The sequence below is a fragment of the Sphingopyxis yananensis genome (assembly GCF_020687785.1).
Taxonomy (GTDB): Bacteria; Pseudomonadota; Alphaproteobacteria; order Sphingomonadales; family Sphingomonadaceae; genus Sphingopyxis; species Sphingopyxis yananensis.
On sequence record NZ_JAJEWI010000008.1, the window covers coordinates 57,672 to 169,808 of the forward strand.

General features: G+C 57.1%; 122 protein-coding genes and 2 tRNA genes (2 of these 124 running past the window's edge). 81 read left to right on the forward strand and 43 right to left on the reverse strand.

What is annotated here, in order from left to right:
• The 3 genes from LKO31_RS08365 to LKO31_RS08375 all read left to right on the forward strand — a co-directional run.
• Nucleotides 1-696, forward strand: partial view of a LuxR C-terminal-related transcriptional regulator gene (locus tag LKO31_RS08365; protein ID WP_227689838.1) — the 3' portion only. It extends 36 nt beyond the left edge of the window; the window shows 696 of its 732 coding nt (coding positions 37-732); its start codon lies beyond the left edge, outside the window; the stop codon is at nucleotides 694-696.
• A 131-nt stretch (nucleotides 697-827) separates the two neighbouring features.
• The gene (locus LKO31_RS08370; protein WP_227689839.1) at nucleotides 828-1,520 is read left to right on the forward strand and encodes a nitroreductase; all 693 of its coding nucleotides are present in this window, start codon (nucleotides 828-830) and stop codon (nucleotides 1,518-1,520) included.
• A 3-nt stretch (nucleotides 1,521-1,523) separates the two neighbouring features.
• On the forward strand, nucleotides 1,524-2,066 hold the full coding sequence (locus LKO31_RS08375; protein WP_227689840.1) for a hypothetical protein: 543 nt from the start codon (nucleotides 1,524-1,526) through the stop codon (nucleotides 2,064-2,066).
• A gap of 188 nt (nucleotides 2,067-2,254) precedes the next feature.
• Here the strand turns inward: LKO31_RS08375 and LKO31_RS08380 are convergent, their stop codons facing one another.
• On the reverse strand, nucleotides 2,255-2,710 hold the full coding sequence (locus LKO31_RS08380; protein WP_227689841.1) for a hypothetical protein: 456 nt from the start codon (nucleotides 2,708-2,710) through the stop codon (nucleotides 2,255-2,257).
• A 118-nt stretch (nucleotides 2,711-2,828) separates the two neighbouring features.
• On the opposite strand from LKO31_RS08380, the gene gyrB reads away from it, so the two are divergent.
• The 15 genes from gyrB (at nucleotide 2,829) to LKO31_RS08455 (ending at nucleotide 18,799) form a co-directional block, all read left to right on the forward strand.
• Nucleotides 2,829-5,411, forward strand: coding sequence for a DNA topoisomerase (ATP-hydrolyzing) subunit B (gene gyrB / locus LKO31_RS08385; RefSeq protein ID WP_227690584.1), 2,583 nt, complete (start codon nucleotides 2,829-2,831; stop codon nucleotides 5,409-5,411).
• A gap of 190 nt (nucleotides 5,412-5,601) precedes the next feature.
• Nucleotides 5,602-6,159: a septal ring lytic transglycosylase RlpA family protein gene (locus LKO31_RS08390; protein ID WP_227689842.1), complete on the forward strand. Its 558-nt coding sequence runs from the start codon at nucleotides 5,602-5,604 to the stop codon at nucleotides 6,157-6,159.
• A 298-nt stretch (nucleotides 6,160-6,457) separates the two neighbouring features.
• Nucleotides 6,458-7,012, forward strand: coding sequence for a cytochrome b (locus LKO31_RS08395; protein WP_227689843.1), 555 nt, complete (start codon nucleotides 6,458-6,460; stop codon nucleotides 7,010-7,012).
• A 268-nt stretch (nucleotides 7,013-7,280) separates the two neighbouring features.
• On the forward strand, nucleotides 7,281-7,424 hold the full coding sequence (locus LKO31_RS08400) for a hypothetical protein (RefSeq protein WP_227689844.1): 144 nt from the start codon (nucleotides 7,281-7,283) through the stop codon (nucleotides 7,422-7,424).
• Between the two features lie 310 nt (nucleotides 7,425-7,734).
• Nucleotides 7,735-9,576, forward strand: a complete 1,842-nt coding sequence (locus LKO31_RS08405) for a putative bifunctional diguanylate cyclase/phosphodiesterase (RefSeq protein ID WP_227689845.1) — start codon at nucleotides 7,735-7,737, stop codon at nucleotides 9,574-9,576.
• 117 nt (nucleotides 9,577-9,693) lie between these two features.
• Nucleotides 9,694-11,319, forward strand: a complete 1,626-nt coding sequence (locus LKO31_RS08410) for a methyl-accepting chemotaxis protein (RefSeq protein ID WP_227689846.1) — start codon at nucleotides 9,694-9,696, stop codon at nucleotides 11,317-11,319.
• Between the two features lie 23 nt (nucleotides 11,320-11,342).
• A complete protein-coding gene (locus LKO31_RS08415; protein WP_227689847.1) occupies nucleotides 11,343-11,639 on the forward strand; it encodes an STAS domain-containing protein in 297 nt (98 codons plus the stop codon).
• Nucleotides 11,636-14,098: a chemotaxis protein CheA gene (locus tag LKO31_RS08420; protein ID WP_227689848.1), complete on the forward strand. Its 2,463-nt coding sequence runs from the start codon at nucleotides 11,636-11,638 to the stop codon at nucleotides 14,096-14,098. Before LKO31_RS08415 ends, LKO31_RS08420 begins: the two co-directional genes overlap by 4 nt.
• Nucleotides 14,098-14,955 (forward strand): CheR family methyltransferase, encoded by an 858-nt coding sequence (locus tag LKO31_RS08425; RefSeq protein WP_227689849.1) that lies wholly within the window; start codon nucleotides 14,098-14,100, stop codon nucleotides 14,953-14,955. Before LKO31_RS08420 ends, LKO31_RS08425 begins: the two co-directional genes overlap by 1 nt.
• Nucleotides 14,952-15,986, forward strand: a complete 1,035-nt coding sequence (locus LKO31_RS08430; RefSeq protein ID WP_227689850.1) for a protein-glutamate methylesterase/protein-glutamine glutaminase — start codon at nucleotides 14,952-14,954, stop codon at nucleotides 15,984-15,986. The genes LKO31_RS08425 and LKO31_RS08430 overlap by 4 nt, the downstream gene beginning before the upstream one ends.
• Complete coding sequence (locus LKO31_RS08435) at nucleotides 15,980-16,531, forward strand: chemotaxis protein CheD (RefSeq protein WP_227689851.1); 552 nt, start codon at nucleotides 15,980-15,982, stop codon at nucleotides 16,529-16,531. The genes LKO31_RS08430 and LKO31_RS08435 overlap by 7 nt, the downstream gene beginning before the upstream one ends.
• 16 nt (nucleotides 16,532-16,547) lie before the next feature.
• A complete protein-coding gene (locus LKO31_RS08440; RefSeq protein ID WP_227689852.1) occupies nucleotides 16,548-16,916 on the forward strand; it encodes a response regulator in 369 nt (122 codons plus the stop codon).
• 56 nt (nucleotides 16,917-16,972) lie between these two features.
• Nucleotides 16,973-17,446, forward strand: a complete 474-nt coding sequence (locus LKO31_RS08445) for a chemotaxis protein CheW (protein WP_227689853.1) — start codon at nucleotides 16,973-16,975, stop codon at nucleotides 17,444-17,446.
• A gap of 22 nt (nucleotides 17,447-17,468) precedes the next feature.
• Nucleotides 17,469-18,527, forward strand: a complete 1,059-nt coding sequence (locus tag LKO31_RS08450) for a chemotaxis protein CheB (RefSeq protein ID WP_227689854.1) — start codon at nucleotides 17,469-17,471, stop codon at nucleotides 18,525-18,527.
• Nucleotides 18,524-18,799 carry a hypothetical protein gene (locus LKO31_RS08455; protein WP_227689855.1) on the forward strand — a complete coding sequence of 92 codons (276 nt, stop codon included), beginning with the start codon at nucleotides 18,524-18,526 and terminating at the stop codon, nucleotides 18,797-18,799. Before LKO31_RS08450 ends, LKO31_RS08455 begins: the two co-directional genes overlap by 4 nt.
• Nucleotides 18,800-19,037: 238 nt before the next feature.
• On the opposite strand, the gene LKO31_RS08460 is transcribed toward LKO31_RS08455, so the two are convergent.
• The 4 genes from LKO31_RS08460 to trhO all read right to left on the reverse strand — a co-directional run bounded on the left by LKO31_RS08460 (nucleotide 19,038) and on the right by trhO (nucleotide 22,790).
• Nucleotides 19,038-19,114 (reverse strand) — tRNA-Arg (locus LKO31_RS08460).
• Between the two features lie 210 nt (nucleotides 19,115-19,324).
• On the reverse strand, nucleotides 19,325-20,839 hold the full coding sequence (locus LKO31_RS08465) for an acetyl-CoA hydrolase/transferase family protein (protein ID WP_227689856.1): 1,515 nt from the start codon (nucleotides 20,837-20,839) through the stop codon (nucleotides 19,325-19,327).
• Between the two features lie 255 nt (nucleotides 20,840-21,094).
• A complete protein-coding gene (locus LKO31_RS08470) occupies nucleotides 21,095-21,727 on the reverse strand; it encodes a glutathione S-transferase (protein WP_227689857.1) in 633 nt (210 codons plus the stop codon).
• Nucleotides 21,720-22,790 (reverse strand): oxygen-dependent tRNA uridine(34) hydroxylase TrhO, encoded by a 1,071-nt coding sequence (gene trhO, locus LKO31_RS08475; protein ID WP_227689858.1) that lies wholly within the window; start codon nucleotides 22,788-22,790, stop codon nucleotides 21,720-21,722. Before trhO ends, LKO31_RS08470 begins: the two co-directional genes overlap by 8 nt.
• 136 nt (nucleotides 22,791-22,926) lie before the next feature.
• Between trhO and LKO31_RS08480 the strand changes: the two genes are divergently transcribed.
• Together LKO31_RS08480 and LKO31_RS08485 are read left to right on the forward strand one after the other, a co-directional pair.
• Nucleotides 22,927-24,093, forward strand: coding sequence for a CaiB/BaiF CoA transferase family protein (locus tag LKO31_RS08480; protein WP_227689859.1), 1,167 nt, complete (start codon nucleotides 22,927-22,929; stop codon nucleotides 24,091-24,093).
• On the forward strand, nucleotides 24,090-24,794 hold the full coding sequence (locus LKO31_RS08485) for a glutathione S-transferase family protein (RefSeq protein ID WP_227689860.1): 705 nt from the start codon (nucleotides 24,090-24,092) through the stop codon (nucleotides 24,792-24,794). The genes LKO31_RS08480 and LKO31_RS08485 overlap by 4 nt, the downstream gene beginning before the upstream one ends.
• A 28-nt stretch (nucleotides 24,795-24,822) precedes the next feature.
• On the opposite strand, the gene LKO31_RS08490 is transcribed toward LKO31_RS08485, so the two are convergent.
• Both LKO31_RS08490 and LKO31_RS08495 read right to left on the reverse strand, forming a co-directional pair.
• Entirely contained in the window at nucleotides 24,823-25,563 is a 741-nt protein-coding gene (locus tag LKO31_RS08490) for a glutathione binding-like protein (RefSeq protein WP_227689861.1), read from the reverse strand.
• Entirely contained in the window at nucleotides 25,563-26,069 is a 507-nt protein-coding gene (locus LKO31_RS08495) for a DUF3237 domain-containing protein (RefSeq protein WP_227689862.1), read from the reverse strand. Before LKO31_RS08495 ends, LKO31_RS08490 begins: the two co-directional genes overlap by 1 nt.
• 138 nt (nucleotides 26,070-26,207) lie before the next feature.
• On the opposite strand from LKO31_RS08495, the gene LKO31_RS08500 reads away from it, so the two are divergent.
• From LKO31_RS08500 to LKO31_RS08525, 6 genes are all read left to right on the forward strand, one after another.
• The gene (locus LKO31_RS08500; protein WP_227689863.1) at nucleotides 26,208-28,556 is read left to right on the forward strand and encodes a TonB-dependent receptor; all 2,349 of its coding nucleotides are present in this window, start codon (nucleotides 26,208-26,210) and stop codon (nucleotides 28,554-28,556) included.
• Between the two features lie 114 nt (nucleotides 28,557-28,670).
• Nucleotides 28,671-29,963, forward strand: a complete 1,293-nt coding sequence (locus LKO31_RS08505) for a spinster family MFS transporter (protein ID WP_227689864.1) — start codon at nucleotides 28,671-28,673, stop codon at nucleotides 29,961-29,963.
• A gap of 24 nt (nucleotides 29,964-29,987) precedes the next feature.
• A complete protein-coding gene (locus tag LKO31_RS08510; protein ID WP_227689865.1) occupies nucleotides 29,988-30,395 on the forward strand; it encodes a nuclear transport factor 2 family protein in 408 nt (135 codons plus the stop codon).
• 14 nt (nucleotides 30,396-30,409) lie between these two features.
• Nucleotides 30,410-31,054, forward strand: coding sequence for a carboxymuconolactone decarboxylase family protein (locus LKO31_RS08515; RefSeq protein ID WP_227689866.1), 645 nt, complete (start codon nucleotides 30,410-30,412; stop codon nucleotides 31,052-31,054).
• A gap of 81 nt (nucleotides 31,055-31,135) precedes the next feature.
• On the forward strand, nucleotides 31,136-31,759 hold the full coding sequence (locus tag LKO31_RS08520; protein WP_227689867.1) for a glutathione S-transferase family protein: 624 nt from the start codon (nucleotides 31,136-31,138) through the stop codon (nucleotides 31,757-31,759).
• Between the two features lie 17 nt (nucleotides 31,760-31,776).
• The gene (locus tag LKO31_RS08525; RefSeq protein WP_227689868.1) at nucleotides 31,777-32,364 is read left to right on the forward strand and encodes a VOC family protein; all 588 of its coding nucleotides are present in this window, start codon (nucleotides 31,777-31,779) and stop codon (nucleotides 32,362-32,364) included.
• A 39-nt stretch (nucleotides 32,365-32,403) separates the two neighbouring features.
• Here LKO31_RS08525 and LKO31_RS08530 read toward each other — a convergent pair whose 3' ends face one another.
• From LKO31_RS08530 to LKO31_RS08555, 6 genes are all read right to left on the reverse strand, one after another.
• On the reverse strand, nucleotides 32,404-33,966 hold the full coding sequence (locus LKO31_RS08530) for a long-chain-fatty-acid--CoA ligase (RefSeq protein ID WP_227689869.1): 1,563 nt from the start codon (nucleotides 33,964-33,966) through the stop codon (nucleotides 32,404-32,406).
• A gap of 122 nt (nucleotides 33,967-34,088) precedes the next feature.
• Nucleotides 34,089-34,781: an alpha/beta fold hydrolase gene (locus LKO31_RS08535; protein ID WP_227689870.1), complete on the reverse strand. Its 693-nt coding sequence runs from the start codon at nucleotides 34,779-34,781 to the stop codon at nucleotides 34,089-34,091.
• Nucleotide 34,782: 1 nt separating this feature from the next.
• A complete protein-coding gene (locus tag LKO31_RS08540; RefSeq protein ID WP_227689871.1) occupies nucleotides 34,783-35,703 on the reverse strand; it encodes a 2-hydroxyacid dehydrogenase in 921 nt (306 codons plus the stop codon).
• Entirely contained in the window at nucleotides 35,700-36,998 is a 1,299-nt protein-coding gene (gene eno, locus LKO31_RS08545) for a phosphopyruvate hydratase (protein ID WP_227689872.1), read from the reverse strand. Before eno ends, LKO31_RS08540 begins: the two co-directional genes overlap by 4 nt.
• Nucleotides 36,995-37,996 (reverse strand): phosphotransferase family protein, encoded by a 1,002-nt coding sequence (locus LKO31_RS08550; RefSeq protein WP_227689873.1) that lies wholly within the window; start codon nucleotides 37,994-37,996, stop codon nucleotides 36,995-36,997. The genes eno and LKO31_RS08550 overlap by 4 nt, the downstream gene beginning before the upstream one ends.
• Nucleotides 37,997-39,124, reverse strand: coding sequence for an alpha/beta hydrolase (locus LKO31_RS08555; RefSeq protein WP_227689874.1), 1,128 nt, complete (start codon nucleotides 39,122-39,124; stop codon nucleotides 37,997-37,999). It abuts the gene before it with no gap.
• 91 nt (nucleotides 39,125-39,215) lie between these two features.
• Here LKO31_RS08555 and LKO31_RS08560 point away from each other — a divergent pair, with 91 nt between their 5' ends.
• Nucleotides 39,216-39,716, forward strand: a complete 501-nt coding sequence (locus LKO31_RS08560) for a MarR family winged helix-turn-helix transcriptional regulator (RefSeq protein ID WP_227689875.1) — start codon at nucleotides 39,216-39,218, stop codon at nucleotides 39,714-39,716.
• On the opposite strand, the gene LKO31_RS08565 is transcribed toward LKO31_RS08560, so the two are convergent.
• Entirely contained in the window at nucleotides 39,713-40,288 is a 576-nt protein-coding gene (locus LKO31_RS08565; protein ID WP_227689876.1) for an NADPH-dependent FMN reductase, read from the reverse strand. The two genes, LKO31_RS08560 and LKO31_RS08565, sit on opposite strands and share 4 nt — an antisense overlap.
• 86 nt (nucleotides 40,289-40,374) lie before the next feature.
• Nucleotides 40,375-40,875 carry a MarR family winged helix-turn-helix transcriptional regulator gene (locus LKO31_RS08570; RefSeq protein WP_227689877.1) on the reverse strand — a complete coding sequence of 167 codons (501 nt, stop codon included), beginning with the start codon at nucleotides 40,873-40,875 and terminating at the stop codon, nucleotides 40,375-40,377.
• A 134-nt stretch (nucleotides 40,876-41,009) separates the two neighbouring features.
• Here LKO31_RS08570 and leuD point away from each other — a divergent pair, with 134 nt between their 5' ends.
• On the forward strand, nucleotides 41,010-41,594 hold the full coding sequence (gene leuD / locus LKO31_RS08575) for a 3-isopropylmalate dehydratase small subunit (protein ID WP_227689878.1): 585 nt from the start codon (nucleotides 41,010-41,012) through the stop codon (nucleotides 41,592-41,594).
• Here leuD and leuC read toward each other — a convergent pair.
• A complete protein-coding gene (gene leuC, locus LKO31_RS08580; protein WP_227690585.1) occupies nucleotides 41,591-43,024 on the reverse strand; it encodes a 3-isopropylmalate dehydratase large subunit in 1,434 nt (477 codons plus the stop codon). The two genes, leuD and leuC, sit on opposite strands and share 4 nt — an antisense overlap.
• Nucleotides 43,025-43,238: 214 nt before the next feature.
• Here leuC and LKO31_RS08585 point away from each other — a divergent pair, with 214 nt between their 5' ends.
• Nucleotides 43,239-44,150 carry a DMT family transporter gene (locus LKO31_RS08585; protein WP_227689879.1) on the forward strand — a complete coding sequence of 304 codons (912 nt, stop codon included), beginning with the start codon at nucleotides 43,239-43,241 and terminating at the stop codon, nucleotides 44,148-44,150.
• A 33-nt stretch (nucleotides 44,151-44,183) separates the two neighbouring features.
• Here LKO31_RS08585 and LKO31_RS08590 read toward each other — a convergent pair whose 3' ends face one another.
• Nucleotides 44,184-44,573: a nuclear transport factor 2 family protein gene (locus LKO31_RS08590; RefSeq protein WP_227689880.1), complete on the reverse strand. Its 390-nt coding sequence runs from the start codon at nucleotides 44,571-44,573 to the stop codon at nucleotides 44,184-44,186.
• Nucleotides 44,574-44,745: 172 nt separating this feature from the next.
• Here LKO31_RS08590 and LKO31_RS08595 point away from each other — a divergent pair, with 172 nt between their 5' ends.
• Nucleotides 44,746-44,970 (forward strand): hypothetical protein, encoded by a 225-nt coding sequence (locus LKO31_RS08595; RefSeq protein WP_227689881.1) that lies wholly within the window; start codon nucleotides 44,746-44,748, stop codon nucleotides 44,968-44,970.
• A gap of 48 nt (nucleotides 44,971-45,018) precedes the next feature.
• On the opposite strand, the gene LKO31_RS08600 is transcribed toward LKO31_RS08595, so the two are convergent.
• From LKO31_RS08600 to LKO31_RS08610, 3 genes are all read right to left on the reverse strand, one after another.
• The gene (locus tag LKO31_RS08600; protein WP_227689882.1) at nucleotides 45,019-45,813 is read right to left on the reverse strand and encodes a hypothetical protein; all 795 of its coding nucleotides are present in this window, start codon (nucleotides 45,811-45,813) and stop codon (nucleotides 45,019-45,021) included.
• A gap of 174 nt (nucleotides 45,814-45,987) precedes the next feature.
• Nucleotides 45,988-47,541, reverse strand: coding sequence for an alkaline phosphatase D family protein (locus LKO31_RS08605; protein WP_227689883.1), 1,554 nt, complete (start codon nucleotides 47,539-47,541; stop codon nucleotides 45,988-45,990).
• Between the two features lie 118 nt (nucleotides 47,542-47,659).
• Complete coding sequence (locus LKO31_RS08610; RefSeq protein WP_227689884.1) at nucleotides 47,660-50,539, reverse strand: TonB-dependent receptor domain-containing protein; 2,880 nt, start codon at nucleotides 50,537-50,539, stop codon at nucleotides 47,660-47,662.
• 253 nt (nucleotides 50,540-50,792) lie between these two features.
• On the opposite strand from LKO31_RS08610, the gene LKO31_RS08615 reads away from it, so the two are divergent.
• Nucleotides 50,793-52,073, forward strand: coding sequence for a metallophosphoesterase family protein (locus LKO31_RS08615; RefSeq protein WP_227689885.1), 1,281 nt, complete (start codon nucleotides 50,793-50,795; stop codon nucleotides 52,071-52,073).
• Between the two features lie 210 nt (nucleotides 52,074-52,283).
• Here LKO31_RS08615 and LKO31_RS08620 read toward each other — a convergent pair whose 3' ends face one another.
• The 7 genes from LKO31_RS08620 to LKO31_RS08650 all read right to left on the reverse strand — a co-directional run bounded on the left by LKO31_RS08620 (nucleotide 52,284) and on the right by LKO31_RS08650 (nucleotide 59,127).
• Nucleotides 52,284-53,807 (reverse strand): efflux transporter outer membrane subunit, encoded by a 1,524-nt coding sequence (locus tag LKO31_RS08620; RefSeq protein WP_227689886.1) that lies wholly within the window; start codon nucleotides 53,805-53,807, stop codon nucleotides 52,284-52,286.
• Nucleotides 53,808-53,824: 17 nt separating this feature from the next.
• A complete protein-coding gene (locus LKO31_RS08625) occupies nucleotides 53,825-54,937 on the reverse strand; it encodes an ABC transporter permease (RefSeq protein ID WP_227689887.1) in 1,113 nt (370 codons plus the stop codon).
• 5 nt (nucleotides 54,938-54,942) lie between these two features.
• Nucleotides 54,943-56,070 (reverse strand): ABC transporter permease, encoded by a 1,128-nt coding sequence (locus LKO31_RS08630; RefSeq protein ID WP_227689888.1) that lies wholly within the window; start codon nucleotides 56,068-56,070, stop codon nucleotides 54,943-54,945.
• A complete protein-coding gene (locus LKO31_RS08635) occupies nucleotides 56,067-56,393 on the reverse strand; it encodes an AAA family ATPase (protein WP_265104603.1) in 327 nt (108 codons plus the stop codon). Before LKO31_RS08635 ends, LKO31_RS08630 begins: the two co-directional genes overlap by 4 nt.
• Nucleotides 56,351-57,238, reverse strand: coding sequence for an ATP-binding cassette domain-containing protein (locus LKO31_RS08640; RefSeq protein WP_227689890.1), 888 nt, complete (start codon nucleotides 57,236-57,238; stop codon nucleotides 56,351-56,353). Before LKO31_RS08640 ends, LKO31_RS08635 begins: the two co-directional genes overlap by 43 nt.
• Before the next feature lie 123 nt (nucleotides 57,239-57,361).
• Nucleotides 57,362-58,488, reverse strand: a protein-coding gene (locus LKO31_RS08645) for an IS3 family transposase (protein WP_227689891.1) whose coding sequence is annotated in 2 segments (ribosomal slippage) — nucleotides 57,362-58,248 and nucleotides 58,248-58,488 — 1,128 coding nt in all. Because the reading frame shifts where the segments join, the coding sequence is not laid out codon by codon here.
• A gap of 562 nt (nucleotides 58,489-59,050) precedes the next feature.
• A tRNA-Arg gene (locus tag LKO31_RS08650) sits at nucleotides 59,051-59,127 on the reverse strand.
• Nucleotides 59,128-59,291: 164 nt separating this feature from the next.
• Here LKO31_RS08650 and LKO31_RS08655 point away from each other — a divergent pair.
• Entirely contained in the window at nucleotides 59,292-59,549 is a 258-nt protein-coding gene (locus LKO31_RS08655) for a hypothetical protein (RefSeq protein WP_227689892.1), read from the forward strand.
• A gap of 692 nt (nucleotides 59,550-60,241) precedes the next feature.
• On the opposite strand, the gene LKO31_RS08660 is transcribed toward LKO31_RS08655, so the two are convergent.
• The 3 genes from LKO31_RS08660 to LKO31_RS08670 form a co-directional block, all read right to left on the reverse strand.
• Nucleotides 60,242-61,063 carry a DNA adenine methylase gene (locus LKO31_RS08660; protein WP_227689893.1) on the reverse strand — a complete coding sequence of 274 codons (822 nt, stop codon included), beginning with the start codon at nucleotides 61,061-61,063 and terminating at the stop codon, nucleotides 60,242-60,244.
• Between the two features lie 146 nt (nucleotides 61,064-61,209).
• Nucleotides 61,210-62,211 (reverse strand): phage portal protein, encoded by a 1,002-nt coding sequence (locus LKO31_RS08665; protein WP_227689894.1) that lies wholly within the window; start codon nucleotides 62,209-62,211, stop codon nucleotides 61,210-61,212.
• Entirely contained in the window at nucleotides 62,211-64,061 is a 1,851-nt protein-coding gene (locus LKO31_RS08670) for a terminase large subunit domain-containing protein (protein ID WP_227689895.1), read from the reverse strand. The genes LKO31_RS08665 and LKO31_RS08670 overlap by 1 nt, the downstream gene beginning before the upstream one ends.
• Nucleotides 64,062-64,208: 147 nt before the next feature.
• On the opposite strand from LKO31_RS08670, the gene LKO31_RS08675 reads away from it, so the two are divergent.
• The 27 genes from LKO31_RS08675 (at nucleotide 64,209) to LKO31_RS08805 (ending at nucleotide 85,835) form a co-directional block, all read left to right on the forward strand.
• Complete coding sequence (locus tag LKO31_RS08675; protein ID WP_227689896.1) at nucleotides 64,209-65,099, forward strand: GPO family capsid scaffolding protein; 891 nt, start codon at nucleotides 64,209-64,211, stop codon at nucleotides 65,097-65,099.
• A 55-nt stretch (nucleotides 65,100-65,154) separates the two neighbouring features.
• Nucleotides 65,155-66,213, forward strand: coding sequence for a phage major capsid protein, P2 family (locus LKO31_RS08680; RefSeq protein WP_227689897.1), 1,059 nt, complete (start codon nucleotides 65,155-65,157; stop codon nucleotides 66,211-66,213).
• A gap of 63 nt (nucleotides 66,214-66,276) precedes the next feature.
• Nucleotides 66,277-67,149 (forward strand): phage terminase small subunit, encoded by an 873-nt coding sequence (gene gpM, locus LKO31_RS08685; protein ID WP_227689898.1) that lies wholly within the window; start codon nucleotides 66,277-66,279, stop codon nucleotides 67,147-67,149.
• A 101-nt stretch (nucleotides 67,150-67,250) separates the two neighbouring features.
• Nucleotides 67,251-67,727, forward strand: coding sequence for a head completion/stabilization protein (locus LKO31_RS08690; protein WP_227689899.1), 477 nt, complete (start codon nucleotides 67,251-67,253; stop codon nucleotides 67,725-67,727).
• Nucleotides 67,727-67,963 (forward strand): tail protein X, encoded by a 237-nt coding sequence (locus LKO31_RS08695; protein WP_227689900.1) that lies wholly within the window; start codon nucleotides 67,727-67,729, stop codon nucleotides 67,961-67,963. Before LKO31_RS08690 ends, LKO31_RS08695 begins: the two co-directional genes overlap by 1 nt.
• A gap of 2 nt (nucleotides 67,964-67,965) precedes the next feature.
• On the forward strand, nucleotides 67,966-68,298 hold the full coding sequence (locus LKO31_RS08700; RefSeq protein WP_227689901.1) for a hypothetical protein: 333 nt from the start codon (nucleotides 67,966-67,968) through the stop codon (nucleotides 68,296-68,298).
• A gap of 4 nt (nucleotides 68,299-68,302) precedes the next feature.
• Entirely contained in the window at nucleotides 68,303-68,755 is a 453-nt protein-coding gene (locus tag LKO31_RS08705; RefSeq protein ID WP_227689902.1) for a D-Ala-D-Ala carboxypeptidase family metallohydrolase, read from the forward strand.
• Nucleotides 68,752-69,405 (forward strand): hypothetical protein, encoded by a 654-nt coding sequence (locus LKO31_RS08710; protein WP_227689903.1) that lies wholly within the window; start codon nucleotides 68,752-68,754, stop codon nucleotides 69,403-69,405. The genes LKO31_RS08705 and LKO31_RS08710 overlap by 4 nt, the downstream gene beginning before the upstream one ends.
• The gene (locus tag LKO31_RS08715; protein ID WP_227689904.1) at nucleotides 69,402-69,905 is read left to right on the forward strand and encodes a phage tail protein; all 504 of its coding nucleotides are present in this window, start codon (nucleotides 69,402-69,404) and stop codon (nucleotides 69,903-69,905) included. Before LKO31_RS08710 ends, LKO31_RS08715 begins: the two co-directional genes overlap by 4 nt.
• On the forward strand, nucleotides 69,905-70,366 hold the full coding sequence (locus LKO31_RS08720) for a phage virion morphogenesis protein (RefSeq protein ID WP_227689905.1): 462 nt from the start codon (nucleotides 69,905-69,907) through the stop codon (nucleotides 70,364-70,366). The genes LKO31_RS08715 and LKO31_RS08720 overlap by 1 nt, the downstream gene beginning before the upstream one ends.
• 68 nt (nucleotides 70,367-70,434) lie before the next feature.
• Complete coding sequence (locus tag LKO31_RS08725) at nucleotides 70,435-71,331, forward strand: baseplate assembly protein (protein WP_227689906.1); 897 nt, start codon at nucleotides 70,435-70,437, stop codon at nucleotides 71,329-71,331.
• Complete coding sequence (locus LKO31_RS08730; protein ID WP_227689907.1) at nucleotides 71,328-73,139, forward strand: phage tail protein I; 1,812 nt, start codon at nucleotides 71,328-71,330, stop codon at nucleotides 73,137-73,139. Before LKO31_RS08725 ends, LKO31_RS08730 begins: the two co-directional genes overlap by 4 nt.
• Nucleotides 73,139-73,516 carry a hypothetical protein gene (locus LKO31_RS08735; RefSeq protein WP_227689908.1) on the forward strand — a complete coding sequence of 126 codons (378 nt, stop codon included), beginning with the start codon at nucleotides 73,139-73,141 and terminating at the stop codon, nucleotides 73,514-73,516. Before LKO31_RS08730 ends, LKO31_RS08735 begins: the two co-directional genes overlap by 1 nt.
• A 68-nt stretch (nucleotides 73,517-73,584) precedes the next feature.
• Complete coding sequence (locus LKO31_RS08740; RefSeq protein ID WP_227689909.1) at nucleotides 73,585-75,057, forward strand: gp53-like domain-containing protein; 1,473 nt, start codon at nucleotides 73,585-73,587, stop codon at nucleotides 75,055-75,057.
• 14 nt (nucleotides 75,058-75,071) lie between these two features.
• On the forward strand, nucleotides 75,072-75,470 hold the full coding sequence (locus tag LKO31_RS08745; protein ID WP_227689910.1) for a tail fiber assembly protein: 399 nt from the start codon (nucleotides 75,072-75,074) through the stop codon (nucleotides 75,468-75,470).
• A complete protein-coding gene (locus tag LKO31_RS08750) occupies nucleotides 75,467-75,697 on the forward strand; it encodes a hypothetical protein (protein ID WP_227689911.1) in 231 nt (76 codons plus the stop codon). Before LKO31_RS08745 ends, LKO31_RS08750 begins: the two co-directional genes overlap by 4 nt.
• Before the next feature lie 2 nt (nucleotides 75,698-75,699).
• A complete protein-coding gene (locus LKO31_RS08755; protein ID WP_227689912.1) occupies nucleotides 75,700-76,269 on the forward strand; it encodes a phage baseplate assembly protein V in 570 nt (189 codons plus the stop codon).
• A 92-nt stretch (nucleotides 76,270-76,361) separates the two neighbouring features.
• Nucleotides 76,362-76,697 carry a GPW/gp25 family protein gene (locus LKO31_RS08760; protein WP_227689913.1) on the forward strand — a complete coding sequence of 112 codons (336 nt, stop codon included), beginning with the start codon at nucleotides 76,362-76,364 and terminating at the stop codon, nucleotides 76,695-76,697.
• A gap of 12 nt (nucleotides 76,698-76,709) precedes the next feature.
• Nucleotides 76,710-77,861 (forward strand): phage tail sheath C-terminal domain-containing protein, encoded by a 1,152-nt coding sequence (locus LKO31_RS08765; protein WP_227689914.1) that lies wholly within the window; start codon nucleotides 76,710-76,712, stop codon nucleotides 77,859-77,861.
• 37 nt (nucleotides 77,862-77,898) lie between these two features.
• Nucleotides 77,899-78,408 (forward strand): phage major tail tube protein, encoded by a 510-nt coding sequence (locus tag LKO31_RS08770; RefSeq protein ID WP_227689915.1) that lies wholly within the window; start codon nucleotides 77,899-77,901, stop codon nucleotides 78,406-78,408.
• A gap of 90 nt (nucleotides 78,409-78,498) precedes the next feature.
• Nucleotides 78,499-78,807 carry a phage tail assembly protein gene (locus LKO31_RS08775; protein ID WP_227689916.1) on the forward strand — a complete coding sequence of 103 codons (309 nt, stop codon included), beginning with the start codon at nucleotides 78,499-78,501 and terminating at the stop codon, nucleotides 78,805-78,807.
• Nucleotides 78,808-78,824: 17 nt separating this feature from the next.
• Nucleotides 78,825-78,950: a GpE family phage tail protein gene (locus tag LKO31_RS08780; protein WP_407699276.1), complete on the forward strand. Its 126-nt coding sequence runs from the start codon at nucleotides 78,825-78,827 to the stop codon at nucleotides 78,948-78,950.
• A complete protein-coding gene (locus LKO31_RS08785) occupies nucleotides 78,947-81,304 on the forward strand; it encodes a phage tail tape measure protein (protein WP_227689917.1) in 2,358 nt (785 codons plus the stop codon). Before LKO31_RS08780 ends, LKO31_RS08785 begins: the two co-directional genes overlap by 4 nt.
• Complete coding sequence (locus tag LKO31_RS08790; RefSeq protein ID WP_227689918.1) at nucleotides 81,291-81,812, forward strand: phage tail protein; 522 nt, start codon at nucleotides 81,291-81,293, stop codon at nucleotides 81,810-81,812. The genes LKO31_RS08785 and LKO31_RS08790 overlap by 14 nt, the downstream gene beginning before the upstream one ends.
• Nucleotides 81,809-82,876, forward strand: coding sequence for a contractile injection system protein, VgrG/Pvc8 family (locus tag LKO31_RS08795; protein WP_227689919.1), 1,068 nt, complete (start codon nucleotides 81,809-81,811; stop codon nucleotides 82,874-82,876). The genes LKO31_RS08790 and LKO31_RS08795 overlap by 4 nt, the downstream gene beginning before the upstream one ends.
• Before the next feature lie 150 nt (nucleotides 82,877-83,026).
• Entirely contained in the window at nucleotides 83,027-84,208 is a 1,182-nt protein-coding gene (locus LKO31_RS08800) for a DNA cytosine methyltransferase (RefSeq protein ID WP_227689920.1), read from the forward strand.
• Nucleotides 84,171-85,835: an ATP-binding protein gene (locus tag LKO31_RS08805; protein WP_227689921.1), complete on the forward strand. Its 1,665-nt coding sequence runs from the start codon at nucleotides 84,171-84,173 to the stop codon at nucleotides 85,833-85,835. The genes LKO31_RS08800 and LKO31_RS08805 overlap by 38 nt, the downstream gene beginning before the upstream one ends.
• A gap of 43 nt (nucleotides 85,836-85,878) precedes the next feature.
• On the opposite strand, the gene LKO31_RS08810 is transcribed toward LKO31_RS08805, so the two are convergent.
• Nucleotides 85,879-86,538: an XRE family transcriptional regulator gene (locus LKO31_RS08810; protein WP_227689922.1), complete on the reverse strand. Its 660-nt coding sequence runs from the start codon at nucleotides 86,536-86,538 to the stop codon at nucleotides 85,879-85,881.
• 94 nt (nucleotides 86,539-86,632) lie between these two features.
• Here LKO31_RS08810 and LKO31_RS08815 point away from each other — a divergent pair, with 94 nt between their 5' ends.
• The 12 genes from LKO31_RS08815 to LKO31_RS08865 all read left to right on the forward strand — a co-directional run bounded on the left by LKO31_RS08815 (nucleotide 86,633) and on the right by LKO31_RS08865 (nucleotide 93,242).
• Nucleotides 86,633-86,866: a transcriptional regulator gene (locus tag LKO31_RS08815; RefSeq protein WP_227689923.1), complete on the forward strand. Its 234-nt coding sequence runs from the start codon at nucleotides 86,633-86,635 to the stop codon at nucleotides 86,864-86,866.
• 109 nt (nucleotides 86,867-86,975) lie between these two features.
• Nucleotides 86,976-87,470 carry a phage regulatory CII family protein gene (locus tag LKO31_RS08820; protein ID WP_227689924.1) on the forward strand — a complete coding sequence of 165 codons (495 nt, stop codon included), beginning with the start codon at nucleotides 86,976-86,978 and terminating at the stop codon, nucleotides 87,468-87,470.
• A gap of 19 nt (nucleotides 87,471-87,489) precedes the next feature.
• Entirely contained in the window at nucleotides 87,490-87,612 is a 123-nt protein-coding gene (locus tag LKO31_RS14970) for a hypothetical protein (RefSeq protein WP_265104604.1), read from the forward strand.
• Between the two features lie 44 nt (nucleotides 87,613-87,656).
• Nucleotides 87,657-87,920 (forward strand): ogr/Delta-like zinc finger family protein, encoded by a 264-nt coding sequence (locus LKO31_RS08825; protein WP_227689925.1) that lies wholly within the window; start codon nucleotides 87,657-87,659, stop codon nucleotides 87,918-87,920.
• Nucleotides 87,921-88,020: 100 nt separating this feature from the next.
• The gene (locus LKO31_RS08830) at nucleotides 88,021-90,675 is read left to right on the forward strand and encodes a toprim domain-containing protein (RefSeq protein ID WP_227689926.1); all 2,655 of its coding nucleotides are present in this window, start codon (nucleotides 88,021-88,023) and stop codon (nucleotides 90,673-90,675) included.
• Nucleotides 90,676-90,867: 192 nt separating this feature from the next.
• Entirely contained in the window at nucleotides 90,868-91,080 is a 213-nt protein-coding gene (locus tag LKO31_RS08835) for a DUF2312 domain-containing protein (protein WP_227690587.1), read from the forward strand.
• Nucleotides 91,081-91,139: 59 nt separating this feature from the next.
• Nucleotides 91,140-91,316: a hypothetical protein gene (locus LKO31_RS08840; protein ID WP_227689927.1), complete on the forward strand. Its 177-nt coding sequence runs from the start codon at nucleotides 91,140-91,142 to the stop codon at nucleotides 91,314-91,316.
• Nucleotides 91,313-91,471, forward strand: a complete 159-nt coding sequence (locus LKO31_RS08845) for a hypothetical protein (protein WP_227689928.1) — start codon at nucleotides 91,313-91,315, stop codon at nucleotides 91,469-91,471. The genes LKO31_RS08840 and LKO31_RS08845 overlap by 4 nt, the downstream gene beginning before the upstream one ends.
• Entirely contained in the window at nucleotides 91,468-91,638 is a 171-nt protein-coding gene (locus LKO31_RS08850) for a hypothetical protein (RefSeq protein ID WP_227689929.1), read from the forward strand. Before LKO31_RS08845 ends, LKO31_RS08850 begins: the two co-directional genes overlap by 4 nt.
• A 5-nt stretch (nucleotides 91,639-91,643) precedes the next feature.
• Complete coding sequence (locus LKO31_RS08855) at nucleotides 91,644-91,901, forward strand: hypothetical protein (protein WP_227689930.1); 258 nt, start codon at nucleotides 91,644-91,646, stop codon at nucleotides 91,899-91,901.
• 46 nt (nucleotides 91,902-91,947) lie between these two features.
• Nucleotides 91,948-92,235, forward strand: coding sequence for a helix-turn-helix domain-containing protein (locus tag LKO31_RS08860; protein ID WP_227689931.1), 288 nt, complete (start codon nucleotides 91,948-91,950; stop codon nucleotides 92,233-92,235).
• 197 nt (nucleotides 92,236-92,432) lie between these two features.
• Nucleotides 92,433-93,242: a tyrosine-type recombinase/integrase gene (locus tag LKO31_RS08865; protein ID WP_227689932.1), complete on the forward strand. Its 810-nt coding sequence runs from the start codon at nucleotides 92,433-92,435 to the stop codon at nucleotides 93,240-93,242.
• A gap of 364 nt (nucleotides 93,243-93,606) precedes the next feature.
• Here LKO31_RS08865 and LKO31_RS08870 read toward each other — a convergent pair whose 3' ends face one another.
• From LKO31_RS08870 to LKO31_RS08880, 3 genes are read right to left on the reverse strand one after another with little or no spacing between them, the layout of a single operon-like run.
• On the reverse strand, nucleotides 93,607-94,131 hold the full coding sequence (locus tag LKO31_RS08870; protein WP_227689933.1) for a DUF1178 family protein: 525 nt from the start codon (nucleotides 94,129-94,131) through the stop codon (nucleotides 93,607-93,609).
• A 3-nt stretch (nucleotides 94,132-94,134) separates the two neighbouring features.
• Nucleotides 94,135-94,395: a glutaredoxin 3 gene (grxC, locus tag LKO31_RS08875; RefSeq protein WP_227689934.1), complete on the reverse strand. Its 261-nt coding sequence runs from the start codon at nucleotides 94,393-94,395 to the stop codon at nucleotides 94,135-94,137.
• Nucleotides 94,396-94,407: 12 nt separating this feature from the next.
• Nucleotides 94,408-95,274: a ComF family protein gene (locus LKO31_RS08880; protein ID WP_227689935.1), complete on the reverse strand. Its 867-nt coding sequence runs from the start codon at nucleotides 95,272-95,274 to the stop codon at nucleotides 94,408-94,410.
• A 79-nt stretch (nucleotides 95,275-95,353) separates the two neighbouring features.
• Here LKO31_RS08880 and LKO31_RS08885 point away from each other — a divergent pair, with 79 nt between their 5' ends.
• Entirely contained in the window at nucleotides 95,354-96,226 is an 873-nt protein-coding gene (locus tag LKO31_RS08885; RefSeq protein ID WP_227689936.1) for a methyltransferase domain-containing protein, read from the forward strand.
• A gap of 67 nt (nucleotides 96,227-96,293) precedes the next feature.
• Here the strand turns inward: LKO31_RS08885 and LKO31_RS08890 are convergent, their stop codons facing one another.
• Nucleotides 96,294-96,740, reverse strand: coding sequence for a (deoxy)nucleoside triphosphate pyrophosphohydrolase (locus LKO31_RS08890; protein ID WP_227690588.1), 447 nt, complete (start codon nucleotides 96,738-96,740; stop codon nucleotides 96,294-96,296).
• A 266-nt stretch (nucleotides 96,741-97,006) separates the two neighbouring features.
• Between LKO31_RS08890 and LKO31_RS08895 the strand changes: the two genes are divergently transcribed.
• Together LKO31_RS08895 and LKO31_RS08900 are read left to right on the forward strand one after the other, a co-directional pair.
• Nucleotides 97,007-97,186, forward strand: a complete 180-nt coding sequence (locus LKO31_RS08895) for a Flp family type IVb pilin (RefSeq protein WP_227689937.1) — start codon at nucleotides 97,007-97,009, stop codon at nucleotides 97,184-97,186.
• Nucleotides 97,187-97,649: 463 nt separating this feature from the next.
• Nucleotides 97,650-97,841: a Flp family type IVb pilin gene (locus LKO31_RS08900; protein WP_227689938.1), complete on the forward strand. Its 192-nt coding sequence runs from the start codon at nucleotides 97,650-97,652 to the stop codon at nucleotides 97,839-97,841.
• A 64-nt stretch (nucleotides 97,842-97,905) separates the two neighbouring features.
• On the opposite strand, the gene LKO31_RS08905 is transcribed toward LKO31_RS08900, so the two are convergent.
• The 5 genes from LKO31_RS08905 to LKO31_RS14975 form a co-directional block, all read right to left on the reverse strand.
• The gene (locus LKO31_RS08905; RefSeq protein ID WP_407699277.1) at nucleotides 97,906-99,432 is read right to left on the reverse strand and encodes a M48 family metalloprotease; all 1,527 of its coding nucleotides are present in this window, start codon (nucleotides 99,430-99,432) and stop codon (nucleotides 97,906-97,908) included.
• A 276-nt stretch (nucleotides 99,433-99,708) separates the two neighbouring features.
• The gene (locus LKO31_RS08910) at nucleotides 99,709-100,656 is read right to left on the reverse strand and encodes an acetyl-CoA carboxylase carboxyltransferase subunit alpha (protein ID WP_227689940.1); all 948 of its coding nucleotides are present in this window, start codon (nucleotides 100,654-100,656) and stop codon (nucleotides 99,709-99,711) included.
• Nucleotides 100,657-100,697: 41 nt separating this feature from the next.
• On the reverse strand, nucleotides 100,698-101,597 hold the full coding sequence (locus LKO31_RS08915) for a tyrosine recombinase (protein ID WP_227689941.1): 900 nt from the start codon (nucleotides 101,595-101,597) through the stop codon (nucleotides 100,698-100,700).
• Complete coding sequence (locus LKO31_RS08920; RefSeq protein WP_227689942.1) at nucleotides 101,590-103,500, reverse strand: hypothetical protein; 1,911 nt, start codon at nucleotides 103,498-103,500, stop codon at nucleotides 101,590-101,592. The genes LKO31_RS08915 and LKO31_RS08920 overlap by 8 nt, the downstream gene beginning before the upstream one ends.
• Before the next feature lie 32 nt (nucleotides 103,501-103,532).
• The gene (locus tag LKO31_RS14975) at nucleotides 103,533-103,664 is read right to left on the reverse strand and encodes a hypothetical protein (RefSeq protein WP_265104605.1); all 132 of its coding nucleotides are present in this window, start codon (nucleotides 103,662-103,664) and stop codon (nucleotides 103,533-103,535) included.
• 167 nt (nucleotides 103,665-103,831) lie between these two features.
• Here LKO31_RS14975 and LKO31_RS08925 point away from each other — a divergent pair, with 167 nt between their 5' ends.
• The 3 genes from LKO31_RS08925 to LKO31_RS08935 all read left to right on the forward strand — a co-directional run bounded on the left by LKO31_RS08925 (nucleotide 103,832) and on the right by LKO31_RS08935 (nucleotide 105,991).
• Nucleotides 103,832-104,395, forward strand: coding sequence for a shikimate kinase (locus tag LKO31_RS08925; protein ID WP_227689943.1), 564 nt, complete (start codon nucleotides 103,832-103,834; stop codon nucleotides 104,393-104,395).
• A complete protein-coding gene (aroB, locus tag LKO31_RS08930) occupies nucleotides 104,383-105,483 on the forward strand; it encodes a 3-dehydroquinate synthase (RefSeq protein WP_227689944.1) in 1,101 nt (366 codons plus the stop codon). Before LKO31_RS08925 ends, aroB begins: the two co-directional genes overlap by 13 nt.
• A gap of 67 nt (nucleotides 105,484-105,550) precedes the next feature.
• The gene (locus LKO31_RS08935; protein WP_227689945.1) at nucleotides 105,551-105,991 is read left to right on the forward strand and encodes a nuclear transport factor 2 family protein; all 441 of its coding nucleotides are present in this window, start codon (nucleotides 105,551-105,553) and stop codon (nucleotides 105,989-105,991) included.
• A gap of 6 nt (nucleotides 105,992-105,997) precedes the next feature.
• Here the strand turns inward: LKO31_RS08935 and LKO31_RS08940 are convergent, their stop codons facing one another.
• Genes LKO31_RS08940 through radA form a run of 3 tightly spaced genes read right to left on the reverse strand, consistent with a single transcriptional unit; the run spans nucleotide 105,998 to nucleotide 108,344 of the window.
• Nucleotides 105,998-106,420, reverse strand: a complete 423-nt coding sequence (locus tag LKO31_RS08940) for an iron-sulfur cluster assembly scaffold protein (protein WP_227689946.1) — start codon at nucleotides 106,418-106,420, stop codon at nucleotides 105,998-106,000.
• A 4-nt stretch (nucleotides 106,421-106,424) separates the two neighbouring features.
• The gene (locus LKO31_RS08945; RefSeq protein WP_227689947.1) at nucleotides 106,425-106,973 is read right to left on the reverse strand and encodes a CvpA family protein; all 549 of its coding nucleotides are present in this window, start codon (nucleotides 106,971-106,973) and stop codon (nucleotides 106,425-106,427) included.
• Nucleotides 106,974-106,982: 9 nt separating this feature from the next.
• A complete protein-coding gene (gene radA / locus LKO31_RS08950; RefSeq protein ID WP_227690589.1) occupies nucleotides 106,983-108,344 on the reverse strand; it encodes a DNA repair protein RadA in 1,362 nt (453 codons plus the stop codon).
• Between the two features lie 147 nt (nucleotides 108,345-108,491).
• Here radA and LKO31_RS08955 point away from each other — a divergent pair, with 147 nt between their 5' ends.
• From LKO31_RS08955 to LKO31_RS08970, 4 genes are all read left to right on the forward strand, one after another.
• Nucleotides 108,492-109,166: a DUF4197 domain-containing protein gene (locus tag LKO31_RS08955; protein ID WP_227689948.1), complete on the forward strand. Its 675-nt coding sequence runs from the start codon at nucleotides 108,492-108,494 to the stop codon at nucleotides 109,164-109,166.
• A gap of 157 nt (nucleotides 109,167-109,323) precedes the next feature.
• A complete protein-coding gene (gene fsa / locus LKO31_RS08960; protein WP_227689949.1) occupies nucleotides 109,324-109,974 on the forward strand; it encodes a fructose-6-phosphate aldolase in 651 nt (216 codons plus the stop codon).
• A gap of 179 nt (nucleotides 109,975-110,153) precedes the next feature.
• Nucleotides 110,154-110,951: an enoyl-CoA hydratase-related protein gene (locus tag LKO31_RS08965; protein WP_227689950.1), complete on the forward strand. Its 798-nt coding sequence runs from the start codon at nucleotides 110,154-110,156 to the stop codon at nucleotides 110,949-110,951.
• A 1-nt stretch (nucleotide 110,952) separates the two neighbouring features.
• Nucleotides 110,953-112,137, forward strand: partial view of an acetyl-CoA acetyltransferase gene (locus tag LKO31_RS08970; protein WP_320443488.1) — the 5' portion only. 324 nt of this gene lie beyond the right edge of the window; only the first 1,185 of its 1,509 coding nucleotides appear in the window; the start codon lies at nucleotides 110,953-110,955; its stop codon lies off the right edge, out of view.

Consider the following 112,137-nt stretch of genomic DNA (forward strand, 5'->3'; position numbering starts at 1 on the left):
CAGCAGAGCATCTCATCCCATTTGCGCGGCCATCATCATCAGGATTTCATGATCGCTGAGCGGCTCGCAGATTTGCCATATGGACCATGGCCAGACATGGTTTTGCTGGCGGATTGGGCCTTCTTATCACCAAGCGAGCGCGAATTTTTGTTGAAAAAATCATGCGCCACACCTTGTTTGGCGTTAATTGTTATCGCGCCATTCCTAAGCGGGGACGACGCCCACCAACTGTTGCACAGCGGGGTAGCGGATATATTGAGCAGCGCATCAGACCTGACCGGCCTTACCATTGCCGTACAACGCCATAGCCTTTCATTGTCGTCACGGCGGCAATGGTTATGTGATCAGGAACAAGCTGCACAGATTTTGCACCACCTCACGCCAAGAGAACAAGATATTCTGCGGGCGCTGCATGGCGGCTCTAGCAACAAAATTGCTGCCCGATTGCTGGGTATCAGCCCGCGCACCGTCGAAGTGCACCGCGCCAATATGCTTCGCCGGACCGGCATGGCGAGCATTGCTGATCTGTTGAAAATCCAAAGCCAAATGGACCAAGCCCGCGCGGCACTGGAACGGCGGAACTATGGTGGCTTGGTCCTGCATGAGAATTATGCACCCAATCACGCACCCATCGAGCCGCATCTCGCGCCACGCGCTTCCCCGCCGGATCGCCCATCATCGATGCGATGGAATTAGCAGCGATGTGGCGGGACACATATGATTTCACATTTATGAAAATACCATAGCTATACGTCATGATTTTCCTGACATAGGGTATGAAAAACAGCGGCAAGACCGCACCGATGATCATCACCGAGGGGAAATTCATGTCTGACGCCGCATCGCCTATTTCTGTTACATCCGCTTTGGCGGCGCGCCGGTCGGTGCGCGCATTTCAAGACAAGGCTGTTGATCCCGCCTTGCTGCGCGATATTTTCCGCAAAGCCCAGCGCGCGCCATCCGGCGGCAATTTACAACCTTGGCAAGGTGTCCTTGTAACTGGCGACAAATGGGCAGAAGTCCAGCAAGCCGTGACGGGCCGCATCGCCATGGGCAAAGCGGGGCATGAACCAGAATATGACATTTACCCCCCTGCCATCACCGATCCTTGGGAAAGCCGCCGCTTTGGCGTTGGCGAAGGATTATATGCGTCCCTGAACATCCCGCGTGAGGACCGAAGTGGCCGCTTGAAACAGTTCATGGAAAATTACCGTGGTTTCGGCGCACCCGTAATGCTTTTTGTTCATTGCTCGCGCATCATGGGGCCACCGCAATGGTCGGACATGGGTATGTGGCTGCAATCATTGATGTTATTGTTGACGGAGGCTGGGCTTGCTACATGCCCGCAGGAATGTTGGGCCATGTACGGAAAAACCATCCGCGACACGCTTGGCTTGGATGATGGGCAAATTTTGTTTACGGGTTTGGCCATCGGCTATGCTGACATGGACGCACCCGTCAACAACTGGCCAGTGCCCCGTGCAGATATTGATGACATATTGGAATGGCAGGGATTTTAACGAATGACATGGCAGCATAGCAAGCTTCGCTGGGCCTTATCCGCCGCGCTGATCACCGCGCTGGGCGGCTGTGCTGCCATCCCCAAGGTCGACGAAACACCGCCGCAGGCCCCCCTTCCCCCGCCGCCGCCAGCGCCGCCATCCGTGGCACCGCCGCTAAAAAGCTGGGAAGAACGCGCCCTGACATCTGGCGCTTGGCGCTATGATGCCTCGCGGCGCACGGCGTCCTATGTCGCGGCCGGACAAAGCGCGCCCATCATCACCATGGCCTGTGCAGGCGGGTCAATGCGACTGGAAACCGCCGCCTTTGCATCGGGCGGCCAAGCCGTGGCGGTGGATTTCAAAACCAGTTTTGGCAACACGCGCTTGCGCTTTGAACCCCATGGATCGGGTGGCAATTTGCTGGTCCTGTCGCCGCGCGACCATAAGCTGGATCAAATGGCCTTCAGCCGAGGCCGCTTTGCGTTGGATGCCAGCAATGGTCGCACCCTGACTCTGCCCGCCCACAGCGAGGTGGGCCGTGTCATCGAAGATTGTCGGGGGTGATTCATATCGCGGCGACCCACGGGAACGTTGTGACGCCAAACTGCGCAATTACCCAGCCCCGCTGACACAAAAAAGGCGGCCTACCCTAGTTGGGGCCGTGCCGCCTGATTGTCACCATAGCAGGCACGCGGAAAAATAGCGTGCCTTCAAGCGTTTGACCGAACTGGACTAGCGGGGCCAGGCTCGCCTCAGCTACCCAGCCGAACCGACCCAGCTTTAATCCAGCCCCAACGGCACGGTCCCTGATATTCCTGCTGACTGGCGACAGAACGGGTTACGCCGCACATTTCCGGTTCCGTGCGGGGCGCGGCAAATACCACACCAAACCATTCGTCATTTTCCGCGGCTTCACAGACCGAAATTGGCGACCCAGCGGCCAGCTTGGCCTTCACCGCCCGCGTCTCATCGGGTGCCCAATACACGTCCGTGCCGCCTTCCTTGACCTTTGACACGCTCGAACAGGCGGGCAGGCTTGGTCCTTCTGTGCCCACTTGCACAGGGCGCACCGCCAAAGCCGCGCCGGACACGGCGGGTGCATTATCCTCTGGTGGGGCGGGCGTGGAACAAGCGCTCACCAACGACAAAGCAGCGATGGCACATAGCGATTTGGCGGCCATCGGGCGCGGCAATCGGATCAGGGGCATGGAAAATATCATGATGTAAAACTAGCGCCGCAAGACGCCGTGCGCAATGTCGCTGATCAGCTTTGCTTGGTCCGCATTTTCGCTTGGGTTTTTCGGGTCTGGACCCTATATCATCGACATGACCGAAAGCACTGAAAACACGACGCCGCAAAACGCGACTGGTGAAACGCTGACAGCAGCACAGACCCACAGCGACAGCCCGTCCCAACAACCCAATCAGAACAGCTATGGTGCCGATTCGATTAAGGTTCTGAAGGGCCTTGACGCTGTTCGCAAGCGCCCCGGCATGTATATTGGTGACACGGATGACGGTTCCGGTCTGCACCATATGGTATTCGAAGTGTCTGACAATGCGATTGACGAAGCCTTGGCGGGCCATTGCGATCTGGTGCTGATTACCCTGAACAGCGACGGATCGGTCAGCGTTGAAGATAATGGCCGCGGCATTCCGACGGGCATTCACAGCGAAGAAGGCATTTCGGCTGCCGAAGTCATTATGACCCAGCTTCATGCTGGCGGTAAATTTGAAAATAGCAGCGATGACAACGCCTATAAAGTATCCGGCGGTTTGCATGGTGTCGGTGTGTCGGTGGTCAACGCTTTGTCCGAATGGTTGGAACTGACCATCTGGCGCGACGGTATCGAACATTGGATGCGCTTTGAACATGGCGACAGTGTCGCTCCATTGATCGAGCGCGGCCCTGCTGCAGCGGGTAAAAAGGGCACATGCGTCACTTTTTACCCCTCGACCGAGACGTTCAAAAACGTCACTGAATTTGATTTCGCCAAGCTGGAACATCGCTATCGCGAACTGGCCTTTTTGAACAGCGGCGTTCGCATCAAATTGGTGGACGCACGCAGCACCGAACATATGGTGCATGACCTGTTTTACGAAGGCGGCATTGCGGCTTTTGTGAAATTCCTCGACCGCAACAAAAATCCGCTGCTGCCCGACCCCATTGCGATTTCGTCGGAACGCGACGGCATTGGCATTGATGTCGCCTTGGAATGGAACGACAGCTATTATGAAAATGTGCTGTGCTTCACCAACAACATCCCACAGCGCGACGGCGGCACCCACTTGGCGGCTTTCCGTGCGGCCCTGACTCGCACGTTGAACAATTATGGCGAAAAATCTGGCCTGCTGAAAAAGGAAAAGGTCAGCCTGACCGGCGAAGATATGCGCGAAGGCTTGACGGCCATTGTGTCGGTCAAACTGCCGGACCCCAAATTCTCGTCCCAAACCAAAGACAAGCTGGTCAGCAGCGAAGTGCGTCAACCATTGGAAAGCCTGATGGCCGACCGACTGAACGATTGGTTGGAAGAAAATCCCTCGAACGCCAAAATCGTCGTTCAGAAAATCGTCGATGCCGCAGCGGCCCGTGAAGCCGCCCGCCGCGCCCGCGAACTGACCCGCCGCAAGGGTGCAATGGACATCGCTTCCCTGCCCGGCAAACTGGCGGATTGCCAAGAACGCGACCCCAGCAAATGCGAATTATTCTTGGTCGAAGGGGACTCCGCAGGCGGCAGCGCAAAGCAAGGCCGTGACCGCAAGGTTCAAGCCATTTTGCCGCTCAAGGGTAAAATCTTGAACGTCGAACGCGCCCGTTTTGATCGGATTATCTCATCCAAGGAAGTCGGCACGCTGATCCAAGCACTGGGCACCGGCATTCGTGATGAATTTAACCTTGAAAAATTGCGGTATCACAAGATTGTGATCATGACCGACGCTGACGTCGACGGCGCGCATATTCGCACCTTGCTGCTGACATTCTTCTATCGCCAGATGCCAGAAATCATTGAAAATGGTCATCTTTATATTGCGCAGCCGCCTTTGTACAAAGTGGCGAAGGGCCGCAGCGAAGTCTATTTGAAGGATGACGCGGCACTGGAAAATTATCTGGTCGACGCGGGCATTGATACGCTGGTGTTGGAAAGCCAAGGCGGAACCCGTTTTGGTCAGGACCTGCGCGAATTAATTGAACATGGCCGCCGGATGCGCGCCTTGATGCATTATGTTCCGCGCAATCTGAACCACGGCCTGATCGAAGCCTTGGCGCTGACTGGCGCACTGGACCCCGAATTGGATACAGCGGGCCGCGCTCGCGCCGCCGCTACCTTGCCTGCGTGGCTGAACGCCGCCGACAAAGCCCTGTCGGGCAGCGGCGAAGCGGTTTGGACCGTTTCTGCCGACGACCATGGCGGATATCAATTGGAACGTCGCTGGCGCGGCGTAAGCGATTTCCACAGCATCGACGCTGCCTTTTTGGCCAGCCAAGAGGCACGTCGCTTGCACAAATTGGCAGCGGAACAGGGCGAAAGCTATACCGCCCCCTCGCGCTTGGTGAAGCAAAGTGCCAATCATGTGGAAGCAGAGGCCAGCAGCGAAAATGGCGAAACAAGCGTCACCATCACAGGGAAATCCACCCCTGTGACTCGCCCATCCGAACTGCTGGAGGCCATTTTTGCGAACAGCCGCCGTGGCCTGTCGATCAGCCGATACAAAGGACTGGGTGAGATGAACGCCGAGCAATTGTGGGAAACCACGCTCGACCCATCCAATCGTTCCTTGCTGCGGGTCGAAGCGGAACAGGCTGATGTTGCGCATGAAATCTTTGAACGCCTGATGGGCGACGAAGTGGAACCACGGCGCGAATTCATTCAAACCAACGCTTTGTCAGTGGCGAATTTGGACGTGTAACAGGCGACAAATGTCGTAAATCTACCAAATATGGAAATCATAAAAAGGGCGGTTTTCCGCCCTTTTTTATTGCAACACATCCCAAAATCACTACTCATTTGGTCGGATTATCGGCTCAAGCCATCGCCAAAATATTGCAGGCCAAACGCCATGCTGCTTGAAGCCCCTTCAGCAAAAACAGGGGATCCCTATGCGTTATTTGATGGCCATTGCAGCACCGCTGCTGCTCGCAAATTCGGCCACCGTACAGGCTGAGACACTGCCGAGCGGCGTAAGCGCATCGGTGAACGCCATGTTGTCAGCTGTCTCGGTTGTGGATCAACGCCTGTCGCGCTCAAATGTTGCGCCGCAAACAACCTATGTCCCAGCTTTGTCGATTAACGAAAAGGCCGATGACGTCGAGGCCCCGCTTGCCGACGAAAATGACATCAACGACACAGATAATGCGGAAACCCATGTCGGCGACGGCTTGGCAAGCTTTTACGGCAAAGAATTGGCCGGAAACCGCACCGCCAGTGGCGAACGCTTTAACCCAGACGAACTGACGGCCGCCCATCCCTCCTTGGCATTTGGCAGCAAAGTGCGCGTTACCAATTTGAACAATGGCCAAAGCGTGATCGTCCGTATCAATGACCGCGGCCCCTTCACCCATCGCCGCGTTATCGACGTATCCCAAGCTGCAGCACGCGAAATCGGCATGCACCGCACCGGCACCGCCCGCGTTTCCATGGCACTGCTCAGCGAATAATTGCGCCAAATAATGCGGCCCATGTCCGCTGCTTTCCCAAAATCCCTCCGGTCCTTATCTTGCAATTCTGTCGCCATCGGTCATTTGCTCGCTGATGGATAGCATATAGCGGCTTGGCCGCCCGCGTCTGGCACGCACATGCCCCTCCCTTATCCCAACTGCGCACATATGTTTTCACGGCTTCCCGTGCATTTTGCTCGCGCAATCGCGCACAAAGTCATGGAGTTGAGACAATTTTCCGCATATCAATCATGCTGACCTAGCCAAATATGGCCCAACTGCAGCACGGAGGAACAGCATGAACCCACGCTCCACCATCAAATCCTATGATGCCTTCACGCGCTTGCTGCATTGGGTGATGGCCGCACTGCTGTTTTGGCAATTTGGCGGCCTGATCGCCGAAGGAATATGGGGGGAAACCCCGCTGATTAAAGCATGGACAGCCACACATGGCTCAATTGGTCTGATCATCTTGGTAACGGCGATCATTCGCGTGACATGGGCGATCATTCAGCGGCCCCGCCGGCCAGCATATTCCGTCAACCTGTCGGGTACCGCCGCCCGCAGCCTACATGCCATTTTCTATGCGGCCATGCTGATCATTCCCTTTGTTGCCCTCCTTCGTTCCATCGGCAGCGGACGCGGCGTAAAATTTTTTGGGACCGAGCTGCTCGCCTCAACAGGTCAGAAAATTCCGGCGCTAATGGCCCCCGCCAATGCTGTGCATGGGCTGTTTGGCTGGACATTGCTGGCGCTGATTTTGGGGCATATCGCGATGGCTCTATTTCATCATTTCGGCCTGAAAGATGGCGTGATGGCAAAAATGCTGCCCAGCCTTCGGCGTCAGCGTTAATCCGCGCATCAGCACCGCTTGTGGATTGGGCGGCTCGGCGCGGCTTGAAAAACCGCATGGCCCGTCCTATATTCAGGTCAGCTTGATCAGTGCGGCCACCGCGCTGCATGGTCTAGTTTGGTTCAAATAGGGTCGTCCTTTCGGCCCAACCCCGCTAAAATCCTATATTTTGCGATGAACCTGTCACAGTCTCAACTATGACCAACCATGATGCCGCACCCTTATTCGGCGTCATCCAAATGCAATATTTCAACGATAAAAGAGTAATATGACACATAGTAACAATATTTATCCCCGCCTTTCCGGCCTTTCGCTCGCGGGAAAGCCGCTTCGCCTGCCTGCCGAAAAACGCCCCTTGGCCGTCCTTCCTCGCCGCGAGTTGCAACGCCTAATCGCCGATATGGTCGATTAAAGTCGCATGCCCTGCGGCGACCCTATCCAAATATTATAAAATAGCATTCGCATTTTAAAACCGGCGCAGCGACTCCACTCACGCTGCCCATAACGGCGGTAGATCCGCCGCAATCCCATCGCTTCTCTACCGGGCTAAAAGCCCCCCTTAATTCGCCAGATCGTGACCGTAAAAGCCCAGCTTTCCGGCGTCCACCCCCCCACATCCTTCCTGCATGGATCGGTAGTAAACTATATGCTATCGGCGCGATCTTAATTCTATTTTAGGATTTCAAACAGATAGACCCTCTCACTAGAAGTGAGCCCGACCCATGCCGCATTTGGCAAATTTAGCCGACCGCACCCTTTTGCCCGCCGATCACCAGCGCCCTTCCACAAGCGCCGCCGCTTTTTTTTCCGACGCGGACCGGAATGCGGACGCAAGTGCAGGCGTGCCCGCCGCGCTGATCGTGGAACAAGCGCCGGTCAGCCCGCAAGAAGCGTTGCAGGCGGCTTTTGCCAATCCGCGCGAGGCGCTGAATCAGGCAGCGATCGTCGCGATCACCGACGCACGGGGCAATATTGTTGCCGTCAATCAAAAATTTTGCGACCTCAGCGGCTATACCCAAGATGAGCTGATTGGCCGCAACCACCGTCTGCTGAAATCTGGTGTGCATGACCGCGCCTTTTTCCAAAATTTATACCGCAGCATTTCACGCGGAAAAACATGGCATGGAACGCTGTGCAACCGCGCCAAGGGCGGCCATCTTTATTGGGTGGACACCACCATTGTCCCCAACCGAAGCGCCGACGGGAAAATTTTGGGCTATACCGCCATTCGGTTCGACGTCACGCCGTTGACCCATGCTCGGCAGGAATTATGGAACCAAGCCCATTTTGATGTGCTGACCGGCGCCGCCAACCGCCGACATTTCCTCAGCCAGTTGGAGGAACGCACCGCCCAGGCGAAACAAGCCCCCTTTCATGTGGCTATGCTGGATCTGGACCATTTCAAAGAGGTCAATGACGCTGGCGGTCACAATATTGGGGACCAATTGCTGCGCAATGTCGCCGATATTATCGGCACTCATCTGCACGACGACGAACTGTTGGGACGATTGGGCGGCGATGAATTCGCCATGATTTTGCGAGCATCCGACGCTCCCGCCACGTTGGATCAACGACTTCGGGCGATGTTGCAGGATATATATGCCCACCGTTTAACGGACAGCGCCGTTCCGCGCAGCACCGCCAGCATCGGCTTGTCTCGCTTTCCCAATGATGGCGACAACAGCCATGAATTGATGCGGCGGGCCGATCTGGCCCTCTATGCTGCCAAACGCGAGGGGGGCGACGACTGGCGCGCGTTCCAAATCACCTATGAAGCCGAGGCTGAACGGCGACTTGATCTACGCACTCGTTTCTTTCAAGCCTTTGCAAACAAACAAATTCATATTTATTATCAACCCATTATTTCGCTCTGCGCGTCTGGCCCACCCGCATTTGAGGCGCTGGTTCGCTGGATAGACGATGATGGCACGATTTTAACGCCGGGCAGTTTTTCCGAAATCTTGCAAGAAGAAGCGACCGCCCGCGAAATTGGCAATTTGGCCTTGAACACCGCCATCAACCAAATTCAGCAATGGAATGCGGCGGGCATGGCCTTCAGCACGATCAGCGTGAATGCCACGGGACCAGACCTGCGGTCCGACATGTTTGTCGGCCGAATTGTCGATGCCATTCTATCCGGCCAAATCCGTCCCAATCAACTGGCCATCGAAATCACCGAAGGCATGTTGCTGGATCGCCAAGCCCGCCGTGTGCGAAGCAGCATTGATAAATTGCATCAATTGGGCATCCGCATTGCTTTTGATGATTTTGGAACCGGCTTTGCCTCGCTAACCCATTTGCGTGAACTGCCCATCCATGTTGTGAAAATCGACCGGAGCTTCGTTCAGGCGATTTGCAACAGCAGCAAAGACCGCGTCATTGTCGACAGCCTGATTACCCTGTCCCACCGCTTGGGTTTGCAAGTGGTTGCCGAAGGCGTGGAAACCGAGGACCAAATGCGCATGCTGGCGCGCATGGGGTGCGACCGCATCCAAGGCTTTCTGATCGCCGAAGCGCTGAACGCCACCGTCGCCCAAGCTTTTTTGGAGAATGTCAGGGCATAACAACAATGTTTATCAACTCATCAACCTTTGATTAAAGAGTTGCAGTTAGGGCGTCAGCATCGTTCCCAATCGGTAAACCACCAATATTGGGGCACAATATACTGATGGAGTCGCACCGTGGACCGCAATCAACGCGCTGAAGAAATTGCTGCAAGGATTAATTTCTTTGGTATCAGCCGTTCTGATTATGCTCAATTTCCGGCTATCGCCAAGTCGCTGGATGACCATGCCCCCACGGCGATGACCGCATTTTACGGTAAAATCAGCCAAACGGCCCAAGTGTCGCATTTCTTTTCGTCGCAACAAGCGATGAACCATGCACGGGATAAGCAATTGGGCCATTGGCAGCAATTGTTCGCGCGCCCGCTGGATGAAGGATATTTTCAACGCGCCGAGCGTATCGGCAATGTTCATGCCCAAATCGGCCTGAAGCCAACATGGTATATTGGCGGCTATGCCTTGGTGCTCGAACGCGTCATTCAAGCGATCATCAATGAATCTTTGGTTCAGCGCCTGAATGGCAAGCAATTGGGCAAGAAGATCAGCACATTGGTCAAATTGGCCTTGCTGGACATGGACGTTGCTTTGTCGGCTTATTTCCATGCCGAAGAAGGCCAGCGATTGGCCGTGATCGACCAATTTGGTTCAGCCCTATCGGAACTGGCCCAGGGTGATTTCACATCCGAACTGGGCGAATTGCCCGAAGCCTTTGCCCAAATCGAAAAAGATTTCGAGAATATGCGGGAAAAGATCAGCGAAACGCTGGTCCAAGTTTCCGTGACCGCCGACAGCATCAATACCGGATCGGTGGAGATCGCGCAGGCATCCGACGATCTGTCTATCCGGACCGAACAACAGGCCGCCTCGCTGGAGCAAACAGCCGCTGCTATGGACCAACTGACCAGCGGCGTTCGCGAAGCGGCTGAGGGTGCGGAGCATGTGAAAAACAGCGTCGAAGAGGCTCATCATGACGCGAGCCAAGGCGGCGCGGTGGTCAAAGAAGCGGTGCGCGCAATGGACGATATTCATCGCTCCGCCCAAGAAATCACCCAAATCACCAATGTCATTGATGGCATTGCATTCCAAACCAACCTATTGGCGTTAAATGCGGGCGTCGAGGCTGCACGGGCTGGCGACGCAGGCAAGGGTTTTGCGGTTGTCGCCAATGAAGTGCGCGCGCTCGCCCAGCGTTCCGCCGAAGCCGCCAAGCATATCAAGGATTTGATCAGCGCCAGTTCGCAGCAGGTCGAACGCGGCGTGGCCTTGGTTGGCCAGTCGGGCGAATCGCTGGACCGCATTGTCGACCGCATCGGCTATATCTCGCAATTGGCGGGCAATATCTCGCAATTGGCGGGTACACAGGCCAACAGCTTGCAGCAAATTAACGTCGCCGTTGGCGAAATGGACAAGATGACCCAGCAAAATGCTGCGATGGTCGAACAATCCACTGCCGCAGCGCGCAGTTTGGCCAATGAAGCGAGCCAGCTTGCGGCTCTGGTTGGCCATTTCAACTTGGCCAACAGCGCGCCCTCTAGTCGCTATCAAAACGGCATGGCTGTGCCAGTATCTTCGCTGGCTCACGCACCTTTTAAAGCCCCAGCATCAGCCCCGCGTCGGGGCAGCGGGACGCCGTCCTGTGCCCCCACTTTGGGCCGCGGCCGCCCAGCCGCTCCGCCGGTCACACCTCAGCCGACCGCAGCGCTGGCCAGCGCTGGCGCAGATGATGATTGGTCGGAATTTTAACGGTTTAAGGGGCGGTATCAGACATGCGGCACATCATTTTGCCCGCACGGCTGGATCAAGAAGCGGTGCGCCAACTGGCACTGGATATGCAAAATATCCTGCAAAACAGCGGCGTCACTATCGACGGATCGGCGGTTGAAAAAATAGGTTTGGCGGGTTTGCAATTGTTGGCCTCCGCGCTGCGCAGTGCATCATCATCGTCCGCCATTAGCCTGACGTCCGCTAGCGCAGACCTGTTGCGGGCCGCGCAAATGGCGGGCCTGAGCGCCGCCCTATCGCTGCCCCTACCCCTGCCTCACCAGTCCGAGGAACGGGCATGACCAACGAAGAAATTCAGGCTATTTATTTGCAGGAATGCGAAGAAGGTCTGGGCCATGCCGAAGCTGCCTTGCTGGATATCAAATCTGGGCAATATGATGCGGAAACCATCAACAGCATCTTTCGGGCCGTTCACTCGATCAAGGGCGGCGCAGGGGCCTTTGGCTTTGCGGATCTACAAAGCTTTACCCATCATTTTGAGACCTTGTTGGACAAGGTTCGGGACGGCGACGTCGCGGTAACCCCGTCATTGGTCGACCTGTTGATGGCGGCCTTTGATATGTTGGCAGACCATGTTGGCGCGATCAGCGGGGAAAATGCCGTGCCCGACGACGCTGCAATGCTGGATAGGCTGCAACAAGCCGCCGTAGCGACTCCAGACAATGCCGCCAGCGCACCTGCCGAAGCCGCAGGAACCGCTGCGCCCGATCTGGGAATAGGCGTGGATTTGGGCTTTGATCTGTCCGCCATGATGGCCGAAATGAATGTCTTGGCCGAAGATGTCGCCATGAGCGCCGAGAGCGATGCCGTGAACAATGCCCAAGCCCCTGCGGCTGATTGGCCAGCAGATTTGGGAAGCATGGATCTGGGCTTTGACCTGTCCGCCATGATGGCCGAAATGAATGTCTTGGCCGAAGATGTGGCCATGAGCGGCGACAGTGATGCGGATAGCGACGCCATAAACCCGCCCGACTGGATTTTACGCTTTGCCCCAACCGCCGCCGATATGATGCATGGTGGCGACCCCTTGCTGTTGGTGCGCGAATTGTGCCGCTTGGGCGGATCGGTGCGTTATGTTGATTTGGAAAGCCTGCCACCGCTTGAGCATTTTGACGCGGATGAAGCTTATGTTGGTTGGACCATCCACCTGCCCCACAATGTTGCCGAACAGCGAATCCTCGAGATTTTCGATTTCATCGCCGACCCGTCCAGCATTGACCTGAAACGCGCAGAACCGGCGGACTGGAACGACAGCACCAGCGCGGACAACAACGCCCCAAACACCAGTACGCCAGACAGCAATGTGGACGACACCAACGTTGCCGACATTTCGGTGCTTGATGGCCCTTCTGCTGCACGGATAGAAACGCCGCAATCCGCAGCCTTGCCACCCGTGCTCCAGCCCGCCTCGCCCCCGCAACGCATAATGGCCGCCGCTGTAGAGCCGCCTGTCGCTGTTGCTGCACCAGCACCAGCACCAGCACCAGCACCCACTCCCTCGCCTCCATCAGCCTCTTCGCGCAGCGCGCCCGCTGCCCCTTCGGCCCCAAAGGCCGCCGCCAGCGCTACCATTCGCGTCGAGTTGGAAAAGCTGGACCGTTTGGTCAATTTGGTCGGGGAATTGGTGATCACCCAATCCATGCTGTCTCAGCGTCTGCTGGGCGATTCGGCCGATGATATTCAGGAATTGACCGATCTCGATCATCTGACCCGCGAATTGCAGGACAGCGCAATGGCTTTGCGCGCCCAACCCGTGAAATCCGTCTTCAGCCGCGTCCCGCGTATCGTCCGTGAATTGGAAGCATCGACCGGCAAACGCGTGATTTTGGAGGTTGAAGGCGAAGCCACCGAATTGGACAAAACGGTTATCGAGCGTTTGGGTGAACCGCTGACCCACCTGATCCGCAATTCCGTGGATCATGGCATTGAAATGCCCGACGACCGCCTAGCCAAAGGCAAGCCAGCCGAGGGCACCGTGCGCTTGGCCGCCGAACATAAAAGCGGGCGTATCGTCATTACGGTCGCCGATGACGGCGCGGGCATCAACCGCGAACGGGTGCTGGCCATTGCCACTGAACGCGGCATCGTGACGCCTGACATGCGGTTAAGCGACGAAGAAATCGACAATTTGATCTTTGCCCCCGGATTTTCGACCGCAAAAAGCGTGTCTAACATATCGGGGCGCGGGGTCGGCATGGATGTGGTGCGCCAAGGCGTTCATGCCTTGGGTGGCCGCGTCACCATTGAATCAAAGCCCGGCCGTGGCAGCGTGTTCACCCTCGCCCTGCCCCTGACCTTGGCGATCGCCGATGGCATGATTGTGTCGGTAGGCGAAGAAAATTTCATCGTTCCGTTGACGCATGTCATCGAAAGCCTGCGTCCCGAAGTGGGCGCGGTGGAACATACCGGCTTTGGCCATGATGTGCTGAATGTGCGCGGGGCCTATTTGCCCGTGATGGCGGTAGGCGATCAGTTGGGCGTGCCGGACGCCATCACGGACCCGTCGCAAGCCGTGCTGATCATTGTGGACACCGAAAGCGCGGGACAAGCCATTTTGATGGTCGATGCCATTGTGGATCAACGCCAAGTGGTGATCAAAAGTCTGGAAACCCATTATCAACCCGTCGAAGGCGTATCGGGCGCAACGATTTTGGGGGATGGCCGTGTCGCGTTAATTTTGGACGTGGAAAGCTTGGTCGCCCTGCGCGCCAAAGACGTTCCGCGCCAATGGGCCTGTTGATGCTAAGCCGCCTGCCAACCACCACAGCCTTGGACGACAGCGACCTGTCGCCACAGGATTTTGCTTTGGTTGCCCGCCTTGCTTATGATCATAGCGGTATCACCTTGCCCGAAAATAAGCGTATCTTGGTCGCATCCCGCCTTGCCAAATTGGTGCGGGAACGCGGCTGCACTTTGTCGGCGTTCATTTCCGAAGCGGCGCAAAATGCCAGCACGCGTCAGGCCTTGATTCAGGCCCTGACCACCAATCACACCCGCTTTTTTCGTGAACCCCATCATTTCACCCATTTCGTCCAGCATGTGCGGCCCCAGATTTTGGCGGCGGTGGACCAGAAACATCCTGTTCGCATGTGGTCGGCGGGTTCATCGTCGGGCGAAGAAGTCCACTCGCTGGCCATGAGCTTGCTGGGCAACAACCGTGTCGAGGCCAAGCGCATCAGCAAGGCCAATATCGCGATATTGGCAACCGACATCAATCATGACGTGCTGAACATCGGTCGGGCGGGTCGCTATGATGGGGATGCCAGATCCGAAATCCCCGCTGATTTGGCCGCCCTGTGGCTGACCGATGACACCCGCCATGTCCAAATGACGGATATGGTGCGCAAAATAGTGCGCTTTCGGCATCTCAACCTGATTGGCGACTGGCCCATTCGGACCAATTTTGACGTGATCTTTTGCCGCAACACGATGATTTATTTCGACGCGCCAACCACCGAGAAACTGCAATGCCGCCTGATCCAACAGCTTCGCCCCGGTGGGCATTTCTACATCGGCCATAGCGAAAGGCTGATTGGACGTGCCGCTACATTGGTGGAAAATGTCGGCCAGACCATTTTTCGCAAGGCCGTGTCATGAGCGTGCGGACCATCATTGTCGATGACAGCCCGACCATGCGCGCGATGATCGCGGGCCTGCTGCGCCAAGACCGTGATATTGACGTCATCGGCATGGCCGCCAATGCCGCCGAAGCCCGTGTCATGATCCGCGAGCGCGACCCCGATGTTGTGACCTTGGACGTCGAAATGCCCGGTATGAACGGCATCGATTTCCTGGAAAAAATTATGAGCCTGCGGCCCACGCCGGTGGTCATGCTGTCATCGCACACCGCAAAAGGGGCCGAGGCAACTTTGCGGGCTTTGTCGCTGGGCGCGGTGGATTGCTATGCCAAGCCCGCTGGCCGCATCAGCGATTTATGGTCCAATGATGCTGGCCGTCTGGTGCAAATGGTAAAAGCCGCAGCCTCCTGTAAATATAAGCTGCAAGGCCGCACGCTTGCGCAGCCCGCTGGTCCCGCCGCCCATATTGGCAAGGCGTGGAATGGCCGGATGATCGCCATTGCGGCGTCAACTGGCGGCGTCGAAGCCCTTAATCATCTGCTAGGCAGCTTTCCAGCGGATTGCCCGCCGACCGTCATCGTCCAGCATATGCCCGCTGGCTATACCGCCATGCTGGCCCGCAGCTTGGACCGTGCCGCTGCGCCCAAGGTCATGGAAGCAAAGCATAATATGCCGCTCGAACGCGGGCATATCTATATTGCACCCGCCGGACCACAGCATTGCACCATCAAGGGACGCAGCCCCATGCGTTCTATTATCGACGATGGTGATCCCGTAAACGGCCACCGCCCATCGGCGGATCGGCTGTTCGCTTCCTTGGCAAGCTATGGTCCCAGTGACGCAGTCGGTGTCATTCTGACGGGCATGGGCGACGATGGCGCACGCGGACTGGTCGCCATGCGCGGTGCTGGCATTCCCACCATCGGGCAAAATGCCGAAACATCGCTGATTTACGGCATGCCCCGCGCCGCTGCCGAAATGGGCGGGCTGGATGACGTCCTGCCCCTGTCATCCATCGCTGCGCGCCTGATGGAGCTTTGCTCATGCTAAGGCCTCTACCAACCTCTGCTCCGCAACAGCGTCGCCACAGCGTTATGCAGGGCGAAAGCGAAGTATCGAGCGACGCCAATTTGGTGCTGACCACCATATTGGGAAGCTGTATCGCCTGTTGCCTCTATGATCCGCGCGCCAAGGTGGGCGGTATGAACCATTTCCTGTTGTCTTTGCCGCCCCACGCGGCCCCTGATGATATCGGCGCGGCCCAGCGTTATGGCCTTTATGCGATGGAATTGCTGGTCAATGAAATGCTGAAAGCGGGTGCCCATCGCAGCTTCATGCGCGCGCGCCTCTATGGCGGGGCCAATATGCACAGCGGTATGCGCAGCATCGGGCTGAACAACAGCCAATTTGCACAGCAATTTCTGGCGGCGGACGGTATTGCATTGGCCTTTGCGGACACGGGTGGCTCATCCGCCCGCCGTGTGGATTTTCAGCCCGCAACGGGCCGCATTCGATGCCGTTTGGTCCAAGACATTGTCCCCGAAACACCCCCAATCGCACAAAAGCCCCCAGTCGGCGAAATCGAACTTTTCTGATCAAGTGGAAAATATAATGCCCAACATCAATATCTTGACGGTCGATGACAGTGTCAGCATGCGCCTGTTGCTGCGCGCGGCCTTGACCAAAGAAGGCCATCAGATCAACGAAGCCGAAGACGGTGTGGCCGCCGCCGAATGGTTGGAACATCATCAACCCGATTTGGTGATTACCGACATTAACATGCCGCGCATGGATGGGTTCGGCTTGATCGAACATATTCGCGCCCAGCCGCGTTTTCGCGACATGCCGATATTGGTGCTGACCACCGAAAGCACGGCCGAAAAAAAGGCCCGCGCCCGCGCCGCGGGGGCCACTGGATGGATCGTCAAACCCTTTGACCCAGATCAATTGAACAGCGTCATTCGCCGTGTAGCGCATTGAAGCTAGCCCACCGAGCGCAACCCATTGACCATCGCCGTGATCATCAGGATATCAACATGACCCGCCAACTCATCACCTTTCAAATTGACGACAAATTGCTGGGTGTGGACATCATGGCTGTGCGCGAAATTCGGGCATGGACTCCCACCACCAAAATCCCCCACGCCCCTGCTTATGTGCGCGGCGTGGTGAATTTGCGCGGTACCGTGCTGCCCGTCATCGACCTCAGCAGCCGATTGGGTTGGGGCGACACCGAACCATCAGCACGCCATGTCATCATTGTGATGGAAATCGGCAATCAGTTGCACGGCCTGATCGTCGACAGCGTCAATGATATTGTGTTGATTGACGACGCCACCATGCAGCCGCCGCCCGATTTGGGCGATCCGCTGGTGCCCTTTTTCATCGAAGGATTGGCCACGGTCGATGACCATATGGCGATGGTGCTGGACCTGAAATCACTGACCCTTGGCGCAGCACCGCAAGCTGCCAGCGACGCTGCCCCGCGCGCCCTTGCCGACGCAGCCTGAATTTTTCATAGGAGTTATAGACATGGCCTCCCCCGTTCGGGTTTTGGTTGTTGACGACAGCGTCACCATGCGCGCACTTTTTTCGGGCATTTTGAACGATGCCCCCGGTATCACGGTCATTGAACATGCCGCCGATGCCGACGAAGCCCGCGACCTGATCAAAAAATTACGCCCCGATGTCATCACCCTAGACGTCGAAATGCCCGGCATGAGCGGTCTGGAATTTCTGGAAGAATTGATGACCGAGCGCCCCATGCCCGTCATCATGCTGTCCACCCTGACGCAAAAAGGATCGGACGCCACACTCAAGGCGTTAGAACTGGGCGCGTTCGATTGCTTCCCCAAACCCACCAAAGCCACGATGGACGAATTTGCCAAAATCGGCCCACGTTTGGCCCGCTTGGTGAAATCTGCTGCCAAAAATGGTGGCAAGCCCCGCAAGGCCGAAACAAGCGCCCTCGCCCCCGTCGCCGTGTCGGCGGTCCCTGCCGACTATGTCCCCAGTGATGCCTTGCTGACCTTGGTGGCCAATACCGGCGGCGTCGATGCGCTGAATGATATGATCGCGCAATTTCCGGCAAATTGCCCGCCGACCATCATTCATTTGGCCAGCGCCAGCGGCTTCATCGATGCCTTTATCACCAAGCTGGACAAGGTGACACAGCCGCGCATTCGCTTGGCCGCCGATGACCAACCCCTTGAGGCTGGCAATGTCTATATTGTGTGTGACCATGCGAAACATGCGATCATCGACAAATGGCCTGCGGGCCGCATTCGTTTGATTGACGGTGAACCGATTGCGGGCCACCGCCCATCGGCCAATCTATTGCTGGGTACCATCGCCAAAACGGCTGGCACGGCGGGCGCAGCGGCCATTTTGACCGGTATTGGGGACGATGGTGTCGCAGGATTGATGGCGATGAAGTCGATGGGCGGCTTGACGCTGGCCCAATCGCCCGACACCGCCCGCGCCGCCGAACTACCGGAACTGGCTATCGCCAAGGGCGCAGCGTCGCAAATCTTACCGCTGACCGAAATCTCTGCCGCTATGCTGCACCATCGGACACAGGCCCCTGTATGAGCAGCATGATCCCCCCCAACCCCAGCTTGCTGCAAAAAATTGCGGATGAACTGGAAAATATGCGCCAAGAGACCGAGTCTCTTGGCGCCTTGCTGTGCAGTGATCCGGATGTTGCCCTTCGCCATATGAACGCGCTGCAAAGTCTCGATTTACTGGCGCAAACCCAATTGGCCTTGGCCAAAATATTGCGCGCCGAAAATCCCGAAGACGCCTTGGCGAACACCGACCTGCACAATCTGCGCGAACGGTTGATGAACGCCCACTGGGAATGATATATTGTTGGTCGCAAGCCCACCCGCCGCACAAGGCGGCGATAGCCATGCGGCCAACGGGTCAATAGCCCGCATAAGGCACGCGCGCGCCACGCGAGAGCTCGCCATGCCCGCCCAAACGGACAGGGGCCGAATATTCTCGTCCAATATGAGATTTATGGCGGGCCAGCATAGTCCAGCATAGTCCAGCATAGTCCAGCATTGGCTGAACAACGATCAAATCAAGGCTTGGGGAAAGTGGTGCACCCGGAACGATTCGAACGTCCGACCCTCAGATTCGTAGTCTGATGCTCTATCCAGCTGAGCTACGGGTGCGCTGTGAGAGCCCTTTACGTGGGGCCCTTCTGACACGCAAGTGTTAAATTCAAAATTTTGAAATTTATTTTACATTTCTGTGACCTAGGCCAAAATTCACACCAGATCCCCCACCCCTTGCGTAAAAAAAGAGCCACTCTGCCGACGCAGAATGGCTCTTCCTTGTGAAATCTTTGCACGCCAGCGTCAAACGATGCTGGCAAGCCGCAATCAGGCCTCCATCGATCCGGTTTCAATGAAACGCTGGTGCCATGACAAGGCCTCGCGCAGCAGCGACGGCGAATGCTTGCCATAGCTGTCCTTCAGCGCGCGGGCGTAATAGTCCGCCAGCATCGGACGGAATTTGGGATGGGCGCATTTTTCAATGATCAGTTCGGCGCGCTGCTTGGGCGACAGGCCCCGCAAGTCGGCCAGACCTTGTTCCGTCACAATCACCTGAACATCCTGCGAAATATGGTCCACATGGCTGACCTGTGGCACAATCGCCGAAATCGCCCCGCCCTTCGCGGTCGATGGCGTCACGAATATGGATACAAAGGCGTTGCGCGCGAAATCGCCCGACCCGCCAATGCCATTTTGAATGCGCGAACCCATGACATGGGTGCTGTTCACATTGCCATAAATATCCGCTTCGATCAGGCCGTTCATCGACACACAGCCCAAACGGCGGATCAATTCGGGGTGGTTGCTGATTTCTTGCGGACGCAAGATCATCCGGTCGCGATAGCGTTCCATATCCGCATTGATGCGCAGCGCCGCTTCCGGCGACAAGGAAAAGGCGGTGGCCGATGCGATGCGCAATTTGCCGCAATCGATCAGGTCCAACATGCCGTCCTGAATCACTTCGGTATAAGAGGTCATATTTTCAAAGCGGCTGTCGACCAGACCGGTCAGCACCGCATTGGCGATATTGCCCACACCCGACTGAATAGGCAGCAGATTTTCGGGCATACGGCCCATTTTCACTTCATGTTCGAAAAATTCGATCAAATGACCGGCAATTTGCATGGCCGATGCATCTGGCGCGCTGAAGGGCAAGTTGCGGTCGGGCGTGTCGGTGACAACGATGCCCGCAATTTTGTCCAAATCACAGCGGAACAGCGGCTGCCCAATACGATCATCGGCGCGAACCAAGGGAATGGGCACACGATTGGGCGGCAATTGCGTACCATAATAAATGTCGTGCATCCCCTCTAGGGCGGGGTTCTGCCAATTATTGACTTCCAAAATGATGCGTTCGGCGCGGTCCAACCATGTTTTGTTGTTACCAACCGACGATGATGGGATCAGGCCACCATCGGCGGTGATACCCGTTACTTCGACCACCGCCGTGTCCAGCGGGCCCAAGAAGCCCTGCCACGCCATGGGCGCAACTTGGCTCAGGTGCATGTCGAAATAATTCATCGTGCCATTGTTGATTTTTTCACGAGCGATTGGGTCGCTGTTATACGGCAAGCGAAATTCAATGCCGTCCGCCTTCGCCAGCGCGCCGTCCAATTCCGGTCCCGTGGACGCACCAGTCCAGACCTTGACGCGAAAAGGATTTCCCTTGGCCTGCTCTTCTTCAATGTGGGCGGCCAGTGCCAAGGGCACTTCTTTGGGATATCCCGACCCTGTAAATCCGCTCATGCCAACGGTTGTGCCATGTCCAATCAGTCGCGCGGCGTCGGCAGCGCTCATGATCTTCTTGTGCAAGCTAGGCATCGCAATACGACTGGTCGTCACTGGTTCTTCCTTTGACAGGGAATTTCGGTTCGGGACGCCGCTTACCAATTCTCAACGGCGACCTGCAAGTCCATTGAAAAACATCAAATCTATCTTAAAAGATAAAAATCTCCTTTCCCCTTACGGAAAGCGCCCTTTTTTATAAAGTGAATAAAAGAAAAAAAAGTTGCCACATGCAGGTAAAACAGCATTGAATCGCAATAATGCTGCAGTGCAGCATGAATCTACACCGTTTTTCTTATCGCAACTCTGCCCTTATTCTGATCCGAAAGACAGCGGTGCGTCACCATGGTTCCACACGGGCCACCGCTTCATAATATCGTCAAACAAAGACGATTGCACATGGTTCGCCAGCCATCGCTGCAAATGCGGCATATCCAACCCAGCGAACCATTCCGGCTCCACCGACGCAAATTGGCGGACAAAGGGCATGGTGGCCATATCCGCCAAGGCGCGTGTCGGGCCCGTCAACTGGCCGCCATATTCTGCCAAACGATGATCCAAGCGGGCCAAAATCTGCTGTGCAGATGTCCGATGGGCCAATGCATCGCTGTCGTGGCGCTGGGGATATTTATACCGGTCCAAATGATATTTAAACGCCCCATCATTTTGGGCGATCAAATCTTTGTCGTCGCCGGACAACCAATTTTCAGGATCATGGCGCCCCAAGGCCCAGTGCATGATGTCCAAACTCTCGTCCACTACATGGCCGTCCGGCAACACCAGCACCGGCACGGTGGCCTTGGGCGATGCCTCCAGCATTTCAGCAGGCTTGGCCGATAATTTCACTTCTCTAATCTCGCACCGCTGGCCGCTCATCGCCAAAGCGAGGCGGGCGCGCATGGCATAGGGGCATCGGCGAAAACTATATAGGATAGGATCAGTCATGACCGACCACCTTGTCCCCCAACACCGCCCTCTTCGACGCGCCTTTTTCAGGGCTTACGTCCCCCTTCCGGCTGGCATGATGATCGAAATCGGCGGCAATATGCGCCTCCCCCCGCGCCGAGGCTCGCTCTTCCTGCCGTTGACGCTCACGATAAGCCGCTCGCTGAGCGTCCGTGCGCTCACCATGGCAAGCGGGGCAACTGACCCCTTCTTCAAAATGGGGTGATGCCTCATCCTGCGCGCTAATGGGGCGGCGGCAAGCGAAACATAAGCGATATTGCCCTTGCACCAAGCCATGTCCCACGGTTACCCGCTGATCGAACACGAAACATTCGCCTTCCCACAGGCTTTGTTCAGCGGGCACTTGTTCCAAATAGCGTAAAATCCCGCCCTTCAGATGATAGACATCCTCCACCCCTTCTTGCATCAAAAAGGCGGTGGATTTTTCACAGCGTATTCCGCCGGTGCAGAACATCGCCACTTTGGGATTCTGGCCGCCAGCCAGCAATTCGTCCCGATGGTCACGAAACCATGCCGGAAAGTCGCGAAACCGCACCGTTTTTGGGTCAATCGCGCCGCGAAAGCTGCCCACCTTCACTTCATAATCATTGCGGGTGTCGATCAAGATGGTGTCGGGGTCCGCGATCAGGGCGTTCCAATCCTGTGGTTCGACATAGCGGCCCACGCTGCGGCGCGGGTCGATATCGGCCACGCCCATGGTCACAATTTCCGGCTTCAGCCGCACATTCATGCGCCAAAAAGGCATGGTCGCGGCGCGGCTATATTTCACATCCAAGTCGCCGCAATCGGGCAGCCTGCGTATATGGCCGATCAAGGCCGTAATCGCCGCATCCGTGCCTGCTACCGTGCCGTTAATGCCTTCATGCGCCACCAGCAACGTGCCGCGAATATCGTAATTTTGGCACAATTTCTCCAGCCCCGCCTGAATGGCGGACGGATCGTCCCACGGCGTAAAACGATACAGGGCGGCCACGCAAACAGGCTGACTGGGATGATCATCTGGTTTCAACATTCCGCTGTCATAGCCGCTGGCAAAGCCCATGCAAATCACCCAGCAAAATCACGAAATCCTTCGGGGGAGATTTTAGGCATTGCAAGATAGATAGCATTCTAAGTATATAATCATCCATAAGGTCATACCGACAGGCCATTGATCCGGTATAAATAGGGGGGATTGGATGACAGACGCAGGCCATAGCGGCGGCGCATTAAGCGGCATCAAAGTCGTGGAAATGGGACAGTTGATCGCGGGTCCATTTTGCGGCCAGTTGCTGGGCGATATGGGCGCCGAGATTATCAAATTGGAACCGCCCGTTACCGGCGACCCGATGCGCCAATGGGGCCAAGGCGACAAGCCCAGTTGGTGGCGCGTGATTGCGCGCAACAAATATAGCGTGGCCGTCGATCTGCGCAGTGAAGACGGGCAAGCCTTGGCCCGCGAATTAATTTCCAAGGCCGATATTTTGATCGAAAATTTTCGCCCCGGCACGCTGGAAAAATGGAATCTCGATCCGGTTGATCTGCGCAAGACCAACAAAGGCCTGATTGTGGTACGCGTGTCGGGCTATGGTCAAACTGGCCCTTACTCATCGCGCGCCGGCTTTGGCGGCATTGGCGAGGCGATGGGCGGTTGGCGCGGCATTGTCGGCTATCCCGACCTGCCCCCAGCGCGCATGGGCGTGTCGATTGGCGATACGCTGGCTGCCACCTATGGCTGCATGGGGGCCTTGGCCGCCCTGCATCACCGCAGCCACAGCGGCGAAGGACAAATTGTCGACAGCGCCCTATACGAAGCTGTGCTGCAAATCATGGAATCGACCGTGTCGGATTATAGCACTAGCGGCACCAAACGCCGCCGCACAGGGTCAACCCTGCCCGCCATTGCGCCGTCCAATGTCTATCCGTGCCGCGACGGCGAATATTTAATCGGCGCCAATCAGGATGGCGTCTTTGCCCGTCTAGCCGCCGCCATGGGCCGCCCCGAACTGGCGAGCGACCCCCGCTATGCCACGCACCGCGCGCGGGGCGAACGGCAAGAGGAATTGGACGCCCTGATCGGTGAATGGACCCGAACGCTCTCCATCGCGGAATTGGAAGCCGCGATGATCGAGGCCGGTGTGCCCGCTGGCAAAATCTATGATGCCGAAGACATGCTGGCCGATCCGCATTTTGCTGCGCGCGAGGCTTTGGTGACGGTGCCAGACAGCGAATTTGGTGACGTGACCATGCAAAGCCCCTTCCCCAAATTATCGGCCACCCCCAGCAGCGTGCGCCGCCCCGCCCCACTTCAGGTCGGACAGGACACTGATGACGTGCTGAACCGCTGGCTGGGACGCAGCGCATGATAACGCTATACGGCGGACCAACCCCCAATGCGCGAAAAGTGGCGATTGCGCTGCTCGAAATGAAGCTGCCGTGGCGGCTGGAGCCGATTGATATTTTGGCAGGCGACCAATTAACGTCAGAGTTTTTGGCGCTTAATCCCAACAATAAAACACCCGTCATCATCGACGACCACGGCCCCAATGGCGCGCCCTTCACCCTGAATGAAAGCGGGGCGATCTTGGTGTATCTGGCCGAAAAAACGGGGCTGTTCTTGCCCAATGATGCCAGCGAACGGGCGCTGTGCTGGCAATGGCTGATGTTTCAGATGTCCGCCATCGGGCCCATGTTTGGACAAGCCGCCCATTTCACCCATTATGCCAAGGACCGCCACCCCTATGCCATCGAACGCTATGGACGCGAGGTGAAACGGCTGATGATGGTGCTTAATCACCGCTTGGGCGACAGCGAATGGCTGTCGGGCACCAGCTATAGCATCGCGGATATAGCCACATTGCCTTATGTTCGCAGTATATTAACGGCTCAGCCCGGCCAATATCCGCATGTCGACCGCTGGGGCCAAGCGATGCTGGCGCGGCCCGCCGTGGCCGAAGGCTTGGCGGTCGGCACCGCCCGCGCGGAAACCATCGAAGGCGGGCTGCAAGGCTTTACGGACGAACATCGCGCCATTTTATGGGGGGATCGCCAACACAGCCAGCGATAACCCCCTATCATCATCAGAGCAGGGGTGATCAGCCCTGTTTCACCGCCGCATGATTGGCATCACCAAACATGTTAGACCATTCGTCATCGCTCAACTTTTGGTGACGGCCCAAATATTTCTCCGGCGCTTTCAAATCCGGCCGCGTCATGGCCGTAACCACGGCCGGACGAGCGCGAATGCGCTGGAACCAATCATAGGTCGCGGGCCATTCCTCGGCCCCTTGGTTTTCGCCGCCTGCTTGCATGAAAAATCCGGTGGCCCGCCCCGGCCACAGCGCGATGTCCGCGATGCTATAATTGTCGCCCGCCACATAGGGTGATTTTTCCAGCCGCTTTTCCAGCACGGTCAGCAAACGCCCCACTTCTTTGGCATAGCGCGCAATGGCATAATCTTGCCCCGCTGGGGCATAGCGCATGAAATGGCTGGCTTGCCCACCCATCGGCCCCATGGCGGAAACTTGCCACGTCAACCAAGACAAGGTGACGGCGCGCTCCGCGCCAGATGGCGCCAGAAATTTCCCACATTTTTCCGCCAGATATTGCAGCATAGCCCCCGATTCAAACACCGTGATGGCATCACCGCCGCCCATAGGATCATGGTCAACCAACGCGGGCAGTTTAAAATTGGGGTTAATCTGACCAAATTCCGCCGTCAGTTGATCACCATGAAATATGTCATATGGGATAACATTATAAGCTACGCCCATTTCCTCCAAAATGATGGTGATTTTTTGGCCATTGGGAGTCGCACAATAATGTAGGTCAATCATCACAGCACCTCATATATCTGATGCCGAACCCCAAAGTCGGTGCGTTCCCCGACCCCAATCGCCAGCACAGCATTTAACCAATCATAAGCGGGATCAGATGTCTCAAACACTGGTGCAATTCGCAAATAATATCGTGCCGGATCGACGTCAGGCGATGCGGGATTGGCGAAATCGGCGCGCACATCATCGCTTAGCGCCGACCGGCCTTGATAGATAAGATAGATCATGGCGCCGTCGTCCGTCTGCCACATGGTGCGGGCATCAAATGTTCCGACATGGCGACCATCTGCCATTTTTCCGGCACGGGACCAATTGCCCCCGCCCGCCAATATTTTTCCGTTCAGACGCGGGCCGAAAAAACGGCCGCCGGTGATATAGCCGACTCGTTGCTCGCCGAACGGTGACGCCCCGACCGTGAACAGGCCGCCGCCCACTTCAAACTCGGCAGTACAGAGATGGCGTGTCTTTAAACCACTGTCTAAAACTAGGTTTTTTTCTTTTTCCATAATCGCTCTCTCCCTTGCGAAACGCTAGACAAGTATAAATCAATTAGTATACTAAGGGTCAATCAGATTGACGGACTGACGCAAGAAATCAGGATCGTCAACGCCGCAAATTGGGAGGGTTAAATGAAGCAGTTCAATATGATTCTGTTATCGGGGGCGGCTTGCGCCGCGCTGATGGCCACCGCTGCACCAGCCATGGCGCAAGACAGCGCTGCAACAGCCAGTGCCAGCGATACCGACGAACGGGACATTATTGTCACCGCCCGTTTCCGCAACGAAACCTTGCAAGATGTGCCGCAAGCGATCTCGGCCTTTGACGCACGTTCGCTCAGCGCCGTTGCCGCCCGCGACATTACCGATCTGGCACCATCAACGCCGAACGTCAGCATCACCCCTGTTGCCACATTCTCAAACTCTGCGTCCATCTATATGCGCGGCCTTGGTGGACAGGATATTGAATCCACGGTCGAAAGCCCCGTCGGCATTTCCATCGACGGCGTGTTCGTTACCCGCCCCGTCGCCACCATGCTGGACACATTTGATCTGGAACGCATCGAAATATTGCGGGGTCCCCAAGGGACGTCCTTTGGTAAAAACTCGCTGGCTGGCGGTATTGCGGCGCACACCAAAAATCCGGGCCGCGAGTTATCCGCCCGCGCCGAAGTCACCATCGGCAATTATGGCCGCATCGACGCTCGTGCGTCGGTCGACGTGCCCATCATCCAAGATGTGTTGGCCGCCCGATTGGTGGTCAACAAAGAAACCTATGACGGTTTTTACACCAACCGCGTCGACAATAAGCGCATCGGCGGCCAAGACCGTTTCAACATGCGCGGCACCATCGTCGCCACACCATCGGATGCCTTGGAAATCAACCTCAAGGGCTTTTGGGTTCGCGACCGTTCTAGCGCCCCTGGCGGTGACACCGTGCCAGACCGCACAAAATTGCTATATTTGGTCTATGGCTTTGAAGAACCCAATGACGGCGCTTTCCGCATTGGCCGTGATTTCCCAGCCAATCACGACACCGACCAATTGGGCCTGATCAGCAACATCAGCGTGAAACTGGGCGACAGTTGGAATGTGAAATCGATCACCGGCTATATTGAAACCGACGATTTCAACGACAGCGATTTCGACCAAAGTGAAATCTTCTTCTTCCCAACCTTCCGTTTGCAATCGCACCGCCAGTTCAGCCAAGAACTGCGCCTGCAATCAAACTTCTCGGATCGCGACGATGCTTTGTCCCGTCTGGATTTGGTGTTCGGGGGCTATTATCTGAACCAAAGCTTTGAAATGACACAAGCATTCCCAACGCTGCCAGCGCTGGTGCCACCAGATTATATCCAAGCTGGCAGCCAAGATTTCGTTGCCCAGAAAAACAAAGCGCATGCGCTGTTTGCCCAGGCGATTTACGGCATCAACGACCGTCTAAACGTCACCTTTGGTGTGCGCCAAAGCTGGGAACAAAAAGATTATCTGCGCGACCCGACGGGCACCCTCATCCTGCCCGCCTATTTCAAAGACCGGTCATTCGTCCTGCCTTTGGACGAAATGGAAGATATCGCCCGCGACAATCTGGCGCTCGGCAAGGCTTTGTCACTGGGGTATAAGCGCAACCGCATGACCTTTAAGGCCGGTGTTGACTATAAGCTGACCGACGATGTGATGCTCTATGGCGGCTACAGCCAAGGCTATAAGGGCGGCGGCTTTGGTGCGCGTTCGGCCACCAAGCTGACCGCAGGTCCAACCAACGACAATACGTCCGAATTGTTCGAAGTCGGCATGAAGGGCGATTTCTTTGACCGTCTGCTCCGCCTGAACCTGACGGGCTTTATTACCAACTATAAGCAGTTGGAATTCAGCATCTTCATCCCGAATCCGGACGTGGCGAGTGGCCAAGAAACCGCCGCTAGCAATATCGGCAAAGCGCGCACCAAGGGCATTGAGTTGGAAGCATCGCTGCGTCCAACCCAAGATTTCACCTTATCCGCCAACATTGGGTATCTGGACGCAAAATTTACTGACTTCTGCGCCGATATTAACGGTCCGTCCAACTATTCCACGCCGCCCACATCGACGTGCGGTGACGTGTCCCTGATCAGCGGCAACAGCTATTTGGTCGACGAAGATTATACTTATCTGAAAATGACCCGTGCGCCGAAATGGCAAACCCAGCTAGCGGCAGAATATGCAGTTCCGCTGGGCGACAATGGCCGCTTGAACTTCCGTTTGGCGGGCTCTTATCGCAGCACCTATTATAACAGCGGCTTGAACGAAGCCCCCGGCAAATCGGGCGATTTCATTCTGGTCGATGGGTCGATTGGCTGGGAAAGCGATGATGGCCGGTTCCGCGCCCAATTGTGGGGCAAGAATTTGACCAATCATACCTATATCGCGGCCCTGACGCCCACGACCAACTATTTCACCCAGCGCTTCTATGGTGCACCGCGCACCTTTGGCTTGACCCTTGGCGCTGGCTTTTAAGACCTGAGTATCGGGGCGTTACCCCGCTTGCACGGCTGCCGCTTCCCCCCGAACGGCAGCCGTGTTTTGCGGCTTGGGTTTTAACGGATCAACAATCGATAATTTGGACAATCTATGACACAGGCCACGGCTCCCCTCGCCGCCCCAGCAACAGATAACAACCTTGTGATGCGCCGCAGAATTGCCCTGACGATGTTATTCCTGGTGGGCACCATTAACTTTGTGGACCGCCAGCTTTTGTCGATTTTGGTCGAACCTGTTCGGGCGGAACTGGACTTTACGGACACCCAATTTGGCCTGTTGACGGGTCTGGCGTTCGCGCTTTTCTATGCGGCAATGGGCGTTCCTGTCGCAATGTTGGCGGATCGCTGGAACCGCGTGAAGCTGATTGGGATTGCCTGTGTTGTCTATAGCGGCTTTACCATGGCCTGCGGCATGGTTTCCAATTTCTGGCAATTGGCCTTGATGCGTTTTGGCGTTGGCGCGGGCGAAGCTGGCGGAACCGCGCCGTCTTTGTCCGTTCTCGCGGATTATTACCCCCCCGCCGAGCGTCCATTTGCCATCGGCCTGCTGACGTTGAACGGTCCCTTTGGCGTATTTGTCGGCGCCGCCTTTGGGGCATGGGCCGCCGCCAATATTGGTTGGCGCGGCGCCTTCATGGTGATTGGTGCCATTGGCATGGCCTTTGTACCCATTATGTTGTGGCTGGTACGCGAACCCGCGCGCGGCCAAATGGACAAAGAAAAAATGGCCGACGAAGCCATATCTTTTTCCCAAAGCTTGGCGCTTTTCATTCGTCGCCGGTCGCTGCGTTTATTGTTGATCGGCAGCGCGCTTGCCGCCTTTGTCAGCTATGGCATGTTAAACTGGATTCCGGCCTTTTTGATGCGGACCCAAAAAATGCCACTCGAAGCCATGGCGACCTATTATGCACCAGCCGCGGGCATCACCTTTGGCATTGGCATTTTGGGCGGCGGCTGGTTGGTCAGCCAACGCGCCAAAATATCGCCGCGCGCTTATGGCAGCATCCCTGCCTTGGCCAGCCTGCTGCTTATTCCGACATTCATCATGGCTTTAATGGCGGACAGTTGGCAAATGTCACTGGCTTTGCTGCTCATTCCGATGGCCGCCTGCACTGTCTATGTCCCGCCCGCCTTGGCGTTGGTGCAAAATTTGACCCCGCCGCGTTCCCGCGCCACCGCTGCCGCATTATTGTTGCTGGTATTCAACATCATCGGTTTGGGCATGGGTCCGGTCTTTACGGGCGTTTTAAGCGATATGCTGAAAGCCAGCTTTGGCGACGACAGTTTACGCTTTGCCCTGATCGGCCTTGTCCCCTTCGCCGCAGCCGCCGGAATCGCGCAATTTTCCATGACTCGCCATTTGGACCGCGATTTTGCGGAATGATCATCCCGCCAAAAGGACAGACTGATGCCCGACCATAATGACCCCGATTCACAGGACATCGCCAGACTGGCCCAGCGTTTCTTCGACGCCATCGAAGACGGCGATATCGATACCATGCGCGCCAGCTTCACGCCCGATGCCGTGATTTGGCACAATAGCGACGAACGCGACACCACCGTCGAGCAAACGGCCGTGGTTTTGACCGGCATGGTCGCACGGATTAAAAACCGCAAATATGCAGATCGCCGCCTACAGATATTCGAAGGCGGCTTTGTCCAGCAACATGTGTTGACCGGAAACCGCCTGTTCGACGACGGTGCGGTTCGCCTGCCCTGTGCCATTATTTGCCAAGTCAAGCATGGCAAAATCACACGGTTGGATGAATATTTCGACAGTGCGCATGTCGCAGAGTTTCGCAAAACATCACATTGATTGGGGGAAAATTCATGCCCGTTTTACGCCAAGTACCACTCGCCGAAGTCCAAGACGACATCGTAAAAGCTTATTATAACCGATTGTTTGGCGACCGCGACCCTGTCGCCGAACCCGGCACCGCAACCGGTACACCCGGGGACTGGTGGACCGTCTATGCGCTGGCACCCGACATTTTCAAACATGCGGTCGATGGTTTTGCCGTATATCGCCACCCTGCCCGCAAGATTGACCCAATACTGCGCGAATTGGGCCAAACCCGCGCCGGATGGGTGAAGGGCAGCCAGTTCGTATTTTCCCAACATTGCAAATCGCTGCGGGGTTTGGGTGCAAGCGAAGAAAAAATCGCCTCCATTGCGCATTGGCAAGTGGCCGATTGTTACAATGAACAAGAACGTGCGGTTTTGGCCTATGCCGATTGCCTGTCCCAAGGCGCAGGCCGCGTACCAACCGAAATTTTCGACAAATTGCGCAGCTTTTGGGATGATGAGCAAATTTTCGAATTCACCTATATTACCTGCCTTTACGACATGCACGCCGTGATCACTCGGGCTTTGCGCATGGAATTCGACAATCGCGAAGACCCAATCGTCGAAGTCGCGGCCCCCGAAGGCTTTGATGCCGCCGACTTCCTCAGCGCGCCGCGCCCCAAAAACTAACCCAACAAGCGCCCCGCTAATCGTCAATTTTGTTGACGATTAGCGGGGCTTGTGATAGAGAATAGATGAGAGGATGAACGGATGAAATATTATCACTCCGTCGGACCAAATCCGCGCGTCGTGGCATTGTTCATGGCGGAAAAAGGCATCAAATTGCCGCAGGTTGACGTCGATCTGCGCGGGGGTGAAAATCGCCGTGCGCCCTATAATGTCGACATCAACCCCGCTGGCCAGACACCCGCTTTACAATTGGACGATGGGTCATATCTGACCGAGATCACGGCCATTTGCGAATATTTGGATGAAATCCATCCCAACAACAGCTTGATCGGCACCACGGCGCAAGAACGCGCCGAAACCCGCATGTGGACGCGGCGCATTGATTTAAACATCTGCGAACCGCTGACCAACGGCTTTCGCTATGCCGAGGGACTGCCGCTGTTTTCCAACCGGATGCGCTGCCTGCCCGAAGCCGCAGATGGTTTAAAGGCCATCGCGCAAGATGGGCTGACTTGGCTGAATGGCTTGATATCGGACCGCGAATTTATTGCAGGTAAACGCTTCACTTTGGCCGACATTTTGCTGTTCGCCTTTTTGGATTTCGGCGCCAGCGTTGGCCAACCGATCAACCCCGACCTTACCCATATTAACAACTGGTATCAGCGGATGAAAAGCCGCCCATCCATGGCCCCTGCCGTGGCATAGTCAAAAGGAGACGGATTATGGCTGCTCAGAACACAGAATTTGAATTTCGCGGTGTGAACCACTTGGCGCTGGTTTGCAAAGACATGGCCAAGACGGTTGAATTTTACCGCGACATTTTGGGAATGCCGCTGATCAAAACGCTGGACCTGCCCGGTGATCGCGGTCAGCATTTCTTCTTTGACGTCGGCAATGGCGACAGTCTGGCCTTTTTCTGGTTCAAAGATGCGCCAAAAGCGGTTCCGGGCATTTCGGCACCAGAAGCGCTGCCGGGCGAAGGCAATTTCATGTCGGCCCATGGGTCGATGAACCATATTGCCTTCAATATCAACGCGGACAAATTTGACGTATATTGTCAGCGTCTGGTCGACAAAGGCATTAAGGTGTCGGCTGTTCTGAATCATGATGACAGCGAAACCCAAGTCACCGCAGAATTGCATGATGGCGTCTTTGTACGCTCGATCTACTTTTTTGATCCCGATGGTGTCTGCTTGGAACTGGCGGCATGGACCAAGGAATTTGACGCATCCGACGTCGCGCACGACCCTATGCAAGCCGATGGCACACGCCGTGCGGGCCTCATCACCGCCCATGCCGGTCATGCCTAAGGAAAAATGGCCCAGCGTATGTCACGCTGGGCCATATGTTTAGCCGATGGCCCTTTCTTGGCCTTCCCAATATGGCGCACGCAATTCGCGGCGCAGCACCTTGCCAGACGGATTGCGCGGCAGTTCGGGAATAAATTCGACGGATTTGGGAACTTTATATCCCGCAATTTTTGCCTTGGTCCACGCCAAGACATCATCTGGGTCCACATTTTGGCCCGCCTCAGGCACAATCAATGCCTTGACCGCTTCGCCCCATTTCACATCCGGTACGCCAATAACCGCCACATCCGCGACACCGGGGCATCCCATGATCGCGCTTTCTACCTCAGCCGGATAGATATTTTCTGCACCCGACACGATCATGTCCTTGATACGGTCGTGAACAAAGTAGAAACCGTCACTGTCGCGGTAACCCACATCCCCTGTATGCAACCAGCCGCCATCCAAGGTTTCGCGGGTCGCGTCGGGACGTTTCCAATATTCTTTCATCACAATATCGCCCCGAATGGCGATTTCACCAATTTCGCCATCACCCAATTCGCGGCCCTGAGCGTCCAAAATAGCCATATCAACGCCGGGCCATCCTTTGCCGCACGACGTTAATTTACCGGGCAAATCATGCGCCGATGGGGCCAGATATGCCCCGCTTCCCGCAGATTCCGTCATTCCATAAAATTGCACAAATTTGCAGCCAAAAACGCCCCGCGCGCGCCGCAACACATCTTCGGCGATGGGGGATGCTCCATAAGCAATGGTTCGCAAGGCGGGAAATGTGCCCACTTGGGCTTGGGGCTGTGCCAGCATCATTTGAATCATCACCGGTGCCAGAAACGCATGGGCGACTTGTTCATTTTTCATCATGTCCAAGGCATCGCTGGCGGCAAAATCCTTGATCAAAACAAGGCGGCACCCTTGCGCCAGCCCTGCAAAACCAACATTGGTGCCCGCCACATGAAATAAGGGCATGACGATCATCACGGTCTGGCCCTGATCATAAGCGAAACCGTCGACATTCACGGCCATTTCCATAAAGCGACGATAGGTGAAATGCGTTAACACCACCCCCTTGGGCCGGCCCGTGGTGCCGCTGGTATAAAGCTGCAACACATCATCGGTCAGTTCTGGACCCGCCAAGCCATGGTCCGGTGCACCACCCAGCCATTGGTCAAAATCTTCAAATTTCGGGTGCGACCCATATAAAGCAATCAAGCGCGGCGGATGGGCCAAATCGGCCACCGCATCCAGCACCAATTCAAAGAAATCTTCGCCGACGAACAAAAGCTTGGGCGCGGCGTCGTCCAGAATATAGGCGACCTCTGCCGCCGCCAATCGGTTGTTGATCGGGGCCAAGCAAGCGCGCGCCAGCGCACAGCCGAAAAACAGCGGATACCAGCTGTCGTGATTTTTGGTCAGCACCGATATGCGGTCCCCCGCCGTCACCCCAGACGCCAATAGGGCATTGCCCACGCGGTTGGACGCGACATTCAATTGTTGAAAGCTGGTTTCTTTGTCGCCAAATTTAATGGCAATCGCGCTGGCCTGTACCCGCGCCTGTGCGGCGGGAATATCAGCCAGCGTGCGGATGGCGTCCAAATCAATCATGCCTCTCTCCCATCACTTATTTTGTTGATGCGGATTTGCTCCGCTTATTCTGGTCCAGACTAAGCGGTCCGCCTATCTTGGCTAGTCAAATAAGCCGCTGCGGGGCGACGCAGCGGCCCGTCTCATTCGGCGATAAAATTCGCGATGATTTGCGCTGTTTCTCGTGGGGCCTCTATGGTCGGCAAATGACCAATATTGGGCAAGGTCACAAATTCGGCTCCTGCGATTTCTGCTGCAATTTCTTCGTGGTGGGCGCGGCTGGTGATGCCGTCCTGCTCACCCCAAATCAGCAAGGTCGGGACGGTGATTTTGTGCAGGTCCGGCCTGCTGTCGATCCGTGCCATAATCGCCCGCTGCTGGGCCAGAAAAGCACTGGCCCCTGTGTCGGACGCCATGCGCCGCGCCAACCCAATCAGCCGTTCATCCTGACGCTTTTCGGGCGGGAACAGCAAGGGAATCCGTTCCTCAACCACTTGGTCAAACTGTCCGGCCTCGACCAAATCTATATAGCCTTGACGGCGCGCTGTTTGGGCGGGGCCATCGGCGGATGCCAGCGTCGATATCAGCACCAATTTGCTGACCCGCTGCGGCGCGCGGCGCATGATGTCAAAGGCAATGAAGCCGCCCATCGCATGGCCCACCAACACAAATGTCGGCGGCGCATTGTCCAGCACGCGCTGGGCGAAATCTTCGATACGGTCATCTTGGCGGTGGTCCGCCATCATCACGCCGCGCCCCGCCCATGCCGCGCCGACATCTTGCCATACCGCGTCGGTCAGCAACTGACCCGTGATCAAAACAACTGGGTCCGCCATATCACACCACCTGAAAGAGCAAATCTTCGCCCGCCTGCATCCGGCGGCAATTATCCTGCGCAACGTCCAAGCTGCGTTCCAGCGTTTCGGGGGTCAACCATGCAATATGCGGGGCCAAAACAATGTTGGGCTGACCCAGCAAGGGGTGATCGGCGGGCAAGGGTTCCTCTGCAAACACATCCAAGCCTGCGCCGCGCAAATGGCCGCTGTCCAGCGCCGATATCAGCCGATCTTCATCCACCAATTCGCCCCGCGCCACATTGATCAGCACCGCGCCCTGTTTCATGGTAAAGGGGTCAATGCTGGCCCGTGTTTCATCGGTCAGCGGCATATGCAGTGACACAATATCACTGTCCGCCAATATCTGTTCCAGCGGCCAATATTCATAAGGAACATCACGCTGGCTACGGGCCGTATAGACCACCCTTGCGCCCATTGCCGCCAGCACAGGGGCCAGCAATTGCGCCGAATGACCAAAGCCCACCAGCCCCACGGTACGGCCACGAATTTCGCCAACCCGATCCAATTCCGCCGGATCGGCCGTCCAGCCCGCCCCTGCGCGGGTTCGCGCGTCAAAGAAACAGGTGCGGCGCAGCACGGCCATCATCATCGACAACGCCATTTCCGCCACCGCCGAACTGTTGGTACCGGGCATATTGCATACCGCCACGCCATGATCGCGGGCCGCATCCAATGCGATGGTGTTCACCCCAACGCCCAATTTCTGGATCAGCTTAAGATTGGGGGCCTTGGCGATAAAATCTGCCGTCACAGGGGTTAGGACGTGCAGCAAGGCGGTAATTTCGCCCGCCACATCATCCAAGGACGCCGCTTCATCGACATGGACGACACGGTCTTTGCCAAAAACCCTGTCCACCGCGTCGCGGAAACCGGGGCTGGGGCGGGCGTGCAAAACAATCATGCGCGGCCTGCCGCTATGGCTGGCGCAAAGGCCGCAAAGCCTGCGAATTGCGCATCATTGCCCATCGCTTCTTCGATACGCAGCATTTCATTCCACTTGGCCATACGTTCCGACCGCGTGAAACTGCCAACCTTTAATTGGCCCGCATTCCAACCTGTTGCCAGATGAGCGATGGTTACATCTTCGCTTTCCCCCGAGCGTGCCGAAACAATGCGGCCCCATTGATGGCCCGCCGCCGCGTCCAGCGCCGCTTTCGCTTCGGTGATGGTGCCGACCTGATTGACTTTGATCAGCGCCGCGTTGCAGACGCTCCGCGCCGCCGCATCCTTTACGCGCTGGGCATTGGTCACCAGCACATCATCACCGATAATCTGAACATGGTCCCCAATGGCGGCGGTAACCTTGCTCATCATATCCCAATCATCTTGGCCCGCCGGATCTTCGATCGACAAAATCGGATATTGGCCTGCCCATTTGATGATATGATCCGCCCATGCATCGCTGCTCAGCCGGTGATCGCCCAGTGCCAGATGATAGCCATTGGTATCGCCCAGTTCATTGGCGGCAATGTCCAAGGATATGAACACATCTTCGCCCGCACGGTGCCCGCTGGCATCAATGGCGCGGGTCAACATATCGAGCGCGTCGTCGTTGGATGCAAAATTCGGCCACCAGCCGCCTTCGTCCGCCACGCCGGTCAGTGGGCCTTTTTCTTCCATCAAGCGGCCAGCCGCCCGGTAGACATCGTCGGTGATTTCCAGTGCGCGGCGGAAACTGCCTGCATTGGGACACATGACCATGAAGTCTTGCACATCGGTGCGGCGGCCCGCATGGGCACCGCCGCCAAAAATCTGAATTTCGGGCAAGGGCAATTGCACCGATTTTCCATTGGCCAAATATTGCCACAAGGGCGCCCGTGCATAGGCCGCCGCCGCATGCAGCACCGCCATCGATACCGCGACAATCGCATTGCCGCCCAAGCGGGATTTGTTCGGCGTTCCGTCCAAGGATGCCAGCACCGCGTCGACACCAGCTTGGTCGCGGCCATCCATGCCCAGCAACGCTGGCGCGATTTCCGCCGCAATCCCTGCGACAGCGCGGTTCACGCCATATCCACCAAAGGCGTTGCCGCCATCACGCAAATCCACCGCTTCATGCGCGCCGCGCGATGCGCCCGCCGGTGCGATTGCTCGTCCTACGGCACCATTTTCCAACACCACTTCGGCTTCAACCGTCGGGCGACCGCGCGAATCCCAAATCTGACGACCCACTACAGCAGCGATACGCGCACTCATGCTTCATTCCTCTTCCATTGGCCGACCAGCGCATCCAGCGGTTTCGGCGATAATATCAACGCGGTGGCTTGGCCGCGCACATAGTTTTGATGTCCTGTATCGGTTAAATATGGGGCGGGCGATTTCCCCTCGATGCGGGCCAGCAACAAGGCAGCGCATAAAGCGCCCGCGCGCAGCATCGCAGCGTCACGATCTTCCCAATCCACCCCTGCACGATAAGCCGAAACCAGCGCATCGGCCGCTTGACCTAGGGCTGCATTGTTCAAATGCACCGCCTTCAACAATAAATGCGCCGTACAAAAGGCCAGATCAAAGGCTGGGTCGCCATAAACCGCGCATTCTGCGTCCAAGATAACCGGACCATGGGGGCCAACCAAGATATTTTTGGGGCTGATGTCGCCATGCACCAGCGCCGTCTTTCGGCCCCGCAAATCATCGGCCAATGCCATGAGCTGCGACGCGACGAGCTGATTTTGGCGCGCGACATGCAGCAAAAATGGGTCAACCCGCAGGGCGAAAAACATATCGTCATTGGGAAAATCAGCACGGTCGGCATCATTATTGGCGGTAGCGGAATGAATAGCCGCAATGGACGTCCCCATTTGACGGGCAAATTCCACATCAACATGGCCCGCCATCAGTTCGTCTTTCCAAACCGGACAATCTGGCAAGAAGCGCATGGCAAAGGCGTGCCCCACCGGCAATTCGGCCAAGACCTCTGGCACCAAATTGGGTTGGATAGCGCGCACCCGCCGCAACCAGCGGATTTCGCTGATTCCGCGTTCAATGGGGGCGTGCCATTCCGCCTGCACCCGCAGTTGCGGCAAGGGCCGCTTCACCACAATCGTGCCGCGCGGCCCATGGACTTTCCACACATCACAAGACACGCCGCCCGTCAGCGGGTGAAGCTTAACATCCCCCTCACCCACCAGACCGGCCACGCGCAGCGCCGTTACCAATTCGGATATTTGCTCCGCTGGTTGGCCCGCCTGTGACATCTACAGCTTTTCCTTAATCCATGCCCCGACCAAATCGGCGGCATTGCTGCGTTCTGCGATGCTGTCTTCGAAATAATGCGCGCCGGGGATCAGCTCCAAACGCTTGTCTTGGCTGCCCAAAAAGTCGAAAATCTTGCGGGCATCGCTGGGGAATACACCGGTGTCGGCCAGTCCTTGAACCACCAAAGCGGGGGTGTCATGCTTGGCCAAATGCGGCTGCCCCTGACAGGGCGATGCCTCAAGGCTCCACATATTCAGCCATGTTTTCAGGGTGTTCGCACGGCCAATGCTGGGCGTACGATTTGCCGCAGCGGGAACGCCGCGATAACACCAATTGGGCTTGCGTTCCGACGGATCCATGCTGGGATCGACACAGCGCAAATCACCCCACAAACGGAATAGCGGGAAAATCCGGTCTGGGATGCCTGCGTCGTTCAATCGCGCCAGCTCGGCCTTTGCCCAATCGGTGATACGCTGGTTACGCGCACGCTGGGCGGCGCGATATTTGGCGATAAACGCGTCCGAATAAGGCGGGCCATTGTCGGGGTTAAACGGGTCCAGTTCCGCAATGGTGGCCACGGGATCATTTTCATCAACAACCGATGCGTCCATCCAATCCGTCATCACCTCGGGACGGCCCTGATGCGCGTTGAAACTGATATATAAATCGCCCTTGACCAATTGCGCCAAGGCATCTTGGCCCACGCTTGGCAAACGGTCGGTCAAAGTCGGCACGATGGCCTCAGCCTGATACGCCCCCATCAAGGAACCGCCGCCGCTATTGCCCAAAATGACAATGGCCTCGACGCCAGCTTCTTCTTTCAACCACTTCATGCCAACGCCGATGTCCAAAACGGCATGTTCCAATAGAAACTGATCTTCGAAACCGCGATAGCGGGTGTTCCAGCCCAAAAAGCCAAAACCCTGACGCGCGAAATAGGGGGCGATATAATGTTCTGAAAAATCGACATTATAATGGGTCGCGATAATCGCAACCTTGGGCCGCGTGCCGCTTTTCGTCCAATAAATACCCTGACACGGATGACCACCGGCATGAATACGCGGCGCTGTGGGGGACACGCGGCCAATGAATTGCGCGTCCAACCCTTCGTTCCCATTGGGGTCCATAAATCCTCTCCCTACATTTTCGAGAAGCATAGTATGCTAAGCATTTTCAAGATGCAACACCGCACATGCCGCAATTTGCAGATTTGCACTTATGCACCGCACCCGCTACGCGAGGATCAGTTACAATCAGGAAAATGACACGGAGTTTATGCGCACCGACCATTTGATCATGGCCTTACTCCAGCGTTTTTGTTGGCTGGACGAAGGGTTGCAGTCCCGCCTTCGGGCAAAAGGATGGCCTGACGTCAGCCGACCACAATCCATGGTGATGATCAACATCCTGAGCGGCACGGTGCGCCCGTCGGATATCGCCCGCAATATGGGCGTATCCCGCCAAGCCATTCACACCACCATCAATCAGATGGTCAAATTGGACATTGTTCACCTGACCCCCGATCCTGTCGACAGACGAAATATGATAGTTTCCCTGACCGAAACAGGGGCCAATATGCGGCGCGATGCTCAACAATCCATCGACATACTCAGCCATCGCTTGGCCGAAAAACTGGGCCCAGACCGGCTCCAGCAACTTTTATCACTGCTGGAGGCGGATTGGGGCGACAACGCCATATCGCCCGATGAACAAAATTAAGCCCTAAGCGCCGCAGCAACCGCAACCAAACGCGCCGCCGTCATGGTAATGAGCGAGGCTGGCAGATCATCTTGCAACTGCCCCTGCGCATCAAACGCCATATGCGCATTGGGCAGCAGCACTTGTTCGGGAATGACCATCATTTGGATGGTGGATAAAATTTGACGCAAATGGGCCAATCCCCGCAGCCCGCCAAAGGGACTGAGCGAGGCCGACATAATCGCCGCCGCTTTACCGCGATAGGCCGTCAAAGCGACCGGCCCCTCGTCGCCGGTCGGACGCGACGCCCAATCAATGGCGTTTTTCAACAAGGATGGAATGGAGCCATTATATTCGGGCGACACAAATAACAGGCCATCCTGCGCAGAAAATATCTGCTTCAAACGCAGCGCATCAGATGGAAACGCCCCTTTTTCCAACGCATCCGAATATATTGGCAAATCAAATTCGGACAAATCCACCCATGTCACATTGGCACCATGAGCCTGCAAAGCCTGTGATGCCACCGCGCCCAACGCCCGATTAAAAGACCCCTCGCGTAGACTGCCGACGATGATGGCAACTGCGACCATTATGCTCCCCCTTGTTATGAAATAAATTAGTTAGCATTCTAATTTATTTCATAACCAAGCCAAGATGCAAATGATTTTTGGGTGGATCAGGCCGGAATATCTTTGACCAAACCCTCGCTATCTTCGGCCAGATTATCGATCACGCGGCGCATCAAAACTTGCAGCGTTTCCACTTCCTCATCGCTCATCCCGCGCGTGGCCACTTCGTGCAGTTCCGCGTTAATCGGGGCCAATATCCATTCCAGTTTTTTGGCATGTGGCGTCAGATAAATAAATGTTTTCCGGCGATCTTCATCCGTTTTCTTGCGAATGATCAAACCCGATTTTTCCAACCCCTTCAGCGCAACCACGGTGGTTGGTTCACGCATTCCGATACGCTCGCTCAACTCCCGCTGGGTGATGCCGTCTTCGCGCCACAATTGCCGCAAGAAACGCCATTGCCCCGCCGATACGTCATGAACCATCGTTCCGCGTTCCAAGATACGGGAAAAAGACCGAAAAACGATACGCGCTAAATAGCCTATACTATTTTCTGGGTCCGTATAATATTCCGCAGGATGCCGCAAAGGCTGGGTCGGTTCCGTCAAAATCATATCCCCTGTTGGCGTCCCGATACCACATGGCGACGATTCGCACTTCTCTGTCATCGATGCACAATATCATTTGACCATAGGAGTTATCAATAATAGTTAAAAAGCTAAGTATTTTTAAGGGGCGCGACATGCAAAAATTCACCCAGCTTCATGCGGTTCCCGCGCCTTTGGATCTGGCCAATGTGGACACAGACATGGTCATATCCGCCCAATATATGAAGGGGTTAACCCGAACCGGCATGGGTCAGCATTTGTTCAAGCTGCTGCGCTATACCGCGGATGGCCGCGAACGCGGGGATTTTATTCTGAACCACCCCATTTGCCGCAAGGCCCAAATTTTAATCGCGGATCGCAATTTTGGCTGCGGGTCGTCGCGCGAACATGCGGTCTGGGCGCTGACCGATTATGGTTTTCGCTGCATCATCGCTCCCAGCTTTGGCGATATATTCTCCAATAACGCCCGCAAAAATGGCTTATTGCTCATTCGCCTACCCACCGCGACCTGTGACCATTTGCGCGAATTTGCAGGCCAAAGCCAATATGCGCCAATGACGGTCGATCTGATCGCACAGACCATCCACCTGTCATCCGGTGAAATCATTGATTTCCAGATCGATGACGTGGACCGCCACAATCTGGTCCATGGATTGGATGATATCGCCCGAACATTGCGCCATGCCGACGCGCTGGAGGCGTTCGAAGCCCGCGCTTAATCGCGCGATATTGTGGGAAGCCTGTCCGGCGATGTAATATATCCGGCAATTGCGCTGGCGACGGCCAAAGCAGGGCTCATCAAATGGGTGCGCCCGCCGCGCCCCTGCCGATTTTCAAAATTCCGGTTTGATGTGGCGGCGCAGCGCTCCCCCTCTAGCAACCGATCATCATTCATGCCCACACACATGGAACAGCCGGGCTCGCGCCAGTCAAAGCCAGCAGCACGGAATAGTTGCGCCAACCCCTCTGCTTCGGCCTGTTCTTTGACCAACCCCGACCCCGGCACGATAATCGCCCGCACATGGGGGGCCACGCGGCGTCCCTGTGCAACTTTGGCCGCTTCGCGCAAATCCTCAATTCGGCTGTTGGTACAGCTTCCCAAAAACATGCGGTCAATGCGAAGGTCGGACATTCTCTGGCCTGCGCGCAGCCCCATATAGGCCAAGGCGCGTTCAGCAGCTATGCGATCTTCTGCGCTGACCATGGCGGCTGGGTCAGGCACTTCGCCGTCCACTGCCACCACTTGGGACGGGTTGGTTCCCCAACTGACGGTGGGGCGCACGTCGGCGGCATTAAAGTGAAACTCTGTGTCGAACACGGCATCAGGGTCCGTCACCAATTGCTGCCATTGCGCCATTTTTCGGTCCCATTCCGCGCCCCTTGGCGCAGCGGGTCGGCCCTTTAGATAGGCAAAGCTTTGCTGGTCAGGCGCAATCAATCCCGCCCGTGCGCCCATTTCGATGCTCAGGTTGCACAAGGTCATGCGGCCTTCCATGCTCAGCGCCGCAATGGCGGGCCCCGCATATTCAATCACATGGCCAGTCGCGGCATCCACGCCCATTTGCCCCAACAAATAAAGCGCCAAATCTTTGGCATGAACATGGGGCGGCAAATGCCCGTCCACATAAATGCGCATATTGCGCGACTTGCGTTGGCGCAGACATTGCGTCGCCAGCACATGTTCCACTTCCGATGTACCAATCCCAAAGGCCAGCGCCCCAAAAGCCCCATGGGTCGATGTGTGGCTGTCGCCGCACACGATGGTCATGCCGGGCTGTGATCGCCCTTGCTCGGGCCCGACAATATGCACAATGCCATTGCGTGGATCGCCCAATGGAAAAACGGTAATGCCGTGGTGCGCGGTATTTTCGATCAGCATCGACAATTGTGCCCGCGCCTGATCGTCGCGCACACCCTGCGGGCCCGCCGCCTGCTGCGACGTTGGCACCACATGATCGGACATCGCCAAGGTCAGATCGGGTCTGCGCACCGGTCGGCCCATTTGTTTCAATCCGGCAAAAGCTTGCGGCGACGTGACCTCGTGCAGCAAATGCAGGTCGATATATAGCAAGGTTTCGCCGTCATCTTCGGCGACAGCATGGGCGGCCCATATTTTATCATATAGCGTCTGAGGGGCGCTGTTCGTCAGATCGCTCCCCTGTTGGACATCGCCCTGCCCTTGTTTCAAACGCTCCGCCAAATCGGCCCCCTACACCGCAAAAATCATCGCCAAATCCCAATGATCAACATGAATGATCATAATAATTAGCTTTCTAAGTTATAGACAAGCCTTTTGCAATCGGGCAAGCCATTTCCGAGCAGACAACACCCACCGGTCAAACAATCGAAAGCCGCCCGAATCCATGAACCTCATCTGGCTTCCCGCATCCTTGCTCGGTGGTTTGTTTCAAGCGTGGCGCACCGCGTTGCAGCAACGCATCCGGTCCCAGCTCAGCGTCAGCGGCGCGGGTCTGGTGCGCTATCTTTATGGACTGCCATTTGCCGCGCTGATCACCGCCGCATGGCTTTGGGTGCACAATCTGGCCATCCCGACGATGAACATCGGCTTCTTCGCCCTCGCTTTTTTGGCAGCGACAACCCAAATGGCGGGCACGATCTTCCTCATCTCCTCCTTTGGGCATGGCGGCTTTGTGGTCGGCACCGCCTTTTCCAAGACCGAGGCGATACAGGCCGCCTTGGTGACAGCGCTTTTCTTTGGCGATCATCTGCCCGCCTTGGCTTGGGTCGGCATATTGTGCGGCGTGGCGGGCGTGTTCACGCTTGTCGCCAGCGGGCAATCGCTCAGCACCGCACAATGGCTGCGGTCGCTGCGACAGCCCGCCGCCCTCTATGGCATCAGCGCGGGCACCATGTTTGCGGGAACGGCCATAGCCGTCAAATATAGTACGGAGGCGCTGCCCCGCGTCGATCTGGTCGGGTCCGCCTTTGTCGCGCTGACCGTGGTGATGGCGATCCAAAGCGTGCTGCATCTGGCGTGGATTATCTGTTTCGACCGCGCCACTTTGGGGCCCGTTTTCCGGTCATGGCGCACATCCGGTCAGGTGGGCTTGCTGTCGGCCTTGGGTTCGGCCTGCTGGTATACGGGCTTTGCCGCCGCCCCCGCCGCGCTCGTGCGCGTGGTGGGTCAGGTCGAGGTGATCTTTACCATCGCCTTTGCCCATTTCTATTTGCACGAACGCATCAAACCCCACGAAGTCATGGGGTTAATGCTGGTCGGCGCGGGGGTTATTTTGGCCCTGGCCGCGACATTTTAAGGGAAATGCCATCCCACATCATCCGCCATGGCATCAGCCAAGGGTGATATAAATCTCCGCCTCTATCACCCATTCCGCCGCCGTTTCGCGCCACTTCGCGCTGTAACGGCCCGATGCCAATGTGGCGCCTGACAGGGCCGACACCCCTGTCCAATGTCCATCCTCCATCGCGAGGGGTTCAACGCCGGACACCAGCACATGGTCCGGCGTGCGGGTATAAATACAGCGGTCCTGCGCCGCAAACTCGCGCTTCCACGCCAGCAATTGCGCCTTGCGTCCCGCGATAACGCCGCTGTCGGTGCCCGTCACCATCAATACCTGCTGCGCCAAAATCGGCCCAATCCCCGCAAGATCTGCCGCCGCCAAACAATGATTAAACGCTGCGCGCCGTGATCTTATGGCCAGTTCGGCATGGGATGACATGGGGACAAGCTTTCGTAAAATAGACAGACCATCGCCTTTGCCAGCCGCACCCCGCCATGAAAAGCCAAGAAACGCGCACAAGCCCAACCCTCACACGGCCTCCCACCCCCACACCCTAGGCCCCAGCGCACCCAAGGGTTGCGCCGCGTCCGTCCACCGTCCAAAGCGGATCATGTCCCTTGATGATGCCAGCTGGCCCAGCCGCACCGAAAAACGATATTTACGCCGCGTCTATAATGGCCGCACCACCCCGATCATCGCGGATGGGCAAAAATTTCTGACCTATAAACAAGCCATGGCCCATTTGCAGACCCTCGACGAAGCGGCCTGCCACGCGGTGGTGGAGCAAATGAAATCGGCGGCCAAGGCGGAAAAAGACCAGCCCGAGACGCCTTAACCGGTAAAAACCGCCTGACCGGCTGGGATGATGCCAAGGGTCAGACCCCTAGCGTCCCTTGCCATAATCAATGCGAATGCCAACCCAGCTTCCCACCATGGATTGACCGCCGACACGCGGCGGGCGCACGCGAAATTGCCATGCCGCCGCCAAAATGGCGCGGTTAATCTGCGATCCCGCCGGATATTCATCAATCGCCACACAGGCCTCCACCCGAAAATCGGGCGCTGTGCGGCACGCGATCAACCCCCAACCCGTACTGTTGGCGGTGGATAAATATCCGCGCAATTCCCCGTCCGTCGGCTCGCGATACCAAGCCGCTTTATACATCGGCTCGCCATTGGGCGCATTGCCCATTCTTTCGCTGTCCCCCGATGATGCGGACTGCCGATTGGCTGGCCCCGCGCTGGCCCCTTCGCGTATCCGCACGCCAATTTTCGGTGTTGCGGGCGCGGATATCGGCGGCGCGGTGGACGGCAAAGGCGGCGTTGGCATGGGCGGCAGCGGGGTTTGTGTGGGAATCGGCGGCACAGGTGATGTCGGCATGTCCGGCTGCGGCGAAACTTCTGGGGTGTCGCGCGGTTGTTGCTGGTTGGGCGCTGGGTCCGGCTGGCTGTCCTTTGCGCTATCTTGGGCCGCTGGACTGGCCGAAATGCTGACCACGCTGATCGGCTTGCTCGACTTTTCAGCAGGGCGCAGCGGACCAAAATTGATCAACAAAAACAGCATTAAAGCGGTGATCGTCAGCGCCAGCCCAATGGCCCCTGCGCGGTGCCGCGCCCCGATGCCATATTGGCGGGCGGACCTTTGGGTGCGGGAAAGTAGATATTGGACAAAGCTCAACGGAAATATTCTTTGCTGGCGGTGTCCGCGTTTGCATGCACCCGATGCGGTAGGTGACGAGATAAAGCGCGTCCACCGCCTTGGCAAGAGCGCGGCCCAGCATCCGCTATCGCGGATTTGCACGGGGCATGTCGCCCCGTACACATGCCTAAGATTTCACATCATGGACCACCGTCAGCCGATTTTGCTAATTTCCACCTTTTTGTTGGGCAGATGATAGGCCGCCGCCGTGCTCAGCGCCCCATCCGCTTGGTCCACACGGTCCACCACCCGCAATTGGGCGGCCATATGATCGGCATGGAAATCCAAAAGCTGATAACCGCGCTGATCCAAATTCAACTGACAATTGGGGTTTTCGCTGTCCATATTCCCCCAACGCTGGAACCCGCTTTGGCCATTTCCACCCGAACTGATCGATGTCGTGACAAATTCGGCGGCGGCGGGACGGCTGGTCACATCCCCCTCTTGTGATGGCACATATCCGGCGTGATGGGCGTGCACGTCGCCCGTCGCAATCACCACATTGGTCAATTTGCGCTGTTCAATTTGCTGAACCAATTTTTTGCGGCTGCCGGGATAACCGCTCCAACTGTCCATATTGGTGCGGCCAGCGGCGCGATGTTCGGGATAGGTCAGCGGCATAACCATCACCTGCTGGGCCAGCAAATTCCAGCTATGCTGCGCCGACAGGCCATCGCCCAGCCATTTTTCCTGCGCCGCGCCCAAAATGCTGCCGCTATTCAATGGTTGGTCCAAACAATTGTTGTTTTTTGGGCGATCGGGCGCGCAAATTTGGTTGGTGCGATATTGGCGGGTGTCAAGCACATGCATCCGCAATGTCCGGCCATATTCCAAACGGCGATACATTTGCACCTGCTGCGCCCGTGGCAATTGGCTGCGCCGCACCGGCAGATTTTCATACCATGCCTGCATCGCCGCGGCGCGGCGATAGGCGAAAAATTCCGGCGGTGTGCCGTCCTGATCGGCGTCACCGGCCCAGTCATTGTCCACTTCATGATCGTCAAAGGACATGATGAACGCCGCCGCCGCATGGGCCGCCTGCAAATCATCATCCATTTTATATTGGGCATAGCGGCGGCGATAATCGCTGATCGTATATATTTCATCGCCAGCGTGACGGCGCAAAAGGCCGTCACGGCTGCGGCCTTCGTAGATATAGTCACCATAATGGAAAACAGCGTCCACATCATCTTCGCGGGCCAAATGGCGATAGGCCGTGAACAAGCCTTGTTCATAATTTTGGCAACCCGCCACGCCAATGCGCACACGCGGCACCGCTGTGCCAAGCGCGGGCGCTGTGCGGGCCATGCCTTGGGCAGACATGTCATGGCCCGCAAAAAAGCGATACCAATAAGGGCGCGCTGGCTGAAGCCCCGTCAATTCCACATGGACGCTGTGCCCCATTTCCGGCCGTGCCAAGGTTTCGCCGCTGCGAACGATGGTGCGAAACTGGTCATCCGACGATAATTCATATCGTACCGGATAGGATGTCATGGCCATACCGCCATTTTCGTCCAAGGGTTTCAGCGCCAATCGGGTCCAGATAACAAATCCATCGGGCCATGGATCACCGGCCGCCACACCCAAAGTAAAGGGATTTCCTCCCAAGGCTTTGCTCCATGCAATGCTGGGAGCGAAGCTGGCGGCGGCAAGCAAACCACCACCCAGCACAAGGCGGCGGCGATCAAGGTCAAGCAGTTGATCCATGCTATTCTCTTTTTGAAACGGATGATTGGGGCCAGCACCAGCGGGCGACGCCGCCGCTATGGTCCGTTCATGGAAACAGGCCCCGATGAACATCGTCCATCGGGGCCTATATTTTGAGTCAGAAACGGATATTCCCGCTCACGAAATAATTGCGGCCAATGGTGTCAAACACGCCCGACAGGCCCAAATAGGTCGACGGAACCTGCGGCGGCGCAGCGTCCAGCACATTGTTCACACCGAACATCAGGCGGTAATTTTCCGACACATCAAAACCAATGGACAGGTCATGGTTCCAATAATGGGGAACGCGGTTGGTGATAAAGGCTTCGTCCGACGCCGCATTGGTCTGGTGCAAAGACGCACCGCGGAATTGCGTGTTCCACGCCAAATTCCACTTGCCAAGCTGATAAGCGACATAGGCGGTTGCACGGAAACGTGGGTCGGCATAGCCCGTAACCTGTTTCAAAATGCTTTCGTCCATGCCCGGAACCGCTTCTATTTGCTTGTCCAGCAAATAGGTGGCCTTCACGCCAATACGGCCCATGCCACTGCCGATATTGGTGCGGTAATTGACCGCAAAGTCGATACCCTCTGCGCTCAGCTTCGAAGCATTAATCATTTGCGTCGACATGGTGGCGATGGCGCGCACCGGATCATTTTGATCGCGCGTCATTGCGCCGCAGAAAATATTGTCAATGCTGGGCAAATCAACGCAATATTGGGCGATCTGGTTGCCCGAAAATTGTGTCACCACATCCTTGATGCTGATGTTCCAATAATCGACCGTGACATCCAAACCCGGAATGAAGCGTGGCTGGATGATCGCGCCCAGCGTCAAGCTATTCGACGTTTCCGGCTGCAAATTGGGGTTGCCGCCGGTGGTCAATTGCGATGGCAATTGGCTGGCCAAACCGGGGGTCACAATGCCCAACGCCGCGCAATTTTTGGCGCGATTGGCGCTATAGCCAATATTTTGCGCCTCGCACGGGTCATCCAAATTGGACAGGCTGGTGTTAATCGGTTCGTATAATTCGCCAAAATTGGGGGCACGAACGCTGCGTGACCGCACACCGCGCAAGGTCAGGCCCGCAACGGGCGACCATGTTGCGCCCAATTTCCATGCATCGCTGCCACCGAACAAATTATAGTCGGAATAGCGATAGGCCGCTTCGACTTCCAACCTGTCGGCGAAGGGCACATTGCGCAGCAACGGCACCACCAGTTCGCCATAGATTTCCGACACCTTCAGCTTGACATCAATTTCAGCATGGGCCGTTACACCGCCGCTGTGCGCAAATTCACCAGCCACGGCCATCGCATCTTCTTGGGTCTTCAGCGTGTCCACTCGATGCTCGGCACCCAGCGCAAAGGAAACATCACCGTGGGGCAGCGAGAATAAGCTGCCGACCAAATTGCCGCCGAAAACCGTTTGCGTATTTTTCCAACGCTCGCGCCGCGTGCCAAAGATATAATCGCGCTGCTCGGCGGTTGGGGATGCGTTTCCAAACACATTATAAGGCGTGCAACCCGCCGCGCGGGCGGCTTCGTCGCGGCATACCGCCAAGCCCGTTACCGGATCGGCAATGACATCGCGCGCATTGGCCCAGCGATTGGCGCGCAATGTTCCGGGGTTCGACACATTATTGACCGACTGGCCATATTGCACAAAACCGCTCCATTTGATGCTGTCGGTCAAGCTGCCGGTCAGTTCATTGGCAATAGTAAAGCTGTTGCGCTTATGCACATCACGGCGCAGACCAAATTCTGGATAGATACGGGCCAAGCGCAATTGAGTCAGGCCATTATCCACCATGAAATCGCGAATAGCGTCGGGCAAATAGGGATTGTCGAACTTGGCCGTTGCCCCGCCCAAACCGTTTAGCCAAGTGGCGCGGCTGTCTTCGCGGTAAAAGGTTTTGGTACCGTTATAATACGTATATCCATAATCAAAATTGCTTTTGAATTTAATATCGTCGGTAATATCATAATCCAATTGAACGGTGGCCGCGAATTGTTCTAGCGGCGACACCAATTGTTCGCCGGCGTTTAATGGGAATGTGCCTTCCTTATAATATCCGCTGGTTCCACCCGCGACATATTCACCGGGGGCCGATACGAAATCAATCGTCTGCTGCTGAACCGCACCGTCCAACAAAACATAGTTTACATTTTTATGCACAAAGGTCGGGAATTGGTTCAAACGCGCCGCCGCCCAATTGTCATATATAATGGAATCAGGAATACCGTCATCCATGCTGGTGTTCAGCGGGTTGGATTGATAGACCATGTGGCGATTGGCAAAATCGCGATCAAAGGTGGTGATCCCCTTGCTGTTCACATAGGTGGCACCAGCGCTAATCCCGCCGCGATCATTGCCAAAGCGCGTGCCAGCCAGTGCGGAAAAGGTCGTCGATGGCGCGTCACCGCGTTCCGACACGCCCTGCATGACCTTCAATTCGACGCCTTGAATATTCTTCTTGGTGATGATGTTCACCGCGCCGGTCACAGCATCCGCGCCATAAATGGCCGCCGCGCCGCCGGTAATCACTTCGATACGTTCAATCATGCCAGCGGGGATCATATTCAAATCCACCGCCGAGGAACGGGCCGAACCCGACACGCGGCGCTGGCCGTTAATCAGGGTCAAGGTGCGGGCGCTGCCCATATTGCGCAGGTTGATCGACGCCGTGCCGCCATCAAAGCTTTGCGAACCCGCATTGCCGCGCCCAACCCCAGGCGCAATCGATGGATCGCGGATCAACGCCGACCATGCCGTATTGATGCCCAGCGTTTCTGCGTCATCCATGGAAATGACGCTGACGGGCATCGGGGAATCCAGATCGGGCCGCGCGATACGCGACCCCGTCACGACAATATCGGATGCACCACCACTGGATGCAGCACCTGCATCGGCAGCCTCGCCTTCATAAGCGAGCGCAGATACCGAAACCGCGCAAATCGATGCGGAAAGAAGCGAACGAAGCCATATGCTTTTCATCAGTTGGGGCCCTGTTTTGTGAACATTGTTCAACAGTAGAAATTCTGCATTTCCGTCGTTTCCCTGTCACAAATCATGGACAGCGTCGGAAATTAAACTGGCCCCTAATTTTACTATGTTTCATTCATATGACGATGATAATGCAGAAAATTTTTTATGTTTTGAAACATTATGGTCATATTATTTGGCCATTGGGACGCCAATTTACGGCCTTTGATCAAATCAGATCGCGCCTATATTCATTGGACATGCGATGAACATTTCAAAACTGGTGATTTCGACAATATTCCTGCTTGGAACGGCAGCATCAGCGGCTGCCAACACCGGCAAAGCCCCATCAACCACAGCAAGCAAAATATGCGGGAAATTTACGGTGGCGGTGATCCCCGACACCCAAAATTATGTCGATTATCGCCACCAAAAATGGTCTGGCTTTGCCTTTGACGGGACCGAACAATTTTACGATCAAATGCGCTTCATTCGCGCCAATGCCCGGAGCAATGGCGGCGACATTGTTTTTGCCAGCCATGTCGGTGATGTGTGGCAACATTATTCCAAATGGATGGACCCTGCCCATAGTGCGCGCGGTTTCAACTGGGTCCCTAATGCCGGTTCCGAAGTGGCGCAATCCCCCAAGGTAACCACGCGCGGCTTTGAAATTCCAGCCGCAGCCCAAGCCTTTGATCTGTTGGACGGCGCCCTGCCCTTCTCGGTTGTGCCCGGAAACCATGATTATGACGCCTTGTGGACCGACCCGAAGGACCCGCCACGCGATGCCGACGGCTATGTCGGTCGGCGCCATATTGGCGGACTGGAGGGATATCTGTCCGCCTTTTCAAGCGAAAGCCGCTTGTTCAAAGGAAAAGGCTGGTATGTCGGCCATCATGACAATGGCGCAGACAGTGCCCAAATCTTTAGTGCGGGCCAATGCCAATTCCTGCATATCGGGCTTCAATATCATGCGCCTGACCGCTCACTGGAATGGGCGCGCAGCATCTTGCAGGCACACCCCACCCTGCCCGTCATTTTAACGACCCATGATTATTTGCGCCGCGACGGCAGCTTGAACCGCCTGTCCAACCCCAATAACGCCCTGATGGACCCTAGCGACAATGATCCCCAAATGATTTGGGATGAATTTATTTCACAAAATGATCAAATTTTCATGGTGTTGAGCGGACACATCACAGGCCAGGGTTTCAGCATCAACAAAAATGCACGGGGTAACCCCGTCTATCAGATCATGGCGGACTATCAGGGGCGCGGCCAAACGGTTATCGATGCCCATCGCCCCAATGCGGGCATGGGCGATGGTTGGATGCGCTTAATGGAATTTGATCTCGACAATAGCCGCCCCGCCGTTCGCGTTCGCAGCTACTCCACCCATTATAAAAAATATGCGTCGGAGGTGCCAGAATATGCCAGCTATTATAAAAAGGTGGACGGCCAAGCCGCCCTGTCCGACCAAGAATTTTTGAACCGCGACCAATTTTCCATCGACTTGGCAGGCTTTCACAAACGCTTTCCCAATTAATGCGCGGCCCCCAATATTCCGGACCCAAAACCCACGGCAGACGGAATATTGGGGGCCGACAGATTCGGCTTGTATTGGTAAAAGTGCACATCGCTACCGGCCTAGTCCGCATTGGCTGTGCAAAATCCATGCTAGCGAGATGCCTGCTCGCAGACATATAGTTTTCCGACCCGCTATGCTGCGCTTCCGCGCTGCCATGGCCGAATATACTCACTTCGCTTCGGCCGATGCGGATGAATTCCCTATCGCTTTGTTAAGCGCGGCATAGCGGGTTCCCAGACGTCCATTGCTGTCAGCCAAATCACGAGACGCTTGCAGCATCGCCCGCTGGCTGTCGATGACATCCAGCCACGTGATAATGCCGCCCCGATAGCGCGCTGTGGCCAAGTCGAACGCATCCCGCGCACTTTCAACCCGTGCAGCAAGCTTAGCATTCTGCTGTTGCTCGGCGGTATAACCATTGAGCGCATCGTCAATCTCTTGCCATGCCTGAAGCACAGTATGTTGGTAGGCGACCGCTGCTTCTTTCTGTTCCAACTCACGAAGCAGGACAACCCGCTTGCGGCGGCCACCATCAAACAAGGGCAGACTGACGCTCGGTCCAATCGACCAAGTGCGGCTCGCCCAGTCGAACAAATTATCACTACGATAGGATTCGAGGTTGAACCCGCCGCCAAGGCGAATGCTAGGATAGATATCCGCTTTGGCCACACCGATATTCGCGGTGGCACCGTGCAAACGCGCTTCGGCTGCCCGAATGTCGGGCCGACGCAGCGCAATCTCGGATGGAAGGCCAAGCGCCAGATCGGGCAGCGACGGCTTCCCACCATCGGCCACTGGCTTTAACAACTCGCTAAGCGCGCCGGGCCGCTCTCCCAGCAACACAGCTATTTGGTTGGCCTGCAGGGCCTCCTGCGCAAGCAGTGGCGGCAGTTGCGCCTCTAGGCCCTGCAATTCGCTGCGCTGACGTTCGAGATCAAAACCATTGTTGATCCCGCCCGCGGTGCGCGCCGAGAGGAGATCGGTACGCTCGCGCAGCGCCGCGATTTCCTCACGCGTCAGCATGATCTTACGCTGGGTTGTCCGCAGATCGAAATAGTTGCGCGTAACGTCGCTCGATAAGCTCAGGCGGGCAAAATCAAGCAGCGCAGCCTGCTGCGCGACGGCCGCGTCGGCCGCCTCGAGCGACCGGCGCACCTTGCCCCAAAGGTCAATCTCCCATGCGGCGTCAAGGCCGGTCTGATAGAGGGTGAACGGCTCGCTGAGCAGCTTGACGAGCGCATCACGATCCGCCCCCGACGAGGAGCCCGAGACCACGTCGAGCAACCGCGTGCCGGCGCCATATTCGCTTTGCCGCTGGCGCGTTACCTGCCCGCTGGCCTGAACTTGAGGCAAAGCCTGTGCCGCCGCATCACCACGTTGGACCCTAGCCTGCGCGACATGTAGCGCGACGGTCTGGAGATTCGGGCTGGCGGCGAAACCACGGCGCACCAGTTCATCCAGCACGGGATCGTTGAACGCCCGCCACCAGTCGGCATGCAATGATGCATCTGTGCCGATAGTCCCATATAGGCTGGGGTCACCGCTGCGCCAACTCGTCCAGTCCGATGGCGCGGCTGGTACTGGCTTCGTGAAATTCGGTCCCATGGTGCACCCAGCGAGGCCAAACGCCAGCAATGACGCAGCAAGCGCCTGTCGGAGCGAAATGCTGGATGCGGAAGGAATGAGGGGCATGTCAGCGGTCCAGTTCTTCAGGCGAGGCGGTGACGGAAAAGCCATGCGGCGAGCGGCAGGGTGATGGCTGCAACTGCCAGCATGGGTACGAAGTCAAGGGCAACATCGGCAAGCACCGCTCCTTCAAGATAGATGCGGCGTACCATGTCGATACCGAAGCGCAGCGGATTAATGTAGGTGATGAGCTGCAGAATCTGCGGCATGTTTCGCACCGGCGTCAGCATGCCAGAGAGCAGCATCAGCGGCATCACCAGCAGAAATGTATAGAGCATCGCCTGCTGCATAGTGACGGACAGCGCCGAAATCGACAGCCCCACACCAACACCAGCGGCCGTGAAGGTGACGAGCCCCAGATAGAGCAACCCATATGATCCGTGCATCGGGATTTCGAACCAGAAACGGATGATTAGCAGGATGATCGTCGACTGAATAAGCCCGACAAGGATCGAAGGGATTGCCTTACCGATCAGGATCTGCATCGGGTTAAGCGGCGTCACCAGCAATTGATCAAAGGTCCCCTGTTCCCGCTCGCGCGCGACAGACAGCGCAGACAATAGCAGGGTCTGCATAAAGCTCAGGGCTGCGATCATCGCGGGCATCATCGTCCAGCGCGATTCCAGATTGGGATTGTACCACGCGCGACGCTCGACCATTATCGGTGGCTGCCCGCCCATGGACCGGCCATAGTCAGCTACGATCGCGCCTATCTGGCCTGCGGCAGCCCCCGCTGTAGAACTGTTGCGCCCGTCGAGGATAATCTGGATTGGCGCGGCATCACCAACTGTCAGCCGACGCTCGAAATCGGACGGAATATTGATTGCGAGCAGCACCTTGCCGCTGTCGATCCATTCGCCGATCTGCGCGCTAGAGGCCAGTGTCGCCTCCCGCCGGAACACGCCGGTGCCGTCAAGACGGGCGAGTAGCTGCGTGGAAGCCGCGCTGCGGCTCTGGTCTACCACGGCATAGGGAAAATGCGTGAGATCGTAAGTCGCGCCATAGCCGAACAGCAGAGCTTGCATCAACGCCGGCGCAAAAAGGATCGTGCGGTTGGCGGGGTCCTTGACCAGCGCCAATATTTCCTTGCGAACAAGCGCAATGGTCTGGGCAAGCCAAGCGATGAGGTCGGCCATGGGCATTAGTCCAGCCTCTTGCGCAAGGTGCGCCCAGTCAGGAAGGCCAGCAACACCCCATAAGCAATCAGGATTGCGCAATTCTTGAGGACCATCGGCCAGATCGTTCCGGCGAGGAACAAGGATTTCACCAGCTCCATAAAGTGCGTCGCGGGCAAAAGCTTGCTGACGATCTGGATCACCAGCGGCACATTACGGAGATCAAAGACGAAGCCGGCCAGCATCATCGCCGGCATGAAGCTGGCCAGCAACGCCATTTGACTGGCGGCGAATTGGTTACGGGTCGTTCCCGAAATGAACAGGCCGAGCAGCAACGCGACGATTAAATAAAGCAGCGAGGCGAAGACGATGACGATAAGCGAGCCCCGGATCGGCACCTCGAACAAAAACCGCGCGGCCAAAAGGCACATCACCATGTCGATGGCACCGATCACGACATAGGGCGCAAGCGTGGAGAGCTCGAGTTCGAGCGGCAGCACTGGCGTTACGAAAAGCGATTCCAGCGTACCGCGCTCCCATTCGCGGGCGATCAGCAGCGAGGTGAGGAACGCACCGATCAGCGTCATCACCAGCACAAGAAGGCCCGGTACCAAATACCATGTGCTGACGCCCGCCTCGTTAAACCAACTACGCTGCACCAGCGTGATACCGCCCCCCGATCCACCACCGGATCGATCCATCATATGGCCCACAGCCGACTGAACCGCGCCGTTCACATAGCCTTCGACCGCCGACGCAGTCGTCGAGTCCGCACCATTTACAATGAGCTGGATGCGCGCATCGCCCGCCGCCCGGCGCTGCGAAAAATCGACTGGCACGCGCACGATCGCTTCCACCTTGTGCGCGCGCATCAACTTGACGGCTTCATCCATGCTCCCGGCCGCGACGGGCACCAGATAGGGCGAGCCCGCGATACCCGCGACCGCTTCCTGCGCAGCGGGAGAGCGATCCTCCAATAGGATTGCGATCGGCGCATCCTTCACGTCGAACGAGAGACCATATCCGACCAGCAGGATCAGCGCGAGCGGCAGCAGGAGGCCAACAAAAAGATTGCTTTTGTCGCGCAACAACTGGCGCACTTCCTTGCGGGTAAGCGCGACCAGACGCCTGCGAAAGCCCGATGCCCCGTTCATGCGGCTTGCTTCCCCTCGCGGCGGGCACGGTTTTGCTCGACGATGGCGATGAAGGCTGCATTCATGTCGCTTGCGTCATCACCAGCCTGTTCGCGCACCTCGGCAGGTGTCCCCAGCGCCAGCAACGCACCGGCGTCCTGTATGGCGATGCGGTCGCAATATTCCGCTTCTTCCATAAAATGGGTCGTGATGATGATCGTGACACCACCCTGAGCAAGGCTGGTGATGGTGCGCCAAAATGCACGCCGCGCGAGCGGGTCAATACCGCTGGTCGGCTCGTCTAGGAACAGAATGTCCGGCTCGTGCAACAGGCCCGCCGCCATGGCGAGCCGCTGCTTGTAACCGACCGGCAGGATACCGCTCTGGGCGGAAGGATCGAGGTCAAACTGAGCCATGACCCCTTGACCCGATCCTGCTTTCGCTCGCCCCGCAGGCCATAAGCACCCGCGAAGAATTCGAGATTTTCGCGGACCGATAAATTGCCATAAAGAGCAAATTTTTGGCTGACATAGCCGATCCGCGACCGCGCCTTGGCGCGCGCGGCACGCAGGTCGACCCCCGCCACTTCCAGATGACCGCTGGTCGCCGGAAGCAGGCCACATAGCGTACGAAAGGTGGTGGTCTTGCCCGCACCATTGGGTCCGAGCAGCCCAAATATTTCGCCGCGCTGGACGTCAAAGGAGGTGCTCGCGACCGCCGTGAAGTCGCCGAACTTGCGGACCAGATCCCGCACGACGATCACCGGCCCGTTCGGCTCTCCTCCAAATGAAGGCTTCATGTCTGCGTCACTGGAGCGGGCTGCGTCCGGCTTATCCGCCACATCGCTCGGTCCATCCTCCTGCTCGCGCAGCAGCAGCATGAAGGCATCTTCCAGTTCCGCCTGACGCGGTGCGAACCGCGTGTCGGACAAAAGATCGGCCAATGCGGCCTCATTACATGCTGGTCTGCGGATGAAATGGACATCGCCGCCCTTGGGAACCGCATCGACGATGCGGTCCGGTGCGTCGATCAAGCGCGCCTGAAGCACCCGCGCAGGCCGATCCAGCAAGGCATCGGCCACATAGGCAAAGCCGTCAGCTCTTTTGCGCAGCGCATCCGGCGGACCATCGGCCAATATCTGGCCATGATGGAATATGAATATCTGCGCGCAACGTTCAGCCTCGTCCATATAAGCGGTGCTGACGATGACGCTCAACTGCTCGTCGGTGATCAGCTGGTCGAGGATTTTCCATAAATCCCGCCGCGAGAGCGGACTGGACTTGTAACGGTTTTGTGCCGGTCACCTATCTCATTAAGCCACCTTGGCTTCAAAGGCGAGCGGGCTAATACCACCCAGATATGAATGGCGTCTGCGGGTGTTGTAAAACCCGATGATGTATTGGAAGATCGCAGCTTCAGCCTGACGTCGTGTTGGCCATTTTTGACGCCAAATCATTTCCGCCTTCAGGGATTTGAAGAAAGTCTCGACAGCGGAATTGTCGTAGCAATTTCCCTTGCCGCTCATTGATGGCCGAATGCCATAGGCCTGCAGTTTCTTCGGATAGGCATAAGCACAATATTGACTGCCACGGTCGGAATGGAAAAGGCATCCCGGTGGCGGGTTACGCAGGCGCACAGCCATGTCCAGCGCCCGTATAGCTAGATCCTTCTTCATTCGGTCACTGACCGCCCAACCCACTACACGCCGGCTGTAAAGATCAAGAATGACGGCAAGATAAAGCCATCCCTCAGAGGTCCAGACATAGGTAATATCTCCCGCCCATTTTTGGTTAACCGCTGCGGCCACGAAATCTCCGTCCAGCCAATTGGGAGCGACACCCAGACGGTGATGGCTGTCAGTCGTCACCTTGTGTTTGCGGGTTCGCACGGGCCTGATGCCATTGGCCTTCATGAGCCGGCCAACCAAACGCTCACCAACGCCTAGGCCGACCTCCTTCAATTCCATGGTCATCCTCGGTCGACCGTAGGTTCCAAGGCTCAGGCGATACTGCTCGCGAATATGAGCCAGCACCTTCATGTCTGTTCTTGCCCTCTGGCTGATCGGGCGCAAACGCCATGAACGATAGCCACGCTCGCTGATCTGCAAGACACGGCACATCAGTTCCACTGGCCAGCGATGTCGCCAATTATGCACAAAAGCGAACCTCACGGCTTTTGGCTTGCAAAGAACTGCGTGGCTTTTTTTAGAATTTCCCTCTCCTCCCGGAGCACACGGTTTTCTAGGCGAAGCCGTTCATTCTCACGGGCCAAATCAGCCTGTGGTTCTGACATCAGATCAGCAGGCCGATACTGCGCCACCCACTTGCCCAGCGTCGATTTGCCAACCCCCAAATCAGCCGCAACACGCTCACGTGACAGTCCGCTGGTCAGCGCAATCCGCACGGCCTCGCGTTTGAACTCTTCACTGTGCTTTATCATCTCGTCGGTCTCCTGTTGCGAGCTCTAATCGCTCAGGTGACCGGCGCAAAACCGGTACAAGTCCATCTCTGTCCTGCGCGACGAGGAAGTCCCGCCCAAGCTTCTAATCGCCCTGCAGATATTGAGCGAGGTCAGCGGGATACCCATCGGAGCACCGGAGTTGCTTTGTTGTTTGATCAGCGTCGCCGCGCCTTGCGCCATGCTGCTCATCGCTGGCGACAAGCTGCCTGCACCAGGCAGGGACATAATGGAGATCGATCGCCGAGCGTTGGCGGACCATCTACATCGCTTCGCGCTCGCCGGCCTGCATGCCGAAGGGCATGACTATCGCTCGCGCCATCAGGACAATTAGGTCCAATGGCCGTTCTAACGCTCGCCCACACCAATGCGGGCGAGCAAGCTAGGCAGATTGCCAACCACAAGGCCAAAGAGCCATTTGCCATTGCGTGGACGCACCATTCTTCCCACGCCCTCCATTCGGTGACGCGGCCAGTGGCACAAATGACAGGCGAAGCTGTGACACTAAGCGCGCGAGAGTTAGCGTAAGTGTTTGGAAAATATATGGTGCACCCAACAGGATTCGAACCTGTGGCCTTCGGATTAGGAATCCGACGCTCTATCCTGCTGAGCTATGGGTGCATCCTGCATAAACCGCAGAATTATGGGCATTTCGCTAAACGCCGCGCCTCCCATCGTCAAGCCTGAAATCGGAACAAAACGGAAAACTACGGCACACTGCGGCACACTAATGGCACACTGCGCGGCACACTGTGCTACCCGCTGCAGCAGTAAGGAGCGGTTTCATGAACGAAGATAAATTCTCCACCATCGGATCAAGGTTCAAAGAAGAACGGCTCTTGTGGGAGGCACGCACAAATTCCTCATTTTCGGATGCTCCCTGTTTCAGCAAAGCCATCATCATCGCGATAGAAAGCGACCGAGGCGGCATCAACAAATCCCAACGCCTCGAAATGATGGTCCTCGCAGAGATGGACGTTTTATATATTTTGACGGGCCGACGCTTTGGCTCTGGGCGTGGAATACCTCAATCAGAACAGTGAGACGAAACGCAGATTTAGTGCGCGGCATCGCGGCGCATAAAAACAAATTCTATTTTGCGATTTATCATTGGGGGTAAAGCGGGGATGACCTTACAATCTAACAATCGTTACAATTCAACATCTTACGGTCTAACAATTTTCTAACATCGACCTTACAATGTTAGACATATGAGACCTTACATTTTAATATTCATAACCAATTGAAATATAATGATTTATGGAAAGCCTGTAAGATTTGTTAGATCAAAGTAAGGTGGCATTTCTAACATTTTTATTGTTCAAAATCATGCACTTGATGACACATCAAAGGCATTGTTAGGAATGTAAGGCGGTCCCGCCATAGGGGTATGTGCCGGATTAAAAATGCAAAGTTTTTTCAACGCTGGCCACTCCAACATGGCTACTGCACGGAGCCGCAATGATCCGCATCCGACGCCATTCCTAGATCATCATATTTTTGATTAGAATTCATTGCGTTGAACGATCTTCACTTGCACGAAATCCGTTGAAAGAGCGGTCAGGCGAGGGGTGGGGGCGACTGCGGCGCTGGGGGGTGGAACAGGGCGGATCGGGCCGTGGGCGGCGATTTCAGCCGGACCGCAGCCTGACGCGGCGGCCAGACGCAAAAAGGGGCGCGGCGGACGGCCAATGCGTCCAGCGCGCCCCTGCCCGCCTGTGCGGTGGTGCGATGATTAGTTGGAGATGATCAATTCAGGAAAGACAGCGGCTTTGTGATTGCCGCCGACAGTGTAGGTGCAATCGACCTCCTCGAAATCGAAGCCCGCGAAAATATCCCGCACCTGCGGCTTGTCATTGATCGAGAGGATGAAGCGCCCTTTGATGCCGCGCAGCTGGTCCGCCATCTGCACGAATTCATCCCGGCTGAACATATCCGCGCCATAGTCATTCTCGCACCCAAAATAGGGCGGATCGAGATAGAATAGCGTCCCCGCCCGATCATAGCGCCGGATGAAGTCAGCCCATGGCAATCGTTCAATCGTCACCGATGCCAGCCGGTCACGAATTGCCGCCAGCTGCGCCCGCACGCTCAGCGGATTGAAACGGGCCGATCCGCTGACGCTGACACCAAATGACCGTGACTTGACCTTACCGCCGAACGTGGCGCGTTGAAGGTAAAAGAACCGCGCCGCCCGTTGCAGATCCGTCAACGTATCGGCATCACAGCGGCGCATCTGTTCAAATTCATCGCGGCTACTGACCAGCCAAGCGATCTGGTCGATGAACGGTTCATAGTGATGGCGCAGGACGCGAAAGAAATTAGCCACGTCCCGCGACCAATCATTGATGAATTCGGCCTTGGCCTTTTGATCGCGGCGAAAGAATATCCCGCCCATGCCGACAAAGGGTTCGGCATAACAGTTGTGCGGCACTTCCTTGATCCGCTGCACGATACGTTTGGACAATATCCGCTTGCCGCCGATGTAAGGCGCAGCGGGCGTGACCGGCTTAACCGCTTCATTATTCATCGAACTATGTAAAATAGGATTAGACATAATAAACCATGTTCCTCATATGTTCCGCACCGGTGTTCGGCGGGATGGACCCGAAAGGATCCGAAGGTTCATGGCGGTCTAGACCCCCGCCGATTAAACTGGCTGCAACCAGTATCCCCGCCGAATTTTTACGTCCGGCGATGATTTCAGGCTTCGACACCGCTGGGCTGATATGGCCCAAAGCGCACGGCTTCCATGCCCAGCCAGTCGTTGATTTGGCGAAAGCGGCGTTGCAGCGGCACGATTTCATGATCGAAGAAAACCCGCGCCGCGTCGGCAATGCTGCCAAAGCCAGCGCTGTTGGTCGGCACCACGCCGATCAGCTGGGGCGGCACGCGGTGCGCGGCTAGCAGATCATCCCGCGTCGCGTTCTTGATCCCGCTGAATTCATCCTTGGCCGCGACTTCGCTGATTGGCAGGATCTGCACGCCCTTTTCCTTGCCCTTGGGAATGTGAAGGTAAAGGTTGCGAAAATTGCCCGGTCCTTTGGACTGTCGCATCGCTTCGCGGATCGCGTTGCTATCTTTGTCCGTCAGCCCTTCCTCTGCAACATAAAGGATATATCCCGCATGGCTGCCGTTTTTATAATAGCGGCGGCGGAACAGCGTGGCCGCTTCATTGAGCAGCCCGCTTTGCAACGCGGCATACCATTCCGGCACGCCATAGATTTCCTGCGCCAGATCCGGTTCGATCAGGTGACAGACGCTTCCCGCCGCAAACTCATGATCCTCTTTGCCCGGATGAATGAACCAAAACTGCCCCGCCTTTTTGCCGACGCGGGTAAAGACGGACGGCGCACAGCGCAGGTGCAGCGGCTGGCCCATGCGATTGTCCACCCGTTCCAAATAGCCATTGCCCGTTGCCAGATAATTGGTAACCAGCTTTTCAAATTCCTGATGCGTAATCAGCGATCCGGGCAACAGTGAAGCTGACAGCAAATTGCGCTTCAAAGCGATGGCGCTGCTGTGGTGCGCGCTCATCCGGTGCGCCGAAATCAAACCGCGCATGGAAATGGGCGGCGTGTAATATTCACCCATCGACCCGATTTCGAGCAGGTCCAGCAACTCGCTGCGGTCCAGCACGCTTTCGGGATCGCCAAAGCTAAACACCTGCACGCCGCTGGGCGTTTCGACTTGCATGTCGTCCATCAAAATATCTCCACACTGCTGGTCCGCTCATCAGCGGTCGGATCCAACGCTTCATTAAAAATTGCGTGCATGGTGGCCCACGCCAGATCAGCATGGCCGCTGTTGCCAGCGCGGCCCGCGACATAGGTTACGGCCTTCCCGCCCTTGGTGACTTTGGGACGAATGGCCATGAAACTGTTGGTCACATCGGTCCAATGCTTGGCATATTCCAGCCTGCCGTCCCCGATGACCTTTTTGGTTTTGAACACCATCATGGCTTTGACTTCGGACGTGTAACGGATCGCCCGCGCCGATGGGAACCAAGCCGACACCAGACTATAGACGGCGCTGCCTATGCCAGTCGTATCGATGGCGATATGCGTCACATTGTAACGCTGGCAGATCGCCTTGATCGCGGCATTTTGCTGCTGATAATCTTTGCCGCGATAGCGGTGTTTTTCCAGCAGGCGGAACTTGCCGCCCACCTTGGCTGGCGGCGCGACGACGATAAGCCCCGCGTCATCGCCATTGCCGCTTTCGCCATTGGGATCATAGCCGATCCACACTTCGCCATCGCCGAACGGGCGGCGCGCAAATTCCCTGAAATCCTTCCACGCCGTGAACGTATCCACGCCGCACCGCCGCATATACTCAAAGGGGAATGTACTTTGCGTGTCGTCCAGAAATTGGCACAGGAACAGTAGCTCAAATTCCTCGGCGCTATTCTCGAATTCCAATTCTTCGCGGTTGATGAATGGCCCGATGCCCCCATCCATCGCGTCATCAATGTTGACGATCTGCCGCCAAATCCGGTCGGTTCCTAAGTGACCGCCTTTCAGTGCTTCATGGCTGATGTCGATCTTGGCGCGGTCGGCTTTCGCTCGCCGCTTATTATATTTCTCGCCTGACCATATGGGATAGGCTTCGTGCGCCATGACGCTGGGCGTGGAAAAATAGGTGCGGTGATAGCGCGTATGCGTCGCCATCGCCTTGGCGACCTTTTCCAGCTGTTCAAAGCCAAATATCCAAAAGGCTTCATCGATATAGACGTCGCCATGATAGCCTTGGGCGGTGCGGTAATTGGTACCGAGAAAATGCAATTCAATCGGCGGAAGCGGCTGGCCATCTTCATCGTCGCCGCGCTTGATAACCATGGGATTGCCAGACAATTCCATGCCCAGCACTTCACGGACGAAATCGACAATATAGTTGCGAAAGATCAACGCTTGGCTGCGACTGGCCGATATGAAGATCTGATTATTGCCAGTTTGCAGGCCATGGATCAGCGCCTCGCGGGCGAAATACCAAGTCGCACCTATTTGGCGTGATTTTATGATGAAGCGGGTGCGCTGTTTACGCGCCTTCCACCAATTATCTTGAAACGCCAAATTCTGTTCGTGAAACGCCGCTTCCAGCTTTTCCAAGCCTTCGCGGTCGATCAGATTTTTCTTGCCCGCTTTCTTCGCCAGCACCTCTGGCGCGTTGCGATTGGCGACCTTGGGATTGAGATCAACTTCATTGCCGCCCTTGGCATATTTTTCCATACGCACGGTGCGTTCGACGCCGCGCATCAGCGCATCGAACTGTTTATAATCTTCGCCGTGCCACTTGGGCTTGGCGATCAGCTGCGCCAGCCGACATTCCAGATTATCCTGTATTTTTTTGACGCTGCTGGCTTCATCCCACTTATCGCGGCCCTTCCAACTGGCGATAGTGTTGGGGTTAAGGCCCAATTCGTCGGCGATCTGTTGGATCGCCCAGCCCTGCCAATATAGCGACCGCGCCCGCGTGCGCGGCGCGATAGGCGCGACATCGGGCGGGATGATCGCGGTGGCGGTCGCTGGGGGCGTGAAAGGCGGCGGATTGCTCATGTCCCGCGCAAACTATGCGCGCCGCGCCGCTTCGCACCGCCCTCTGTCCTGTAAGCCGCGCTCTTACAAGATCAGATCATTGCAGCATCGCCAATCTGGCGGCGACACCACTGGCAACACCGCATCCCTGCCAGTCGGAGCATTTCAATGGCGAAGAAAACCAAATTTTTCCGCGTAGCCGTCGAAGGCGCAACCGTTGACGGTCGCACCATTGATGCCAAGTGGCTGACCGAAATGGCGGCCAATTATAACGCTGTCACCTATCCAGCCCGCGTCAATATGGAGCATTACCGCAGCGCATTGCCGATGACGGGCGATGATAATGGCAGCGCGTTCGGCAGCTACGGCGATGTCATCAGCTTGAAAACCGAAACCATTGATCTGGAAATCGGCGGCAAAACGGAAAAGCGGCTGGCGCTTTATGCTGAAATCGAAGCCCATGAGCCCATGCTGGCGCTGATCGACAAAAAGCAAAAGCTGTTCACCAGCATCGAAATCAACCCCAGCTTTTCGTCCAGCGGCCAAGCCTATTTGATGGGCATCGCCATGACCGACAGCCCCGCCAGCCTTGGCACCGAAATGCTGCAATTTTCTGCCAGCCAAGGCGACAAAAGCCCGCTGGCCCACCGCAAGCAACAGCCCGGCAATTATTTCAGCGCCGCCGAAGAAGTACAGATCGAATTCGCCGACGAAACGCCTGCCGATAATGGCGGCGGCTTGGTCGCCTTTATGCGCAGCGTGTTCGAACCATTCATCAATTCGGGCGGACAAAATGGCAATAAAACCGATCCGCAGCCCGCGCCCGTCACCCTCACGGCCAACGAAGATCGCCCCGTCAATGAAATGGCGATTGGTCTGCTGCTCGGCCAATTTGCCGCTGCATCGGACAAGCAATTTGCGGCCACCAATGCCGCCATCACCGTCCTGTCGGCCAAGGTCGATGCCCTGACCAATGTCAACGCCAACAATCCTGCGGTTCATTTCACGCCGCGCCCACTGGGGCTGACCACTGAAACACCGGTGAAGACGGACTTTTAACCAGCCCGTCGACGCCTAGCACCATCCCGCGCAGTCTTTCCCGAAGGAAAACCCGATGCAAAATAAAACGCGCCTCCTTACCGAAACTTTCCTGTCCACCGTTGCGGGACTGAGCGGCGTTGCCGATGCTTCCACCACCTTCACCGTCGCGCCTGCGGTTGAACAAAAGCTGGAAGCCCGCATTAAAGCCAGCAGCGAATTTCTGTCCAAAATCAACGTCATTCCAGTCATCAACCAAAAGGGTGAAAAGCTGGCGGTTGGCGTAAACCGCACCTTGGCAGGCCGCACGGACACGACCAGCGCAGACCGCCAGCCCGGCAATGTTGGCGATCCCGCCAAGATCAACGGCTACACCTGCGAAAAAACCAATTTCGACAGCGAATTGCGCTACGCCCAGCTTGACGCGTGGCGTCACCACGAAAACTTCCAGATCCTGATCCGCGATAGCATCGTGGCCCAGCAAAGCAGCGACCGCATCATGATTGGCTGGAACGGCACCAGCTGCGCGGCCACCACCAACCGCACGACCAACCCGCTGCTGCAGGACGTGAACAAAGGCTGGCTGCACCATATCCGCACCGATGCCCCTTTGCATGTGGTCAGTGACGGCGATCTGACCGCCGACGCCACCAAGGCCATTTATGTGGGCGAAGGCACGGTCGGCACCGATGTTGATTATCGCAGCCTTGATGCCTTGGTACTGGATGCGAAGAAGATGATCCCCGCGCACCGTCGCGGCGACACCAGCTTGGTTGTCATCATCGGCCATGATTTGTTGGACGATAAATATTTCACCATCGCCCAGCGCACGGGCGCGCAGGCGACCGAGGTGGAAGCAACGGACCGCATCTTGCAAAGCAGCAAGCAAATCGGCGGTTTGCCAGCCATTGCGGTGCCGCACTTCCCCGCCAATGCCATTCTGATCACCAGCCTGAAAAACCTGTCGATCTATTATCAGGAAGGCACGCGTCGCCGTCATATCGCAGATGAACCCAAGCGCGACCGCTATGTGAATTATGAAAGCGTGAACGAAGCCTATGTCGTCGAAGATTATGACATCACGGCCTTGGTCGAAAATATCGTGATGGGCCTGAAGCCCACTGGCGGCGGTTAACGCTCGCCGCATCACATGGGGGCCATGTGCCCCCACCCTTTTCTCACACCCAAGGATCCCGTCATGAGCCTGATCAGCCGCCATATCGCTAAACATGCGGCCATCGCCGCAGTCGCCGCCGCCCAATTGGCCGAGGAAGCCGCGCACGTAACAGCGGATCCAACCCCTGACGCAGCCCCGTCCCCCACCGTCGCCGTTATTTCCACCCCCAGCTTGGTCGCCCGCCGCATGGCAGAGGCGCAGGCCGTACGGGACGCTGGCGGCGTGACAGATCCTTACGCCATGACGGCCCCCGCGCCCATTGAAAATGAAGAATATCGCGATCTGTTGGAGCAGCTGGGCGAGGATCTGAACCGCCTAAGCCAAATCCAATCGACCGAAGCCAAGATCGAAGCCAAGCGCCAGATGCTGGATCATTACCGCGACTGGATTTGCGGCGTACTGCGCGCAGGCCAAGACGGCGCGGCCACGCAAGACGACATCATCGCCCTCACCTTCATCTGGTTTTTGGACATTCAGGACTGGGAAATGGCCGCGCAGATCGGCGCGCATATCCTGACCCACAATATCAAGGTGGAACGCCACAAGCGCACACCCGCTTGCATTTTGGCCGAAGATGTTGCCGAGGCCGCGATCAAGGATCTATCCGCCGTCGATCATGGCACGCTGATCGTCATTGATGAACTGACCGCGCCGCACGACATGCCCGATGAAGTGCGCGCCAAACTGAAAAAGGCCATTGGGCGCAACCTTGCCCATCAGGCCGCCAATTTTGACCCAGAAGCCAGCGAAGGCCCAGCGGGCGGCAAAGCCGCGCTGATCGAAGCCGCGCTAGAGCAGCTGCGCCGCGCGTTGGAATTACACAAAAAGTCTGGCGTCATCAAAGACATCGAAATGCTGGAACGTGAACTGAAAAAGATCACGTCCGACACGTAACGCCCCACCGGCGCGAGGGGGCGGACATTGGATCTGGGCCGATATGGATAAACCCAGACCGCAGTGATCCTCACCCCCTCCAATTTTTAAAGGATCCAGCCATGTCCGGTTTCATCGCCATACCGCCAGCGCCAAGCAGCCCCGCTGGGGCGACTGTCGACGCTGATGGCTGGTTCCCGTCCATCGATGTGAACAAGATGCGTGCGTCCCTGCGCCTGCGCGGTGATGTGCCGCATGAACGTTTGGTCAGCGCATTACAGGGCGGCATTCTGACCGTCCTCAGCCAGACCGACCAATGGGCAGCGACATGGCGGGCCAGCGGCGCTGTCGTCTTGGCCGATGTGAAGCCGGACGAGCAGATCGACGGGCAACATCGGCTGACCTTGATCTTTACCCGCGCTGTTCAATTTTACGCCGCCGCCGAACTGGCGGATCTGGCCCGTGATAGCAGCGCCACACGCGATGAAGTGGACCGCATCGACGAAGAAAGCCTGGTTGCGGCGGATCTGACCACCAAAGCCCTGCAAGCCGTGCGCGACATGCTGGGCGTCACCCGCGTCGCGGTGGAATTGATCTAATGATCCGGCCCGCCAACGCCCCTGCCAACCGCGAATTTGTGACGGTCGCGGCCCTGCCCCACGAACCGTTGGATGCCTTGGCCCATCGCATCACGGGCAGCACCAGTGCGCTGGCGGAACTGATGATATTTAACCCGCACCTGACCATGACCCACCTGCCCGCTGGAACCTTGGTTTTCGTTCCCCAACGCACCGCCGCCACGCCGATGCGTGAAACCGTGCAGCTATGGAGTTGAAATTGGATCTTCGCACAATCTTGCAAACTGCATCGGAACTGGCCGGTTCGTTGGCCCCATCTCTGATTGGTTCGGCTGTCGCCCAAGCGTGGAAACCCGCGCTGGCTTGGCGCGACCGCTTTCTGCAATGGATCGTCGGATCCACCGTCAGCTATTACGCCACCATGGCGATTATTGCCGTCACGGCATGGAATGACTTTGTGGCGCAAAGCATCGCATTTGGCATCGCCATTGTCGCCTTTGACGCCACCCCCGTTCTGAAAAAATCCATCACCGAAACGCTGTCGGGCCTGCCCGCCCGCGTCGCGGACCGTGTCCTTGGCAAGAAAGGCTGAACCAATGCAACTGTCACCCCATTTCAGTTTAGCCGAATTGACTGCGTCGGCCACGGCCACCGCGCGCGGAATCGATAACCGGCCCAATGACGCTCAGATCAACGCCATGCGCCTGCTCTGCACCAAGGTGTTGGAACCGTTGCGCGCCCATTTTGGTCGCCCCATCCGCATCACGTCCGGCTTTCGTTCCCCTGCCCTGTGTCTGGCTGTCGGGTCCACGACCAACAGCCAACACGCCAAGGGCGAAGCGGCGGATTTTGAAATCAACGGGGTCGACAATCTGACTGTGGCACGCTGGCTGCGTGATCATCTGCCCTTCGATCAGTTGATCTTGGAAAATTATGTGATGGGCCAACCGAACAGCGGCTGGATCCACGCCAGCTACCGCGAAGGCCGCTTACGCAAAGAAGCCCTGACCTATGCCCGCCGCACCTATTTCAAGGGATTGCTCGCATGATGGATATGCTGTTGCCATTCGGCGTTTCTGCCGCCGCCGTCTTGTTTTTGACGATCATCACCAAGGGCGCATTTCTGGCGTGGGCCAGCACCGCGTTGGATTGGCTGATGGCGCGGCCACACCGCTTGATCATCGCCGCTTTGGTCCTTGCCTCTGCCGCTGGCTGGTGGACCGCGCACCTTAATGACCAGCGCGCCGCCCGCTGGGAAAGCGCCAGCGCCGCCGAGGCCAGCGCCCATCTAGACACCAAAGCCCGCACCCAAGCCGCCGCCATCAGCGCCCAACTGCTGGCCGAACAAAACCGCGCCGCCGTGGAAGCCCAATGGCGCGCCCAATATCAGGATGCTGTCGATGAACTGCAAAATCTTCGCGGTCGCAATGCTGGCCTTGTTGCTGACTGGCTGCGCCAACCAAGGCCAACGGCCAACCCCGCCGATCCGCGTAGCTCCAGCCACCCCGATATGTCCGGCGCTGCCGAAATGCCCAGCGGATCTTTGCACGATGCCGACACGGCCATCCTTCCTGTCGCCGACCTCTACCGCTCGGCCCATGCCTTCGCCCAGCTAGAAGCCTTAATCGGCTGGATCATGGCGGCGCAAAGCGTTGAAACCAGTCCTGCGGCCCCCGCGTCCGCGGCCCCCACATTATGAAAAAGCCAGCCGACCTGCGCGCCCATCTGGTCGCCTATATTCCCGATCTCGCCATCGATCCAGAACGCCTGCGTATCTGGATCGAGGACGGAACCGTCAAAACCACGCAATCGGCCACCCGCCACTTCGAGCTACGCTATCAGCTCAATATCGCTATTTTGGATTTCAGCGCCGATCCGTTGATCATCATGGTGCTGATCAACGACTGGCTGCGCCTAAACCAGCCCGATCTGATCGCCAGTCAGGCGGCATCGGGATATGATGTGCAGGCTGACTTCATGACCAACAGCACCGCCGATCTGGCCTTCACCCTGCCGCTATCGGAAATCATCCTGTGCCAACCGCGTGACGGCGGCGGATGGGAATTTATGGCGAGCCCTGAAACCCCCAGCTTTGATGATGGTCTGCTCGGCCCCGACGACCCCATACCCCACTTGCGCGAAATCTGGTGGGGCGGTGAAAAGCTGCTACCAGATCCCGCCATTCAAGGCAGCGCATAATGGCCGATGACTTCCGCCGCCTTGAACCTTGGTTGCAAGAAATCGCGTCCAGATTTGATGATCGCAGCCGCCTGAAAATGGGACGACGGATCGCGCAGGCACTTCGAAAGATGAATGCCAAACGGATCGCCGCCAATACACAGCCGGATGGCACCGCCATGGACCCGCGCAAGCAAACGGAAGGCGCGGTCAGGAAAAAAGTGCGAGCAAGCGGCAAGATGTTCAAGCGATTAAGGCTGGCCAAGAACATGCCAATCCGCGTGCATCCCGAACAAGTCGAAATCAGCTTCGACAATCAGATAGCCGCGACCGCCGCCGTTCACCATTTCGGGCTGCGCGACCGCGTGAGCAAATTTCGCGGCGCGCCATCCATCCGATACCCCCGCCGCGAATTGCTGGGCTTTGGCACTGAGGATGAAGCCGCCATCATGGATATCATTTTGGAAACCATGGAAGCCTGATCCTGTAAGCCGCGCTCTTACAAGATACCCGCCTTGCCCTTGCGCGATGCTGCCGTGTCCATGGGCTCATGACCCTATCCACCGCCACCGCCATCGACATTTCGCGCCTGCCGCCGCCCGTGATCATCGAGCTGCTGGACGTTAGCGCAATCCTAACCCAGATGCGGGCCGACTTTCTGGCGCGCTATCCGGCTTTCGATGCCGCCGTCGAAAGTGATCCGGTACAAAAGCTGTTGGAAGTAGCGGCCTATCGGGAATGGCTGCTGCGTGCCGAATTTAACCAGCGCGCACGCGGCTGTATGATCGCCTTTGCCGAAGCGTCGGACCTTGACCAGCTGGGGGCTTTGCTGGGCGCACAGCGGTTGGAAGTCACGCCAGCCGATACCTATTTGAACATTCCCGCCGTCATGGAAAATGACGATGATTTCCGCCGCCGTATTGTCCTGTCGCCCGAAGGTTTTTCGGTCGCTGGTCCCGAAGGGGCTTATATCAGCCATGCCTTGGCCGCTGATGGGGACGTGCTGGACGCCAGCGCCACGTCACCCGCCCCCGGTGAAGTCATGGTCACGGTGCTGTCCCGCCTTGCCGACGGCACCGCCAGCCCCGAACTGCTGGCCTTGGTCAATGATGCCGTCAGCGCCGAGGATGTGCGCCCCTTAACCGATATGGTTACAGTGCAAGGACCGGACATCATCGAATATGTGGTGGCCGCTGAAATCGAAACCTTTGCTGGCCCCGACAAGGACTTGGTCCTGACAGAGGCGCGCCGTCAGCTGGACGGATATATCACCCGCTCGCGCAAGCTGGGGCGCGACATTGTCCGCAGCGGACACATCGGCGCGCTGCATGTTGAAGGGGTCAGCCGCGTCCGGTTGATATCCCCTGCGGCGGATCAGATCTTGGATCGCACCCAAGCCGCTTATTGCACCGCAATCACCCTGACACACAGCGGTACCGGCGAATGACGAACAAGCGCAGCCTATTGCCACCGACCAGCACAGCGCAGGAATTGGCGGCGGAACAAGCCATGTCGCGCATCGCGGACATCCCAATCGATTTGAACGCCACCTTGTGGAACCCGATGATCTGCCCGCCCTATCAATTGCCCTTCATGGGGTGGGGACTGTCGATTGACGCATGGGATGAAAATTGGCCGCTGGCCGTGCGGCGTCAACGGGTCGCCAGCGCGCTGGATATTCAGCGGCGCAAGGGAACGGTCAAGGCTGTGCGCGATGTGGTGTCCAGCTTTGGCGGTTCTATGGTGCTGCGCGAATGGTGGCAAACCAGCCCACGTGGCGCGCCCTATACTTTCGATATCATCATTACGGTCGGCGGCTCATTCGGTGCCATGCCTGCCAGCTACATCGACGAAATCATCGCCGAAGTGGCTCGCACCAAGCCGGTTCGCAGCCACTTCACCTTCACCCAGGCGCTGACCGCGCGCGCCGATATCGGTGTCTATGCCGCTGCGCGCGCCAGCATTTACCGCCGTTTGGCCTGTACCGTGCCAGCCGCTGTCGGCCCGGATAGGCTTTTCCAGAATGGCGAGAATGGCGCCTGGTATGATCCATCGGACCTGTCGACATTGTTTCAGGATGCCGAAGGAACCATCCCCGTCACGGAGGCGGGTCAAGTCGTTGGGCTGATGCGGGACAAATCTGGTCGGGGCAATCACGCAATGCAGTCGGCGGCGGCGTCGAAGCCTATTTATGGCATCGAGCCAGCGACGGGTGTACGAAACCTACTCACCAATACGGAGTTTCCGAACGGGTTGAATGGCGCCCCCTCACGGGCGGGCTTGTTAAGTCCGAGTGTAATGGATGGTTTCGACGGCGCGATTGCGTTCGGCTATGATGGCGCAACCGGTACATATGCGTACAAGTTCGGCACTATCCCCATTGATGCCACATACACTTTTTCAGTGTTCGTACGCATGGATGATGGGTTAGCCCCTGTATTTTCTAGCGTATCCCCCGCTGGGCCGGGGAATGATTTTTACTTAGTCGCGAGAACTACTGGCACTTCCCCTACCACATATGCGGTAACACCTATGGGTGATGGAACCTACAGGGTTTCCTGTACTCTGGCATTGACCACAGGCGGTGGAAATTTTGGTGTAGTTAAATACGCGGGAAACACACCGAGAACCTTTAAGGTAACGGGCTATCAAGCTGAACTTGGGGCCGTTGCAACCCCATACCAGCGCGCCAAAACAAAATATGACGTGGCGGAAGCGGGCGTTCCCAGCAACAGCTATGTCGCGTTTGACGGCGTGGACGACGCGTTGGTAACAAATGTTGTGGATTTCACCACGACAGACAAGGTGTCGATTTTCTCGGGTATCCGTAAGTTAGCAAATGAAAACACCGCGATTTACTTGGAATTTGGTAGTAATTTCAACAATCCCGGTAGTTTCTACATAGCTACGTCTTTAAGCACGCGGTATAGCTTCAATTCTCGCTCCAATGACATGGGAACAGCCGCAGCCGCGAATGTTGTTGGTCCTGTGGATACGTCCGTCATCGCCGCATTGGCCAGCATATCTGGTGACGTGGCAACTATCCGCCGCAATGGGCAGGCGGTGACTTCCACCAATGATAAGGGAACGGGTAATTTCGGTTCTTATGCATTGAACATCGGTCGCCGCGCTAACGGAACGATACCTTTTCTCGGCAACCTCTACGGCCTGATCATTTTAGACCAGTTTGCGAGCGAGCCGGATGTGGCATTTGCTGAGGCGTGGATGGCCACCAAAACAGGAGTGAGCTTCTGATGCTGTCCTGCACCATCATCATTCCCGCCGACGTTCGCACCAAAGCGAATGCACTGGCCGAAGCCATGGGCTGGGGGGAAAACAACTATACCGTTGCGCTGTCCGCTGACGGCGCGGAACCGGCCACCCATTTTGGCCTGCACGCATGGGTCCATCCGGGCTTTGTTCAACTGATCAGCGATGCGGATGATGACATCATCCCCGCCGAGCTGGTCGCGGCAGGCTATCCCGAAGCCGATTTCCTGGCTGTCGTGGATGCGGCCACATGGTCCATCCGTGAAAACTCGGATGGCCATTTTGATGAAGCCGCTGCGGCCCTCGACCTTCACCGGCAGAGGCCCGATCCGATGGATGATGAGGCGGCCGATCATGGCTGACTTTGTCCTTTCCACGAACCTTGCGCCCTGTGACCTATGCCCGCTTAAGCTCTTTGGAAAATTGAACCATGGCCGATCTTAATCTTGTTATCACCGATGCGGGCCGTGCCGCGCTGGTCAATGCCGCGCACAATGGCACCTTGCCCGTTATCATTAGCCATTGCGGCGTGTCGGCCAGTGCGGTTGTGCCCGTTCCCACCGCCGCCACCCTGCCGGAGGAGATTAAGCGGCTGGCCACCCTGTCGGGCGGCGTGGTCGCGGAGAATACCATCCATGTGACGATCCGCGATGAAAGCAGCGATATTTATACGCTGCGCTCGCTGGCCCTGTATCTGGGCGACGGCACGCTGTTCGCCATTCATGGACAGCCCGCGCCGATCATGGAAAAATCAGCCGGGGCGATGCTGTTGATGGCGCTGGATGCGCAATTTGTGGATGTCGATGCCACGCATCTGAGCTTTGGCGACAGCAATTTCCTGAATCCGCCAGCCACCGAGACGGTGCAAGGCGTGATAGAGATTGCGACCCAGCCAGAGGCAAACAGCGGGGTGGACGATCAGCGCGCCCTGACACCCAAAAAAGCACGCTTGGCCCTGATGACATGGCTGTTGGCGCAAGACGGGGCAGGCAGCGGTTTGGACGCGGACCTGCTGGACGGCCAACATGCTAGCGCCTTTTTGCAGGCGTCGCTGTATACGGGCGCGCAGATATTGTCGCGTTTGGTGACGGCGGATGGCGCGGGCAGCGGCTTAGATGCGGATTTGCTGGACGGGCAACATGCCAGCGATTTTCTGCAAGCCTCGCTGTTCACCGGCGCGCAAATGCTTTCGCGGCTTTTGAGCGTCGACGGGGCAGGCAGCGGGCTGGATGCCGATCTGCTCGATGGGCAGGATGGCAGCTATTACACCAACATCATCGCACGGCTTGGCTTCACGCCGCTGAATGCCGCCAACTACACCGCCGCCGATGTCTTTGCTAAAGTGTTGGGGCTGGACGGCGCGGGCAGCGGCTTGGACGCCGATTTGCTCGATGGCTATCAGGCGTCCGCTTTCTTGCAGGCATCGCTGTTTACCGGCGCACAGATCATATCAAAGCTAGGCTTTACCCCGCTGAATGCCGCCAATTACACCGCTGCTGATGTGTTGGCCAAGGCGCTGACGGTTGACGGATCAGGCAGCGGGCTGGATGCGGACTTGCTCGATGGCCGCCATGCATCCGACTTTGCCCTGCTGGCTGGCTGGGAATATGGCAACAACGCCAATGGTCATTGGCGAAAATCACCCGATGGCGTCATCGAACAATGGGGCACCTTCACCGGCAATTTTTCCGAAGGGGCGCAAATCCGCAATTTTCCCATCGCCTTCACCGATCTTAATTCGGTGATGATGCAATCCAACACCATGAACACCGGCGGTACCGTCAACAATGATATTTGGACGCAAAGCGGCCTCATTTCCCTGACCCAATTTCGGATCGTCTTTCAAGCCACATCCAGCGGCAACTATGGTTCCGGTGCGCGCTGGTACGCCATTGGCAAATGAACAGGACAGCCAGCATGAAAATCTTTTTCGACCCCGCCAGTGCCAGCATTTTCGATACGGCCATTCACCCCAACCCGCCCGCTGGTTCGGTGGAAATATCCACCGCCCTGCACCAATCGCTGACCGCCGCCCAAATCGCGGGGCAGATGATCATGGCGGGACCAGACGGCCAGCCTGTGGCCGTGGACCCAAGCAGCTTGATGACCAGCGACGAACTGGCCCATGCAATGCGCAGCCAGCGAAACCAACGGCTGCTGACCAGTGATTATGTGATGATGGCCGATTATCCGCTGACCGATGATCAGCGCGCCGCGTGGGCGGCTTATCGCCAGCAATTGCGCGACCTTCCCGAAACCATCACCGATCCGGCTGCCATCACATGGCCGGTCGCCCCTACAGGAGAAAGCCTATGACCGACATCACCACCAAGATCGGCAAATACAACCGCGACACCCGCACCGTGCCAGTCACCTTCACCAGCGGGGCGATTGTCCACAAGCGCGACGTCAACGCCGTGCTGACCGATGCTGGCCGCTATGACGCCGAAGCCACCGCCGCCCGCGTGGCCGATGTGGCGAACGGCGTGGCGCACAAGATCGCTTGCGGGGCGATCACGGCGGCACCCCAGCAAGCGGATTGATCATGGCCAACGTCACCGACGAAGGGGATTTCGACCCCGCCGAACTGATCCAGATTGGCATCATCCAGTCGGTCGACTTGGCTACCGCCACCTGCACCGTCGAAATTGACGGCGAAGAAAGCGCGCCCATGCCGTGGATGGAACTCAGCATGGGCAAGCTGCGGACTTGGTGTCCGCCTGCCAAAGATGAGCAGGTGGTCGTGTTCGCCATGGACGGCGAAGCAGGAAACGGGATTGTGCTGCGCGGCCTTCCCAGCACCGCCTTCCCGCCCGCTGGCAACAGCGAGACCTATGCCATGATATGGGATGACGGCACCAGCATCAGCTATGACCCCGCCACCAAGACGCTAACCACCACCCTGCCCGCTGGCTCCACCGTTGCTGTCACCGCCGATGATGTGACGATCATAGGCAATGTGACGATCACGGGTGATGTCGTCATAACGGGCGATGCCACGGCATCTGGCACTGTGACGGGCGAAAATGACGTGATCGGCGGCGGGAAATCCCTGAAAGACCACAAGCACAGCGGCGTACAGGCAGGAACCGCCCAGACGGGGCCACCGGCTTAAATCAAACCGCTGTTCCTGTAAGCCGCGCTCTTACAAGATCCGCCGCTGGCATCGAACGGACGGCGCGCACCATTGTCGCGCCCATGCACGGCATGAACCGCCACACCGGATCCCCGCTTAGCGGTGATGATCATCTGGCCCAATCCATTGGCGATATTTTGACCACGCCTGTCGGATCTCGGTTGATGCTGCGCGATTATGGTTCGCGCCTGTTGGACCTGATCGACCACCCGTTAAATGCTGCCACGCGGCTGAAATTCATTGCCGCCACCGCCGACGCTATCACCCGATGGGAACCGCGCCTGCGCCTGACCCGCGTCGATATGAGCAGCGGCAATGCGGATGGCACCGCTGCCCTGATTATCGAAGGGCAACGACTGGATCGACCCGACCAACCCTTTTCCCGTCTCGCCATCCCGCTGTCTTAAGAGGAACGCCATATGAGCCAATCGATCCACCATGGCATTAAAGTGAATGAGCTAACGGACGGCATCAGGCCGATCCAAGATGCCAGCACCGCCGTCATCGGTATTGTCTGCACCGCAACCGCCGACGCTGGTAATGCCAGCAGCGCACTGGACGCCGCCATTCCTATTGGCCAGCCCGTGCTGATTACCGATGTCAAAGCCGCCATTGACGTTGCTGGCACGGCGGGCACGTTAAAACCAACATTGGAAGCCATATCGGACCACACACGGCCCATCATCGTCGCGGTGCGCGTCGATGATCCCGGACCGGACGTAGACCCCGAAGACCCAACGTTGGACGATAATGCCAAAGCAGGCGTCGACACCTTGCTGACTGCCGAAAGCCTGTTGGGCGTGCGCCCCCGTATTCTGGGTGCGCCTGGTCTCGACACACAGGCCGTCACCACCAAGCTGGTCAGCGCCGCCAAAAAGCTGCGGGCTATGGCTTATGCCAAGGTCAACGCCGCCAATATCCCTGCCGCCAAATTGTATCGCGGCGGATTTGCGGCGCGGGAATTGATGCTGCTGTGGCCCAACACCAACAGCGCCTTTTCGGGTGACCTGATCGCTCGCACCTTGGGCCAGCGCGCCCGCATCGACCAAGAGATTGGCTGGCATAAAACCCTGTCCAATATGGCGCTGGAAGGTGTGATGGGAACGGATATTCCCATTTTCCATGACTATCACGGCGTCGATACAGAATCGGCCCTGCTGAATAGCGACCAAATCACCACGCTGGTCCGCATGAACGGATGGCGTTTGTGGGGCAACCGCACATGCAGCGATGAACCCTTGTTCGCCTTTGAAAGCGCGGTTCGCACGGCGCAGGTGTTGCAAGATGAAATCGCCGCTGGTCTGGTGTGGGCAATTGATAAGCCCATCACCCGCACCCTGTACCGCGATGTCGAAGAAACGATCAATGCCCGTTTCCGCCAATTGGTGTCGGCAGGTCGCCTGATTGGTGGCAGCGCGTGGATTGATCCCGATAACAACCCTGCATCGCAACTGGCACAGGGCAAAATCATCGTCGATTATGATTTCACGCCGTGCGCGCCTGCCGAAAGCATCACGCTGAACCAGCGTATCACCGACCGCTATTATGGGGATCTGGCGCTGGCTGCCTGATCGCCTATCCCCTGACCAATTTTGAAAGGATCCCCCCATGGGCCTTCCCCATAAACTGAAAAATATGAACCTGTTCATCGATGGCGGATCGTGGCTGGGCATCGTCACCGAAGTCACGCCGCCCAAAATGGCGCGCAAGATGGAAGGCTATCGCGCTGGCGGCATGGATGCCGAAGTTGATATCGATATGGGCGGCGAAAAGATGGAAGGTGAATTCACCTTTGGCGGCCTGACCACGGATATCATCAGCACCTTTGGCGCAGCGGTGCATGACGCCGCCCAATTCCGTTTCGCTGGGGCCTATGTGTCCGATGATGACGGATCCACCGTCCCTGTCGAAATTGTCATGCGTGGCCGCATTGCCGAATTTGACGAAGGCAGCGCCAAGGTCGGCGATGATACCGAGCATAAATATAAAATGTCGGTCAGCTATTATAAGCGGATCGAGAATGGCCGCGTGATCATCGAAAAAGATGATCCAAACTTCATCTTCAAGGTCAAAGGCGCTGACCGCTTGGCCGCCCAGCGCGCCGCCATCGGGCTGTAACAGCCTCTAACCAGCTTCGCACCAGCCCGAAATTATGCGGGCGGGCTGGTGCGGGGAAACCCACCCGCATGAATGACAAGGATGCCCCGCATGGAAAAGGCCGACAATAAATTTCAGATCTGCGAACTCGAAATTGGGTTCAAGCGCGGCGATGAAACCATCACCAAAGTCACGCTGCGCAGGCCCAAGGCGGGGGAACTGCGCCACCTTAATTTGCAGGATCTGTTTCAGGCTGATGTCAGCGCGGTGCTGACCCTGCTGCCCCGTATCAGCGACCCGATCATGACACCGCAAGAATGCGAAGATTTGGACCCCATAGACCTGATGGAATTGGGAGGCGCGATTAAGGGTTTTTTCTTGTCGCGGGCCATGAAGGAAATGATCGTCCAGACGAACTAGGCGCTCTGATCGCCGACATCGCCTTTGTCTTTCATTGGCCGCTATCAGTCCTGACCGCGATGGAATTGGATGAATTGCTGGGCTGGCATCGCCTAGCTGCCGAAAGGATGGAAATCATGCTGAAATGCGCGGCAGTGCGATGAGCAATAATAAATTATCCCTGATGGTCGAATTTGGTTCTGCCGGGCTGGAAAAGCTCGGCAGCGGCCTGCGCAATATGGTCACCGACAGCAAAAAAGGGGCCGCTGCGCTGCGCGGGTTGAACCGCGAACATAAGGATATTAGCAAAGCCATTGCGGCCAATGCCCGCGAAATGAGAAACGCCAGTGGGAATATTACCCATCTGGCGAACAAAGAACGCGAACTGCAATCCCAGCTGTCCGCCACCAACCGCCAGATTGAAACGCAAACCCGGCTGTTGGCCGCAAACAAACGCGCCGATGCCGTCAGCCAGCGCGGCGCGGATCTGCGCGGCAAGGGCGCGGGCCACATCATGGGCGGCGTGGCGGCCGCTGCGCCATTTGCCATTGCGGTCAAATCTGCTGCGGAATTCCAAAGCGGCATGGTGGATCTGCAACAAAAAGCCAATCTGTCGGATAAAGCCACCAGCAGACTGGCCAATAATATCATGGCCAGCGCCGCCGCCGCCAAGCAATTGCCAGAAGATATGCGGGCGGGCGTGGATATGCTGGCGGGCTTGGGCGCAGAGGTTTCCGAAGCCGCCCAAATGATCGGCCCGATTGGCCAACTGGCCACCGCGTTCAAGGTCGATATGGCCGATGGCGCGGGCGCGGCCTTTGCCAATTTCCAGAATTTGAAAGTCGGCATAGGCGACACCAGCAAGGCGCTGGATATCATGGCGAGCGCGGGCAATGCGGGCGCGTTCGAAGTCAAGGATATGGCCAAGCATTTCCCCGGACTGACGGCGCAGGCCAATGCGCTGGGCGAAAGCGGGCTGAACGCGGTGGCCAATTTGTCGGCGGCGCTGCAAATCGCACGGCGCAGCACGGGCTCATCTGACGAGGCCGCGAACAACCTCCAAAATCTTTACGCCAAGATCACGGCAGAAAGCACGGTCAAAGCCTTTGCAAAGCAATTTGGCGTGGACCTGCCCAAAGAAATGGCCAAGGCCAAGGCCGCTGGCATGGACACGCTGGAAGCCATCGCCACCATCACCAAAAAGGCGACGGGCGGCGACAATAGCAAAATCGGCCTAGCCTTCACCGACATGCAGGCGCAGTCCGCTGTCCGCGCCATGGTGATGAACCTAGAGGATTATAAAAAAATCCGTGATGAGGCGTTGGGCGACGCGGACGCCGTGGAAAAAGCGTTCAATATCCGCGTGGCGAACGACCCGACCGTGCTGTGGCGCGAAATGGTCGGGCAAGTGCAAAGCTTCGCCATTACGACCGGCACCACGCTGATGCCCGCCATGCGCGACATCGCCAGCGCCGTGTCAACGTCGATGACGGCGATCACGACATGGACGAAGGCCAACCCCGAAGCCACGGCCACCATCGTCAAATTTGCGGCTGGCTTGGTCGGCGCCAAGATTGGGCTGGGCGTGTTGATGGTGGCCTTTGGCGGCGCGCTTGGCCCGCTATCCATGCTGATGCGCGGCTTTGGCAAATTACAGGCCATGGGCGTATTTTCCAAAATGCTGGGCAAGACGGTCAACGGCGCGATCTGGGCAGGCCCCAAATTGATAAAGGCCGCGAACCTGATCCGCAGCGGCATCGGTTTTTTGGCCAGCGGCGCGATGAAGGCTGGCCCCCTGTTGCTGCGCGGCTTTGGCATGATGCGCACCGCCGTGCTGTTTTTGGGCAGCGGGCTGATGAAAGCAGGCGCGATGATGCTGGCCAACCCCATCGTCCTGATCATCGGCGCGATCGTGCTGGCGGTCGGCGTCGCGGCCTATGTCATCTATAATAATTGGGATCGGATCTCTGCCGCTTTCAAAACCGGCGTCGCCAATGTCAGCGCGGCCATCCAGTCGGGAAAAGAACGGGTCGCCAGCTTTGTCGACAATTTCAAAAGCATCGGCAGCGCGATCATCGACGGCCTTGCCAATGGCATCAAGGCTGCACCCGGCAAAGTATGGGCGGCGCTGAAAGGCGTGGTCAGCGGCGCATGGCAAAATGCGAAAAGCTTCCTGAATATCAACTCTCCATCGCGCCTGTTCATGTCCATGGGCCATAGTGTTTCCCAAGGGCTGGCGGTCGGCATCGATGGCAGCGCCGCTGGCCCCGCCACCAGCGCAAGGCGGCTGGCCGAAAGCGTGGCTGGCGGATTTGGTTCTGGATCCCGCTTTGCCACACAGGCGGCGAACGGCGGCGGCAAGGCGGCCACAGGCGGCGGAACGACCATCACAGGCCCCGTCACCATCCAATTTACGCAACAGCCCGGCGAAGACGTCGCCGCATTGGCCAAGCGCCTGTTGGGTGAATTTGCGAAATTGGGCCAACAACAAGCAAGGGGCAGCTATGCAGATCGGTAAAATCACCAGCAAGATTGACCGCAAGGTCACATTGCCCAGCGGCCTGCCCGCCATTTCGACGGTCGCAACCTTGGTCAATAAAATGCGCGGCCTGTCCGAAATGGAACAAAGCAGCACAGGTGAACGGGTACCGATGATGGCGCTGGGCGATTTCAGCTTTGGCGTCGACACCTTGGCCTATCAAGAATTCAGCCGCCGCATGGATTGGCGCCACGCCAGCGCCGACCGCCTTGGCACGATGCCGGCCTTTCAATTTGTCGGCCCCGGAATGGACAGCATCAGCCTGCCCGGAATTCTCATGCCCGAACTGACCGGCCCCAATACATCGCTGGACGATCTGCGCGCCATGGCCGCGACCGGCGATGCTTATTCGCTGGTCCGCACCGATGGTTATATCATCGGGCAATATATGATCCGCAGCATCGACGAACGGCAAAGCTATTTTTTGCCCGGTGGCGGCGCACGGCGCATTGAATTTGGCATTGAACTGGAACGGGCCGTCGCATGATCGCGCAACCCGCCAGTCAGCCCGCCAGCCCAATTGAACCCGCCCAGCGCGATGCGTGGATCATGCCTGTTCCCGATTGGCAGGTCACGCTGGATGGTAAAGACCTGACCGCCGCCCTGCGCCCGATCTTGATTGAATTGACCCTATCCGAAAAACGGGGCGAAGAGGCCGACACCATCGATATTTTGTTGGGCGACGAAGACGGCAAGCTGGCCATTCCACCTGCCACCGCAAATTTGAATGTCGCGCTGGGGTGGAAGCAGGGAACTGGCGTCGCGGTCGGCTTGGTCGACAAGGGAAAATATCGTGTCGATGACGTCAGCTGGGGCGGTCCGCCCGATCATGTCAGCATCACCGGCCATGCCGCCGACCTGACCAGCGGCCTTCGCCAGCGCCGCAGCGTCAATTGGACAAACAAGACCATCGGCGACATTGTGAAAAGCATTTCCAGCCGCAACGGGCTGACCGCCATGGTTCACGCCAGCTTTGCGGGCACCAGCATCAAGGCCATTCGCCAACAAAGCAAAAGCGACATGGCGTTCATCACCGCCTTGGCCCGCCGATATGACGCGGTGGCCACGGTAAAAAATGGCGCCTTGATATTCTCCCCCATCGGGGCAGGCGTCACGCCCAGCGGCATCGCCCTGCCCAGCGTCGAAATGGGCCGCGACATGTGCAGCAGCTGGCGATGGAACCGCCAAAAACGCGACGAGCATGGCGCGGTGGAGGCCAAGTGGCATGACAAGAAAAGCGGCAAGCGACACACCGTAAAGGTCGGCAGCGGCTCCAACAGCCGCACATTGAAACGCACCTATAGCAGCGAAGCCGACGCCCGCGCCGCCGCCAATGGTGCCTTGAAACGTGACGCCCGCAATGCCGCGACCATTGAATTGCAGCTGGCCTATGGCGACGCAGCGCTGATCATCGATCAACCCGTGACGCTTCGCGGGTTCAAATCCGACATCGATCAAGACAAATGGCTGATCGCGGAAATCAGCCACCGCATCGGCGCGGGCGGGTTTACCACCAACGTGACGCTAGACCTACAACCGAATGCGACATAGCCAGCCCGTATCCAACCAGTGAAACGAAATGTTCCTCCATCACCTGACGAGTATCTATTTCAAGATCGTTCTATAAAAGAGTAGGAAGATATATTCAGATGCAGCTCAAAAACTCGTCGGATCTGGGTATATTCGTGCAGTAGGGCCTTTTTGGTAATTGAAAATTATCATGTTAAAGTTATTGGCTATCTCTTACGGCCTAACGATTATCAGGGGGGAATTTTGGACCATGCTCGTAGAGGCGGATTGTTAGACCGCAGCCAACCACCTGAAGTTGTCGATCTATTTTGCGGCGTCGGAGCTTTAAGCCACGGCCTGAAGCAAGCTGGCTGCAACATTTTGGCAGGCTATGACGTTGATCGTAAATGCAAGTTTGCTTTCGAAGAAAATAACGGTGGCCGTTTCTACACCCGCGACGTTTCCCAACTACTGGCCAGCGAAGTCGCGTCACATTATTCAGGCAACGCGATCAAGGTTCTGGCTGGATGCGCACCATGTCAGCCATTTTCGACTTATAAGCATCGTTACGCAGAAGACCCGCAATGGGGCCTTGTAGGGAAATTTGCGCAACTCGCAGTTGAAGTTCGACCTGACTTTGTGACCATGGAAAATGTCCCAGCCCTGCTAAAATATAAAGATGGCTTGGTGTTTCGTCGTTTCCGCGAGACACTAAAAGAAGGCGGTTACGACATCCGTTATATGATCGCACGATGCGAACGATTTGGTGTTCCACAGTTACGAAGAAGGCTGGTCGTACTGGCGTCACTCAATCACAAACTGCCTCCCTTGCCAGAGGGTGAGAATGGTTACACATCCGTGCGCGAAGCCATCGCGTCCCTTCCAAAATTAAACGCCGGGGAAACCTGCCCAACTGATCCACTTCATGTTTCCTCTTCGCTCTCCAAAATCAATCTTGAGCGCATTCAGCTATCAAAACCCGGCGGCACATGGCGGGACTGGCCAGAAGCCCTGAGGGCCGATTGCCATAAAAAGCCCAGCGGCAAAACCTACTCAGGCGTCTACGCCCGCATGGAATGGGACAAACCATCGCCCACCATGACAACGCAGTGCTATGGTTTTGGAAACGGGCGCTTTGGCCATCCCGAACAAGATCGGGCGATTTCGCTACGTGAAGCGGCAATCCTTCAATCTTTTCCGGCGGACTATAAATTCCTGCCAAACGGATCAGCGATTACGATGAAAGAAGTGGGCCGCTGGATAGGCAATGCCGTTCCAGTAGGTCTTGCTAAAGCAATTGGTCAATTTATAATCGACAACTCTCGGGGGGGAGACCATGGAAGAAAGCAACTTCAGATTCGCAATATCGCTTAGCGTATTAAATCACTTAGGAAGAAATCTATATCGTAATTTCATTACAGTTCTTGGCGAAGCCATCTCAAATTCATGGGATGCTGACGCCAGAAATGTGTGGATTAATATTGACAGAGATCATCAGAAATTTACCGTAGTTGATGATGGAAAAGGCATGGATCAAAATGCCTTTCAGAACAAATTTCTCAAGATTGGCTATTCAAAACGCAAAGAGGGTGGAGGTCAATCCGAAAGCGGGCGTCCATTTATAGGGGCAAAGGGCATTGGAAAACTCGCGCTCCTTTCTTGTGCTCGGATCGTCACGATAAAATCCAAAGCTATTGGCCAAGATCCGATCGGTGGCCGAATTGATAATGGCGGCCTTGACGCAGCTATCACGAATGATCTTGTTCCAGATGAGTACCCTCTCGAAATCCCAGACGAAAAACTGACTGATCCGAATTATGAAGCGTCTAAAAGCGGAACTTTGATAGTTTTTGAGGATACAGAGGCCTTGTCACGAGTTACCGTCGAACAAGTCCGCACCTTAATCGCAATGAATTTTCGTTTCTCATTGATTGATAAAAATTTCTCAATTTGGGTTAACGGCGAAGAGATCACTATCAGTGACCTAAACCAATTGGCAGAATCAACACAGTTTTTGTGGACAATCAATAGCTTCACAGATGATTTTTTGAAAACCTGCGTCAATATCAAAAGGAACGAAAGCGCGCCCGAAACCACGTTGCGTATTACCGGATATTTCGCGACGGTAGAGAAGCCGAGCGACTTAAAAATACGCGGAAGAGGAAACGATGAACGCGCTACGGTGGACCTATTCGTAAACGGTCGGCTACGAGAGAAGAATCTTATTCGCCATTTCCCAACGCAACGAATTGTGGAAAGCTATCTTTATGGCCAAATCCATTTTGATGAAATGGACGGCGATGGAGACTCGCCCTTCACCAGCAGCCGTGAAGGCGTTGTGGACGGAAACCCACAGTACCGATCGCTGATCGACTATCTTAAACAAGAGATGCTTCCACGAGTAATTGACCAATGGGACAAATTTCGCCTTGAAATCAACAAACCAGGTGACAGCGAAAATACCAAACGAAAATCCAAGCGCGATCGCAGCGCAGCCGATCTCGTTTCAGCTGTCGCTGAGGATTATAAAATTCCCGATGCAAACAAAGTAACTCAGGATAAAGTCGATAAGTGGGTTAATGATCTTCACCCCGATGCCGAATTCAACACGTCAGCATATGTTGATTGCTATCTATCCGAAAACCTAGTTCGCAAATACATAATCGACGCTAACAAGCCACTCTCCAATGGCGTGCAAAAGGAAGCTGACTCCTGGAAATCTAAAGAGGTCGACAGAAAAAATGAAGCTGGGATCAGCTATGACATTCGCCGAAGCACTACTGATCTGAGCTATCTGGGAATGGACGCGCTTGCAGTCACAGCTGAAGGCAGCAAGCCAAACAACAACACCCCATCACTTTGGAAAGATGCTATCACGTTCCGTCCAATAAGAAATGCAGTAGGACATACTGGATTATTAACAGACACAGCTAAAACTCAACTAAGCCTTACACTTACGAACATAAAGGCGAGGATCAAAACCTTGTTAAAAAATATATAAATTTGATATAGAATTGGCGATTGCTCCCCTCTTGGCTTAGCCCTTATAATTTCCCGATTTTCCCCACGACCTGCCCGATCACATGCATTTCGCCGTCAGCAGCAAATTCGGCATCAACGTTGGGGTTATCGCTTTTAATTTTACTGCTACCATCCGCATTGGCCCAAATTCTCTTAACCATCAAAATTTGGCCAACAGCCACAGCCCAGACGGCGTCCTGTTCGCGGATAGATTTTTGCAGAGTATCGATGATCACAATATCACCATCGGCCAAGGTCGGCTTCATCGAGTCGCCTCTTGCGCGAGCGAAGGCCAGATGTTGCGGCGGAGTGCGTGTTACATCGCGCAGCCAAATTGACGGAAAATAACGAACGGTTTCTTCAACCGATGTGTCAACAAAACCCATTCCCATGCCGAACGTCAGGTCAATTTCTTTAATTGCCACCAACCCAAGTTCGTCGGCCACCTCACTCGCAGGCAGCGGCGGCGTATAGCCAGCATCAGGATCATCCACGACGCCTGTCAGATATTCCGGTGTCGTTTTCAGCGCTTTCGCAATCCGGTGCAGATGTTTCGAGCCGCTACTTTCACCCAGCGCAAGCTTGGCAATGGTGCTTTGAGAGACATCCAACGAGCGGGCCAAGCTCGCCTGACTGACGCCAAGCTCATCCATACGGGCGCGAAACCGCGCTTTATCCACCACATATCTCATGAACTTAGACTAATTACTTTTGGCATAACTAGCACGGACACTTTTCCGCTTGACGCATCTATTACCTTAGGCATAGATAGCATGCATGGAACAGGACACCACACCCTTTGAAGCGCTTGAGCATCTCGTAAAAAATGCGGGATCTCAGAGCCAATTGGCTCGTCACCTAGGCGTTTCACAATCGACCGTTTGGAAATGGCTGCAATCCTCAAAGCGATTGCCTGCCGAACATGTTTTGAAAGCCGAGCGTGTTTACGGCATCTCACGCCACCTCCTGCGGCCCGATATTTATCCGACAGAAAGCGTGGGTCAGTGGTGACAGCACATGACATCATCTTCCCCCTTGGTTCTGATGCATCATCGGCCAGTGACGCTACAGCCACAATCGGTAACGCCGCGCCGCTTACCGGAGAACCGGAGGTGGGCCAGTGACCGTCGAACGCTCCATCACCCTGCCCACCGAATTGCAGGAATTGAAATCGGCCTGTCGCAACCTTGTCCGCACCTATGGCGGGCAGGATGCCGCCGCCAAGCGCCTTGGCACCCGCCAACAGCGGATCAGCGATTGCACCAGCCGCAACACCGACGCTTTCTTGCGGCTGGATGAGGTCGCGATCCTAGAGGCGGAAACGGTCGGCATGGCGGGGCACCCGCATGTCACCAGCGTATTGGCGCGGGGGCTGGATATGGAAATCGTGCCGCTGGCCCAATGCGCCGCCAGTGGCCGCGATCTGCTGCGCCTGTTTGCCAAGCAATCGCGCAGCAACGGCGAACTGGCCGACAAGATTTTGGAGGCCCACGATGATGACATCGTGACCACCGCCGAAGCCGCGCTGATCGAACATGCCGCTGACAAGGTGATTGCCACGGCCATTCGCATCCGCGCCGAAGCACAAATGATCCAGCGCGATGCGCGCCGATAATGAAAACAAGGGGGGAAATATGCGACAGCCAATATCCAACACAGCGCGGACCAGCACCCTTGTCGAACTGGCATCGGCGCTGGCCATCGGCCTGACCTTGGGCGCTGCCCTGGGCATCACCTTCATGGGCTGCATTCAATGAGCCCAGACACCCAATCCCGCATGGTCCATCAGGAGAAACCGCACATGAGCCGCGCCCCCGCCCGATGCCCCTATTGCGAGCAAAAGGCACTGATCCGAAGCAGCGAAGAAGTCACCATCATGGTGCGCGATGTCTATTTTGACTGCACCAACCCGACCTGTGGCCACCGCTGGAAAGCCAAGCTGGAATTTGAACATAGCATCGCGGTTCCGGCCAGCGCAGGTCAGCCCCGCGAAGGCATTCCGATCATGCCGCGATTGCGAAAGGCGTTGGGAATGAACAGCAAGCCACGGCCAGCGCCCGCCTGATCGCCCGCTGATCTGACCTAACCCCCGCATGACCTGACCGCGACGCCGGACCCCGTTTCCGGCGACGCCCGAACTTTGCCTTTTGAAAGCAGCCCGCACGATGTCCACCAATTTGAAACAGGAAGTGATTGCCGCGCTGATGCGTGACTTTGCGTTCAAGCGCGAAGGGCAATGGCTTCGCAAGGGCAAGTGCCCCGATTGCGGCAAGAAAGAACTATATACGCATGCCGAAGACCCCAAGGTGATGAAATGCGGGCGTCTGGATCGGTGCGGCTATGAACATAGCATCCGCGCTTATTACCCCGAATTATTTACCGATTGGTCCAAGCGTTACAAAGCCACACCGGTTGACCCCAACGCCGCCGCCGATGCCTTTTTGCAAATGGGACGCGGCCTGAATTTGGAAGGGATGCGGGGATGCTATGCCCAAGAAACCTATAAGGACCAGCAAAGCGGCCTAACATCGGCCACCGTGCGCTTTCCCTTGCCGGGCGGCACATGGTGGGAACGGATCATTGATCAGCCCGACCGCTTTGATCGCAAAGCACGTTTCCAATGGATCCCCGAAGATAGCGACCTGACCTATAAAGGTTACTGCTGGATCCCGCCGAAATTCAGCATGGCCGATCTGGCCGCTGCGCCGCGCATCCTGATTGCCGAGGGCATCTTCAATGCTTGGGCGCTGATGCAGGCCGGCCATGTGGCTGTGTCGGCCATGACGGTCAACAATTGGCCCAAAAACTTCCTGACAGAATTGCGGCGCCAATGCACCGACGCGGAATTGCCCCTGCCCGAACTGGTATTCGCTTTTGACGTGGGCAAGGCTGGCGTCGATTACAGCCGCAAATTCGTGGCGCGGGCGCTGCAAGCGGGCTGGCCCGCCACCGCCTGTCAGCCCAATTTGGACGATGGGAAAGCGGCGGATTGGAATGATCTGCTGAATTCCGGCGACCTGACCGACGAGCATTTCGCAGAATATATGTGGAATGGCGAAGTCATCCTTGCCGAAAATGCGACCGAAAAAGCCTGCCTTCTCTATGATCGCAAACGCTGGTCCAGCTTTTCCCTGACCTTTGACAACCGCCTATGGTGGGCCAATTTCAACAGCGCGAAGATTGCAGAAATCAAGGCGCTGGAAGGGCTGAGCGACCGCGCCGCCGCCGCCCAAGCCGCCGACATCACCGAAATCGCCAATTGCACATTCCGCACGCTGTACCGTGAACGCGACGATCTGATCGACGACACGGCCTATTATTTGCGCATTGATTTCCCCGGCAAAACACCAACCGCCAAGGGCCGATTTTCTGCCGCCCAACTGACAGCGGCACCGGAATTCAAAAAGCGCCTGTTCGCTTTTTCGGGTCAATTCACTGGCAGCACCGGCCAGCTGGACCGCATGATGCTGCATCAGGTGCGCAACCTGAAAACGGTCGAGCCCATCGATTTCACCGGATACAGCAAAAAGCACGGCGCGTGGATCCTTGGCGAAATCGCCGTGCGCCAAGGCCGCGTCGTCAAGATCAACAGCGAAGACTATTTTGATTTCGGCAAGGAAGCGGTGAAGCTGCGCAGCGCCGAACGCCTGCTGTCTATCGACTATGAACCCACCAAATATAAAGCGGATTGGGTCCAGCCATTGGCCGTGGCCTATGGCGTTCGCGGCCTGATCGCCCTGACCTTCTGGCAAATGAGCCTGTTCGCCGAACAGATCCGCGATGCGCACAAAAGCATGGCCTTCCTGCAAGTGATCGGTGAGCCCGGATCTGGCAAATCAACCCTGATCGAATTTCTTTGGCGGCTATTTGGCCGTGAAGGATATGAAGGCTTCGATCCGACCAAGGCCACAAACGCCGCCATCGCCCGCAACTTGGGCAAAGTCGGTGGCTTGCCTGTCGTGCTGATCGAGGGCGACCGCGACGAAAACACCCCGCACAGCAAACGCTTTGAATGGGACGAACTGAAAACCGCTTATAATGGCCGCGCCGTGCGATCACGCGGCGTGAAGTCGGGCGGCATGGAAACCTATGATCCGCCATTTCGCGGGTCCGTGGTCATCGCGCAAAACTATGCGGTGAAGGCGTCGCCAGCCCTGCTCGAACGCTTGATGAGCATCACCATTAATAAAGAGAATTGGAGCCCTGCCACCAAGGCAGCGGCGGATCTGATCGAGCAATGGAAGACCGAAGATCTCAGCGGCTTCATCATCCACATCATCCGGCAGGAAGAATTGTGGATGAAGGTATTTCTGGAAGCGTTCAAACGCCACGAAAAGGAACTGCCCAAGACAAGCGGCGTCAACCATCAGCGTCTGGTCAAGAACCACGCCCAACTGGCCGCAGCATTGGACGCCATGTGCGCCTGCATCGACATGCCAGTCGGCACCGCCGAGGAGGGCCACGCCTTCATCGCCGACATGATGGCCGAGCGGCACAAGTCGATCAGCGCAGATCATCCCCATGTCGCCAAATTCTGGGAACTGGTGGACTGGTTCCGCCAGAATGAAATCGACGGCCAATCGCACAAGCTGAACCTGTCCAAGAAGGAAAGCGAAATCGCGATCAGCCTGCCGATGTTTGAAGAACGGTGTCGCGCACGCGGCGTCATCGGCCCCCCAATCGAAGATCTGAAAAATCTGCTGCGCTCGTCAAAGAGCCGCCGCTTCATCGCGGCCAAGACGATGCGCACCAACCACGAGGGCCGCGTCATGCACTGCTGGATCTTCGACAACCCCAAAACCGAACAAATCGAGGATTAACCCATGGGCATCACACGCCACCGCTGCGACAAATGCGACGCCAACGCCTTTGCCAATGACACCCCCCTGCCCGAAGGCTGGGTTCATCATCGCAGCACCCGAAACGGCGCGCAGCTGACCGTCTGCCAGTCCTGCGACGAAGCCGACAGCACCAATCGCAGCGATGAAGATGCCAGCGCCAGCGATGACCGATTGCGCCTATTCATTGAACGGATCGAGCGGATTGAGGAAGAAATCAAAGGCGCGAATGATGACCGCCGCGATGTTTATGCCGAACTGAAAAGTCACGGCTACGACCCCAAGATCGTCAAAATGATCGTCAAAGATCGGTCCATGTCGCCGCACGACCGCAAGGAACGCGACGCCATCCTAGAAACCTATCGTTGCGCGCTCGGCGAAGCCTGACCGCCCACCAATCCACACAGGGAGAGGCGGGCCAGCCGAACAAGCGCCGCCAGCACATCATGAAAAAACTGCTGAAACATCTACTGCCTGACAATCATTCAACGCGGATCGTCATGGACGTTCTGAACCGCACCGACCTGATCGAATTCACCAAGGGCTTGCTCGTCACCGCCTTGGGTCTGTTCGTTCTGCCCATGCTTTTCCTGATGTGGGAAGTCAGGGACGTGATCGCATGAGCGCCCACGGCATCACTCGCCGCGCCTATTGCGATTGCATAGAGTGCGTCCGCCTCGAAAACCGCCACCGCCTAAAAATCGCGGGTTGGATGCTGCTCGTCGGCCCCATCGCCACCAGTGCCATCGTCTACAATCTCGGAAAGCTGTGCCTGTGACGTGGCAACGAAACGAAGGCTACCGCCCCCGCACTGGTGCCAGCCCGCTACGCGTCCGGTTCCGCTGCGGCTGGATCAGCAAAAATCTTTACCCCGCCGCCAAGTGGACGCGCTGGCATTTCAAAGCCTGCCCTTTCGACATCACCCATTTCAAGATCGAGGATTAAACCCGATGCAACAACTAATCGACCGATTGGCCAGCGGCGAACGCGGGCTGGCAATCGAAACCGAAATCGAAATCGCCCTATTCCAGCCTTGCGAAGTCTATGCCTCAGTGACCGCCAACGCTGCCGCCACCAAGCTACGCTACGTCCGCACCGATGGCCGCATCGATGTTTGCTGGCCGCAAGACTGGTCCAAAGACCCCGCCGAAACCATCACCCTGATGGACGCATTACTATCGGCACAAAAACAGCCGGAGGCTGCATGAACCTAACATCTGTAATGGTCGAAAATGCGTTGAGGGAGGCTAGCCCATGAGCGGGCCAAAAAAGCTGCTATCTGAAATCGAAGCTTCGGCAATATTGAATATAAGTGTTCGCTCGATCCGAAAGCTTCGTCAGTCCGGTGAGCTGTCCTATATTCGCATTGGTGGCTCAATCCGCTATCACAGCATGGATCTGGATAATTTCATCGACGAAAGACGGATGCGATGCGCCTCTATAAACGTGAAAAATCACCGTTTTGGTGGGTCGATGTCACCGTCAAAGGTCAACGATATCGAGGAAGCACGCAAGAAACGAGCAAACGAGCCGCAAAGATAGCGGTTGATCGCATTGTTGACCGGCTCGAACAGCAACTGAAAAGACGCGATGAGACTTGGACGGTTAGCCAAGCCATCGCGCGCTGGTGGGAAGACCATGCTAAAGACCTAAACAGCGCCAATTCCATCTGGTCGAATATCGAAAATATCGACCGATGCCTTGATTGTTCAATCCCTGTCGATGCTCTGACGGCTGCTATGTTGATGGACTTTCGGGCCAAGCGCCGCAGCGAACCCGCCTATCGTGGCCGCAGCGGCAAAGTCCGCAAAGCATCCGTGGATGATCCCGCTTTGGCCACAAAGCTGGTGCAGCCGCCCAGCGTCAATCGCGACTTATCATATCTACAGGCCGCAATGCGTCACGTTAAGCTGATGCACGACCAGCCAGTCCCAGATCTGCCTTGGTCCAAGATCAAATTCAAAGAGAGCGAGCCAAGGGTACGCTTCGCATCACAGGATGAAGTCAGCGCGCTGCAATCAAGCGAAGACCAAGGACTGTCAGATATTATTCTTGCCGCTGTTTCAACCGGGCTGCGGCGCGGCAATATGAAATGGACGTGGAGCCAATTGGATCTGCGCGGTGCAACGGTCACCATACCGCGCACGAAAGGCGGCGTGCCAATGATCATCAAGCTGTCGCCACAGGTGATAGCAATGCTGCAACGCCGCCGATCCGACAGCGCGAAGGAAAGCGGCAAAGTACCTCTGCCATCAGATCCCGTTTTCGATTGGACCAATTACCGCCGCCGCTGGGAACGCCTGCGCCGCGAACTGCAACTGGTCGATTTCCGATGGCATGATCTGCGCCACACCTTTGGCACATGGGCGCGGCAAGCTGGCGTCGATCTGCCAACGTTGAAAGAAGCTATGGCGCACAAGGATATCAAGACAACGCAACGCTATGCCCACGTCGAGCCCGACGAAATAAGCGGTGCATTTGATAAAGTGGGCGCAAAATTGGCACACTCAGCGGCACACCGAGAGCCCAATACTAACGAAAACAGATAGTTAGCTGCACATTTTTTTGATTAGGAATCCGACGCTCTATCCTGCTGAGCTATGGGTGCGATCTGCGTAAACCGCAGAATTGTGGGCATTTCGCTAAACGCGCCACCTGCCACCGTCAAGCCCTGAAAACGGAACAAATTGGGGAATTGCGTTCGATATGGCGCTGGGCCGAAGCTCAGCTTCTTCTCGGTCATTTCGCGGTAAATTTTTGCATCCGCTACGATCACTTTCAAAATTGTGCGATACCGAACTTACTGGGAAATAGCCAAGAACATATACGCCTTCGGATTAGGGCATGGGATCAGTCGCCGCACCGGCGTGCAAAACGCAGCTTAGCAAGCACAACCGAGCCGCCCCTTAAGGGCTAGTTCGCCACCTCTGGCGGAACAATGGGGACCAGCAAAGGCATGGCGGCAATGCCGTCATCATGCAATTCTTGGATCTGATCTGGGCTGCTTTGGCCATGGATCATCTGGTCGGGAGCGCGGCCTTCGTGCATAGCGCGGGCGGCATCGGCAAAATCATTGCCGACCCAGCGCGATTGCGGCAGCATTTCCGCCTGTTTTGATGCGATTTCTGCAATCATATGCCGCACCATTTCGGCGCTGACCGCCGGACCATCAGCCGCCATGGCGGGCGTGTTGGCGGCGGGAATATGCGACGTGTCAGTCTGCACTGCTGGCACAGATGTGGGCCGCATGGCATCGGTCCGTTGGTTGGATTTTGCGCCAATGCGCGGGGCCATCACGGCCTTGCGAATTTGGTCATCGCCGCAAATCGGGCAATGGATCAATCCCCGCGCCTGTTGGTCGGCAAAGCTGTCACTGCTGGCAAACCATGCTTCAAAACGATGGCCACCCAGCGCACAAGATAAATCAAAGACAATCAAGGCTTACCCAATCCCCAACAACGGGTCCAAGCCGCCCCGCGCATCCAGCGCGGCCAGATCATCGCTGCCGCCAATATGCTGACCATCAATAAAGATTTGGGGAACCGTGCGGGCACCATGGGATCGATCGAGCATCACTTGAAATGCAGCGGGATCATTCGACAGTTCAAATTCTTCATAGGTCACGCCCTTGGAATCGAGCAAGGTCTTGGCCCGCGTGCAATATGGGCAAAAGAATTTGGTATAGATTTCAATCTTGGCCATCGGGCGTTACCTTTACAGTCCTTCCGACCCCATATCGGAATCCCAAGCGGCAAAGTCAAATATGTTGCTGGTCATAATCGCATCTGGCACCACGCGCGCCCATGTAATCGCTGATATTTTCGCCGCGCCGCCGCGCTGCAATATGCGCGCACAGGCTCGCAACGTCGCCCCGCTGGCATGGACATCGTCAATCAACACCACATGCCGCCCCCTTATGTGCCGCGCCCCATGGTCAGACAGGGAAAAAACACCTGTCACAATGGCTTGACGCTCCCGCTTGCGCTTGCCTTGCAGGCTGGGCGTCGCTTTATGGCGAACCAGCGCATGGGCATCCCATGACGCGCCACTGATGCGCGCCATATGCTGGGCAATCAGCGCCGATTGATTATAGCCCCGCCGCCACAAACGCCATCGATGCAGCGGCACGGGTATTAGCAGCAGGCTTGCCTCCGCTCCCACGTCCCCCGCAACATCACGCAATCGCCGCGCCATATATTGCGCCATCAACTGCGCATCCCCCACGCGCCGCCCATATTTCAACCGCAACGCCAAGCGCCGCGCCACGGGGCCATAGGCCACCGCCGCTGGTGCGCCATGAAAGGCTGGCGGATCGGCCAGACACGCCCCGCACATCACGCCATCCGCCCCGCTCATCATCTGCGCGCCTTGCACCAAGGGCATGGAACATCGACCACAGGCTGGCCCATCCAGAAAATCCAGCGCCTGCCAACAGCTCAGGCACAATTGCCGATCCCCGCCGACAATCACCCCGCAAGACGGACATCGCGGTGGCAAAGCCAAATCCGCCGCATAGCGCAGCCCCGCCCGCCCCCATCGCACCGCGCCCATCAACCCGCCGCGTATCTGTGCATAGGCCATGACGACCATCCCCCCAAAGACACCCCGAACCACCCCATAACACTTGTGCATCCCCGCCCAAAACGGCAAAAGCGCGGGCATGACCTCCCCACCCGAACCCGCCCCAATATTCTCCCTCGCCCGCCACGCGGCCCAGCGCGACCGTATGATGACCGCCGCCGCAGGGGCCGATTTCCTGCAAGACATTATTCGGGACGCGATGCTGGACCAATTGTCGATGGTCACGCGCCAATTCAGCCGTGCCTTGATCGTCGGCGCGCATGACCGCGCTTTGGTTGATCATATCACCCAGTTGCTGGCCCCATCGGGCGGCAGCGTCGATGTGTTGGAATCGGGCCCCGCGATGGCCCGCCGCTATGCCGCTGACCAAGGCGATGCGGAAACGCTGGACCGCCCGCTGGCCAGTTATGATCTGATTATCTGGCACGGCGGCTTGGACGCGGTGCAAGATGTGCCCGCCGCCCTGCTGCGTATGCGGGCACTGCTGGCCCCCGATGGCCTGTTGATGGGCGCATTTTTGGGCGATGGCAGCCTGCCGAAATTGCGCCGCGCCACCATGGCGGACGGCGTGCGTCCGGTGGCGCGTATGCACCCCCAAATTGACCTGTCGTCGATGGGCAATTTGTTGCAACGCATTGGCTTTGCCATGCCGGTGGTCGATGTCGATGCGCTGAATGTCCGCTATGGGGATATGCTGGCCTTGGTGCGCGACCTACGGGCAAACGGCCTGTCCAGCCGCCTGACGCCAACGCCCAGCCTGCCGACCCGAACAGAGGTGGCGCATATGGCCGCCGCCTTTGCCGACCAAGCCGACCCCGACGGGCGGGTGAGCGAGACATTTCGCATTATTTATTTCAGCGGCTGGGCGCCCGACCCCAGCCAGCCCAAACCCGCCAAGCGCGGCAGCGCGACGGCATCGCTGGCCGACGCCCTAAAAGCGCCCAAACCCTAAGGGCGCAGGCCCCAAGCAAGCGACCCATCACCACGGCGCGGGCCACCACCCGCGCCGCGCCGCCACATCAGATCATATTTTCCAACAAGCCGATCAGCGGCTTGTCAGCGGGCGGCATATCCAGCCCGTGCAATGCAATGGGCCGCACCCATTTCATCGCGCTGGCGTGGCGCGCTATGGGTGTGCCCCGCCATTTGCGGCACACATATAATAATAACAGCAAATGCCGCTGACCCAGCGGTTCACTGGCAAAACAGGCGGGGGCTAGGCAAGCCTGCTCTACCTCAATCCCCAATTCTTCGTGCAATTCCCGAATCAAGGCCGCTTCAGGCGTTTCGCCTTGCTCCATCTTGCCGCCCGGAAATTCCCACAAGCCCGCCATCGGCGTGCCTTCGGGGCGTTGCTGCACCAAAATCCGTCCGTCCGAATCGACCAACGCCGCCGCGACGACATAGAGGAATGGCAAGGGCGCTGGCACGGCCAGCGCGTGGCCGCTGACTCCATTGCTATCCATATCGGACGGATTCAGCCCGACCCCACCCGCCGTCGTCACCTGCCGTGCATCCGGACCATTCAATTTCTTAACCTTTCTTCGCCATCATCATCATCTAGCATCCACAAAACCGTGGCGATGCCGGAAATGACCCGTCCTATCGATGGGCCTGATACAGGCTGTTCGAACAAGCGACAGGCAGAAAATCATTTCCCCATCGCCATAGCCCAAATATGCTGGCATAGGCGAAATGTTGGCGTGGGTACGCTTGCTGCGGGGGCAGAGCAATGAAACTGAAGACATTATTTTCGGACAATCGCGGCGCGACCGCCATTGAATATGGCCTGATTGTCGCGCTCATCGCCTTGGCCATGATCGGTGCTCTTCGCATGTTAGGCGGCGGCACTGGCGGCATGTGGACGATTATCAGCGATAAATTCACCGAAGCTGTCGATTCCCAGCCATAAGACATAAAAAAGAACGCGCGACTAGCATGGCACGTGGGCGCATGCCCCGCTCAGATATGCCAACCACTCTCTAGGTAAATAATCGCTAGTCTTTCTGTCAATATAGATAAGATTTTATACTTAAAGAAATCTGTAAAATATAGTCGACCCACATCATGTCCGGATCATCGCCTTGATTCAAACACCCCTTATTCCGACGATCCAAGACACTATATTGCAAACAACATATTGATACAAAATCAATAAATCTTAATCTCCACGCTCATCGAAATTTGACGGAAAAAGCAAGCAGTTGCATTCCATTCTGGAACAGAATAACGGCATAAGGGAATATTTAAACCTTGCCCTGCATTGTTAACCAGAAGTAAGGGAATCGCAGATATTCAGGTCGCACATTGGTGATTCATCAATGGCCATTTGATGAGTTTTTTTAACGGGGGCTTGTCCCATCGGGAGGCATGGTATGAAGAAGATTAAGAATTTCGGACGTGATACTGAAGCAGCAACGGCCATTGAATACGGCCTGATCGCTGCACTCATTGCAATCGCTGCGATTGCAGCAATGGGTGTAGTTGGCGGCGGCGTAAAAGCCTCTTTCAAAAAAGCAGGCGACGCATTGTCGACCGAAGCCAACAAAACGCCAAGTGCAACATAATTAAAAAAGGCGGCAGATTCACCCCTGCCGCCTTTTTCTTATCTACAATAAACGCAAAGCGCGCTCAGCGTGTGCCATAGGTGACAATTTTCACCTTCTGCCCCGCGCTCAGGCGGGCGTTGCTGGCCAGTCGGTTCAGCACCAAGAAACGATCTTGCTGTAAATCATCATAGGCCATGCGGCGCGACAGGCTGGCGATGGTGTCGCCGCTTTTCACGCTCACCACCTCCACACGGCGGGGGCGCACGGCGCTGGCTTCGGCATTGCTCAAACGGCGGACGCTTTGGAACATGCTGTTAAACACACCCGCCCCGCCCGCTTTGGTCAATGCAACAAAATGATAGGCTTGGTTGCCCGAAAATTCATAAGCAAAAACGGTTAAATCCACCGCGCCAGACTGGCTGTTCGCCCGCACGCTGGCATAGGATGCGGGAATGCCATTCACCGTGGTGCGTTGAATGTTGGTCGGCGTCACCTTGCTGTCCTTGCCCGCCACCGCGCGCATGACATTGGTGATATAGGCGTTCATGTCACCATTATATGGCGCCATGGAAAATTGCGCCTGTCCGCCATTGCCGCTGACCGTCACCGCCGCTGTGCCATTTTGCAGGCCATATCCACTGGGCGCGGTAAAGCGCAATTTCATGTCGGGGTGAATAAAATTCTGCCCCTCTACCACGCCTTGCGCCGGATCATCGCCATAGGTCATGCCATTCACCTGCGCCAAAAATGCATCCGCGTTGCGCTTGCGGCCCGTGCCGCCCGCGCGATTGGCCAGCGTTTCGGCATTGCGTACACGGCTGGCAGGGTCGGGGTGAGTGCTGGCCCATGCCGGAACACTATTGTTGCCCGTGCCCGCCAATCGCGCATCCAGCGCGGTTTGGTTGGCGAGGCTCGCCAACATCGTCGCCAGCGCGCCCGTGTCATATCCCGCGCTGAGAAGATATTGCACGCCCAATTGGTCAGCCTGCAATTCCTGACTGCGGCTGAACCCCAATGTCGCAAGCTGGGCTACCTTCATGGCATTATTTTGCAACAAACCACCCAGCCCGCCCAGCAAGCCGCCGCCATCGCCCATCGCGCCGCCCACCACCGCGCCCAACACACCCAATATGGTGTTGCGGGTGGCCGCCGATTGGCGCTTTTTGCTATGCTGTGCGGCGACATGGCCCACTTCATGACCCAAGACGCCCGCCAATTCAGCCTCGTCATTCATCAACGCCATCAATTGGCGCGTCACATAAATATAGCCGCCCGGAATGGCGAACGCATTGTTCACGGGGGAATTGAGCAAGGTCACGGTGAAATCCCGCGCATTGCCAAGGCCCGATTGCATGGCAATATTTTGCCCCACCTGCACCACATAGGGGGATTGGCGGCCCGTATAAGCGCCGCCAAATTCCTGCATCAATTGCGGGTGCGCCTCTGCGCCTTGCTGTTTTTCTTGTGCCGTGATGCTGTTGGCGGTGGCGATCCGCTTTAACTGCGCCTGCGCGCTGGGCGTCAGACTGATCGCGCCAAGCGTTGTTGCCGCCAGCAACGCCGCAAATTTCACCCTATAACCGCCCCGTTTACCGCCCAAATTTGCCATGGTGCGTCCCTTATTTTTGCGAAGGAAGCGCCCCACTGGCGATCCGCATCGCGTGATGTCGTTCATGCCCTTTGGGCCATTAGCACGGAACGCAGCGCATCGCATCGGGTTCCGCACAGCCCATGGGAATGGGCGTCAAACCGCCCCGCCCCACGGGCCACATGATGATGGTGGATATAATCACCGTCAGGCCCGCATTATGCGCGGAAACTGTTGGCCCTTTGGCGAGGACGCGCTTTACGCGCGGATATAGTGATTCCTTGGTGGGGCCACGCTTTACGCGCGGCCCATGCCCAGAAATTTTTCTTCGCGTTGGTGCAAAATCTGCTCACGGCTCAGGCCCTGCAGCGATTGCAATTGCTTGGCGATTTCGTCGCCCAGCGCCTGCATCGCTTGGGCCGGCGCACGGTGCGCACCGCCCACAGGTTCGGTAACGATGCTGTCAATCACGCCCATCGCCAGCAAATCTTGCGCGCTCATCTTCATGGCGGTGGCGGCATCGGCGGCCTTGTCGGCGGTGCGCCACAAAATCGACGCACAGCCTTCGGGCGAAATCACCGAATATACGGCATGTTCAAACATCAACACGCGGTTGGCAGCGGCCATAGCAATCGCCCCGCCGGACCCGCCTTCGCCAACAATGGCGGCGACCATCGGCACACCCAGCGCCAAACATTGTTCGGTGCTGCGCGCAATGGCTTCGGCTTGGCCCCGTTCTTCGGCCTGAATGCCGGGGAAGGCCCCCGACGTATCGACCAAAGACACCACAGGCAGATTATACCGGTCCGCCAATTGCATCAGGCGGATCGCCTTGCGATACCCCTCTGGCTTGGCCATGCCGAAATTATGCTTCATGCGCGATGGGATATCGTCGCCCTTTTCATGGCCCATCACCATCACACGCTGGCCGCGAAAACGCGCAAAGCCACCGATAATCGCATGATCATCGGCAAAATTGCGGTCGCCCGCCAAGGGCATGAAATCGTCGAACATGCCCGCAATATAATGTTTGAAATGCGGACGTTCGGGGTGACGCGCCACCTGTGTTTTTTGCCACGGTGTCAGCTTGGAATAAATATCCCGCAGCAATTTGGAGCTTTTATCCTCCAGCCGCGCAATATCATTCTCGATATTCAGCGTCGGGTCGTCACCCATTTCGCGCAGTTCAGCAATCTGCCGGTCAAGCGCGGCAACCTGTTTTTCGAAGTCCAGAAAGGCAGTCATGCCATGTTCGCTAGGCGGATGAAGCCGCGCCGTCAACGCCCTCAACGTCCTCTGACAGCATCCATATGCGCCAGAGGGTGCCTTTTATTCACCAGTTCGACCAAGCGGGCGCTGTCGACATGGGTATAAATCTCGGTCGTCGCAATGTCCGCATGGCCCAACATCATCTGAAGAGCGCGCAAATCCGCGCCCCCTTCCAGCAAATGGGTGGCAAAGGCATGGCGCAGCACATGGGGGCTGACCGCCATCGGGTCCACACCCGCCCGCGCCGCCAATTCGCGCAGCAATTGATACAGACGGATACGCGACAAATGCGATTTTCCCGATGGGAACAGCCACGCCGAATCGCTGGCGATATGCGGCAACCACCGATCCATCACGCGGCGCGACCGCTGGGACAAAGGCACCAGACGATCTTTGTCGCCCTTGCCGCGTATCATCACAAATTCGCCCGATGCCTGCACCGAACGGCGGGGCAGCGACACCAACTCGCTGGCCCGCAGTCCGGACCCATATAGCAGTTCCAGCATCAACAACATCCGCACCGCCGCGCGGGGCGGATGCTCGCCGCTCGCTTCCTCCTCTGCCGCCGCGAACAGGGCGTCGACATGATTGTGCGACAAAATGCGCGGCAAGGGGCGGCGCGTGCTGGGCCGTGCGATGTCCAGCGTGGGGTTGTCGGCGCGGTCCCCCTCATCCACCAAAAAGGCGTAAAATTGGCGCAGCGCCGATAATTTGCGCGCCGCGCTGCTGGCCGCTAACCCCCGATAGGACGCCATCAGGCCGCGCAAATCCTCCAGCCCTGCATCGCCCAGCGTGGCTTTCATCAGCTCTGCCGCCTGCGTCAAATCGCGGGCATAGGCGGCCAGCGTGTTGCGCGAAGCCCCACGCTCCGCCGCCATCATTTCCAAAAAGCGATCAATCCGCGCGCCGTCAGACACGCACCACCGCTTCCGCTGCGATCATGCGCGCCTCTGCCTCCAACCCGACAGCGCGCAGAGCGCGGACAATGTGATACAGGTGATAGGCCGGAACTTTATTCCATTCCCCCTGCATGCCAATCGCCGCCAATAACGCCACCATTGCGGGTTCGCGGCGCGTTGCCGCTTCGTCAATGGCGCGGGTCCAACGGCTTTCTTTGGCAAAATCTACGCCCAAATTGCTGGCCGCCTTGCTCCGGTCTTCATCGGAAATCCGGCCCAGCCCAGCAAGGCCCGCCAGCAATAATTTGCTGCGTTGCTGGTCCAAACTGTCGTCGTCGCTGGCGAAATCATCAACCACCGCCGCCGTGGTCCCGCCCAGCGCTTTGATGTTACCGACCGCCAAAACACCCCATGCGCGGGTGCCAATATCCAGCTTGGGCAGCCATGCCGCCGCATTGCGGTCATATCCGCCCGCCAACATCGACCCCAGCAATTGCCACGGGTCATCATCCGCTTTGATGCTGCTGGGCATAGCGGCGGCGGCGCGCGATGTTAAAATCAGCGCGGCATAGCTGTCGGCCTTGCTGCCGCCGCTTGCGCTGCCGCCAGCATTGCCATCCCACATGCGCTTCATAGCATCATAGCGGGTCTGTCCACTGCCCGCGCCCAGCGCGTCGCGAAGCTGCGCTGTTTGTGCTGCCAAGCCTTCGCTGGGTTCCTGATCGCCCGCGGCGGCGGTAAGCAACGACAAATAGGCCTGACCCGACAAGACACCGCGCACCGCCGCGTCCGGCGCATGGGCCAAACGCACATCCATTTCGGTCATTGGGGTCAAGACTGTCCAAGAGCGCATGGCCGCAGGGGCCGCCGCCATCAAATTGTCCGGTATCGCCACCCCAGTCGCCGTGGCCATGCCAAAGCGCCAGTCGGTCAGCTTGTCGACACCATTCCATTCGATGGTGGTCGACCGCCGCCCCGCCCCCGTTGCGCCCAACACCCGTTCGGCCAGCAAAATGTCAAAGGGTGACAGCTTACCAGATGATCGAACGCGGCTGATCGCCCAGCCCGCAGGCCCTGCTTCACCCGAAAAGCCCGAACAAATGCCCGCCGACAAACGCCATACATGTTCATTGCCATGGGCCAAGCCAGCGGGAACATAGGCACATAGGCCCGCTGGGTCAGCATTGGCCAAATAGACCTGCTGGGCGGCGGCGACCATGGCGCGGCTAGCGCGGTCATAATCCACGGCCTGCACCATCCAACGCGCGGCCACCGATTCGCCCATGCGCAGCAACAAGGCCGCCCGTTCGGCGGCCAAATCCGCGCCATTCACCGTTTTGGGTGTGTCGATGGCGCTAAGCAGGGCACGGCGCAGCAGGATATGCGCCCAGCGCGACGCAAAATCACCGCCCGACGCCCGCATCAACAAAGTGGCATATTCGCCGCGCACGCCAAAGGCATCGGGTGCCATGCCGCCGCTGTTCTGTGTCAATGGTCCAACCCGCGTCAGGGCGCGGCGCGTGCCGGGCGGCAAGTCATATTTCAGACGCCCCGGAACGCCAAATTCTGATTCGGACAACTCATCGTCGTCGCCCGCCGCCGCATTTGGGGCCGCAGGGGCCGCAGGCAGAGCCGCATTGGGCGCGCTTGGAACCGCATTGCTGGGCGTGGACGTCGATGACGCATTGGAGGGCGACGGCGCAGGCGTCGGCGAACTCGTCCCCGAGCTAGGGCCAGATTTTGGTGCCGCCTTGGGCGCAGCCTTGGGACTGGGGGTCGGTGCCGCCTTGGGCGCTGGGTCCGATGGCGCGCCAAATCCTTCGGGCAGCAGGCTTTCTTGCGCGGAAACCGGCAACACAATCGCGCCCGCAACAGCCACCAACGACAGGCCCGCCAAGGACAAAGCCACAGTGTGTGACATATTTTTGCGCATCATATCAGCAGGCTTCCTGTTCATTTCATCTCATCGGCATGGCGCACCGACACCGGCGAAGGTGGTGCGGAACTGGCCCATTCGGCAATTTTATCCGTCACATCCACCTCAAATTCTTGGGCTGGCATGGGCCGCCCCATATAATAAGCCACGCCAAACAGCCCTGCCAGACACAAAGCTATCCACAGCAAGGAACGAAAATAGCGTCTATTTTTCCAACTTCGACCCATTTACCGCGCCTCACCTCCTATGCGTTTATATGCTATCATGCAGCAAAAACATTGTCGTATGCCATAGTGTCGGTATAGCCACGCTCATCATGACGCAAAACCCGAAAAGCCTGCTGACCGATTTCCCGTCATTGAAACTAACCAAGCCCATAGTGCTGGTTGGCCTGATGGGCAGCGGAAAATCAACCATCGGGCGGCGTTTGGCTACACGCTTGAACCTGCGCTTTGCCGATACGGACGACGAAATTGAACGCGCAGCGGGCATGACGATCAGCGATATTTTCGCACGTTACGGCGAATCACATTTCCGTGATTTGGAACGGCGCGTCATTCAACGCATGTTGAACATGGGTCTGGGCGTGATGGCGACTGGGGGCGGGGCGTTTATGAACGACGAAACCCGCGCGGCTATACAGGCCAAGTCCACCTCTATTTGGCTGGACGCCGATATTCCAACCTTGGTCGAACGTGTGGGCCGACGCAGCCACCGTCCCTTGCTCAAGGACCGCGACGCCGCCGAAGTGCTGCACGAATTGGCCGAGGTTCGCAATCCTATTTATGCCTTGGCGCATTTGCGCGTCAGCTCTGCCAGCGACCCGCATGAAGTCACGGTTCGCGCTATTTTGGAGGCCCTTTCCACATGCAACGCCTGACCGTCGCGCTTGGCGCGCGGAGCTATGATATATTGATCGGCGATGGCCTGTTGGCCGATGCGGGCACCCATATCGCGCCCTTGCTGCGCCGTCTCCGCACGATGATTGTCACCGACCAGCATGTCGCCCCCCATTATCTGGCGCGGCTGGAATCCTCGCTTCAGGCACAGGGCATTACGACATCGGCCTTGGTGCTGGATGCAGGCGAAGGCACGAAAAGCTGGGCCGGCCTGTCCAAGCTGACCGAATGGTTGATTGGCGAAGGCGTGGAACGCAGCGATCATGTGCTGGCGCTGGGCGGCGGCGTGATTGGCGATCTGGTCGGTTTTGCCTGTTCCATCGTCAAGCGCGGCTGCCAATTCATCCAATTGCCCACCACCTTGCTGGCCCAAGTGGACAGCAGCGTTGGCGGCAAAACCGCCATCAATGTCGCGGCGGGTAAAAATTTGGTGGGCGCCTTTCACCAACCGGCTTTGGTGCTGATCGACCCGACCACCCTATCCACCCTGCCCCGCCGCGAATTGGGCGCGGGCTATGCCGAGGTGGTGAAATATGGCCTGATCGACGACGCCGAATTTTTCACATGGTGCGAAGCAAATGGTGCCGCCTTGCTGGCCGGTGACAGCGCCGCCCGCCACCATGCCATTTTCCACAGCGTGTCCGCCAAGGCGCGCATCGTTGCCGCCGACGAACGGGAAACCCAAGACATTCGCGCCCTGCTGAATTTGGGCCACAGCTTTGGTCACGCCTTGGAGGCAGAAACAGGCTATTCGGACCTGCTGCTGCACGGCGAGGCTGTGGCGGCGGGTATGGCGCTCGCTTATCGTTTCTCGGTCGCCCAAGGGCTGTGCCCCGCTGATGATGCGCAGCGCGTGCGCGCCCACCTTGCCTCGGTTGGCCTGCCCCATAATTTGGAAAGCGCCGAGGTCAATGCCGACGGGACCATATTGGCCGCCCATATGTCGCATGACAAAAAGGTTCGCGGCGGAAAATTGCCGCTGATCCTCGCGCGCGGCATTGGCCAATCTTTTGTCACCGAAGAATATGGCCTCGATCTGGTCGCCGCATTTCTCGACAGCGACCAATAGGATATTGTGTGGGGCGCGCTGACCAGCGCCGCCCCCTTTCATCATCACAAATATAGGGAGAGGCCAGATGCTGACGTTGCAGCAGCTATCAGATCGCGCGGAAATTCAAGATTTAATTACCCGCTATGCCTATGCAATTGACGACCGCAATTGGGATGATCTGGACCATGTCTTCACGCCAGATGCCGTCATTGATTATAGCGAAGTCGGCGGACCAATCGGCACTTTGGACGAAACCAAGGCCTTTCTGGGCCAATCGATGACGAATTTCCCAGCCTATCAGCATCTGTCCACCACCAGCGAAATCATTATTTCTGGCGACACAGCCCGCGCCCGCACCATTTTGTTCAACCCGATGGTCATGAATCATGAAGGCGCCGAACGCGTATTTTTCATTGGCCTATGGTATCGGGATGAACTGGTGCGAACAGCCCAAGGCTGGCGCATTCAACATCGGCGGGAACAAAAAAGCTGGGCCTATAATCAGCCCGACGGCGTGTTGCCCTAAGCGCCCTTAAACGGCGGCGCCATCCAGCACCATCACCGCCACATCAAAAGGCAACATCACCGCACTGTGGCGGGCTGGATAATCTTTGACGGCTGCCAATTGCGCAAAATCTGGCCAGAGAGGGGCAGCATGTTCGCCCCTCAACCACGCCAGCAATTGGTCGCGAGCAGCAGAGATATCATCATGTCCGCGCCCCTTGGCATGGCGCGCAAATAGGCTGGCGGACGCTTGGCCCAAGGCACAGGCCTGAACGGCCATGCCCAGGTCGCAAATTTGCCCCTCTGCATCCAAATCCACATCCATGCTGATCTGGCTGCCGCAAATGCTGGATCGCAGCACGCCGTGCAAGTGCGCCCCTGTCAGCGGCGGATATTGGGCGTTTTCCACCGCCAACATCAAAATCTGACGATTATACAGGGGTGCGCTCATGGCCTCAGCGTTGCTCGTTGCTGCCTGTGCGTCCCGCTTCGGCTGCTCGCGCTTCGGCCCGCCGCTCTGCCACCACTTTGCTGATCGCCGCGCCCGTCGCGCTCAGCGCCGGATAGGTGCGGCTGTCGCGCATCCATTCGGGACGCTGCGCATCACCATAGCCAATGTCATACAACAGGCTGATCGCCATAAAGGCAACGCTAGCGATCAACAGGCCCTTAACCGCGCCAAAGCCCGCACCAAGTCCGCGATCAAATCCGCCAACAAAGGATGACCGGCTGGCCTTGCCAATGCGGCGCGACACAAATTTTCCGACCAGAAATAAGCCGCCAAATAGCAGAACAAAGGCCAACATGGCCGCCCCGCCCGATGCCTCGACATATTGGGTCAGCCACGCGGTAACTGGCGCGTGCAAGAAACGCACCGCCAAAATCGCCAGCAACCATGCCAGAAGCGACAAAACTTCTTGCACAAGCCCGCGCATAAAACCCAGCACAGCGCCGCCGCCAACCAGCACCAGCACCGCAATATCCAAGGCTGTCAAACTATCCATATCCGCTCGCTAGTCCCGACCGAGCATCAGGTCAACGAGTTCTCCCAGCCGAGAGAAACCATTCACCCCAATGCCCTTGACGCCTTTCATCCCGCTGGGGCCCCACGCCTTGGAAAATCCCAATTTCGCCGCTTCGCGCAGGCGCAGTCCGTCATGCGCAACTTGGCGCACTTCGCCGCTCAGGGACAATTCGCCAAAAGCAATGGTTTCGGCGGGCACAGGCCGTTCGGTAAAGGCCGAAACCAAAGCCGCCGCGACGGCCAAATCCGCCGCAGGGTCAGTCAAACGATATCCGCCCGCAATGTTCAAATATACTTCGGCATTGTTCATTTGCAGGCCGCATCGCGCCTCCAGCACCGCCAGCACCATCGCCAATCGGCCATTGTCCCAGCCGACCACGGCGCGGCGCGGCGTCGCTCCGCTGGCCAAACGCACGGTCAGCGCCTGCACCTCGACCAACACAGGCCGCGTGCCCTCCAAGGCCGGAAACACCACCGACCCTGGCACATCTTGGTTGCGATCTGTCAAAAATAGGCTGGACGGATTGGCCACTTCGCCCAGCCCATCATCGGCCATCGCGAACACGCCGATTTCATCCGTGCCGCCAAAACGGTTTTTGACGGCGCGCAAAATACGATATTGGTGGCTGCGCTCCCCCTCAAAGGCCAGTACCGTATCGACCATATGTTCCAACACACGCGGCCCCGCGATGGTGCCGTCCTTGGTCACATGGCCCACCAATACCAAGGCCGTTCCCGTTTCCTTGGCAAAACGAATAAGCTCTTGCGCGCTGGCCCGCACTTGGCTGACGGTGCCCGGCGCGCTGTCGATCACATCGCTGTGCATCGTCTGAATGGAATCAATGACCACAAAATCGGCCTGCTGCGTTTCCAGCGTCGCCAAAATATCGCGCACCGATGTCGCGCTGGCCAAGGCGACGGGGGCCTGACTAAATCCCAGACGCTGGGCGCGCAAACGCACCTGTGCGGCGGCTTCTTCGCCGCTGATATAAACCACATTTTTGCCCGCCATCGCCAGCTTTCCGGCCGCCTGCATCAGCAAAGTCGATTTGCCAATGCCGGGATCACCGCCAATCAGCGTCGCCGACCCCGCGACAAATCCGCCGCCCATGGCCCGATCAAATTCGGCAATGCCACACAGCATCCGTTCGGGCATGACGCTGTCTTGGTTTAGGCTTTCCAGCTTGATCATCCGCCCGCCACGGCTCAGGTCATGTTTGGCGGAAAAGCTGGTTTGCGGTGCTTCCTCGACCAAGGTATTCCATTCGGAACAATCGCCGCACTGCCCCTGCCAGCGATAGCTGACAGAGCCGCAATTTTGACAGACATATTGACGTTTTGCTTTGGCCATAGCGGCTCGGGTAACAGGAACAAAGGCTGAACACCAGCCCTGAATATAAGCCATGCCTATACAGGCCCCTTTTCAGATCCCGCCTTGGTCGCTTATGCGCTATGCTTCCCGCCCGCCCTTATGCCCGCCAACCCAAAAAGGCTGCCCATGACCCAGCAACCCAATCGCCGCCAAATCTTGACCCTGCTGGCCAGCGCGCCGCTGCTCGCCCTGCCCGCCTGCTCCTCCATGGGTGGGTGGACGATGACCGACGCCGTGCGCGAATTGCTCAGCCTGTCGTCCCAGCGCGCCATTGCGACCTTGGTGCAACCGGGCGGTTTTTATGACGATCAAATTGCCCGTATCGACCTGCCCACCCAATTGGGGAACAGCGGCAACATCCTGTCCCGCCTGCTGACATCATCTTTGGCAAAAGACCGGCTGACCCGCGAAGTGAACAGCGCCGCCGAACGCGGTGCCGAACGCGCGGCCCCGATCATTGCCGACGCCATTCGCACGATCAGCATCACCGATGCCGTTGCCATTTTGCGGGGCGGTCCAACCGCCGCCACCCAATTTTTGCAAAATGCCATGGGCCGCAGCCTGATTTCGTCCATCTTCCCATCTATCAGCGACGCCTTGGACATCGCCCGCAATCCGGTGGTCAGCGAATTGCTGCGCGCCAGCAGCGGCGTGAACATCAGCGCGCTGGCCGATGATGTATCAACCAAAGCCAATGACGCCATTTTCCGCGCCATTGGCCGCGAGGAAACCAACATCCGCGCCAACCCCCGCGCCACCAACGATCCGTTGCTGATTGGGGCCTTGGTCCTCGGTCAATAAGGTCGCTGCGGCCATGCCGCGCACCGCGCCCCTGAAAACCAACGCCTGTGCGGCGCCTGCCAGCACAGCAGCGGTTCAGTTTTGAACCGCTTTGGTCTAGGGGGGAAGCGAGATCGAATCAATCATTCACCCCTTTCCCCAACAGGAATGCCTCGCCATGAAATTCTTTGCCGACACCGCCGAAATCGCTGACATTCAGGAATTGGCCGCCACCGGCCTGCTGGACGGCGTGACCACCAACCCTTCGCTGATCGCCAAGTCGGGCCGCGATTTCAAGGAAGTCACCAAGGAAATCTGCGCATTGGTCGACGGTCCTGTTTCCGCCGAAGTGGTGGCACTGGACCATGCCACGATGATGAAAGAAGCCGAAATCTTGCGCAAAATCGCAGACAATGTCTGCATCAAGGTGCCACTGACCATTGACGGTCTGAAAACCTGCAAGTCGCTGACCGGCGACGGCACCATGGTCAATGTCACGCTCTGCTTCTCGGCGGCTCAGGCCCTGCTCGCTGCCAAGGCTGGTGCGACTTTCGTGTCGCCATTTGTTGGCCGTCACGACGACAATGGCTTTGATGGCATGCAGCTGATCGACGATATTCGCCTGATCTATGACAACTATGACTATAACACCGAAATCCTTGTCGCGTCGGTTCGTCACGGCATCCATGTGTTGGAAGCCGCCAAGATCGGCGCAGACGTGATGACTGCCCCGCCGTCGGTCATCAAGGGTCTGTTCAAGCATATCCTGACCGAAAAGGGCATCGAAGGCTTTTTGGCCGATTGGGCCAAGACCGGCCAATCGATCTAAACCACCAATCTGCATCTGTTCGGTGCCCGATTTTCATCGAAACAGCGGCCTGAACAACAGCAAGCAACCTCCGCGCCCGTGGCGCGGGGGTTTTCTTTTACCCATTTGTCACAAATTCCAGTTGACGTAAACGTAAAGTCAGCGCGATACCAACTCCTATCAAAAGGGAGAGATTCGCAATGACTGAGAGTGCCGCCGTTCTGACCGAACGCAAAGGCCATGTAATGATCATCACGATCAACCGCGCCGAAGCCCGCAACGCTGTGAATGCTGCGGTGCATGTCGGTGTTGGTGAAGCCTTAGAAGCCGCAGAGGCTGACAATGATATTCGCGCCGTCATCATCACCGGTGCAGGTGAAAAAAGCTTTTGTGCGGGCGCCGATCTGGTTGCCATTTCACGCGGTGAACAGCTAATTCCTGCTGACAAAGCACAAGCCGCATGGGGTTTTGCGGGCATCGTCGCCCATCCTATTTCAAAGCCGATCATCGCCGCGGTCAATGGCTTTGCCTTTGGTGGCGGCTGTGAAATCGCGCTGACCGCTGACTTGGTGGTCGCTGCCGATCACGCACAATTTGGCTTGCCAGAAGTCAAGGTTGGCTTGTTCGCTGCGGCAGGCGGGGCCTTTCGTATTGCACGCCAATTGCCGCCAAAAATCGCCATGGAACATTTGCTGACCGGTGATCCGTTCGACGCGCAAACGGCCCTGCGCTATGGCTTTGCCAATCGCGTGGTGCCACTGGCCGATCTGTTGCCGACCGCCATCGCCTTGGCCGAAAAAATCGCCGCCAACGCGCCTTTGTCCGTCCAAGCATCCAAGCGTGTCGCGTTGGGCATTTTGAACGGAGCCATTGCCGCCGAAGCCGATGATTGGGCCACCAACCACCGCGAACGCAATAGCGTGTTCACCAGCGAAGACGCCCGCGAAGGCCCCCTCGCCTTTGCGCAAAAGCGCAAGCCAGAATGGAAGGCCCGCTAAAATGACCATGACAGACCCTGAACGCATCCCCGTGATCATCGGCGTTGGCCAGATCAACGACCGTCCACAGGATCCCGATCAGGGTCTGGACAGTCTGGGCTTGATGGTCGAGGCGTTGAAGCAAGCCGATGCAGACGCCGGTGGCGGCTTGCTGGCCCAAATCGACAGCCTCGCCATCGTCGACCAGATCAGTTTTTACGCGCTCGGTAAATTGTGCGAACCTTTGGCCGTCGCCATTGGGGCCAATCCGGCCATCAATTATCAATCCGCCGCGCCGCATGGCGACACGCCCATTCGCTTGCTGAACGAAGCGGCCAATCGTATCGGAGCGGGCGAGATTAAGCTGGCCGCCATTGCAGGCGGCGAAGCCCTGCGCACCGCTGCTGGCCGCGCCAAAAAAGCCGCCATGGGCGAAGACAAAAGCTATAATGCCATTCGTCAGGTGGCGACCCGCAAGGAACCCAATTACGCGCAAGCCCATGGGCTGAGCGCGCCCGTCGATGTTTATCCGCTCTATGAAAATGCCACCCGCGCGGCATGGGGGCAAAGCCTGAGCGAAGCGCAAGAGGAAAGCGCCGCTATTTGGTCCCAATTCTCCGAGGTGGCCGCCGAAAATGAGGGGGCATGGATACGTAAACCCATGTCGCCCGCCGATATTTTGGCGGTGAATGAAAACAACCGCCCCATCGCCTTTCCCTATAGCAAGCTGATGGTCGCCAACAGCAGCGTCAATCAGGGCGCTGCCTTTTTGGTCGCCAGCCTTGCCGAAGCACGCCGCCTTGGCATAACCGAAGACCGTCTGATCTATGTCGGCATGGGCGCGGCAGCCAAAGAACCCGCCAGCATTTTGCACCGCGACCGCTATGATGGCAGCGTCAGCATGGAAACCAGCATCAACCGCACGCTGACCCTCAACCAATTGTCGGTCGATGATTTTGATTGTGTCGAACTGTATAGCTGCTTTCCCTGCGTGCCCAAAATGGCGCGCCGCACCCTTGGTTGGCCACTGAACAAGCCCGCGACCGTCTTTGGCGGCCTGACCTTTGGTGGTGGCCCTATCGCCAATTATATGAGCCATGCTGTGGTTTCGATGGTGCAAAAGCTGCGGACCGAGGGGCGCTATGGCTTTCTTTTTGCTAATGGCGGCTTTGCGACCGACAATCATTGCATCATCTTGGGCAAACAA

Excerpts from the sequence above, each read along its gene's own strand:
- LKO31_RS08630 (WP_227689888.1), bottom strand. The coding sequence starts at position 56,070 with ATGAACGGGGCATCGGGCTTTCGCAGGCGTCTGGTCGCGCTTACCCGC.
- LKO31_RS08590 (WP_227689880.1), bottom strand. The coding sequence starts at position 44,573 with ATGTCATCCCATGCCGAACTGGCCATAAGATCACGGCGCGCAGCGTTT.
- LKO31_RS08900 (WP_227689938.1), top strand. The coding sequence starts at position 97,650 with ATGAAGAAGATTAAGAATTTCGGACGTGATACTGAAGCAGCAACGGCC.
- LKO31_RS08525 (WP_227689868.1), top strand. The coding sequence starts at position 31,777 with ATGGCTGCTCAGAACACAGAATTTGAATTTCGCGGTGTGAACCACTTG.
- LKO31_RS08430 (WP_227689850.1), top strand. The coding sequence starts at position 14,952 with ATGAGCGTGCGGACCATCATTGTCGATGACAGCCCGACCATGCGCGCG.
- LKO31_RS08530 (WP_227689869.1), bottom strand. The coding sequence starts at position 33,966 with ATGATTGATTTGGACGCCATCCGCACGCTGGCTGATATTCCCGCCGCA.
- LKO31_RS08830 (WP_227689926.1), top strand. The coding sequence starts at position 88,021 with ATGTCCACCAATTTGAAACAGGAAGTGATTGCCGCGCTGATGCGTGAC.
- LKO31_RS08440 (WP_227689852.1), top strand. The coding sequence starts at position 16,548 with ATGCCCAACATCAATATCTTGACGGTCGATGACAGTGTCAGCATGCGC.
- LKO31_RS08670 (WP_227689895.1), bottom strand. The coding sequence starts at position 64,061 with ATGAGCAATCCGCCGCCTTTCACGCCCCCAGCGACCGCCACCGCGATC.
- fsa (WP_227689949.1), top strand. The coding sequence starts at position 109,324 with ATGAAATTCTTTGCCGACACCGCCGAAATCGCTGACATTCAGGAATTG.
- LKO31_RS08920 (WP_227689942.1), bottom strand. The coding sequence starts at position 103,500 with ATGTCACACACTGTGGCTTTGTCCTTGGCGGGCCTGTCGTTGGTGGCT.
- LKO31_RS08795 (WP_227689919.1), top strand. The coding sequence starts at position 81,809 with ATGATCGCGCAACCCGCCAGTCAGCCCGCCAGCCCAATTGAACCCGCC.
- leuD (WP_227689878.1), top strand. The coding sequence starts at position 41,010 with ATGCAAAAATTCACCCAGCTTCATGCGGTTCCCGCGCCTTTGGATCTG.
- LKO31_RS08510 (WP_227689865.1), top strand. The coding sequence starts at position 29,988 with ATGCCCGACCATAATGACCCCGATTCACAGGACATCGCCAGACTGGCC.
- LKO31_RS08895 (WP_227689937.1), top strand. The coding sequence starts at position 97,007 with ATGAAACTGAAGACATTATTTTCGGACAATCGCGGCGCGACCGCCATT.
- LKO31_RS08710 (WP_227689903.1), top strand. The coding sequence starts at position 68,752 with ATGATGGATATGCTGTTGCCATTCGGCGTTTCTGCCGCCGCCGTCTTG.
- LKO31_RS08480 (WP_227689859.1), top strand. The coding sequence starts at position 22,927 with ATGACAGACGCAGGCCATAGCGGCGGCGCATTAAGCGGCATCAAAGTC.
- LKO31_RS08395 (WP_227689843.1), top strand. The coding sequence starts at position 6,458 with ATGAACCCACGCTCCACCATCAAATCCTATGATGCCTTCACGCGCTTG.
- LKO31_RS14970 (WP_265104604.1), top strand. The coding sequence starts at position 87,490 with ATGCGACAGCCAATATCCAACACAGCGCGGACCAGCACCCTTGTCGAA.
- LKO31_RS08860 (WP_227689931.1), top strand. The coding sequence starts at position 91,948 with ATGAGCGGGCCAAAAAAGCTGCTATCTGAAATCGAAGCTTCGGCAATA.
- LKO31_RS08585 (WP_227689879.1), top strand. The coding sequence starts at position 43,239 with ATGAACCTCATCTGGCTTCCCGCATCCTTGCTCGGTGGTTTGTTTCAA.
- LKO31_RS08435 (WP_227689851.1), top strand. The coding sequence starts at position 15,980 with ATGCTAAGGCCTCTACCAACCTCTGCTCCGCAACAGCGTCGCCACAGC.
- LKO31_RS08845 (WP_227689928.1), top strand. The coding sequence starts at position 91,313 with ATGAGCGCCCACGGCATCACTCGCCGCGCCTATTGCGATTGCATAGAG.
- LKO31_RS08565 (WP_227689876.1), bottom strand. The coding sequence starts at position 40,288 with ATGGTCGCAGTTGCCATCATCGTCGGCAGTCTACGCGAGGGGTCTTTT.
- LKO31_RS08540 (WP_227689871.1), bottom strand. The coding sequence starts at position 35,703 with ATGATTGTTTTGCACGCCCGCCCCAGCCCCGGTTTCCGCGACGCGGTG.
- trhO (WP_227689858.1), bottom strand. The coding sequence starts at position 22,790 with ATGGGCTTTGCCAGCGGCTATGACAGCGGAATGTTGAAACCAGATGAT.
- LKO31_RS08470 (WP_227689857.1), bottom strand. The coding sequence starts at position 21,727 with ATGACTGATCCTATCCTATATAGTTTTCGCCGATGCCCCTATGCCATG.
- LKO31_RS08415 (WP_227689847.1), top strand. The coding sequence starts at position 11,343 with ATGCGGCACATCATTTTGCCCGCACGGCTGGATCAAGAAGCGGTGCGC.
- aroB (WP_227689944.1), top strand. The coding sequence starts at position 104,383 with ATGCAACGCCTGACCGTCGCGCTTGGCGCGCGGAGCTATGATATATTG.
- LKO31_RS08880 (WP_227689935.1), bottom strand. The coding sequence starts at position 95,274 with ATGGCCTATGCACAGATACGCGGCGGGTTGATGGGCGCGGTGCGATGG.
- LKO31_RS08515 (WP_227689866.1), top strand. The coding sequence starts at position 30,410 with ATGCCCGTTTTACGCCAAGTACCACTCGCCGAAGTCCAAGACGACATC.
- LKO31_RS08500 (WP_227689863.1), top strand. The coding sequence starts at position 26,208 with ATGATTCTGTTATCGGGGGCGGCTTGCGCCGCGCTGATGGCCACCGCT.
- LKO31_RS08695 (WP_227689900.1), top strand. The coding sequence starts at position 67,727 with ATGATCCGGCCCGCCAACGCCCCTGCCAACCGCGAATTTGTGACGGTC.
- LKO31_RS08750 (WP_227689911.1), top strand. The coding sequence starts at position 75,467 with ATGACCGACATCACCACCAAGATCGGCAAATACAACCGCGACACCCGC.
- LKO31_RS08775 (WP_227689916.1), top strand. The coding sequence starts at position 78,499 with ATGGAAAAGGCCGACAATAAATTTCAGATCTGCGAACTCGAAATTGGG.
- LKO31_RS08755 (WP_227689912.1), top strand. The coding sequence starts at position 75,700 with ATGGCCAACGTCACCGACGAAGGGGATTTCGACCCCGCCGAACTGATC.
- LKO31_RS08885 (WP_227689936.1), top strand. The coding sequence starts at position 95,354 with ATGACCTCCCCACCCGAACCCGCCCCAATATTCTCCCTCGCCCGCCAC.
- gyrB (WP_227690584.1), top strand. The coding sequence starts at position 2,829 with ATGACCGAAAGCACTGAAAACACGACGCCGCAAAACGCGACTGGTGAA.
- LKO31_RS08370 (WP_227689839.1), top strand. The coding sequence starts at position 828 with ATGTCTGACGCCGCATCGCCTATTTCTGTTACATCCGCTTTGGCGGCG.
- LKO31_RS08865 (WP_227689932.1), top strand. The coding sequence starts at position 92,433 with ATGTTGATGGACTTTCGGGCCAAGCGCCGCAGCGAACCCGCCTATCGT.
- LKO31_RS08925 (WP_227689943.1), top strand. The coding sequence starts at position 103,832 with ATGACGCAAAACCCGAAAAGCCTGCTGACCGATTTCCCGTCATTGAAA.
- LKO31_RS08740 (WP_227689909.1), top strand. The coding sequence starts at position 73,585 with ATGGCCGATCTTAATCTTGTTATCACCGATGCGGGCCGTGCCGCGCTG.
- LKO31_RS08660 (WP_227689893.1), bottom strand. The coding sequence starts at position 61,063 with ATGTCTAATCCTATTTTACATAGTTCGATGAATAATGAAGCGGTTAAG.
- LKO31_RS08715 (WP_227689904.1), top strand. The coding sequence starts at position 69,402 with ATGAAAAAGCCAGCCGACCTGCGCGCCCATCTGGTCGCCTATATTCCC.
- LKO31_RS08375 (WP_227689840.1), top strand. The coding sequence starts at position 1,524 with ATGACATGGCAGCATAGCAAGCTTCGCTGGGCCTTATCCGCCGCGCTG.
- radA (WP_227690589.1), bottom strand. The coding sequence starts at position 108,344 with ATGGCCAAAGCAAAACGTCAATATGTCTGTCAAAATTGCGGCTCTGTC.
- LKO31_RS08625 (WP_227689887.1), bottom strand. The coding sequence starts at position 54,937 with ATGGCCGACCTCATCGCTTGGCTTGCCCAGACCATTGCGCTTGTTCGC.
- LKO31_RS08635 (WP_265104603.1), bottom strand. The coding sequence starts at position 56,393 with ATGGCGGCGGGCCTGTTGCACGAGCCGGACATTCTGTTCCTAGACGAG.
- LKO31_RS08910 (WP_227689940.1), bottom strand. The coding sequence starts at position 100,656 with ATGACTGCCTTTCTGGACTTCGAAAAACAGGTTGCCGCGCTTGACCGG.
- LKO31_RS08965 (WP_227689950.1), top strand. The coding sequence starts at position 110,154 with ATGACTGAGAGTGCCGCCGTTCTGACCGAACGCAAAGGCCATGTAATG.
- LKO31_RS08555 (WP_227689874.1), bottom strand. The coding sequence starts at position 39,124 with ATGGACCCCAATGGGAACGAAGGGTTGGACGCGCAATTCATTGGCCGC.
- LKO31_RS08615 (WP_227689885.1), top strand. The coding sequence starts at position 50,793 with ATGAACATTTCAAAACTGGTGATTTCGACAATATTCCTGCTTGGAACG.
- LKO31_RS08535 (WP_227689870.1), bottom strand. The coding sequence starts at position 34,781 with ATGGCGGACCCAGTTGTTTTGATCACGGGTCAGTTGCTGACCGACGCG.
- LKO31_RS08640 (WP_227689890.1), bottom strand. The coding sequence starts at position 57,238 with ATGGACGAGGCTGAACGTTGCGCGCAGATATTCATATTCCATCATGGC.
- LKO31_RS08380 (WP_227689841.1), bottom strand. The coding sequence starts at position 2,710 with ATGCCCCTGATCCGATTGCCGCGCCCGATGGCCGCCAAATCGCTATGT.
- LKO31_RS08505 (WP_227689864.1), top strand. The coding sequence starts at position 28,671 with ATGACACAGGCCACGGCTCCCCTCGCCGCCCCAGCAACAGATAACAAC.
- LKO31_RS08620 (WP_227689886.1), bottom strand. The coding sequence starts at position 53,807 with ATGCCCCTCATTCCTTCCGCATCCAGCATTTCGCTCCGACAGGCGCTT.
- LKO31_RS08785 (WP_227689917.1), top strand. The coding sequence starts at position 78,947 with ATGAGCAATAATAAATTATCCCTGATGGTCGAATTTGGTTCTGCCGGG.
- grxC (WP_227689934.1), bottom strand. The coding sequence starts at position 94,395 with ATGGCCAAGATTGAAATCTATACCAAATTCTTTTGCCCATATTGCACG.
- LKO31_RS08705 (WP_227689902.1), top strand. The coding sequence starts at position 68,303 with ATGCAACTGTCACCCCATTTCAGTTTAGCCGAATTGACTGCGTCGGCC.
- LKO31_RS08455 (WP_227689855.1), top strand. The coding sequence starts at position 18,524 with ATGAGCAGCATGATCCCCCCCAACCCCAGCTTGCTGCAAAAAATTGCG.
- LKO31_RS08425 (WP_227689849.1), top strand. The coding sequence starts at position 14,098 with ATGCTAAGCCGCCTGCCAACCACCACAGCCTTGGACGACAGCGACCTG.
- LKO31_RS08550 (WP_227689873.1), bottom strand. The coding sequence starts at position 37,996 with ATGTCACAGGCGGGCCAACCAGCGGAGCAAATATCCGAATTGGTAACG.
- LKO31_RS08420 (WP_227689848.1), top strand. The coding sequence starts at position 11,636 with ATGACCAACGAAGAAATTCAGGCTATTTATTTGCAGGAATGCGAAGAA.
- LKO31_RS08495 (WP_227689862.1), bottom strand. The coding sequence starts at position 26,069 with ATGGAAAAAGAAAAAAACCTAGTTTTAGACAGTGGTTTAAAGACACGC.
- eno (WP_227689872.1), bottom strand. The coding sequence starts at position 36,998 with ATGAGTGCGCGTATCGCTGCTGTAGTGGGTCGTCAGATTTGGGATTCG.
- LKO31_RS08890 (WP_227690588.1), bottom strand. The coding sequence starts at position 96,740 with ATGGATAGCAATGGAGTCAGCGGCCACGCGCTGGCCGTGCCAGCGCCC.
- LKO31_RS08855 (WP_227689930.1), top strand. The coding sequence starts at position 91,644 with ATGCAACAACTAATCGACCGATTGGCCAGCGGCGAACGCGGGCTGGCA.
- LKO31_RS08840 (WP_227689927.1), top strand. The coding sequence starts at position 91,140 with ATGAAAAAACTGCTGAAACATCTACTGCCTGACAATCATTCAACGCGG.
- LKO31_RS08400 (WP_227689844.1), top strand. The coding sequence starts at position 7,281 with ATGACACATAGTAACAATATTTATCCCCGCCTTTCCGGCCTTTCGCTC.
- LKO31_RS08605 (WP_227689883.1), bottom strand. The coding sequence starts at position 47,541 with ATGGATCAACTGCTTGACCTTGATCGCCGCCGCCTTGTGCTGGGTGGT.
- LKO31_RS08935 (WP_227689945.1), top strand. The coding sequence starts at position 105,551 with ATGCTGACGTTGCAGCAGCTATCAGATCGCGCGGAAATTCAAGATTTA.
- LKO31_RS08665 (WP_227689894.1), bottom strand. The coding sequence starts at position 62,211 with ATGGACGACATGCAAGTCGAAACGCCCAGCGGCGTGCAGGTGTTTAGC.
- LKO31_RS08730 (WP_227689907.1), top strand. The coding sequence starts at position 71,328 with ATGACGAACAAGCGCAGCCTATTGCCACCGACCAGCACAGCGCAGGAA.
- LKO31_RS08735 (WP_227689908.1), top strand. The coding sequence starts at position 73,139 with ATGCTGTCCTGCACCATCATCATTCCCGCCGACGTTCGCACCAAAGCG.
- LKO31_RS08745 (WP_227689910.1), top strand. The coding sequence starts at position 75,072 with ATGAAAATCTTTTTCGACCCCGCCAGTGCCAGCATTTTCGATACGGCC.
- LKO31_RS08560 (WP_227689875.1), top strand. The coding sequence starts at position 39,216 with ATGCACCGCACCCGCTACGCGAGGATCAGTTACAATCAGGAAAATGAC.
- LKO31_RS08940 (WP_227689946.1), bottom strand. The coding sequence starts at position 106,420 with ATGAGCGCACCCCTGTATAATCGTCAGATTTTGATGTTGGCGGTGGAA.
- LKO31_RS08690 (WP_227689899.1), top strand. The coding sequence starts at position 67,251 with ATGTCCGGTTTCATCGCCATACCGCCAGCGCCAAGCAGCCCCGCTGGG.
- LKO31_RS08520 (WP_227689867.1), top strand. The coding sequence starts at position 31,136 with ATGAAATATTATCACTCCGTCGGACCAAATCCGCGCGTCGTGGCATTG.
- LKO31_RS08680 (WP_227689897.1), top strand. The coding sequence starts at position 65,155 with ATGCAAAATAAAACGCGCCTCCTTACCGAAACTTTCCTGTCCACCGTT.
- LKO31_RS08770 (WP_227689915.1), top strand. The coding sequence starts at position 77,899 with ATGGGCCTTCCCCATAAACTGAAAAATATGAACCTGTTCATCGATGGC.
- LKO31_RS08490 (WP_227689861.1), bottom strand. The coding sequence starts at position 25,563 with ATGATTGACCTACATTATTGTGCGACTCCCAATGGCCAAAAAATCACC.
- LKO31_RS08445 (WP_227689853.1), top strand. The coding sequence starts at position 16,973 with ATGACCCGCCAACTCATCACCTTTCAAATTGACGACAAATTGCTGGGT.
- LKO31_RS08610 (WP_227689884.1), bottom strand. The coding sequence starts at position 50,539 with ATGAAAAGCATATGGCTTCGTTCGCTTCTTTCCGCATCGATTTGCGCG.
- LKO31_RS08390 (WP_227689842.1), top strand. The coding sequence starts at position 5,602 with ATGCGTTATTTGATGGCCATTGCAGCACCGCTGCTGCTCGCAAATTCG.
- LKO31_RS08675 (WP_227689896.1), top strand. The coding sequence starts at position 64,209 with ATGGCGAAGAAAACCAAATTTTTCCGCGTAGCCGTCGAAGGCGCAACC.
- LKO31_RS08945 (WP_227689947.1), bottom strand. The coding sequence starts at position 106,973 with ATGGATAGTTTGACAGCCTTGGATATTGCGGTGCTGGTGCTGGTTGGC.
- LKO31_RS08790 (WP_227689918.1), top strand. The coding sequence starts at position 81,291 with ATGCAGATCGGTAAAATCACCAGCAAGATTGACCGCAAGGTCACATTG.
- LKO31_RS08405 (WP_227689845.1), top strand. The coding sequence starts at position 7,735 with ATGCCGCATTTGGCAAATTTAGCCGACCGCACCCTTTTGCCCGCCGAT.
- LKO31_RS08595 (WP_227689881.1), top strand. The coding sequence starts at position 44,746 with ATGTCCCTTGATGATGCCAGCTGGCCCAGCCGCACCGAAAAACGATAT.
- LKO31_RS08955 (WP_227689948.1), top strand. The coding sequence starts at position 108,492 with ATGACCCAGCAACCCAATCGCCGCCAAATCTTGACCCTGCTGGCCAGC.
- LKO31_RS08655 (WP_227689892.1), top strand. The coding sequence starts at position 59,292 with ATGAACGAAGATAAATTCTCCACCATCGGATCAAGGTTCAAAGAAGAA.
- LKO31_RS08720 (WP_227689905.1), top strand. The coding sequence starts at position 69,905 with ATGGCCGATGACTTCCGCCGCCTTGAACCTTGGTTGCAAGAAATCGCG.
- LKO31_RS08805 (WP_227689921.1), top strand. The coding sequence starts at position 84,171 with ATGGAAGAAAGCAACTTCAGATTCGCAATATCGCTTAGCGTATTAAAT.
- LKO31_RS08485 (WP_227689860.1), top strand. The coding sequence starts at position 24,090 with ATGATAACGCTATACGGCGGACCAACCCCCAATGCGCGAAAAGTGGCG.
- LKO31_RS08825 (WP_227689925.1), top strand. The coding sequence starts at position 87,657 with ATGAGCCGCGCCCCCGCCCGATGCCCCTATTGCGAGCAAAAGGCACTG.
- LKO31_RS08450 (WP_227689854.1), top strand. The coding sequence starts at position 17,469 with ATGGCCTCCCCCGTTCGGGTTTTGGTTGTTGACGACAGCGTCACCATG.
- gpM (WP_227689898.1), top strand. The coding sequence starts at position 66,277 with ATGAGCCTGATCAGCCGCCATATCGCTAAACATGCGGCCATCGCCGCA.
- LKO31_RS08815 (WP_227689923.1), top strand. The coding sequence starts at position 86,633 with ATGGAACAGGACACCACACCCTTTGAAGCGCTTGAGCATCTCGTAAAA.
- LKO31_RS08725 (WP_227689906.1), top strand. The coding sequence starts at position 70,435 with ATGACCCTATCCACCGCCACCGCCATCGACATTTCGCGCCTGCCGCCG.
- LKO31_RS08760 (WP_227689913.1), top strand. The coding sequence starts at position 76,362 with ATGAACCGCCACACCGGATCCCCGCTTAGCGGTGATGATCATCTGGCC.
- LKO31_RS08765 (WP_227689914.1), top strand. The coding sequence starts at position 76,710 with ATGAGCCAATCGATCCACCATGGCATTAAAGTGAATGAGCTAACGGAC.
- LKO31_RS08905 (WP_407699277.1), bottom strand. The coding sequence starts at position 99,432 with ATGGCAAATTTGGGCGGTAAACGGGGCGGTTATAGGGTGAAATTTGCG.